Annotated in this window: 107 protein-coding genes, 2 pseudogenes and 2 riboswitches (2 of these 111 cut by a window edge); of the genes and pseudogenes, 70 read left to right on the top strand and 39 right to left on the bottom strand. The window is 33.7% G+C overall.

Features of this window, described 5'->3' with window-relative positions:
• Both Q1A60_RS13560 and Q1A60_RS13555 read right to left on the bottom strand, forming a co-directional pair.
• Positions 1–717 carry the 5' portion of a hypothetical protein gene (locus tag Q1A60_RS13560; protein WP_299768472.1) on the bottom strand. The gene continues 48 nt to the left of window position 1, outside the view, so only the first 717 of its 765 coding nucleotides appear in the window; it begins with the start codon at positions 715–717; its stop codon lies off the left edge, out of view.
• A 139-nt stretch (positions 718–856) separates the two neighbouring features.
• Positions 857–2,890, bottom strand: a complete 2,034-nt coding sequence (locus tag Q1A60_RS13555) for a tetratricopeptide repeat protein (protein WP_299768475.1) — start codon at positions 2,888–2,890, stop codon at positions 857–859.
• Positions 2,891–3,283: 393 nt separating this feature from the next.
• Between Q1A60_RS13555 and Q1A60_RS13550 the strand changes: the two genes are divergently transcribed.
• Genes Q1A60_RS13550 through Q1A60_RS13540 form a run of 3 tightly spaced genes read left to right on the top strand, consistent with a single transcriptional unit; the run spans position 3,284 to position 4,952 of the window.
• A complete protein-coding gene (locus Q1A60_RS13550; RefSeq protein ID WP_299768478.1) occupies positions 3,284–3,418 on the top strand; it encodes a hypothetical protein in 135 nt (44 codons plus the stop codon).
• A 28-nt stretch (positions 3,419–3,446) separates the two neighbouring features.
• Complete coding sequence (locus Q1A60_RS13545) at positions 3,447–3,683, top strand: hypothetical protein (RefSeq protein ID WP_299768481.1); 237 nt, start codon at positions 3,447–3,449, stop codon at positions 3,681–3,683.
• 27 nt (positions 3,684–3,710) lie between these two features.
• Positions 3,711–4,952, top strand: a complete 1,242-nt coding sequence (locus tag Q1A60_RS13540; protein ID WP_299768484.1) for a sugar isomerase — start codon at positions 3,711–3,713, stop codon at positions 4,950–4,952.
• Positions 4,953–4,956: 4 nt separating this feature from the next.
• Here Q1A60_RS13540 and Q1A60_RS13535 read toward each other — a convergent pair whose 3' ends face one another.
• The 8 genes from Q1A60_RS13535 to Q1A60_RS13500 form a co-directional block, all read right to left on the bottom strand.
• On the bottom strand, positions 4,957–5,238 hold the full coding sequence (locus Q1A60_RS13535) for a DUF427 domain-containing protein (RefSeq protein WP_299768487.1): 282 nt from the start codon (positions 5,236–5,238) through the stop codon (positions 4,957–4,959).
• Positions 5,239–5,258: 20 nt separating this feature from the next.
• Complete coding sequence (locus Q1A60_RS13530) at positions 5,259–6,224, bottom strand: L-histidine N(alpha)-methyltransferase (RefSeq protein WP_299768490.1); 966 nt, start codon at positions 6,222–6,224, stop codon at positions 5,259–5,261.
• A gap of 38 nt (positions 6,225–6,262) precedes the next feature.
• A complete protein-coding gene (egtB, locus tag Q1A60_RS13525; protein WP_299768493.1) occupies positions 6,263–7,423 on the bottom strand; it encodes an ergothioneine biosynthesis protein EgtB in 1,161 nt (386 codons plus the stop codon).
• 121 nt (positions 7,424–7,544) lie between these two features.
• The gene (locus Q1A60_RS13520) at positions 7,545–7,991 is read right to left on the bottom strand and encodes an energy transducer TonB (RefSeq protein WP_299768496.1); all 447 of its coding nucleotides are present in this window, start codon (positions 7,989–7,991) and stop codon (positions 7,545–7,547) included.
• Between the two features lie 34 nt (positions 7,992–8,025).
• On the bottom strand, positions 8,026–8,433 hold the full coding sequence (locus tag Q1A60_RS13515) for an energy transducer TonB (protein WP_299768499.1): 408 nt from the start codon (positions 8,431–8,433) through the stop codon (positions 8,026–8,028).
• A 32-nt stretch (positions 8,434–8,465) separates the two neighbouring features.
• A complete protein-coding gene (locus Q1A60_RS13510; protein WP_299768502.1) occupies positions 8,466–9,290 on the bottom strand; it encodes a thymidylate synthase in 825 nt (274 codons plus the stop codon).
• A 200-nt stretch (positions 9,291–9,490) separates the two neighbouring features.
• Entirely contained in the window at positions 9,491–9,742 is a 252-nt protein-coding gene (locus tag Q1A60_RS13505) for a hypothetical protein (protein WP_299768505.1), read from the bottom strand.
• Between the two features lie 99 nt (positions 9,743–9,841).
• Positions 9,842–11,572: an AraC family transcriptional regulator gene (locus tag Q1A60_RS13500; RefSeq protein WP_299768508.1), complete on the bottom strand. Its 1,731-nt coding sequence runs from the start codon at positions 11,570–11,572 to the stop codon at positions 9,842–9,844.
• A 443-nt stretch (positions 11,573–12,015) separates the two neighbouring features.
• On the opposite strand from Q1A60_RS13500, the gene Q1A60_RS13495 reads away from it, so the two are divergent.
• The 7 genes from Q1A60_RS13495 to Q1A60_RS13465 all read left to right on the top strand — a co-directional run bounded on the left by Q1A60_RS13495 (position 12,016) and on the right by Q1A60_RS13465 (position 17,119).
• Positions 12,016–12,201 carry a hypothetical protein gene (locus tag Q1A60_RS13495; RefSeq protein WP_299768511.1) on the top strand — a complete coding sequence of 62 codons (186 nt, stop codon included), beginning with the start codon at positions 12,016–12,018 and terminating at the stop codon, positions 12,199–12,201.
• Positions 12,202–12,513: 312 nt separating this feature from the next.
• A complete protein-coding gene (locus Q1A60_RS13490) occupies positions 12,514–14,247 on the top strand; it encodes a helix-turn-helix domain-containing protein (RefSeq protein ID WP_299768514.1) in 1,734 nt (577 codons plus the stop codon).
• A 174-nt stretch (positions 14,248–14,421) separates the two neighbouring features.
• Positions 14,422–14,598, top strand: a complete 177-nt coding sequence (locus Q1A60_RS13485) for a hypothetical protein (protein WP_299768517.1) — start codon at positions 14,422–14,424, stop codon at positions 14,596–14,598.
• 208 nt (positions 14,599–14,806) lie between these two features.
• Positions 14,807–14,956 (top strand): hypothetical protein, encoded by a 150-nt coding sequence (locus tag Q1A60_RS13480; RefSeq protein WP_299768520.1) that lies wholly within the window; start codon positions 14,807–14,809, stop codon positions 14,954–14,956.
• A 198-nt stretch (positions 14,957–15,154) separates the two neighbouring features.
• The gene (locus Q1A60_RS13475; RefSeq protein ID WP_299768523.1) at positions 15,155–15,304 is read left to right on the top strand and encodes a hypothetical protein; all 150 of its coding nucleotides are present in this window, start codon (positions 15,155–15,157) and stop codon (positions 15,302–15,304) included.
• Between the two features lie 362 nt (positions 15,305–15,666).
• Entirely contained in the window at positions 15,667–15,810 is a 144-nt protein-coding gene (locus Q1A60_RS13470) for a hypothetical protein (RefSeq protein ID WP_300007840.1), read from the top strand.
• A 94-nt stretch (positions 15,811–15,904) separates the two neighbouring features.
• Complete coding sequence (locus Q1A60_RS13465) at positions 15,905–17,119, top strand: lanthionine synthetase C family protein (protein ID WP_299768529.1); 1,215 nt, start codon at positions 15,905–15,907, stop codon at positions 17,117–17,119.
• A 139-nt stretch (positions 17,120–17,258) separates the two neighbouring features.
• Here the strand turns inward: Q1A60_RS13465 and Q1A60_RS13460 are convergent, their stop codons facing one another.
• Entirely contained in the window at positions 17,259–17,498 is a 240-nt protein-coding gene (locus tag Q1A60_RS13460; protein WP_299768532.1) for a hypothetical protein, read from the bottom strand.
• A 115-nt stretch (positions 17,499–17,613) separates the two neighbouring features.
• A complete protein-coding gene (locus Q1A60_RS13455) occupies positions 17,614–19,311 on the bottom strand; it encodes an AraC family transcriptional regulator (RefSeq protein WP_299768536.1) in 1,698 nt (565 codons plus the stop codon).
• A 311-nt stretch (positions 19,312–19,622) separates the two neighbouring features.
• On the opposite strand from Q1A60_RS13455, the gene Q1A60_RS13450 reads away from it, so the two are divergent.
• The 10 genes from Q1A60_RS13450 (at position 19,623) to Q1A60_RS13405 (ending at position 30,067) form a co-directional block, all read left to right on the top strand.
• Positions 19,623–19,910 (top strand): hypothetical protein, encoded by a 288-nt coding sequence (locus tag Q1A60_RS13450; RefSeq protein WP_299768539.1) that lies wholly within the window; start codon positions 19,623–19,625, stop codon positions 19,908–19,910.
• 93 nt (positions 19,911–20,003) lie between these two features.
• Positions 20,004–20,210, top strand: a complete 207-nt coding sequence (locus Q1A60_RS13445) for a hypothetical protein (protein ID WP_299768541.1) — start codon at positions 20,004–20,006, stop codon at positions 20,208–20,210.
• A gap of 306 nt (positions 20,211–20,516) precedes the next feature.
• Positions 20,517–22,238 (top strand): helix-turn-helix domain-containing protein, encoded by a 1,722-nt coding sequence (locus Q1A60_RS13440; RefSeq protein ID WP_299768544.1) that lies wholly within the window; start codon positions 20,517–20,519, stop codon positions 22,236–22,238.
• Between the two features lie 145 nt (positions 22,239–22,383).
• Positions 22,384–22,554, top strand: a complete 171-nt coding sequence (locus Q1A60_RS13435; RefSeq protein WP_299768547.1) for a hypothetical protein — start codon at positions 22,384–22,386, stop codon at positions 22,552–22,554.
• Positions 22,555–22,757: 203 nt separating this feature from the next.
• The gene (locus tag Q1A60_RS13430) at positions 22,758–22,904 is read left to right on the top strand and encodes a hypothetical protein (protein WP_299768550.1); all 147 of its coding nucleotides are present in this window, start codon (positions 22,758–22,760) and stop codon (positions 22,902–22,904) included.
• Positions 22,905–23,146: 242 nt separating this feature from the next.
• A complete protein-coding gene (locus tag Q1A60_RS13425) occupies positions 23,147–25,378 on the top strand; it encodes a lantibiotic dehydratase family protein (protein ID WP_299768553.1) in 2,232 nt (743 codons plus the stop codon).
• Entirely contained in the window at positions 25,371–26,258 is an 888-nt protein-coding gene (locus tag Q1A60_RS13420; protein ID WP_299768557.1) for a thiopeptide-type bacteriocin biosynthesis protein, read from the top strand. The genes Q1A60_RS13425 and Q1A60_RS13420 overlap by 8 nt, the downstream gene beginning before the upstream one ends.
• 28 nt (positions 26,259–26,286) lie before the next feature.
• Complete coding sequence (locus Q1A60_RS13415) at positions 26,287–28,479, top strand: peptidase domain-containing ABC transporter (protein ID WP_299768560.1); 2,193 nt, start codon at positions 26,287–26,289, stop codon at positions 28,477–28,479.
• Positions 28,480–28,491: 12 nt separating this feature from the next.
• The gene (locus Q1A60_RS13410) at positions 28,492–29,784 is read left to right on the top strand and encodes an HlyD family efflux transporter periplasmic adaptor subunit (RefSeq protein ID WP_299768563.1); all 1,293 of its coding nucleotides are present in this window, start codon (positions 28,492–28,494) and stop codon (positions 29,782–29,784) included.
• A 61-nt stretch (positions 29,785–29,845) separates the two neighbouring features.
• Positions 29,846–30,067, top strand: coding sequence for a hypothetical protein (locus Q1A60_RS13405; RefSeq protein WP_299768566.1), 222 nt, complete (start codon positions 29,846–29,848; stop codon positions 30,065–30,067).
• Between the two features lie 142 nt (positions 30,068–30,209).
• Here Q1A60_RS13405 and Q1A60_RS13400 read toward each other — a convergent pair whose 3' ends face one another.
• From Q1A60_RS13400 to Q1A60_RS13385, 4 genes are all read right to left on the bottom strand, one after another.
• Complete coding sequence (locus Q1A60_RS13400) at positions 30,210–31,613, bottom strand: nucleoside transporter C-terminal domain-containing protein (protein WP_299768568.1); 1,404 nt, start codon at positions 31,611–31,613, stop codon at positions 30,210–30,212.
• 16 nt (positions 31,614–31,629) lie between these two features.
• A complete protein-coding gene (locus Q1A60_RS13395; protein WP_299768571.1) occupies positions 31,630–32,250 on the bottom strand; it encodes a bifunctional nuclease family protein in 621 nt (206 codons plus the stop codon).
• 218 nt (positions 32,251–32,468) lie between these two features.
• Positions 32,469–33,437, bottom strand: a complete 969-nt coding sequence (locus Q1A60_RS13390; protein WP_299768574.1) for an electron transfer flavoprotein subunit alpha/FixB family protein — start codon at positions 33,435–33,437, stop codon at positions 32,469–32,471.
• Positions 33,438–33,549: 112 nt separating this feature from the next.
• Positions 33,550–34,290: an electron transfer flavoprotein subunit beta/FixA family protein gene (locus Q1A60_RS13385; protein WP_299768577.1), complete on the bottom strand. Its 741-nt coding sequence runs from the start codon at positions 34,288–34,290 to the stop codon at positions 33,550–33,552.
• A 252-nt stretch (positions 34,291–34,542) separates the two neighbouring features.
• On the opposite strand from Q1A60_RS13385, the gene Q1A60_RS13380 reads away from it, so the two are divergent.
• The 4 genes from Q1A60_RS13380 (at position 34,543) to Q1A60_RS13365 (ending at position 41,542) form a co-directional block, all read left to right on the top strand.
• Positions 34,543–35,520, top strand: coding sequence for a pyruvate dehydrogenase complex E1 component subunit beta (locus Q1A60_RS13380; protein WP_299768580.1), 978 nt, complete (start codon positions 34,543–34,545; stop codon positions 35,518–35,520).
• Between the two features lie 68 nt (positions 35,521–35,588).
• Positions 35,589–38,132 carry a DUF5686 and carboxypeptidase-like regulatory domain-containing protein gene (locus Q1A60_RS13375; protein ID WP_299768583.1) on the top strand — a complete coding sequence of 848 codons (2,544 nt, stop codon included), beginning with the start codon at positions 35,589–35,591 and terminating at the stop codon, positions 38,130–38,132.
• 325 nt (positions 38,133–38,457) lie between these two features.
• Positions 38,458–38,985, top strand: coding sequence for an inorganic diphosphatase (locus Q1A60_RS13370; RefSeq protein ID WP_299768598.1), 528 nt, complete (start codon positions 38,458–38,460; stop codon positions 38,983–38,985).
• Between the two features lie 121 nt (positions 38,986–39,106).
• Positions 39,107–41,542 carry a sodium-translocating pyrophosphatase gene (locus Q1A60_RS13365; protein WP_299768586.1) on the top strand — a complete coding sequence of 812 codons (2,436 nt, stop codon included), beginning with the start codon at positions 39,107–39,109 and terminating at the stop codon, positions 41,540–41,542.
• A gap of 56 nt (positions 41,543–41,598) precedes the next feature.
• Here the strand turns inward: Q1A60_RS13365 and Q1A60_RS13360 are convergent, their stop codons facing one another.
• The 9 genes and pseudogenes from Q1A60_RS13360 to Q1A60_RS13320 all read right to left on the bottom strand — a co-directional run bounded on the left by Q1A60_RS13360 (position 41,599) and on the right by Q1A60_RS13320 (position 47,542).
• Positions 41,599–42,270 carry a hypothetical protein gene (locus Q1A60_RS13360; protein WP_299768588.1) on the bottom strand — a complete coding sequence of 224 codons (672 nt, stop codon included), beginning with the start codon at positions 42,268–42,270 and terminating at the stop codon, positions 41,599–41,601.
• 199 nt (positions 42,271–42,469) lie between these two features.
• Positions 42,470–43,054: a lipocalin family protein gene (locus Q1A60_RS13355; RefSeq protein ID WP_299768591.1), complete on the bottom strand. Its 585-nt coding sequence runs from the start codon at positions 43,052–43,054 to the stop codon at positions 42,470–42,472.
• A 128-nt stretch (positions 43,055–43,182) separates the two neighbouring features.
• Positions 43,183–43,797: a deoxynucleoside kinase gene (locus tag Q1A60_RS13350; RefSeq protein WP_299768593.1), complete on the bottom strand. Its 615-nt coding sequence runs from the start codon at positions 43,795–43,797 to the stop codon at positions 43,183–43,185.
• Between the two features lie 4 nt (positions 43,798–43,801).
• The gene (locus Q1A60_RS13345; RefSeq protein ID WP_299768595.1) at positions 43,802–44,692 is read right to left on the bottom strand and encodes a hypothetical protein; all 891 of its coding nucleotides are present in this window, start codon (positions 44,690–44,692) and stop codon (positions 43,802–43,804) included.
• Positions 44,670–44,759: pseudogene (locus tag Q1A60_RS13340) on the bottom strand (DNA-binding response regulator); the annotation flags it as partial. The pseudogene Q1A60_RS13340 and the gene Q1A60_RS13345, both read right to left, overlap by 23 nt.
• A gap of 109 nt (positions 44,760–44,868) precedes the next feature.
• A pseudogene (locus Q1A60_RS13335) lies at positions 44,869–44,958 on the bottom strand (DNA-binding response regulator); the annotation flags it as partial.
• 109 nt (positions 44,959–45,067) lie between these two features.
• Positions 45,068–45,166 carry a helix-turn-helix domain-containing protein gene (locus tag Q1A60_RS13330; protein WP_363322591.1) on the bottom strand — a complete coding sequence of 33 codons (99 nt, stop codon included), beginning with the start codon at positions 45,164–45,166 and terminating at the stop codon, positions 45,068–45,070.
• Between the two features lie 101 nt (positions 45,167–45,267).
• Positions 45,268–45,945, bottom strand: coding sequence for a response regulator transcription factor (locus Q1A60_RS13325; RefSeq protein WP_299767317.1), 678 nt, complete (start codon positions 45,943–45,945; stop codon positions 45,268–45,270).
• Positions 45,938–47,542, bottom strand: a complete 1,605-nt coding sequence (locus Q1A60_RS13320; protein WP_299767318.1) for a HAMP domain-containing sensor histidine kinase — start codon at positions 47,540–47,542, stop codon at positions 45,938–45,940. The genes Q1A60_RS13325 and Q1A60_RS13320 overlap by 8 nt, the downstream gene beginning before the upstream one ends.
• A gap of 133 nt (positions 47,543–47,675) precedes the next feature.
• On the opposite strand from Q1A60_RS13320, the gene Q1A60_RS13315 reads away from it, so the two are divergent.
• The 7 genes from Q1A60_RS13315 to Q1A60_RS13285 all read left to right on the top strand — a co-directional run bounded on the left by Q1A60_RS13315 (position 47,676) and on the right by Q1A60_RS13285 (position 54,828).
• Positions 47,676–48,191: a hypothetical protein gene (locus Q1A60_RS13315; protein WP_299767319.1), complete on the top strand. Its 516-nt coding sequence runs from the start codon at positions 47,676–47,678 to the stop codon at positions 48,189–48,191.
• A gap of 23 nt (positions 48,192–48,214) precedes the next feature.
• Positions 48,215–49,045 carry a GLPGLI family protein gene (locus tag Q1A60_RS13310; RefSeq protein ID WP_299767320.1) on the top strand — a complete coding sequence of 277 codons (831 nt, stop codon included), beginning with the start codon at positions 48,215–48,217 and terminating at the stop codon, positions 49,043–49,045.
• Between the two features lie 95 nt (positions 49,046–49,140).
• Positions 49,141–50,049, top strand: a complete 909-nt coding sequence (locus Q1A60_RS13305) for a GLPGLI family protein (protein WP_299767321.1) — start codon at positions 49,141–49,143, stop codon at positions 50,047–50,049.
• An 81-nt stretch (positions 50,050–50,130) separates the two neighbouring features.
• Entirely contained in the window at positions 50,131–52,899 is a 2,769-nt protein-coding gene (locus Q1A60_RS13300; protein WP_299767322.1) for a TonB-dependent receptor, read from the top strand.
• Between the two features lie 165 nt (positions 52,900–53,064).
• Positions 53,065–53,805, top strand: coding sequence for a TlpA disulfide reductase family protein (locus Q1A60_RS13295; protein WP_299767323.1), 741 nt, complete (start codon positions 53,065–53,067; stop codon positions 53,803–53,805).
• Between the two features lie 30 nt (positions 53,806–53,835).
• The gene (locus tag Q1A60_RS13290) at positions 53,836–54,375 is read left to right on the top strand and encodes a CIA30 family protein (RefSeq protein WP_299767324.1); all 540 of its coding nucleotides are present in this window, start codon (positions 53,836–53,838) and stop codon (positions 54,373–54,375) included.
• Between the two features lie 6 nt (positions 54,376–54,381).
• Positions 54,382–54,828, top strand: coding sequence for a DUF1572 family protein (locus Q1A60_RS13285; RefSeq protein ID WP_299767325.1), 447 nt, complete (start codon positions 54,382–54,384; stop codon positions 54,826–54,828).
• A 1-nt stretch (position 54,829) separates the two neighbouring features.
• Here the strand turns inward: Q1A60_RS13285 and Q1A60_RS13280 are convergent, their stop codons facing one another.
• Entirely contained in the window at positions 54,830–55,189 is a 360-nt protein-coding gene (locus tag Q1A60_RS13280) for a hypothetical protein (protein WP_299767326.1), read from the bottom strand.
• Between the two features lie 79 nt (positions 55,190–55,268).
• On the opposite strand from Q1A60_RS13280, the gene Q1A60_RS13275 reads away from it, so the two are divergent.
• Positions 55,269–55,883, top strand: coding sequence for a TMEM175 family protein (locus Q1A60_RS13275; RefSeq protein ID WP_299767327.1), 615 nt, complete (start codon positions 55,269–55,271; stop codon positions 55,881–55,883).
• Between the two features lie 267 nt (positions 55,884–56,150).
• On the opposite strand, the gene Q1A60_RS13270 is transcribed toward Q1A60_RS13275, so the two are convergent.
• Positions 56,151–57,782, bottom strand: a complete 1,632-nt coding sequence (locus tag Q1A60_RS13270) for a serine hydrolase (RefSeq protein ID WP_299767328.1) — start codon at positions 57,780–57,782, stop codon at positions 56,151–56,153.
• Positions 57,783–58,220: 438 nt separating this feature from the next.
• Between Q1A60_RS13270 and Q1A60_RS13265 the strand changes: the two genes are divergently transcribed.
• Complete coding sequence (locus tag Q1A60_RS13265; RefSeq protein WP_299767329.1) at positions 58,221–58,565, top strand: hypothetical protein; 345 nt, start codon at positions 58,221–58,223, stop codon at positions 58,563–58,565.
• Positions 58,562–61,159, top strand: a complete 2,598-nt coding sequence (locus Q1A60_RS13260; protein WP_299767330.1) for a T9SS type A sorting domain-containing protein — start codon at positions 58,562–58,564, stop codon at positions 61,157–61,159. The genes Q1A60_RS13265 and Q1A60_RS13260 overlap by 4 nt, the downstream gene beginning before the upstream one ends.
• A 291-nt stretch (positions 61,160–61,450) precedes the next feature.
• Here Q1A60_RS13260 and metK read toward each other — a convergent pair whose 3' ends face one another.
• The 3 genes from metK to Q1A60_RS13245 form a co-directional block, all read right to left on the bottom strand.
• Positions 61,451–62,704 carry a methionine adenosyltransferase gene (gene metK, locus Q1A60_RS13255; protein ID WP_299767331.1) on the bottom strand — a complete coding sequence of 418 codons (1,254 nt, stop codon included), beginning with the start codon at positions 62,702–62,704 and terminating at the stop codon, positions 61,451–61,453.
• Between the two features lie 458 nt (positions 62,705–63,162).
• Positions 63,163–63,642 carry a transcriptional repressor gene (locus Q1A60_RS13250; protein WP_299767332.1) on the bottom strand — a complete coding sequence of 160 codons (480 nt, stop codon included), beginning with the start codon at positions 63,640–63,642 and terminating at the stop codon, positions 63,163–63,165.
• Positions 63,643–63,703: 61 nt separating this feature from the next.
• Positions 63,704–64,423: a nitroreductase family protein gene (locus tag Q1A60_RS13245; protein WP_299767333.1), complete on the bottom strand. Its 720-nt coding sequence runs from the start codon at positions 64,421–64,423 to the stop codon at positions 63,704–63,706.
• Between the two features lie 1,104 nt (positions 64,424–65,527).
• Positions 65,528–65,649, top strand: a riboswitch (SAM riboswitch).
• Between the two features lie 144 nt (positions 65,650–65,793).
• Between Q1A60_RS13245 and Q1A60_RS13240 the strand changes: the two genes are divergently transcribed.
• From Q1A60_RS13240 to metF, 19 genes are all read left to right on the top strand, one after another.
• Positions 65,794–67,086, top strand: coding sequence for an O-acetylhomoserine aminocarboxypropyltransferase/cysteine synthase family protein (locus Q1A60_RS13240; protein ID WP_299767334.1), 1,293 nt, complete (start codon positions 65,794–65,796; stop codon positions 67,084–67,086).
• A 68-nt stretch (positions 67,087–67,154) separates the two neighbouring features.
• The gene (locus Q1A60_RS13235) at positions 67,155–68,165 is read left to right on the top strand and encodes an alpha/beta fold hydrolase (RefSeq protein WP_299767335.1); all 1,011 of its coding nucleotides are present in this window, start codon (positions 67,155–67,157) and stop codon (positions 68,163–68,165) included.
• Positions 68,128–70,545, top strand: a complete 2,418-nt coding sequence (thrA, locus tag Q1A60_RS13230) for a bifunctional aspartate kinase/homoserine dehydrogenase I (protein ID WP_299767336.1) — start codon at positions 68,128–68,130, stop codon at positions 70,543–70,545. Before Q1A60_RS13235 ends, thrA begins: the two co-directional genes overlap by 38 nt.
• Positions 70,546–70,561: 16 nt before the next feature.
• Positions 70,562–71,734 carry an aminotransferase class I/II-fold pyridoxal phosphate-dependent enzyme gene (locus tag Q1A60_RS13225; protein ID WP_299767337.1) on the top strand — a complete coding sequence of 391 codons (1,173 nt, stop codon included), beginning with the start codon at positions 70,562–70,564 and terminating at the stop codon, positions 71,732–71,734.
• A 120-nt stretch (positions 71,735–71,854) separates the two neighbouring features.
• Positions 71,855–72,121 carry a DUF2061 domain-containing protein gene (locus tag Q1A60_RS13220; protein WP_299767338.1) on the top strand — a complete coding sequence of 89 codons (267 nt, stop codon included), beginning with the start codon at positions 71,855–71,857 and terminating at the stop codon, positions 72,119–72,121.
• A gap of 26 nt (positions 72,122–72,147) precedes the next feature.
• Entirely contained in the window at positions 72,148–72,768 is a 621-nt protein-coding gene (locus tag Q1A60_RS13215) for a phosphoadenosine phosphosulfate reductase family protein (RefSeq protein WP_299767339.1), read from the top strand.
• 16 nt (positions 72,769–72,784) lie between these two features.
• A complete protein-coding gene (gene cysD, locus Q1A60_RS13210) occupies positions 72,785–73,747 on the top strand; it encodes a sulfate adenylyltransferase subunit CysD (RefSeq protein WP_299767340.1) in 963 nt (320 codons plus the stop codon).
• Positions 73,748–73,924: 177 nt separating this feature from the next.
• Positions 73,925–75,172, top strand: a complete 1,248-nt coding sequence (locus tag Q1A60_RS13205; RefSeq protein ID WP_299767341.1) for a GTP-binding protein — start codon at positions 73,925–73,927, stop codon at positions 75,170–75,172.
• A gap of 77 nt (positions 75,173–75,249) precedes the next feature.
• Positions 75,250–77,340 carry a HEPN domain-containing protein gene (locus Q1A60_RS13200; RefSeq protein ID WP_299767342.1) on the top strand — a complete coding sequence of 697 codons (2,091 nt, stop codon included), beginning with the start codon at positions 75,250–75,252 and terminating at the stop codon, positions 77,338–77,340.
• Between the two features lie 5 nt (positions 77,341–77,345).
• Complete coding sequence (gene cobA / locus Q1A60_RS13195) at positions 77,346–78,128, top strand: uroporphyrinogen-III C-methyltransferase (RefSeq protein WP_299767343.1); 783 nt, start codon at positions 77,346–77,348, stop codon at positions 78,126–78,128.
• Positions 78,121–78,735, top strand: a complete 615-nt coding sequence (locus tag Q1A60_RS13190) for a bifunctional precorrin-2 dehydrogenase/sirohydrochlorin ferrochelatase (protein ID WP_299767344.1) — start codon at positions 78,121–78,123, stop codon at positions 78,733–78,735. Before cobA ends, Q1A60_RS13190 begins: the two co-directional genes overlap by 8 nt.
• Positions 78,736–78,740: 5 nt before the next feature.
• Positions 78,741–79,796: an NAD(P)/FAD-dependent oxidoreductase gene (locus tag Q1A60_RS13185; protein WP_299767345.1), complete on the top strand. Its 1,056-nt coding sequence runs from the start codon at positions 78,741–78,743 to the stop codon at positions 79,794–79,796.
• Positions 79,797–79,808: 12 nt separating this feature from the next.
• Complete coding sequence (locus Q1A60_RS13180) at positions 79,809–80,138, top strand: 2Fe-2S iron-sulfur cluster-binding protein (protein WP_299767346.1); 330 nt, start codon at positions 79,809–79,811, stop codon at positions 80,136–80,138.
• Positions 80,139–80,152: 14 nt separating this feature from the next.
• Positions 80,153–80,905: a serine O-acetyltransferase EpsC gene (epsC, locus tag Q1A60_RS13175; protein WP_299767347.1), complete on the top strand. Its 753-nt coding sequence runs from the start codon at positions 80,153–80,155 to the stop codon at positions 80,903–80,905.
• A complete protein-coding gene (gene cysM / locus Q1A60_RS13170) occupies positions 80,895–81,785 on the top strand; it encodes a cysteine synthase CysM (protein WP_299767348.1) in 891 nt (296 codons plus the stop codon). The genes epsC and cysM overlap by 11 nt, the downstream gene beginning before the upstream one ends.
• Before the next feature lie 298 nt (positions 81,786–82,083).
• Positions 82,084–82,836, top strand: coding sequence for a GDSL-type esterase/lipase family protein (locus Q1A60_RS13165; protein WP_299767349.1), 753 nt, complete (start codon positions 82,084–82,086; stop codon positions 82,834–82,836).
• Positions 82,837–83,034: 198 nt separating this feature from the next.
• Positions 83,035–83,140: riboswitch (SAM riboswitch) on the top strand.
• A 113-nt stretch (positions 83,141–83,253) separates the two neighbouring features.
• Positions 83,254–84,249, top strand: a complete 996-nt coding sequence (locus Q1A60_RS13160; protein WP_299767350.1) for a homocysteine S-methyltransferase family protein — start codon at positions 83,254–83,256, stop codon at positions 84,247–84,249.
• On the top strand, positions 84,246–86,990 hold the full coding sequence (gene metH, locus Q1A60_RS13155) for a methionine synthase (protein WP_299767351.1): 2,745 nt from the start codon (positions 84,246–84,248) through the stop codon (positions 86,988–86,990). Before Q1A60_RS13160 ends, metH begins: the two co-directional genes overlap by 4 nt.
• A 116-nt stretch (positions 86,991–87,106) precedes the next feature.
• Entirely contained in the window at positions 87,107–88,072 is a 966-nt protein-coding gene (gene metF / locus Q1A60_RS13150; RefSeq protein ID WP_299767352.1) for a methylenetetrahydrofolate reductase [NAD(P)H], read from the top strand.
• Positions 88,073–88,172: 100 nt separating this feature from the next.
• Here the strand turns inward: metF and Q1A60_RS13145 are convergent, their stop codons facing one another.
• Positions 88,173–88,547 carry a hypothetical protein gene (locus Q1A60_RS13145; RefSeq protein WP_299767353.1) on the bottom strand — a complete coding sequence of 125 codons (375 nt, stop codon included), beginning with the start codon at positions 88,545–88,547 and terminating at the stop codon, positions 88,173–88,175.
• Positions 88,548–88,725: 178 nt separating this feature from the next.
• Here Q1A60_RS13145 and Q1A60_RS13140 point away from each other — a divergent pair, with 178 nt between their 5' ends.
• Positions 88,726–89,577 (top strand): AraC family transcriptional regulator, encoded by an 852-nt coding sequence (locus Q1A60_RS13140; RefSeq protein WP_299767354.1) that lies wholly within the window; start codon positions 88,726–88,728, stop codon positions 89,575–89,577.
• Positions 89,578–89,690: 113 nt separating this feature from the next.
• Here the strand turns inward: Q1A60_RS13140 and Q1A60_RS13135 are convergent, their stop codons facing one another.
• The 3 genes from Q1A60_RS13135 to Q1A60_RS13125 form a co-directional block, all read right to left on the bottom strand.
• Positions 89,691–90,731, bottom strand: a complete 1,041-nt coding sequence (locus Q1A60_RS13135) for a hypothetical protein (protein WP_299767355.1) — start codon at positions 90,729–90,731, stop codon at positions 89,691–89,693.
• 11 nt (positions 90,732–90,742) lie between these two features.
• Positions 90,743–92,785 (bottom strand): carboxy terminal-processing peptidase, encoded by a 2,043-nt coding sequence (locus Q1A60_RS13130; protein WP_299767356.1) that lies wholly within the window; start codon positions 92,783–92,785, stop codon positions 90,743–90,745.
• Between the two features lie 125 nt (positions 92,786–92,910).
• On the bottom strand, positions 92,911–93,549 hold the full coding sequence (locus Q1A60_RS13125) for a carboxypeptidase-like regulatory domain-containing protein (protein WP_299767357.1): 639 nt from the start codon (positions 93,547–93,549) through the stop codon (positions 92,911–92,913).
• A gap of 149 nt (positions 93,550–93,698) precedes the next feature.
• On the opposite strand from Q1A60_RS13125, the gene Q1A60_RS13120 reads away from it, so the two are divergent.
• Both Q1A60_RS13120 and Q1A60_RS13115 read left to right on the top strand, forming a co-directional pair.
• Positions 93,699–95,315, top strand: coding sequence for a class I SAM-dependent methyltransferase (locus tag Q1A60_RS13120; RefSeq protein WP_299767358.1), 1,617 nt, complete (start codon positions 93,699–93,701; stop codon positions 95,313–95,315).
• A gap of 15 nt (positions 95,316–95,330) precedes the next feature.
• A complete protein-coding gene (locus Q1A60_RS13115) occupies positions 95,331–96,257 on the top strand; it encodes a hypothetical protein (RefSeq protein WP_299767359.1) in 927 nt (308 codons plus the stop codon).
• A gap of 386 nt (positions 96,258–96,643) precedes the next feature.
• Here the strand turns inward: Q1A60_RS13115 and pruA are convergent, their stop codons facing one another.
• Positions 96,644–98,269 carry an L-glutamate gamma-semialdehyde dehydrogenase gene (gene pruA, locus Q1A60_RS13110; protein ID WP_299767360.1) on the bottom strand — a complete coding sequence of 542 codons (1,626 nt, stop codon included), beginning with the start codon at positions 98,267–98,269 and terminating at the stop codon, positions 96,644–96,646.
• A 231-nt stretch (positions 98,270–98,500) separates the two neighbouring features.
• On the opposite strand from pruA, the gene Q1A60_RS13105 reads away from it, so the two are divergent.
• Positions 98,501–99,217, top strand: coding sequence for an NRDE family protein (locus Q1A60_RS13105; RefSeq protein ID WP_299767361.1), 717 nt, complete (start codon positions 98,501–98,503; stop codon positions 99,215–99,217).
• Entirely contained in the window at positions 99,214–100,230 is a 1,017-nt protein-coding gene (locus tag Q1A60_RS13100) for a DUF6695 family protein (protein WP_299767362.1), read from the top strand. Before Q1A60_RS13105 ends, Q1A60_RS13100 begins: the two co-directional genes overlap by 4 nt.
• Here the strand turns inward: Q1A60_RS13100 and apaG are convergent.
• From apaG to Q1A60_RS13085, 3 genes are read right to left on the bottom strand one after another with little or no spacing between them, the layout of a single operon-like run.
• A complete protein-coding gene (gene apaG / locus Q1A60_RS13095) occupies positions 100,199–100,585 on the bottom strand; it encodes a Co2+/Mg2+ efflux protein ApaG (RefSeq protein ID WP_299679317.1) in 387 nt (128 codons plus the stop codon). The two genes, Q1A60_RS13100 and apaG, sit on opposite strands and share 32 nt — an antisense overlap.
• Positions 100,586–100,591: 6 nt before the next feature.
• Entirely contained in the window at positions 100,592–101,761 is a 1,170-nt protein-coding gene (locus Q1A60_RS13090; protein ID WP_299767363.1) for a DUF3667 domain-containing protein, read from the bottom strand.
• Between the two features lie 23 nt (positions 101,762–101,784).
• Positions 101,785–103,044, bottom strand: a complete 1,260-nt coding sequence (locus Q1A60_RS13085; protein ID WP_299767364.1) for a type IX secretion system plug protein domain-containing protein — start codon at positions 103,042–103,044, stop codon at positions 101,785–101,787.
• Positions 103,045–103,346: 302 nt separating this feature from the next.
• Between Q1A60_RS13085 and Q1A60_RS13080 the strand changes: the two genes are divergently transcribed.
• The 7 genes from Q1A60_RS13080 to nqrF all read left to right on the top strand — a co-directional run bounded on the left by Q1A60_RS13080 (position 103,347) and on the right by nqrF (position 109,811).
• Entirely contained in the window at positions 103,347–104,693 is a 1,347-nt protein-coding gene (locus Q1A60_RS13080) for a Na(+)-translocating NADH-quinone reductase subunit A (RefSeq protein ID WP_299767365.1), read from the top strand.
• 3 nt (positions 104,694–104,696) lie between these two features.
• Positions 104,697–105,911 carry an NADH:ubiquinone reductase (Na(+)-transporting) subunit B gene (locus Q1A60_RS13075; RefSeq protein ID WP_299767366.1) on the top strand — a complete coding sequence of 405 codons (1,215 nt, stop codon included), beginning with the start codon at positions 104,697–104,699 and terminating at the stop codon, positions 105,909–105,911.
• Positions 105,912–105,913: 2 nt separating this feature from the next.
• Positions 105,914–106,651 carry a Na(+)-translocating NADH-quinone reductase subunit C gene (locus tag Q1A60_RS13070; protein WP_299767367.1) on the top strand — a complete coding sequence of 246 codons (738 nt, stop codon included), beginning with the start codon at positions 105,914–105,916 and terminating at the stop codon, positions 106,649–106,651.
• 4 nt (positions 106,652–106,655) lie between these two features.
• Complete coding sequence (locus Q1A60_RS13065; RefSeq protein ID WP_299767368.1) at positions 106,656–107,303, top strand: NADH:ubiquinone reductase (Na(+)-transporting) subunit D; 648 nt, start codon at positions 106,656–106,658, stop codon at positions 107,301–107,303.
• A 68-nt stretch (positions 107,304–107,371) separates the two neighbouring features.
• A complete protein-coding gene (locus tag Q1A60_RS13060; RefSeq protein WP_299767369.1) occupies positions 107,372–107,737 on the top strand; it encodes a four helix bundle protein in 366 nt (121 codons plus the stop codon).
• A 39-nt stretch (positions 107,738–107,776) separates the two neighbouring features.
• Positions 107,777–108,499, top strand: coding sequence for an NADH:ubiquinone reductase (Na(+)-transporting) subunit E (gene nqrE / locus Q1A60_RS13055; RefSeq protein WP_299767370.1), 723 nt, complete (start codon positions 107,777–107,779; stop codon positions 108,497–108,499).
• 4 nt (positions 108,500–108,503) lie between these two features.
• On the top strand, positions 108,504–109,811 hold the full coding sequence (gene nqrF / locus Q1A60_RS13050) for an NADH:ubiquinone reductase (Na(+)-transporting) subunit F (protein WP_299767371.1): 1,308 nt from the start codon (positions 108,504–108,506) through the stop codon (positions 109,809–109,811).
• A 313-nt stretch (positions 109,812–110,124) separates the two neighbouring features.
• On the opposite strand, the gene Q1A60_RS13045 is transcribed toward nqrF, so the two are convergent.
• The gene (locus tag Q1A60_RS13045) at positions 110,125–110,775 is read right to left on the bottom strand and encodes a hypothetical protein (protein WP_299767372.1); all 651 of its coding nucleotides are present in this window, start codon (positions 110,773–110,775) and stop codon (positions 110,125–110,127) included.
• Between the two features lie 433 nt (positions 110,776–111,208).
• Between Q1A60_RS13045 and Q1A60_RS13040 the strand changes: the two genes are divergently transcribed.
• The 5 genes from Q1A60_RS13040 to Q1A60_RS13020 form a co-directional block, all read left to right on the top strand.
• Positions 111,209–112,927, top strand: coding sequence for a helix-turn-helix domain-containing protein (locus tag Q1A60_RS13040; protein WP_299767373.1), 1,719 nt, complete (start codon positions 111,209–111,211; stop codon positions 112,925–112,927).
• A gap of 124 nt (positions 112,928–113,051) precedes the next feature.
• Positions 113,052–113,240, top strand: coding sequence for a hypothetical protein (locus tag Q1A60_RS13035; RefSeq protein WP_299767374.1), 189 nt, complete (start codon positions 113,052–113,054; stop codon positions 113,238–113,240).
• Positions 113,241–113,363: 123 nt separating this feature from the next.
• Complete coding sequence (locus Q1A60_RS13030; RefSeq protein ID WP_299767375.1) at positions 113,364–114,236, top strand: DUF4846 domain-containing protein; 873 nt, start codon at positions 113,364–113,366, stop codon at positions 114,234–114,236.
• 508 nt (positions 114,237–114,744) lie between these two features.
• On the top strand, positions 114,745–115,107 hold the full coding sequence (locus Q1A60_RS13025; RefSeq protein ID WP_299767376.1) for a Na(+)-translocating NADH-quinone reductase subunit F: 363 nt from the start codon (positions 114,745–114,747) through the stop codon (positions 115,105–115,107).
• Positions 115,108–115,162: 55 nt separating this feature from the next.
• Positions 115,163–115,343, top strand: partial view of an FAD:protein FMN transferase gene (locus Q1A60_RS13020; protein ID WP_299767377.1) — the beginning only. 830 nt of this gene lie beyond the right edge of the window; only the first 181 of its 1,011 coding nucleotides appear in the window; the start codon lies at positions 115,163–115,165; its stop codon lies off the right edge, out of view.

Here is a 115,343-nt window from a genome sequence, read left to right as displayed (position 1 = left end):
CACAAAGAGTAGTCCGTTGGTTCTTTTAATTTTAAAAATTTCTAAGACTTTAATCCGATTTAAAAAGTATACGATTCCAAATAAAACTACAAAAAGTAAAATGATACTTAAGATAGTAGGTCTTGGAAATAAAGTATCTAGTATTGCAGAAAGTCCGTCAGTACTCCCCATAGAATATTTATATGAAATTATTCCAGAATAAATAGTTGAAAATGCTAAGTATGTTTGGAGCCCAACGATTAAATACCATCCATATTTTTTACTTTTCCATAATCCATATATACCTATTGGAAACAGGATATAGGGAAATAAATATTCTATATAGCTTAGATCCCAATTTGCAATGTCTTCAAAGAAGGCTATGATCATCCTAATATCATTAAATAAATAGTATATGTAGGAGATACTCAAAAAAATACAAAGGGAAAGTATGGTTTTTGGAAGCGTATCTTTTTCTGTGGGAATTAGGAATTTACTATAACTGATTGCTTTGTTTTTGAGTTCAGTTTTTTCTTTTTCTTTTTCTAATTTTAGTTGATTAGCTTTTTGAATCTTTTGTTCGAATTGAGCAATTTTCTCTGAACTAATAGCTCTCGCATCAAATTCCTTTTTGGCAGCATCTAATGCTTCCTGTCTGTAACTGCCTTCTTTATAATAAATAATCTCGTAAAGTTCAAAATCTGATCTTTCAGACATTACAATGTCAAATTCACTCATTCTATAATTTCTAATTAGTGTATAAAGTTACTTTTTCTATCGTTAAGATCCTTAAAAGAGTTTATATACAAAACTAAAAGAGGCTCCTATTCACAAGCGAATAGGAGCCTCTTTCTTTAAAACTATAAAGTAAAATATACTACTTCTCTATTTTAAATAGAGGCTTCTTTGTAAGCTGCCATCTTAATTTCACACCTATTTCCATAAATTCAAAACCGGCAGCTGTTTCTGAAGCAATTGTGCTGTATTTTCCATACCCACCTACTTGAAAACGTCCAGTGAGATCATAGGTCAATTTCGCTTCAGCTCTAAAAAGACTAGTAGCACTATTATTTTCTATAAACTGATATCCGCCTGCGATATTGGCACTATACGTCCAGTGGTTCTTTTTTCCTTGAAGGTCTAAAAATGCTTCTAACGCCTGGTATTTTGAAGGGCTAAAGTATAAAGTCGGCACTTGGTTTTTAAAACCTAAGAATTGGTAATTAATACCTCCCTTAAGTGCAGGACGCTTTGTAAATGTATAATACAACGAAGTAAATAATAAATGACGAGTATTCCCGTCGGTTTGTGAGGTGTAGGTATATCCTGTGTACCAACCCAAATTAACGTTGGTTCCCATATTGTAATTCAGGGTATAGTTATTCATAAATATTTTCTCATCTATAAGAGAGGCATTAAAGTTCTGTAACTCTCTACTATATCCTACTTTTAAATATTGTAATGGTAACGGTCTAGATGTTAAAAATAAAGATCCGTTTACATCGGTATACTCATTAGAAGGTGCATTGGCTTTTATAAAACCTAAACTACTTTCTACCCAAGTATTATTGAGTACACGATAATGTGCACCCAGACCCAGTGTCGTATTATATGCCATTTGCTGGCTTACCGTATTCTCTGTAGTTCTATATCCATATTGAGCAAATATTTTAAATCGCTCAGAAAAAGGAATGGTTACAGTTGCATTGATTGCATACGCTTCATTATTTCCATTATCTACGGTATACGCTGCATTTGTATTGATAACTGGAGAAAGGGTGTTTTCAATAGTTTTGATCAAACCTATGGCATCTTTTTGATTTGGATAAAATTGCAATGTCTTTTGCGCATACGTATACGCTTTGGTAAGATTTCCTTGTGCTCTATACGCATTTGCAATGCCAAGATTTCCATCAAAAGAGGTTGAATCTTTAGCAAGCATCTTTTCATAGGTAGTAATGCTCTTTTTAAAATTTCCAGTATACATTCCATAGGTAGCTAGTAAACTAGCTGTTTTTGTGTTTTCTGGGAATGCTTCTGATACTTGTGTGATGGCTGTTTTTGCTTCGGCATATTTGCCATTCCATAATAAGGCTTGTATGTATCGTTCTTTAGCGATTATTATTTTTGTACTATCTGTAGTTTTGACAGCTATCGTAACGGCATTTTTTGCTAAGGATAACGCCTCTTTTTCCTTGTGATTTGTATGAGCAACAAGTGAACGTCCAGTATAAGATGCCACTGAGTCTGTCATGGCTGTATATACTGCTGTTGCTTTTTCATATTCTTTTTGTAATAGATAAATATTAGCTAACAAGCTTTGAGAATCTTTATCTGTTGGGAAATCTACCATGTTTTCCTGTAGAAGAGCAATAGCTATATCAAAGGACTCTTCTTGCATATGTGCAGAAGCTTTTCCTAAACGGATATACTTACGAGAATTCATAGCATTAGCATTGCCAGGTTGTACGCCTAAGGCTTTATTTACATAGTTCAATGCGTCATCATACACTTTAAGATTTGAAAGTGTATTGGCATATCCTAATAAAGCAGAGAAGCTTTCTGGTTGTTCCTTAAGTAATGTTTTGTAAAACGTACGTGCTTCTTGATAGTCTTTATTCCATAATAATGCTTCTGCATAATTTAGTGCTACTTCAAAATCTGTAGGGTAGTCTGATTTTAACGTAGTAAACCATGCTTTTGCTTCTGTTGTTTTTCCTTGTAATCCTATAGCGCGTCCATAACATAGACGTGCTGTCTTGTTAGAAGAGTATTCTTGTAATACTGTTTCAAAAAAATGTTCGGCTTTTTGATATTGACCCGTTTCTAAATAGGTGAAACCTGTTTTCATCTCTTGTGAGTGACCGTATATTCCTATACATAATAACACTATTGTAAGTACTAATTTCATGGTGATTGTTTTACAATAGCAAGGTACGTTTGAGTCACGCTGATACAATCTATAGATAGTTGCAATTCGTCGAAAGTAAATGGTATTTGGTAGTCAGTTATTACATGTAAACGTCAAATGACTAGCCATTTAGGACTTGTGCAGTGCTATAATTCGATTTTGTAATATGCTGTCTATTATGAAATTGTAAGTATGTTGTATACGCTTTAACGCTACACTCCCCCTTTTGGTCGTGAACCTGCCTGCCGGCAGGCAGGAGCGTACCTAGTATCATAAGATTCATATAAAGTAATATTCTTACCATTGAACTATAGCGAATGACCACTCATCGAAAAACATCCAAACATCTACAGTTCATATTCCATATTTGTATCAGAATAAACACCAATAGATATGGAATTTACAGTAATTACAAACCGCACTCACCTTAAAGTAGTACATAATTCGATAGTAAAAGATGGATCACAAGACACATTGCAATTGGTCTATAAACGTCAAGAAAAACCAGTGTATTACTTATATCAATAAATGAGTAATCCTAAAAAATAAAATCACCATGAAACTTACGATTAAAGAAATAAATACGGTGCATTACATAAAAGGAAAATGCGAAGAAGGCCAATTAAAAGAAATCAAGTGTTATATCCTTGAGAAACTTCAAAAAGGTAATAGCGTGATGGTCAATTTAGATCACCTAGAGGATACAAGTCATAAGGTTATTTATATGATACAACGACTCAAAAAAGTATTGACCAATAGAAAACAATTACAGTATAGTAAATGTGCTGTTTAAAGCAGACTCACCATAAAAATTAGAAGTATGTTAGCCCTTACCAAACAACTTAAACGCCGAATTACACCCGAGCAATTCTTTATGATCAGTGTGTTTTTAGTAAACGGTGGAAATTATATATATAATTTAGTACTAGGTCGTGTGTTAGGACCTAAAGCCTTTTCTGATGCCGCAATACTCATTACATTATTGCTAGTGCTATCATTTATTGCAATGACATTTCAACTTGCTGTTGCAAAGTTTACCGTTATTTTCGAATCTGCGGTATTGCATCGTTTTATAAAAATGTGTTATACCTATGCCGTTTCTTTTGCATTGGTATTAGGTATGGGGGTTATTTGGTTTGCAAAAGATTTACAAACGATTTTCCAAACAGAATCACATAGTATGTTTGTGATTTTTGGTACTGCAATTCCTGTTTATTTTATCATGAGTGTACGTAGAGGAGAACTGCAAGGAAGTAAGGATTTTATTAATCTATCTATTACATATCAGTTAGAAATGTGTACACGATTAGCACTTACTTTTTTACTGATCAGTATCTTTCAAATAAACTCTTCTGTAGCCGTAGCGATAGGGATTGGAATTTCATTTCTTGCAGGTGTTTTTCCGCTTAAAAAGAAACAAGGTGACACGTATCCCAGAATTCAACTGTCTGCCAAAGACAAGAAAGCAATTCTTAACTTTTTTATACTTACAGGTTGTTATGAACTTACTCAGATTATCTGTAATAATAGCGATATCTTATTGGTAAAGCACTATTTTCCTGCTCAAGAAGCTGGGTTATATGCCTCATTAGCTTTAATAGGGCGAGTGGTGTATTTCGTGACGTGGATGTTTGTTATGTTACTATTGCCAACAGTTGTAGAGAAGAAGAAAAAAGGAGAAAACACAAAACCAGTACTTGTGAAGTATACTGGGTATATCATCGTATTAGCATCTGCCATTGTAGCATTCACATTTTTATTTCCTGCTTTTTCAGTTCAGCTATTATTTGGAGAAGCGTATACTTCGATTGCTTCTTTATTAGGATGGTACGCGCTTGCTACCTCTTTCTTTGCCGTGTCTAATATTTTTGCTTATTACTTCTTATCACTAGATCATTATATTCCTATTCTTATTGCAGCACTTATGGGAATTTTACAAATAGTATTGATCGTATTTTTTCACAACGACCTATTTCAAGTAGTGTTGATGCAAGTAGTTGCAATGGGGATATTACTTGTATTACAAGTGAGTTACTTCTTTTTGAAAAAGAATGAATTGTAGTAGATTATTCTACTACTTGTACACCTTTCCAAAAAGCAACACGATTTTTAATACTGGTAGCCAACTCGCTTACTTCTGGATAAAACCAAGCAGCATCTGTATTTTGCTTTCCGTTTACATCTAAGGTATAATAGTGTGCTTGTCCTTTCCAAGGGCATACAGAATGCGTGTCACTAGATGCGTAAAATTCTTTTTTAATACTATCATGTGGAAAATAGTGATTTCCTTCAATGACGATGGTGTCATTACTTTCTGCAATAATAGTGTCGTTCCAAATAGCTTTCATAGCTTATGTGTGTATTATGATTATTTCTTTTTGAATAGATAGTTCTTGTAAAATCCTTTACTGTCAACAAATTGGTCTGCAATTTGTAAGCCAGCTTCATCTGCTAACCAAGTAACGACTGTATCATCATATTTCTGACTGATTTCAGTATGAATGGTTTCCCAAGCTTTAAAATTAACATCGAGTTCCAATTTATTTATGCGTACGTGTTGTTCTTTTTTACTTACCAAATAGCTTTTTGCAGTACCCGTTTCTGGATCATAGACTTCCCAATGCGTAAACTGATCTACATCAAAATTGGCATCAAGTTCACTATTAATTCTGTGGAGTACGTTTTTATTAAATGCAGCGGTGATACCTTCTTTATCATTATAGGCATCTAAGATGGTTTGCGGATTTTTCTTTTGGTCAAACCCCATAAATAGTAAATCATCAGTATTCATTCCTTCTCGAATATTAGCTAAAAACTCAATAGCCTTAGGGTGTAATAAATTTCCAATATTAGAACCTAACACCATAATGACTTTTTTACGGGAATTATAGGAAGCTAGGTCTTCTAAAACTTCAAAATAGGTGCCTTGCTGAGGTCTTATGTCAATACCTGGAATTTCTTTTTCGACACTTTCCTTTAAACCATCTAAAACATTCTGACTTATGTCAATGGGTAAATATGAAAAATCTATATTTTGTTGGGTTAAGTACTTTAATAGGACTTTGGTTTTTTTGCCATCACCGGCACCTAGTTCAATAAGGTCAAATCCGTTTTCTCCCTGAAAAGCAGTACTAATAGCTTCTTGTTGAGAAGAGATAATTTCATATTCACTATTGGTAAGATAATAGGTAGGCATTGCCATGATATCTTGAAAAAGTTTATCTCCTTTTTTATCATAAAAGTATTTTGATGATAAGGATTTGGGAAAAGAAGTAAGCCCTTTTATAACGTCTTCTTCAAAGGTAGAAGTATATGTGATTGTTTTTGTAGTCATATGATTGGTTGGTCGTAATAAATAGTATGATCTTTCAGTTATTTTACAAGGCGAAGGCCTGTAAATTGCCAGCGTAATCCTGTCTGAAAGAAGTTGCGATAGGTAGCTCTTGTATGATTTGTAGGTGTTGCCACAGAGCCTCCTCGAAGCACTTTCTGATTGACCATAAACTTCCCATTATATTCCCCCAAAGCACCCGGTTCTTTTGCATATCCAGGGTAGGGGAGATAAGCACTTTCTGTCCATTCCCAACGTTGTCCCCAATTGAATTGAGATTGTGCTACTTCCCATTCAAACTCGGTTGGAAGTCGCATTTCTTTCCATTGTGCATAGGCAAATGCTTCATAATAAGAAATATGTGCTAGCGGTGCTTCTGGATCTATTTTTTGTAATCCTTTAAACGTATATTGATGCCATTCATCATTGATGAGATGCCAATACAATGGCGCTATAATCTTTTGTGTTTGTACCCAATCCCAACCTTCGGCATGCCATAGTAAGGTTTTTTGATAGCCTCTAGCATTTATAAACTCTATAAATTCACCATTGGTTACTAATTTATTAGAAATCTCAAAGTCATGAAGATATACTTTATGTCTTCCCAATTCATTATCATAACAGAAATCGTTTCCTTGATGCCCAATTTCGTAGATTCCTTCAGTAATAGAAATCCATTCTTGTGATTGTTTTTCTATCGTATTTTCAGAAAAAGTGCCGTCATATGCAGGCATTAAAGGGTTATTTCCTAAAATATATTTGATGTCAGTAAGTAATAGCTCTTGATGTTGTTTTTCATGATGGATCCCAATGGTCAACAGTTTTAAGATTTCATCATTTTTGCTTTCTTCAAGTAGCTCAATCAATCCTTCTGTAACGTATTTTCTATAGGCATATACTTGTGCAACGGTAGGTCTTGATAAATTACCACGATCTGTACGAACTACACGTTTACCAACACTTTCATAATAGCTGTTAAAAACAAACGCAAAGTCATCACTAAAGATGGTATATCCTGGCTTATGGTGTTTTAATATAAATTCTTCAAAAAACCATGTCGTATGTCCTAAATGCCATTTGGGTGGAGATACATCTACAATGGGTTGTACCACATAATCTTCGGTTTGTAAAGGGGTACAGATGGTTTCTGTATGTTTTCTTGTTTCTTTAAAGAAATCAAGGAGGGTTTGAGTTGTTATCATAGCAAAAGAGTGACCATCTATAGGTCACTCTCAAAGTTACTAATTTTATACGCTTTCGCGAAAGCGGACTCACGTTAAGACATCGTTAAAGTGTCTTTTGGAGTAATTTTATAAAAAGGCATTACCCTTTCTTGGTGTTATCTTCTATGTAAAAAGTGATAGGTAATGAATATAATACTCCTACATTTTTACCTTTTTGTTTTCCAGGTTGTAATCTAGGAAGTTTTTTCATGACACGAATGGCTTCTTTTTCTAATTTTTTATTTGGGCCACGACTTTTTATGTTTGTCACAAATCCTTCTTTATCTATCTTAAAGTTTACAAAAACATTATGTTTTCCTGATGCAAGTCCTTTAGACGCTTTTTTTATATTGAAGTGTGTGCCTACAAATGCAGCGATATTATCAGACATACATTTTTTAAGTAATGCATTGTCTTCTCCAGTACATCCTGGATATACAGGAACGTTTTCTATAATAGCAAACGGTAGATCTTTTGGAACAGCATCTTCTGTTACTTCTATAATTTCTACATCTTCTTGTGCTTGTAATGTGTTTATTGAAATCATTACAAACAGGATAATAACGATATATTTCAAAGCTTTAGAATGTAAATGGAAGCTTATATTTACGTACTTCTGGTGTTCCTCCAGAGTGTCCTGGTTTCACATCTGGCATCGACATGATTTTACGCTTAATCTCTGCTTGTAGTTCTTTAGATCCGCCTTCCATTCCTTTGATTTCTGGACGTCCTTTTGTGTTGATAATCATATCAACGACTACACGAGTTCCGCTTTTATGTCCTGCAGGAAATTTAAAACCACGTACAACATGGTTTGCCAATTTTTGTCTAAAACAATTGTTCTTTTGGTTGATAGAACCATCACATCCAGGCCAAGTAGGCGGCACTTCACTAATGGTAAGTGTTGTGGTACGTTTCATAGATACACCTTCTTGTGCAAAAGATACAGTACTTACTAATACGAAAAGAACTAGGGCTAATTTCTTCATTTTTTTGATTTGCTTTTTAGTTTATTATTGGTTTAAACTGCAACTGCTCCTTTAATATGTGGATGCGGATTGTAGTTTTCTAAGGTGAAGTCATCAAATTTGAAGCCAAAAATGTCTTTTACCTCAGAATTTATTTTTAAAGTGGGTAAAGTACGCAATTCTCTGGACAATTGTAACTCGACTTGTTCAAAGTGATTACTGTAGATATGTGCATCTCCAAAGGTGTGTATAAAATCTCCTGCTTCATAGCCACATACTTGTGCCATCATCATGGTAAGTAAGGCATAACTTGCGATATTAAAAGGAACGCCTAAGAAAATATCGGCAGAGCGTTGATAGAGTTGGCAACTCAATTTTCCATTGGCCACATAAAATTGAAAAAAGGCATGACAAGGCGGTAATGCTGCTTTTCCATTGGCAACATTTTCAGAAAATGATTTTGAGGTATCAGGAAGCACGCCAGGGTTCCAAGCACTTACAAGCATACGTCTGCTATTAGGATTGGTTTTAAGCGTTTCTATAATTTCAGCAATCTGATCTATTTCTTCGCCATTCCAACTACGCCATTGGTGGCCATATACGGGACCTAAATCACCATTCTCATCAGCCCATTCATTCCAAATACGCACACCGTTTTCTTGCAAATATTTCACATTAGTATCTCCATTCAGAAACCATAAGAGTTCGTATATAATAGATTTTAAATGGAGTTTTTTTGTGGTAACCATGGGAAATCCTTCAGAGAGGTCAAAACGCATTTGATAGCCAAAAACACTTTTTGTACCTGTTCCTGTACGGTCTCCTTTTTCATTTCCATTTTCAAGTACGTGACGTATAAGGTCGTGGTATTGCTTCATAATAATTGCCCGTGGAGACGGGTAACTTTTTACCCCTGTAAAACAGGATTTATTTATTTATTTTTCTGGTATACGCTTTCGCGAAAGCATAACAAATACCCTCACAAAAAGTGCTCTAAAATAAAAACACCTTCCGAGCTATACAACGGAAGGCGCTTGTAGTTATTATAAGTTGTTAACTGAATACGATTATTGGAATATTAGCAACCTAAACTCACAATTTCTGTACCCGTACCACCTGGTCTACCATTACAGGTGTTGTCATTTTCAGTGTCGCAAACCCCATTAGGTCTACTTACTCTTGGACATAAAGGAGATATATCTGATGCACCTTGACCAGTACATGTAGTCTCTTCGTCTGTATTTTGTGACCCTCCATTTATAGAATGAAGATCATTTAATTTTGAAATTACAAGTTTGTTTAATTCAAGTACTTTTTTTGATTTTTTCATAAGGTTTTATTGTTTAAATATGTGTGCTAAATCTAAGTGTAATTACTATCTGAGAAGTAAATATATATTGTGAAATAGTCTAAATTCTTAGAATTACGACTAATTTTCTACGTTCTTTTTGAGGTTTCTAATGTAATATGAAGGTCTAATCCCTGTTTTGTTTTTAAAGGCTCTAGCAAATGATTCTGGCGTGTTAAAACCAGCTTCTTCACTAATGGTTTTGATGGTATATTTTTGTAGCGTGGTATTTTCCTTTAATTCTTTTAAGATATAATCTACTCTAAGACTATTGATATAGTTTACGAAGGATTTATTTTTATAGGCATTTATAATTTTAGGTAAGTATTTCGTATTTGTAGTACATTTTTTTGCAAGAATAGATAGCGTGATATCTTTCTGTAAGAAACCTTCTTTTTCTTCAAATTCAGTAAGTTTATCTACGATTGTATTAATGGTGGTTTCATCAATGACATCGAGTAATTTTTCTTCAGTAGTTAAAGACGTATATGAAGGTGTGTTTTTCTCTTTATGTGTATCTAATTCAGAAATAATTTTATTAAATCTATCTTTATACGTTTTATGTTTTTTATACTGTATTAAAAATAATATGATAAAAAGTAGAATGAATACACTTAAGTAAATGACTTTTTTGCTAAGTTGTGTTTTCTGTTTTTCTAAGTTCTTAATGATTTCTTCTTTACTTTTTGTTAATTGAAGTGTGTCATATTCTGAATGAAATTTGGTAAGGGTATTTATCTTTCTTTCAGCAGCAATGCTATCAAATTTCATTAGTTTATTTATAGTATTGATCTGTGCATTTGCATCTTTTTGCTTTATATAGTCTTTAATAAAAAATTCATACACTTCTCTAGTTTCTGGAATGATAATATTTGTAGCTGTATATAAAGAATCAATAGTTTGGAAATAACGTTTCGTTTTATCTAGGTTTTTATTTAGAGATTGATTAATCTTTCCTAGGTATAGTAGCGATAGTATGTGATATCTATGACTACTTTTGTTATTTAAATTAATGTTTTGAAGGCCTTGATGTAAGAGTACTCCACTTTCTTTAAGCTTGCCAATTTCATATAAATTAATTCCTTGGTTAATAGTGGCTATATTTAAGTAGAAGTTATTTTTTTTATAACCATGGTCTTTAATATATCTATAGTAATAAGAGGCAGAATCATGTTTTTTGAGGTATCGCATAGATTCAGCCATGTCTACATAAGTGCGTGTTAGAGAAATGGAGTCTATGGGTATCTTTAACTTCTCGTAATGTAAACACTTTTTATAAGTTTCTAAAGCTTCTTTATAATTTCCTATATCTCTTTTTAATTGCGCAATACGATTTAATGCATTAAACTCATAAACTTCACTATTAGCTTTCTTTGAGTTATTATACAATAGTAAATATTCTTGTAGTGCTTCCTCATATTCAAAATGACTGTGGTAATTTATACCAAGCATCAAACGCGCAGATAATGACATGTAAAGCGCTTCTTCTTCTCCTTTAGCAATAGATTTTTTAATAAGATCTAATTTGTCATTTCTGTTTGTAGTATAGTAGGCTAATTGAGATAAAGCAAAAGATTGATTTGCTATATTATTTTCTATAAATCCTTTTTTATAAATAGTGTTTAGGTATACTAATGATGTAACAGTGTCTAAATAATGCGTTCTGAATTGCTTGTCTAAATAATTGAAGTCTTTTCCCTTAAGAGAATCAGGAATTATAAAATCTTTTTCTTGAGCAAAGATATTTTGCGAAATAAGTACTATAAAAATTATATAAATGTAAAGCGATCTTTGCGTCAATGAATACATCATTAATTATTATATTTTTTTGAAAAATAGATAATTTATTTAAAAGAGCCTGTTAGTATTTTCATAAGTATACTTGTTATATATAGGTTATTTGAAGAAGATGTTAAATAAATGATTTTAAATCACTTGTATTAAGGTTGTTAGTTCTTTTTTTTTCTTTTTTGAATTCTTAGAATTCCAACTTTTAATTCTTAGAATTCCGATTAGCTTTCCTTGTCTTTTCTATAAGATTCCCTAATATTTGGAGTATTGGTGGCCAATTAATAAATAGAATACCGTCACATAATCATACTAGCGTGTATATAATTTTTTAATAATCTATTACATAGCTTCTTTATAAAAATATATGGTTAACACAATACATCATATTCTTTAAGATAAAGTAGACATATACTTGAGTGTCTTTAAATGATCAAGAATTCAAATAATACAAAAAACAAGCAATTATGTTAAAATCAATTTCGAATTTAGGAAAAGAATTAAACAAGTCAGAGAAAGAACAAATCAAAGGAGGTTTTGGACCTATTCAAAAGTTTGAATGTATAAATCCATATTTAAATCCAGGAGGAGAATGTATGGACGGTTATGTACCGCATCCAGTTCAAGGTCATTGCATCTGCTGTCAGGCATAACTAGATGATATATAGAAATAGGGAGGTCATTTATTCATAAATGACCTTTTTTATTCTAGTTTTATTCTAGGAAGGTTTTATACCTTGAGGACTATAGATACATGGATATGAGTATTCATATATTCATGAGCTTTTTGAGATAATTTACTTTTCACGTCATTTGATAGATTGATGTATTGCAATGGGCTTTTGTTATGCGCTTTCGCGAAAGCGTATTTAACACCATAAATAAAATAAGTTAATCCCTAAATTTCAGGGGTATATCTTAAAATGAATTCTTATTTTTAGGTCTCTCAACCGACTTAAAAATATATGATGTATTCCCCCTCACGATATAATATATATCTAGCAAGTATTCCTATACTTATTATTTTCTTTTTAAGTATACACAACAAATCATTTGCACAACAAGAAAATATACGCGTCGATTTAAGGCAGGAAACCAATGATCAGCTTTTTTCTAATATCATAGAGTTGTCTCAAGAAAAAGCTATTCCTTATGAAAAAGAATTACTGCGAAGGTTTCAAAGCGATCTCGATAGAGTTGTACTATATGAAAAACTGAGTCGCACATTTTCAAAACAAGGAGATAATAAACGATCTGTATCCTATATCAAAGAAGCTATTTTATATGCTCAGTTTATAAAGAATAAAGAAAAACTCATTGATTTATATACGTCGTTAGGAAGTTTAGAATTGACAGCATGGCGTAATCAAGAAGCACTTGATGCTTATTATAAAGCATTAGAAATTACTCAAAAACAAGGTCAAGATAATCACAGGATAGTTATTATACACCCCAATATTGCTATTATTAGAAGAAGAATGAGGCAGTTAGATAAGGCGCTCGAGGTATGTAATCAAGGACTTGCTATTGTCTCTGAAACAAAGTATCATAATGAACGAGCTCATGTAAACTTACTTACCATAGTTGCAGAAGTACATCTAGATATACAACAATCTAAAAATAAATCAGATGTACAACAATATGACACTGTTTTAACGTATGTCAATCAAGGACTCGCTATGAGTAATGTTTTAGATTATAAGGCAGGCCTGATTGATTTATATACAAAAAAAGGGACCGTTTATTTTTATAAACAGGATTATACGGAAGCATTACAATATTTGAAGATTGCAGATAATATTCTTAAAGAAAGTGACATAAAGAATAAAACCTTTATGATTAATATTAATTATTTTCTGGCGAGTTGTTACATAGAAAAAAAAGAATACAAAAATGCAATTGATAAATTACAGCAGATTATAGATGTAAAAAGAGATGATGAGTCTATAAATCATAGACCACGACTTATTCATGCCTATAAATTAATGGCAACCTCTCATGAAGGTCTTGGCGATCATAAAGAATCTTTGTATTGGTATAGTGAATTTAGTAAACTAAATGAAAAATATCAGAAAAATAGAGACAAGGTTGTAAATAAAATTTATAACAATGATACAGGGATATTAGGCGAAGAAGTAGCAGCTCAAAAAAGGAATGCTATCTATTTTTTATGCCTCCTTATTGCTGTCTCTGGAATTTGTGTTCTTATTTTATACGTGTACAAGAAAAAACAACGTACAAGTCAGCAATCTTTTGATAAACTGCTTAAGAAGGTTGATCAATTGGAAAAGTCTTCTAAAGAATCCTTAAAACCAAAAGAGAAGTCTCGGGAAGTAATTATTGATGATGAAAAAGTGAGAGCTGTACTTAAGGGGCTTAAACGTTTAGAACAACAGGAGTTTTTTCTTAATACAGAATGTAGTTTACGATCTATGGCTAAGAAAGTAAAGACAAATGCTACCTATCTATCTAAAATTATAAATACCCACAAAGGACTTAGTTACAATGATTATATAAATAACTTGCGTATTGATTATGCGGTTAATCGATTAAAAAATGATAAGAAATTCAGATCTTTTTCTATTAAATCTATAGCTACAGAATTAGGATATAAAAGTGATTATTCATTTGCTAAGCATTTTAAATCTAAGACAGGAATCAATCCGTCATATTATATAAAAAAAATACAAGAGATTTAAAATCAATATGTTATTGTTTTTTTTACTTAATTATAGAGCCCTATTTTAAACAATTTAGGGATTGTGAATTATGTTTCTATAGAGATTGCAATTACATTTAAGGAACGCTAAAAATAGATATGTTATAATTTTCAAACATATTAGCTAACATTAATTTTTATAAAACACACTCATATGAAAAAACAAGTAAAGAAAGGTATTAACCTTAATAAACTTACAATTGCTAGAATAGAAACAAGAGGAATGGATATTATTAATGGAGGAGATTGTATTCCTACAGATGGTACTGATTGGTATAAACATAGCAATAACTGTTCAGATCTTTATTGCACCACAAATGATTTACCATAAAAATCATGTAAAGATTCATGAAAACGCTATCCATTGAGGATAGCGTTTTTTTTGCCCTATTTTGTTCAATATAAGGCAACAGTACTTTTTTAACTCTCTATAGTTGACTAATTTGATTCCTGATTGAATACACAATATTTATGTGTTTAATTATAAGGGAACGCCGAAAACCTTAAATAGAGTAGGTCTTTATTAAACCAGAATAATCATGAAAAAGTCATTGAAAGAATTAACACTTAACAAAGAAGTTATCAGTAATCTTGAATTAGATAAAGTTGAAGGTGGAGGTGTAACACATTGCTGTCCTACTGGTGGCGCTTTAAACAGTTGCCCACCTCCAGGAGTATATTGCTACTAGAAAATAGAACTATATACTATTATAATATATAATGAGAAGGACTATCACTTACCTGTGATAGTCCTTTATTATGAATGATACATCCATACAAAATTGCGTTAACAAGTATCGTATTTAGTTTGTCAGAATATGAACTATAATATAAGGGGAAACCGAAAACCTTTAAATAGAGTAGGTCTTTATTAAACTAGAATAATCATGAAAAAGTCATTGAAAGCATTAACACTTAACAAGGAAGTTATCAGTAATCTTGAATTAAATAAAATTGATGGAGGTGGTGCAACACATTGTTGTCCTACAGATGGTCCTTTAAATACCTGCCCACCAAGAGGAGCACAGTGCTACTAGAATAAAATATATCTAATTATAATATAATGTATATTCGTTTAGAGGCCTAATACATTATAAAAAGCTATCTGTAAAAAGATAGCTTTTTTATGTTGTAAATTTTTCCGTAAAAAAACCAAAATACTAGGTTGTTCTAATTATAGTTAAGGTTTTTAAAGTTGTGTTTTGTAAATAATTGATTTTAAGCACCTTATTTTGTTTAATATGAGGTGTGTTAAGTTGTAAGACGTTGATTTACAGTGTATTTTTATAAAGAATCGAAAAATAAATTTTAATTATTTATTGATTTTAGGGACACGCCGAAAACCTATACATAGAGTAGGCTCTTTATTAACTAATACAGAATTATCATGAAAAAATCATTGAAAGAATTATCGCTTAACAAAGAAGTAATTAGTAGTTTAGAATTAAACAAAATTGAAGGACAAGGAACTTGTGGTTGCGGACCAGGAAGCGCTGAAGGAACTTTAATTAGTATCCCACCTCCAGGAATGCAGTGCTTCTAGTATAGAAATTATACATTCATTGTATATTTTAAAAGCTGTCTTACATCGTAAGATGGCTTTTTTATGTGTATATTTCATTAAAAATTAGTACAGTATGCGTGAGCAAAAATTAAAAGATAAATTAGAAGAAATAAATAAAGAGCTTATAGCAAATGGAGAGCTAGACACTACTGATGTAGGAGTGCTTTCAGGTAGCTCAGGACTTGCATTATATCACTTTTATTACAATGCCTATAACCCTAATGAAATAAGTGAAGATGTTGGAAGTGAAATTATAGCATCTATAGTGGGTAGCATTAATGAAGGATACAATTTTCATACGTTTTGTGGAGGAATTGCGGGAGCAGCATGGACTATTGAACTTCTTAATGAGTTAGAATTTATAGAAGTAGATACAGATGGTCTTCTAGGAGTGTTAGATGATTATTTAAATCATGTTGCAAATCTCAATGATAAAGATAATTTTTATGACTTTCTACATGGCCTCATAGGAATAGGCTACTATTTTTTAAAGAGGTATGAAAATACAACCTCTGAAGAGCTCAAAGCAAAGTACGAAAAGATGTTGTTAGAGATGATTGCTAAGCTAGATAATACAGCTCAAAAAGGTGAGTATGGCATCTATTGGGAATCAATTCTTATAAGAGAAGAAGGGCTTAAAGGGTGTAACCTAAGTCTTTCACATGGATTATCTAGTATTATTAATTTTTTAGCTAGACTTTCAAAGCACACTGTTTTTTCTAAACAAGCACTACCTCTTTTAGAACAGTCAATACATCATTTAATGAGTCGTAAAAGAGAACAGGTAACCACCTCTTATTTTCCGGACTGGATTACAAATAATAATGAAGAAACTGAAAGTAGTAGACTCGCATGGTGTTATGGCGATTTGGGGGTTGCAGTTTCGCTTTGGCAAGCCGCAAAAGTGATGCAAAATGAAGATGTAAAGCAAACCTCAATACAACTTTTAGAACATGCTGCAACGCGTAGAGATATAGAAGAAACCCGAATTGTAGATGGAGGATTATGCCATGGCGCTTTTGGTGTGATGCATATTTTTGATTTTATGTATAAGGAAATAGGGACTCCAATTTTTAAAGAAGCTGCCGATTATTGGATAGATTATGGGTTGACAATAGACCATCATAAAGATGGATCTGCGGGATATAAGAAATGGAGAGGTGGAGATACACCTACCTACGAAAAAGAAAACAGTCTTTTGGAAGGTATTGCAGGTATAGGACTTGCTATTCTATCGTATTTAAATCCAGAAAAAACAGATTGGAATCAATGCTTAATGATTGGGTAATTTAATATACGCTCCTGCCTGCCGGCGAGGCAGGTTCGCGAAAGCGTATAAAGATATAAAGCAAAAAAGAATATATATGTTAGATAACATATTCACCCTTTTTAGTTATTTATTAAATAACATGATCATCAATGTATTATTACCCATGATTACAAAAAGCAGTTACTTGTACTGCAGAAGTCTGTAAACAGGTTGGAGGAGTTAAAGGACCGTCAGAATTATAATCAGGATCGGGTTGTGTATTTGTTAAACATTGTGGAGGTAGTGTGTTAGGTTCTGTTTCAATTCCTCCTGTTTCATCACCAGTTCCTCCTTTTAATGTTTTCATTGTTGTTAGACTCGCAATTTTGAATTTGTTTAGATCTAATTTCTTTTTCATGAATATTGTTTTATTAATTGATTGAGTTAAAACTAAGAAGACTTGAACTCTTATTTTAGAAGTATATACCGATTTTCATGAATATTGGTAATTTTAATTCATAAAACACTGTTTTTTATGTGTTTGTCTTTTCAATACTTCTCATAAAAAAAGAAGGTTTGATACCTGTTTCTTTATAAAATGCTTTAGAAAATGACTCTGTATTGTTAAATCCAAACTCAGCAGCAATCGCCTTTAAGGTGTATTTTCTATAGATAGAATCATTTTTTAAAGAGCTTACTGCATATGTTATTCGAAGCGTATTGATATACTGAGAAAAAGACATTTCCTTAAAATGATTGACAGTTTTAGAGAGGTAATTAGGATTCGTTCCAATAGATTTAGCTAAACCAGCAATAGATATTTTTGAATTAAGATATTCCTTGTCTTTCTCAAACTTTTCTAAACTAGTTAAGATTTTTGAAACAACAGTATCTGGAATATTTAATGTTGTTTTTGTAGAAGGTTTTTCTTTTTTAATTGATTTTAGATTTAAAGTATCATCCTTTTTACTGATTAACTCCTCAAATATCTTTTTGTACACTTTTCTTCGTGTATTTAAATAAAACAAAATGATAAGAATAGCTATAATAATAACGACCAAGAAATAAGAAAGCAATTTTGTTCGCTTTTCTTTTGCTTTAATCTTGTCCATAGCTTTTTTGGTGTTAGCCAATATTAATGGGATGTCGTAATCATTTACAATTTTTTTATTAGTATATAGTTCATTAGCATGCAACTTATTGGTTAAAGCAATGGTTTTATCTTGGTATATAATTAAATCTTCTAACTGTTTCTGATCTCTATAATAAGAGGTTAATAACGCATAGCTTTCTTGCACTTTTGTTTTTGGTCTAGCATCATTGCTTTCTATATAAAGTGAGTCTACTTTTTTTAGAAATTGAATCGCTATTTTGTCTTCTTTTAATTTCAAATAGTTTTTAGCTAAATAGTAATAGGTAAAAGATAAATTTGCATGATCATTACTAGATTTATAATAGGGTAATATCTTAATTAAATTATTTAAAGAGCGATCATATTTTTCTTTATTAAAAAGCGCTTTAGCCTCGTTTAAAATAAAGTCATTGTATTTAGTGGTGTCTTTTAAACGTAAAGATTCTTTAATTCCAAAGTCGTTATAGTAAGATATTGAATCATAATTGTTTAGTTCGTTGTAAGTAGAGGCTATAGAAAGAATAATTTCAAGATAATCTGTGTTTGATAATGTATTAGTATTTCCAGAAGTAGCAAATTCAAAATTTTCTTTATAAAGCGTAAGTGCTTGCTTATAATCCCCTGTTTCTTTTTTTAGTAATCCTAAACTTTGCTTTGAGCGAACGATCATGTCTTTGTTATAATATCTATTTGCATATTCATTGGCTTTGATGAAATTATCTGTTGCTTTAATAAAGTTGCCGTTATTAAAAAAATAAAAACCTTTATTATAGTAAGCACTTGCAGGATAGAAACTATTGCTATATGTATCTTTTAAAGCAATAATACTGTCACTATACAATAGTTTATTTTCATCTTTTAATCGTAAAGCCATATAGTTATAACTGTTGATAAGGACTGACATATTATTTTCTTCTTTGGCTTTTTTAATAGCTTTTTCAAGAATAGAAATGTCAGGGCTTCTTGCAGAGATGTAAAAAAGTTCTTGCGCCGTTTTATTTTTTAAAGTATCAATAGATTTTGCTTTATTTTGACTTAATAAAGTATTGATACTACTTAAGAAGAAAATACATATAAGAAGGTGAGTTAATAACTTCATAACAAAGTAATAAGGGTCATTAGGTGGTTTTGAGATAATAAATGTAAGTATCCTTTATCAATTTATTAAACCTACACGATATCTTTTTGCGAAATGTAAATCCCGATCAAAGTTCACTAGATAATTTGTCTCGTCGTACACACTAAGGATACGATGTACATCTAATGCTAATCATTAGAACATATTATTAATATTCATGAAAAACGAATTCGTTTTTCATGAATACCAGTATGCTCAAATTGCAAGTGCTAAAAATACAGTTCATATTTGTAATGTGTTGCAACATAAAAAATTAATGTTAAAAATATATTATGAGAAAACTTAAAAATACAATAGGCTTTTTATTGCTATTACTCGCAGGGTTTACTGCAAATGCTTCTTCTACAGAATTAGAAACTTGTGAAGAGTTTTATTACCAATTACTAGCAGAAGATCACCCAGAAAGTTGCGTTCAATGGGCGTTTGATCAAGCAAATTATGACGATGTTGCTTCTGGAGGAACATTGACAGTGATGGAATACTTGTCATTGGCAGACTTTTACTTAGATATGTGTGAAAGCAATGTCATCTTAGATCCTGTTACAATTTATGGAAACTAATTATATGATATTTAAAATATTCAAGCTTGAGTGTGACGCAAACCTTGAGCGTCATTAAATGATCAAGGATACATTCATTTTAAATTTTATATTATGTTAAAAAACATTTTAAATATTAAAGGAATTGAATCTTTAAAGAAAGAAGATCAAAAAAACATTAATGGTGGTTTTGGGTTTTGTATAGATCAAGAATGCCCAGAAGAAGGAGCTTTCTGTTGTGGAGGTCCTTATTGGGGCCCACCATGTCTAGCGGGACCCGTAAATCTAGTTTGTGCAAATAATGTTTGGATAGCTTGTTAATAGATTTAACTGAAGGCCTATCTATTATTAGCACTTCTAGAAGATTAGTGAATTAATCTATTGGTTAGTAGCTTGTAATTAATAATTGAGTTTTATTGATTATTAATTGATGAAGTCCATTTTCTCTGAAAGGAAGAAGATGGGCTTTTTTACATACTATTATAGAAAAATCACTTCTTTATACGCTTTCGCGAAAGCGTATATAACATATTCTTATTATAAATAGATGTTAATTATAATAATTTAACTAAGTAGTTAGTTGTAAGAATAGTTACATTTGGAAACACATTCTTATTCAATACATTAATGACTTTTTTCTCAAAGAAAATACCTCTTATAATCAATACGATTACAGTACTAATTATTTTATGTTCTACACATTTTTTCTATGCCCAAGAAGCATCTGTTCAGATTACTGATAGTTTAGTTAATAAATCTTCACAAGAGCTTGTGCAACTAATTAAAAGCGCAAAATTAGATAAAGCCGCATTTTATGAAAAAGTGGTTTTAAAACGTGCTAAAGAAAATAATACTGCCGAGATATACCAGGAATTAGGAAGACGTTTTTCTAAAGAAGAAAATTATGAAAAGGCGCATCAATATCTAGACGAGGCGCTAGATTTAGCAAAGAAAAATAATGAAAAAAGAAGAACCTGTGTTATTTCTATTATTAAGGCAAAATCATTTATGCTTGATGGTAACAATGAACAAGCAGTAGATCTTTACAATACGGCAATAGATATTGCTAAAAAACATGCATATGTAACATTAGAAAACATAGCAACCTCGAGTTATATCAGTCTTATATCACAAATGGATGATCAGTTAGAAAAAGCACTTGATATGTCTGATAAACTATTGCTAGCGTTAGAACAATCTTCAGACAGGAATACTAAAAATTATGTACAGATGCTTACGACGATTAATGATGTTTATCTAGGAGCAGAGAAATACGATAAAGTTATATCACTTGCAGATAAAGGAATAAAAATCGCAGATTCTTTAAACTATAAAAAAGGACTTGCAGATTTATACATAAAGAAAGGTATTGTTTATTATAATAAAGATAGCAGAGAAGAATCGCAGTTTTTTTTAGATAAAGCAAAAAAAATAATTAGCGAGTATGCGTTAGATAATGACTTCCATCAGAAAGTAAGAGTACATTACTTTTTGGCGAAGCTTAAATATGATAAAGGGTTATATCATGATGCTATTGATTACCTGAATATAATAGTATCTAATTTAGAAGATGAAGACACCAATAAACTTCCTATTATTCAAACGTATTACTTACTTATGGAATGCCACAGAGAATTAGGAGAAGATAAACAAGCTTGGGTATACCATAAAATATATATGGAGCTTACAAATGCATATAAAAAAAATGAAGGTAAAACCAGGAATAGAGTTTTTGAAAAAGAAGAAAATGCAGCTAATGAACGAATAGCTTTAGAGAAAGCAAATAAGAGGTATGCACAAATAGGATTGCTTATCACTTTTGTTTTACTGTTAATAGTAGGGTATTCTTTCTGGCGAAAGCAGAAAAAAAATAAAATGTTATTCAATAATTTAATCAGTCAGATAGATCAACTTGAATCTCATAAACAACAAAAAGAAGAACAGAAGACTAAGAAAATAGTAGCAGAGATTGCCATTGATGATGATAAAGTAGATGCTGTTTTGAAAGGACTTTCTAAACTGGAAAAACAAGAATACTTTTTAAAACCTGATTGTAGTCTTAGAACGATAGCCAAAAAAACAAAAACCAATGCCACGTATTTGTCCAAAATAATAAATACTCATAAGGGTAAAAACTTTAATGGATATATAAATGATTTAAGAATAGAATATGCATTGACAAAATTAAAAAATGATAAAAGATTTCGATCTTTTTCTATAGCGTCTATAGCTTTAGAAGTAGGATATAAAAGTGATAAATCATTTGTAAAGCACTTTAAATCTAAAACAGGGATTAATCCTTCGTACTATATTAAGAATATCGAGATACTAAAGAATACTGCGGCTTAAGAGATGAAAATCCTACCGTATTTTAGACAAAATACGGTTGTTTCATTGTGAACGGAAAATCACTTAAGGTATATTTCAAATTCAATTATATAGGAGGATTCTGAAAAACCTTAAAAGAGTAGGAGTAGATAAAACAATTAGTATCATGAAAAAAGAATTTAAAACACTAAATCTTAAAAAGTTAACGATAGCAAAGATTAATACAAGCGAACTATTGAAAATACAAGGAGGAAGTAGTGATCCTACAGATCCAGATCCACATACAGATCCAGAATTGTCTAGAGAAATGGGTTGTACATATTCGCATTTTCATTAGTAAATAAATAAAGAAAAAAAGCGCTGTAAGTCAGCGCTTTTTTTATGCGGTATTTTGTCTAAAATACCGATAGGTTTCTTTTTTCATCTTTTTGTCTAGGCTACTTTAGTGTCAGAATTATTGCATTGTTAACAACCAATTTTTGACAAGGGAAAGCCGAAAACCTTAACTAGAGTAGGTATTTTAAGTAACAACATAGAATTATGAAAAATTCACTAAAAGGATTAACATTAAACAAAGAAGTAATTAGTAATCTAGAATTAAATAAAGTAAAAGGCGGAGGTTCGCATTGCTGCACTACACAAGATGCTTTTAATAGCTGTCCTCCTCCAGGAAGAGAATGTTATTAATAAAATGTACCTATTGATTTATTTTGAAGTAAATCAATACGTAAAAGCCATCTTGTTTGCAAGGTGGCTTTTACATGAAATGTAATTACCCATTTGAATGAACAAAAATGAAATAGATCAATACAAATTGTAAATAATGAGGGTTTAATTAGAAAAACTATTAGCTTAGATGAATATATTCTAGTATCTTGGTAGTTAACTTTTTGAAATTAAAATTAACTTAAATTATAGCGCATTATAGAATGCAATACACCCATTTTCCCAAATACGTTTTAAGATCACCTTTACTCCCGCTTAACTTCTTTTTTGAGCTTACAAAAGATTCTATCTTAACACAAGATACGCTCAAAAAAATATGTCAAGAAGCACATATTAAAGAAGCACTTTTTTTAGCTTCCCCATCTTTATATACCGCTTTTGAAAAATGGTTAGAGGGTCAAGCAAATCCTAGTGATAGTGAACGTATGACATATTCGATACTTAAATACATAAGTAGAATGTCATCTAGATGTACCCCTTTTGGATTATTTGCAGGGACTACCGTAGGCGTTTTTGGAGAAGAGACAGACATTGTTCTAAAAAAATCTACAGAAAATAAAAGACATACGAGGCTTGATATGAATTATCTCGTTGCACTGTCTCAAGATATTGTAAAAGATGAAACGATACGAAAACAACTCCGTTTTTATCCTAATACAAGTATATATAAAGCAGGATCACAATTACGTTATGTAGAGTATCACTATGAAAATAGTCGTAGGATGCATCATATTGTTGGAGTACAACATTCAGAATATTTACAAAGAGTACTAAGTACAGCAGCTTCAGGAGCAACACTAGCGGTAGTATCAGAATGCTTGGTAGATGATGAGATTTCATTAGAAGTGGCTTCAGGGTTTATAGAAGAATTGGTAAATAGTCAGTTGCTAGTGAGTGAACTAGAACCGTCTGTTTCTGGTCCAGAGTTTACAGATCAAATTATTCCTGTTCTAAAAAAACTTGAAGGCACTGCTCGATTTGTAGAAAAGTTAGAAGAAACACAGCTAAAAATTAAAAAACTTGACACGAAAATAGGAAACCCGTCTTCAGACTATATAGATATAAGTACTTCTTTAGAAGCATTAAATACGGGTTTTGAACTCAAGTATCTGTTTCAGACAGATATGTCGCTACATCCCCAAAAAAATAGTTTAAATAAGCAATTGCTTTACAAAGTAAGACGTGTAATGCGTTTGCTTAATAAGATCTCACAAGCACCTAGTGAAACATTATTATCACAATTTAGAAAAGCATTTTATGAACGTTATGAAGATAGAGAAGTTCCTTTATCTCAGGCATTAGATGTAGAACTAGGAGTAGGCTTTCTTCAAAATAAAGATTCTGGTGATGTAAGTGCGTTAGTAGATGATATTATGCTGCCAGGTGGGTCTGCAAAAATCACGACGAGAGAAGTAAAGTGGAATACCATCCATACTATTTTACATGAAAAATTAGTAGACTGCTTACGTGAGAATAAACAAATAGTTACGCTTATAGATTCAGATTTTGACAAATTTGAAGAAAACTGGAAAGACTTGCCAGATACCATTTCGACAATGGTAGAAGTAGTAAATATTGATGGTGAAGAACAGATTGTAATGGCAAATGTAGGAGGCTCTAGTGCAGCAAATTTATTAGGTAGGTTCTGTCATAGTGATCCAGAAATACATGAATATGTAAATGAAATAATCGCTGTAGAAAAACGATGTAATTCAAATAGAATCCTAGCAGAAATAGTACACCTTCCAGAATCAAGAGTAGGAAATATATTAATGCGACCTGCTTTGAGAGAGTATGAAATTCCATATTTAGCTAAATCTGTATTAAATACAGAGGCGCAACTTCCCATTGATGACTTAATGGTATCTGTAAAAAGAGATCGTGTTATTTTACGTTCAAAAAAATATAATAAAGAAGTGATTCCACACTTAAGTAATGCTCATAATTATTCTAGTGGTGCATTGCCTATTTATCAATTTTTGGCAAATATGCAGAGCCAAAATAAACGAGGAGGGATCGGTTTTCACTGGGGACCTTATGAAGGGGATTTTCCGTTCTTGCCTAGAGTTGTCTATAAAGGAGTTATTTTATCTTCAAAAACTTGGAATATTTTAAAGTCTGATATAGAGGCACTTCAAAATTCCCTAAAAAATATGGGTAATTTTCAAGAGAATTTGGAACTATTTATAAAAGAAAAACAATTACCCCAATACGTGCTTTTGAAGGATAGTGATAATGAACTACTAATCAATTTAAAAAATATAACGAGTGTACAAATGTTGTTGTCAACAGTAAAAAAGCGAGGACGATTTATACTCAAAGAATTTTTACATACTGAACAAAGTGTTGTTTCTGGAGAAAATGCATCCTATACAAATCAAGTGATTTTATCTTTTTACAATGAAACCCTTTTAAAACAACAGTCTGATGCCTAATACACAACGTACATTTATACCAGGAGATTCGTGGGTGTATTATAAAATATACACAGGAACAAAAACAGCTGATATTGTACTTGCAGAAGCGATTAAGCCTATCACAGAAGAGCTGTTTCAAAAAGGACATATAGATCAGTGGTTTTTTATACGATATGCAGACCCTAAACATCATATTAGGGTGCGTTTTCACTATAAAGATGCAGACGCAATAGGGGTCATTATGAAAACAGTATATGCACATTTACACGCTTTCGCGAAAGCGGATTTAATATGGAAAATACAGCTAGACACCTACAATCGAGAAATTGAACGATACGGGGAAGAACATATTGAAGCCGCAGAACAGTTATTCTCCCATGAAAGTGATATGATTGTTAACTTTTTAGATATGGTAGATGGGGAAGAAGGAGAAGAGTTACGATGGCTTTTTTCTATAAGAGCATTGGATACCATGCTAGCAGATTTTGACTATTCAGAAGACCAAAAGTTAGCTTTTATGGAACGATTAAAAACTGGCTTTGGACAAGAGTTTGGGATGAATAAGTTTCTTAAGAAACAATTAGATGAAAAATTCCGTTCTAAACGAGAAAAAATAACTTTCTTTATAGACTTTAAAGCCGAGGATCGTCCAGAGTATCAACCTCTTTTGGAATTATTGGCGTATAAAAGTGAAAAGAGTAAAACGACTATTGAAGCACTTAAAAAGTCTGCATCTAATGAAAAAATAGATGCCTATTTAGGAAGTTATGCTCATATGCTTATGAACAGGATGTTTAGGTCAAAAAACAGATTGCATGAAATGGTGGTATATGATCTTTTGTATAGACATTATAAAGTAGCGTGGGGGATTAGAACATTTAAGAATAAAAAGAAGTAATAGTAGTAAAAAAAATAGACGTATCATTTTGAAGAAGTTTCCTTTTTATAAACAAGCAGATAGTAAAGATTGTGGGCCTACATGCCTCAAAATGATTGCTAAATACTATAAGAAACCTATTCCTATTCAATTACTACGAAGTCTTAGTGAAACCACAAGATCTGGTAGTAGTTTATTAGGAATTAGTAATGCAGCAGAAAAACTTGGTTTTAGAACCTTAGGGGTGAAAATAACGTTGGATCAACTTCAAGAAGAAGTTCCATTGCCATGTATACTCCATTGGAATAAAAACCACTATGTAGTACTTTATAAGATCTCAAGAGGTGTCTTTCATATTTCTGACCCTGCACATGGCATATTAAAATATACAAAAGAAGAACTCCTTAAATTTTGGATAGGGAATAATGCTACAGACGCTACAGCCGAAGGAATTGCATTATTACTTGAAACGACTCCTAAGTTTTATGAAGAGCATTTTGAAGAAGAAAAAAAGAATTTTGGCTTCTCTTTTATCTTTAAATATGTATTCAGATATAGAAAATTTATTGTTCAGTTAGTCATAGGACTCCTTGCAGGAAGTTTGTTGCAAGTGGTCTTCCCATTTTTAACACAAAGTGTTGTTGATGTAGGTATTAAAACACGAGATATTAATTTTATCTATTTAATACTTATTGCACAAGTCGCTTTATTCTTAGGAAGAACAGGAGTTGAGGTAATTAGAAGTTGGATTTTACTGCATTTAAGTACCCGTATTAATATCTCTTTAATCTCAGATTTCTTTATCAAACTGATGAATCTACCTATATCATTTTTTGATGTACGTATGACGGGAGATATTTTACAGCGTATTAATGACCATAGACGTATAGAGCGTATCTTAACAACATCATCATTGAATGTGTTGTTTTCAATGGTGAATCTTGTGGTGTTTGGCTTTGTATTAGCCTATTATAGTTTTCAAATTTTTGGAATATTTCTATTAGGAAGTGTGCTTTATTTTTTCTGGATTGTTATTTTCCTTAAAAAGAGAGCCGATCTTGATTATAAGCGTTTCTCTCAAGTAAGTCAAGAACAAAGTAAAGTGATTGAGCTTATTAACGGAATGCAAGAAATCAAGCTTCATAATGCAGAAAAACAAAAGAGATGGTCATGGGAGTTTATGCAAGCACGTCTCTTTAAGATTTCTATAGAAAGCCTTGCATTAGAACAATATCAGAGTGTAGGTTCTGGATTTATAAACGAGCTTAAAAATATTTTAATTACCATTTTATCAGCAACACTCGTAATTGATGGAGATTTATTACTGGGGGAAATGTTTGCTGTTACGTATATCGTAGGGCAATTGAACTCTCCTATTTCGCAGTTAATAAGCTTTATTAGAGAATTACAAGATGCTCGTATTTCATTAGATCGTCTAGGAGAAATACACAATAAAGAAGATGAAGAAGGAAGAGAAGAAACAAAAATAACAGACATCCCTAAAAATGCAGATTTTGATATTAAAGACATCTCATTTAGATATATTGGCTCTGATGTTAAAGTACTTGATGGTTTGAGCTTGCATATTCCAGCAAATAAAGTAACCGCTATTGTTGGGGTAAGTGGTAGTGGTAAAACAACACTAATGAAAGTCTTGCTTAAGTTTTATGAACCTAATGAAGGGCAAATAAAAATTGGAAGTGCTGACTTGCAGAATATTTCGCAATACTCATGGAGAGCATCTTGTGGTGTGGTTATGCAAGAAGGATATGTGTTTAATGATACGATAGCCAATAATATTGCTGTAGGAGATGATTATGTAGATAAGAAAAAACTTGCGCATGCTGTAGATGTTGCTAATATTAAAGACTTTATAGAGTCACTGCCTTTATCGTATAATACGAAAATAGGAATGGAAGGTGTCGGTTTAAGTACAGGTCAGAAACAGCGTTTGTTTATTGCTAGGTCTGTATATAAAGATCCTAATTTCTTATTCTTTGATGAGGCAACTAGTGCATTAGATGCAAATAATGAAAAAGTAATCATGGAGAAGTTGGATGAGTTCTTTAAAAATAGAACAGCTGTCGTAATAGCCCACCGATTAAGCACTGTGAAAAATGCAGATCAAATCGTTGTATTAGATCAAGGTAAAATCGTAGAAGTTGGAAACCACGAAACACTTACTCGTGAAAAAGGGTATTATTATAATCTAGTAAAAAATCAGTTAGAATTAGGATCGTAAAAAAGAAAAGGAATGCCAGATCAAATAGATGACATAGAATTACGTAGCGAAGAGGTTCAAGAGATTTTAACACGAGCTCCTAACTGGATGATACGTTGGGGAAGCGCACTTTTTTTAGGACTAATAATCTTATTACTTGCTATTTCTTGGTTTTTAGAATACCCAGATATTATTCCTTCGCAAGCTATTATAACTACACAAGTACCTCCTCAAAAAGAACGCGCAAAAAGTTCAGGAAGGTTTTCTGCTATTTTAGTAGAAGATAATCAAGATGTGGTAAGGAATCAGCCTCTTGCGATTATTGAAAACGCAGCAAATTATAAAGATATATATACCCTTAAAGCTGCATTAGATACGATATCATTACAAAATGAATCGTTCTATTTTCCTTATACAAAGATTCCAGAGCTTTCTCTAGGAAATATAGAAACTAATTATGCACTTTTTGTAAATAGTTATGTGTTGTATGAACTGAATAAAGAATTTCAACCTTTTTCTAATCGCGCAATTGCAAATCGTATTTCTATTTCTGAGCAAAATAGACGATTAAAATTCACAGAGTCACAACGTCAACTCAATAAAGACGAATTAGACCTAGCTAGGAAAGAAAAAGAGCGTTACGAAGAACTCTATAGTAATGGAGTAATAGCAACTTCAGAAGTAGAAAGGAGAAGAATAGAGTTTTCTCAAGTAGAACGTAACTATAAAAATGTAGAGGCTTCAATTTCTCAATTAAAAGAAGCTATTAGTGGTGCTCAAAGCACAGCTAAGGGAACAGAAATTGACGGCGCTCGCGAAGAGCGAGTCTTATTGAATGGAGTGATTCAGTCTCTCAATGTACTTAAGGCAAGTATTAAAGATTGGGAGCTTAATTTTGCGTTAACTTCTAAACTAGATGGTAAAGTTTCTTTTCTTAATTTTTGGAGCGAAAATCAAACCGTAAATGCAGGAGATGTCGTTTTTACTGTCATTCCTAACGATGGATCAGAATATGTTGCAAAATTAAAAACACCTGCGCAAAATTCTGGAAAAATAAAATTAGGACAAGAGGTGATTGTAAGACTTGAAAATTACCCTGATACTGAGTTTGGAACATTAGAAGGTAGAATAGAAAAGATATCTGTTATTGCAGATGAAGAAGGGATGTATGCTATTGATGTATCTCTTCCTGAAACGCTAGTGACTACGTTTGATAAAGAAATAGATTTTCAACAGGAAATGAGAGGTACGGGAGATATCATTACAGAGGATCTAAGACTCATAGAGCGTTTCTTCTATCAATTGCGTGATATATTTAAACGATAATGGTTAAGTATACGCTTTCGCGAAAGCGTATATATCAATTACTCATGTAAATTGAATTAAAATGGGAAAACTAGATGTCGCACATTTTCTTGGAATATATACAATCAGAAAAGGTATGCAAGAAGAGGGTGTTACAAATCCAAGTGATGAGGTGAAACAGTTTACGAGAGACTTTGTTGATACATTGTCAAAAATGCCTTTAGACGAAGAAATTAAAATTATGAATCACTCTTTTTTAGATTCGAAAGGAAATATAATAGCTGAATTACCATTTAAAAAGTAGCGTAACTTTTTAATAGCGAAGAGCTAAAATGTAAAAGTCTAAAAGCTAACGACTAAAGACTATCAACTAAGCCCTTCGACACGCTCAGGGTGACATATTCTTATCTACTGACTAAAAGCTAACGACTAATTATCTTTTTTAATTATCCAATAAGCATTCCAGCTATAGTAGCGGTAAGTAAAGCTGCAACAGTACCTCCTATAAGTGCTTTAATACCAAATTTAGCAAGAGTTGCTCTTTGGCTAGGAGCTAGTACACCTATTCCACCAATTTGAATCCCTATAGAAGCAAAATTTGCAAATCCACAAAGTGCATAGGTCGCGATGACAATAGAACGATAATTAGTGATTGCTCCACTAGCTTTCAATGTACTTAAAGAACCATAGGCATAAAATTCATTAAGAATTGTTTTTTCACCTAAAAGTTGACCAACCGTGGTAATATCTTCGGCAGGTACACCAATAATCCAAGCGACAGGAGCAAAGACATTCCCTAGAATAAATTCCATAGATAAGTCTGTGTAACGTCCATCTGTGGCGCCGGCAATAACTCCATTTAAGCCTGTAATGTCTCCTAGTAAATCTCCTAGTATCCAATTAAGCACTCCCATTAAAGCTGTAAAGACTAAAAGCATCGCACCTACATTTACGGCGAGTTTTAAACCATCTGTAGTTCCTCTAGAAATAGCGTCTAATATATTGGTTCCGACTTTCTCTTTAGAAATGTCTAATTTTCTATTGACCTCTTCCGTTTCTGGATGTAATATTTTTGCGATAATAATTGCTGCGGGTGCAGACATGATAGATGCTGTAAGTAAATGCTTTGCAAAAATGGCTTGTTCGGCAATACTGTCGCCTCCTAAAAATGCAATGAAAGCAGCTAAAACACCCCCAGCAATAGTAGCCATACCACCTACCATGAGACAGAGCATTTCAGACTTTGACATTTTATCTAGATAGGGTTTTACTACAAGTGGCGCTTCTGTTTGTCCGATAAAAACATTGGCAGCAGCAGCCAAACTTTCTGCTCCAGAAAGACGCATCGTTTTACTCATCACCCATGCAAGACCTTTCACAATAACTTGTAAAATACCTAAGTAATATAATAAAGAAGTGAAAGCAGAGAAAAAGACAATAGTCGGTAATACTTTAAAAGCAAAGATATATCCCATACTAGCAGAAGGATCTACTAGTTTTCCAAATACAAATAGAGCTCCTTCTTCAGCTATATTTAAAAATTCAACTACTTTTTGTGATATCCAATCAAAACCGGCAGCAACAAAATCTACTTTCAATACAAGGATGGCAAATAATAATTGTAGTCCTAATCCTGTAAGTACGAGACGCCAATTAATTTTTGAACGATTGCTGCTTAATAAGTAACATACACCAATTAAAAAAAGCATTCCTAACAGACCACGTCCTACACTCGTAAAAGAGAGTCCAATACCTAGATCTGGATCTAGTGCTATCGTTTCTTGATTTGTTTGCGCAAAGCCTAAAAGAGGCATAAGTAACCCAATGATTGTTAGTAATTGTTTGCGCATAAGTTAGTTGGTTAGGTTAGTTTCGTTTAGAAATCTCGTCTCTTATTTTAGCGGCAAGCTCATAATCTTCATTGGTTACAGCTTGCTCAAGTTGAATATTCAACTCTTTTAAAGACATTCTTTGATAGTCGTTTTCACTAGATAATAACTCTTCTTCTTCCTCAAGAATGATTTCATCCATAAGGATTTCATCTTCATCTGTAAATTCTTCAGGGTCTGTATTTCCTTTTAGGTAAATACCTGCTTTATCTAGGATATTTTTATACGTGAATATAGGTGCTTGAAAACGAAGTGCTAATGAAATAGCATCACTAGTACGTGCATCAATAATCTCTTCTATTTTATCACGCTCACAGATGATACTAGAATAAAACACGCCATCTACAAGCTTATGAATAATAACTTGCTTAATCACAATATCAAAACGATCTGCAAAATTTTTAAAAAGATCATGTGTAAGAGGGCGAGGTGGTCGTATTTCTTTTTCTAATGCAATAGCAATAGATTGTGCTTCAAAGGCACCGATAACAATAGGTAGTTTACGATCTCCATCTACTTCGCTCAAGATAAGGGCATAGGCTCCATTTTGTGTCTGACTATAGGAAATCCCTTTTATATTTAAACGTACTAAACTCATAGTTGGTAAAAGTAATAAAAGTTAATTGAGTTTTGAAGTTTATCTAGCGATGAGTTTATGTTTTTTAATGAGAACACGACAATTTCTATAAAATAGGCACGTATGCTCATAAATATTTAAACCCTCATACCATATCTCTAATGCATATAGCGGGTTAAACTAAAAATAGGCGAGAATCATACAATTCTCACCTATTTTTTTCTGTAATAGCAAATATATTAACTATTTGCAGCTTTAAAAGCTTTTAGTTTTTCATTAAGTTCTGGTACGATTTCAAAAGCATCACCTACAATTCCGTAATCTGCTGCCTTAAAGAAAGGTGCTTCAGGATCACTATTGATTACTACTTTAACTTTAGATGAATTAATACCAGCAAGGTGTTGGATAGCACCCGAAATTCCGATAGCGATATATAGATTTGACGCTACAGGTTTTCCTGTCTGTCCTACGTGCTCTCCATGAGGTCTCCATCCTAAGTCAGATACAGGTTTAGAACACGCTGTAGCCGCACCAAGAATATCTGCCATCTCTTCGATCATTCCCCAATTTTCAGGACCTTTAAGACCACGACCTGCAGAAACTACGATTTCAGCATCTGCAATAGATACTTTATCTGAAGCCTTATCTACAGATTGTACTTTTACACCAAAATCTGCATCATCAAAGTTAGGAGCAAAGCTTTCTGAAGCTGCAGCACCACTTGTTTCCTGAAGACCATATGCATTCTTTCCAAGACCTACGATTTTTACAGTAGTAGAAATTTCAGTTTGATTAAATGCTTTATTGGTAAATGCAGTACGTTTTACTTTAAATGGCGCTGTACTTTCAGGAAGTGCAACTACATTTGAAGCATATCCAGCTTCTAACTGCGTAGCAAGTAAAGGCGCTACATATTTTGCATCGGCTGTTTGACTTACGACAACAACTTGAGATCCTTCTGCTTTTGCAGCTTGCGCAATTGCTTTTGCATAAGCAGATGCATTAAAAGCCTCTAGATTGGAATCACTTACTTGTAATACTTTGTCTACTCCATAAGCTCCTAAAGCACCAGCATCTCCTCCGTTTATAGAAACTGCGGTAACTGTAGTACCCATCATATCTGCAATACCTTTTGCATAACTAGCTACTTCAAAAGCTGTTTTCTTAAAAGTACCGTTTTCTGATTCTGTATATACTAAAACTGACATAATTTGTGACGTTTAAGTGGCTGCTTATTTATCTTAAATAACAACCTTATATTTTAATTTTTTACTATTGTATACGCTTTCGCGAAAGCGTATATCTCTCTATTGAAATTGGTTAGATTGCTTTTGCTTCGTTGTGAAGTAAATCAATTAATGCATCTACATTGTCTACAAGCTTTACAGCACCTTTTGGAGCTGGCTTTTCAAAAGATACAGTCGTCGTATCTGCCGAAGCACCCGCTGGTTCAACAACGTTAAGAGGCTTTTTACGAGCCATCATAATTCCTCTCATGTTTGGAATACGAAGATCACTCTCTTCTACAAGACCTTTCTGACCTCCTATAATTAAAGGAAGACTTGTTGCTACGGTTTCTTTACCTCCGTCTATTTCACGAATTGCAGTAGCAGTTGTACCGTCTACTTCTAGACTAATACACGTATTTACGAAATTTGCTCCTGTAAGTCCTGCAAGCATTCCCGGTACCATACCTCCATTGTAATCAATAGATTCACGACCAGCAATCACTAAATCATATCCTCCATTTTGAACAACAGTAGCAAGTTCTTTTGCAACTTGTAAGCCATCTTTGGCTTGTGTGTTTACACGAATCGCTGTATCTGCTCCTATAGCAAGGGCTTTACGAAGTGTTGGTTCTGTTTCAGGACCTCCTACATTTACTACATCTACAGATGCACCTTGTTTTTCTTTAAACCACATGGCGCGCGTAAGTCCAAACTCGTCATTTGGATTAATAACAAATTGAACTCCGTTTGTGTCAAACTGAGTATCATTATCTGTAAAATTAATTTTAGAAGTAGTGTCAGGTACGTGACTTATACATACTAATATTTTCATAACAATTTAGTATTTATTATTTAGGTATTTTTGTGTTTTTGTAATAGCTGTCGAAAAAAGAAATAAATACTATCATGGTACTTTATATAAATAATTTTTAGCACGATAACATTACTATTTCGTTTTCGTAACAAAAGTACGTTAAAAAACTTAATTTTACTATGCGTGCATAATAAAATTTTATAAAAAAGCAATTTAAAGAGCAATCATAAATGCTTACTTTTGTTACCCTATTTTAAAGTCGATTAATTAATGAGAACAATCCAATTTAGAGAAGCGGTATGTGAGGCAATGAGCGAAGAAATGCGTCGCGATGCCTCTGTATATTTAATGGGTGAGGAAGTCGCCGAATATAATGGAGCTTATAAGGCATCAAAAGGAATGCTAGATGAGTTTGGTCCAGACCGTGTAATTGATACGCCTATTGCCGAACTTGGTTTTGGTGGTATAGGTGTAGGAAGTACTATGACGGGATGTCGTCCTATTATAGAGTATATGACATTCAACTTTTCTTTAGTTGGGATTGATCAAATTATAAATAATGCTGCTAAGATTAGACAAATGTCTGGTGGGCAGTTTCCATGCCCTATTGTTTTTAGAGGACCAACGGCTTCTGCAGGACAATTAGGAGCAACGCATTCACAAGCTTTTGAAAATTGGTTTGCAAATACACCTGGACTTAAAGTTATTGTTCCTTCTAATCCTTATGACGCCAAAGGACTTTTAAAAGCTGCCATTAGAGATAATGATCCAGTTATTTTTATGGAATCAGAGCAAATGTATGGTGATAAAGGAGAAGTGCCAGATGGAGAATATATATTACCTATAGGTGTAGCTGATATTAAAAGAGAAGGTACAGATGTGACTATTGTTTCTTTTGGTAAAATTATTAAAGAAGCATATAAGGCTGCAGATGAGTTAGCTAAAGAAGGGATTTCTTGTGAAATTATAGATTTACGTACTGTGCGTCCTATGGATCATAATGCGATTATGGAATCTGTAAAGAAAACAAATCGTCTTGTTATTCTTGAAGAAGCATGGCCTTTTGGTAATGTTTCAACAGAAATTACGTACCAAGTACAAGAACAAGTCTTTGATTACTTGGATGCGCCCATTATAAAAATAAATACGGCAGATACTCCAGCGCCTTATTCTCCAGTTTTATTGGAAGAATGGTTGCCAAATAGCGGAGATGTCATAAAAGCTGTTAAAAAAGTACTATATAGATAAAAGGTACGTTAACGTAACAATAATGGAGCTTCATTAGTAACAATTAATGAAGCTCTTTCATTTTATATATGAATAGCTATAGAATATTAATACTCGTACTGCTTTTTCCTTTAATGATGGTCTCTCAGACCAAAGTAAGCGGTATTGTTTATGATGAACAAGATAATCCTGTACCATTTGCCAATGTAGTATATGTAGGGTCTAATGAAGGAACTATTACTAATGAAAATGGACGTTTTTATCTTGAATCTGATGAGACTTGGGATAAAATACGCATCTCTTTTATTGGATTTTCAGAAAAAGAAGTCACACTTACTGCTCGTGTAAATTATGACATGAAAATCATACTTGCACAAGAAGCGGCATCCATAGATGAAGTATTTATCTACTCTGGAAAAACATCAAAAAAGAACAACCCAGCTATTGATATACTTCGTAAAATATGGTCCCGTAAAAAACAAAACGGACTCAGGCAGTTCAAACAATACGAATATGACAAGTATGAAAAAATAGAATTTGATCTGAATACGATAGATAGTGCTTTGATTAATAGTAAGCTCTTTAGAGGAATGGAGTTTATTTTTGACCAAACAGATACGTCTAGTGTTACAGGTAAAACATACTTACCCATTTTTGTAAATGAGGCAGTTTCTAAAATATACGGTGATAACGAATCAAAAAAAGAAAAAGAAGACTTACTAGGAAATAAGAACAGTGGATTTAGTGAAAACCAAACAATCATTGGTTTTGTAAAAGATTTATATAACGATTATGATGTATATCAAAACTACCTTAAGTTTTTTGATAAAACATTTACAAGTCCGATAAGCCGCACAGGAATTCAAACCTATAATTATGTATTAGCTGATAGTGCTTATATAGATAATAAATGGTGTTATAATATTATTTATTATCCCCGTAGAACAAATGAGCTTACCTTCAAAGGAGATTTTTGGGTAAATGATTCTACGTGGGCTATTAAAGAAATTAATATGCAACTCTCTAAGAGTGCAAATATTAACTGGGTTAAAGAAATTTACCTAGAGCAAGAATTTGATATTGTAAATGACACCACCTTTTTGTTGAAAAGAGATTACTTCCTTTCAGATTTTGCATTTCGAAAAAAAGAAGAGTCTAGAGGTCTTTATGGAAAACGTACAACACTTTATGATAATTACGTTTTTAATCAAAAAAAGGATAAAGAATTTTACGAAAAAGAAGTGTACTATTATGATAAGGATGTTTATAATAGGGATGATGATTTTTGGGAAAAGAACAGAAAAGAAGAATTAAGTGCCGACGAAAAAGGTGTCTATAAAATGCTAGATACCCTTAAGACAGTGAAAAAGTTTAGAAACCTCTATAACTTAGGATCTGTATTAGCATCTGGGTATTGGGAGTTTCCAAGTCTTAATCTTGATTATGGACCTATATTTTCAACATTTGGATTTAATGAAGTGGAAGGGCTACGTCTTCGTACAGGAGCAAGAACCTATTTTGGACAAAACGATTTGTGGAGAGCTGAAGGTTTTCTTGCCTATGGATTTAAAGATCAAAAATTTAAATTCGGATTGTCTGGAAAATGGCTTGCAGATAAGAAAAGCCGATTAATATTCTCTGGTGGATATAGACAAGATGTAGAACAAATAGGAGCTAGCCTTACAACCTCTAGAGATGTCTTAGGGAGGAATCTGGCTTCTTCTTCCTTAGTAAATACTGCAAGTAATGATAAATTGACATCAATACAGCTTACAAATTTTGCTGTTGAAATAGAACCTGTGCGAAACCTTAAATTCCGAACAGACTTTTCATTGCGAAGCTTAGAGTCTGCATCAGAAACATTTAACCTTGAATATTTTACAGATGCGTCTGAGACAACGACAAAGGCAGATTTAATCCAGACCGAAGTGGTTTTTACAACGATATGGGAACCAGGAAAGAAAACTTCTGGATTTGGTGTAGAACGACGTGTCGTAAATGAATGGTTTCCAAGCTTTTTCTTGAGTTACACTCGCGGTCTTGAAGGAACTTTAAATAGTGATTTTGAATATGATCGATTACAATTTTCCTTCAGAAAAGGAATTCGTATAGGAGGATTTGGGACCTTAAATGTATCTACAGAAGTAGGAAAAACATTTGGAGAAGTCCCATTAGCCCTGTTAAGCCCAGTGCCCGGAAATCAATCGTTATTCTCTATCTTTAATACCTATAGTCAGCTTAATTTCTATGAATTTGTGACAGATGAGTATGTTTCTGTACAACTAGAGCATAATTTTGGAGGACGATTATTTTCTCGTATTCCGTTTTTAAAGAAATTGAATCTTAGAGAGATTGTTGGGATACGTGGTGTGATAGGAAATATTTCTCAAGAAAATATAGATTTGAATAGACCTGCATTTGAAAATCTTCGTTTTATTCAAAATGACTTGCCTATTTCTACACTCACTCCTGAAGACATTGCTCCTACTGTAGAGCCTTATTTTGAATATAGTTTTGGGGTAGGAAATATTTTTAAAGTCTTCCGCATTGATGTGAACTTTAGAGGAAGTTATAATGACTTGCCAGATGCGCGTAATTTTGGAGTTACGGGATCTTTCGGATTCTTCTTTTAAGTTCTTTAATGCTGCTAATAAATCGTTCTTAAAATATTTATTACACGAAAACGATAGCGTAAAGTATCCTAACTTAAACTTAACACGCTATTCTTTGGCTATATCATTGTTTCAGCGTATTTTTGCACCCCGAAAACGAAGAACATATACTTTTTAAGTATTTAAATAATTGGTTTTCAATTGTTTAATTGTGTTTTTAAAATTTCTTTATACGCTTTCGCGAAAGCGTATAATTAATCAGGCATATGTAGTGAATAGTTTTTGTAATAAAGAAATAATAACTAGGAATGCTTTTTAAAGATACCCGCCTATGCGGGCAATGAATATGACAGCAGATAAAATAAAGACGTTTGATGTACTTATCGAAATTCCTAAAGGAAGTCGTAATAAGTATGAATATGATTTTGAATTGAAGAAAATACGATATGATCGTATGATTTTTTCATCAATGATGTATCCTGCAGATTACGGGTTTGTGCCTGAAACACTCGCTTTAGATGGAGATCCTCTAGATGTGTTAGTATTGGTAACTGAACCTACGTTTCCAGGATGTGTTATTGAAGTAAAGCCTATAGGTGTTTTTCACATGGCCGATGAAAAAGGACCTGATGAAAAAGTAATATGTGTACCTGTAAGTGATCCAATAGCTAGTAGAGTAAATGATCTTTCTGAATTAAATCCACATTTAATCAAAGAGATTGAGCATTTTTTCCAAGTATATAAAGATCTTGAAGAGAAAAAAGTAGACGTAGGAGGATGGGGAGATGTACAAGAAGCAAAAGAAATTGTTGCAAAATGTATAGAACGTTACCAAGATAGTGACGTGCCACGCAGTGAAGTAAGTATCTACTAAATTACACTTTTTAAAAGAATTAGCCTTTAGCCACAATCCTTTGGATTGAGGCTTTTTTTGTTCGCTCTGATTTTCCTACATTAGCGACGCTTAAAAAATAATTAAACCAAAAAGATATTATATGGAATCAATGATGATTTATATGCCTATTGCAATGGCAGTATTAGGGCTAATTTATATGCTAGTGAAGCGTTCTTGGGTGATGAAACAGGATGCAGGAGATGGTAAGATGAAAGAGATTTCTGATCACATTTATGAAGGAGCCTTAGCGTTTTTAAATGCAGAGTATAGATTACTCGCCATTTTTGTAGTTATTGTAAGTGTTTTATTGGCCATTGTTTCGTTTGTTGTTCCTACAACACACTGGCTTATTGTGATTGCATTTATTTTTGGCGCTATATTTTCTGCTTTTGCAGGAAATGTAGGAATGAAAATCGCTACAAAAACAAATGTAAGAACTACACAAGCAGCACGTACAAGTTTGCCAAATGCACTTAAAATCTCTTTTGGAGGTGGTACGGTAATGGGACTTGGTGTTGCAGGTCTTGCCGTTCTAGGACTTACGGCATTCTTTATCTTTTTCTTTCACTTCTTTATGGACGGAGCTTGGACTAATACGATGGATATGACTATCGTTTTGGAGACACTAGCTGGTTTCTCTTTAGGAGCTGAGTCTATTGCACTATTTGCTCGTGTAGGAGGTGGTATATATACAAAAGCCGCCGATGTAGGAGCAGATCTTGTGGGGAAAGTAGAAGCAGGTATTCCAGAAGATGATCCTCGTAATCCAGCAACTATTGCTGATAACGTAGGAGATAATGTAGGAGATGTAGCGGGTATGGGAGCCGATTTATTTGGTTCATACGTAGCAACCGTTCTTGCAGCAATGGTATTAGGTAATTATGTGATTAAAGATATGGGCGGAAGTATCTCTGATGCTTTTGGAGGAATAGGTCCTATCTTATTGCCTATGGCAATTGCAGGTGCAGGGATTATCATTTCTGTTATAGGAACTATGCTTGTGAAAATTAGCAGTAATGAAGCAAAAGAGTCTCAAGTAATGGGTGCTCTTAATAAAGGAAACTGGACATCTATCGTTTTAGTAGCCTTAGCATGTTTTGGGCTATGTATTTGGATGCTTCCTGAGACTATGAAAATGGAATTTTTCGGAGAAGGTCTACAAGAAATTTCTTCTATGCGTGTTTTTTATGCTACGCTTGTAGGATTAGTTGTTGGCGCTGTGATTTCTTCGGTGACAGAATATTATACGGGATTAGGTAAATCTCCTATCCTTAAAATCGTACAACAGTCTTCTACTGGAGCAGGAACAAATATTATTGCAGGTCTAGCAACAGGAATGATTTCTACATTCCCATCGGTATTATTATTTGCTGGCGCAATTTGGGCATCCTATGCTTTTGCAGGATTCTATGGAGTAGCACTTGCTGCTTCTGCAATGATGGCAACTACGGCTATGCAGCTTGCGATTGATGCTTTTGGACCGATATCTGATAATGCTGGCGGAATTGCAGAGATGAGTGAGCAAGAGCCTATAGTACGTGAGCGTACAGATATTTTGGATTCTGTAGGAAATACAACAGCTGCAACAGGAAAAGGATTTGCTATTGCTTCGGCAGCATTAACGTCTTTAGCTTTATTTGCAGCGTATGTAACATTTACGGGAATAGATGGAATTAACATATTTAAAGCACCGGTACTTGCAATGTTATTTGTAGGAGGAATGGTACCTGTAGTATTTTCTGCACTTGCAATGAATGCAGTAGGAAAAGCAGCCATGGAAATGGTACAGGAAGTACGTCGTCAGTTTAGAGATATTCCAGGAATTATGGAAGGTACAGGGAAGCCAGAATATGATAAGTGTGTAGCTATCTCAACGCAAGCGTCTTTAAAGGAAATGATGTTACCTGGATTATTAACGATAGGATTCCCATTAGTGATTGCTTTTGTGCCTTTATTATTTGGAATGGATAATTTAGCTATTGCTGAAATGTTAGGAGGATATATGGCTGGAGTTACGGTAAGTGGAGTGCTTTGGGCAATTTTCCAAAACAACGCTGGTGGTGCTTGGGATAACGCAAAAAAATCTTTTGAAGCAGGAGTAGAGATTAATGGAGAAATGACCTATAAAGGCTCTGATGCGCATAAAGCAGCAGTAACAGGAGATACTGTAGGAGATCCATTTAAAGATACATCTGGGCCATCTATGAATATTCTTATTAAACTAACCTGTTTAATTGGTTTAGTAATCGCTCCAATTCTTGGAGGACATACAGAAGATGGTGTTGCTATGGCAAATGTTCAAGAGATTGGAATTGTTGCCAGTACAACTTCTGATGAAGATGGAGAAAAGGAAGTACAGGTAGAAATGGTTGCTGGTAAGGATGGACAAGCAAAAGCAATAGTGACTACAAAACTTACTAAGAAAGGAAAGACAATGACCCAAAAGAAAGAATATGAGGGTACTGTAGAAGAAGTGAAAGCAGCAGTAGAATCTGCAAACGAAGGTGTTACTATTAAAGTAAATACAGAAAAATAAAAAACCTGTTTGAATAAATAAAAAAGCGAGCTGTTAGGCTCGCTTTTTTTATGCTATTAATTACACTGATGTTTTGTGAGTTTAAAAGTAGCTTTTAAATAACGATTACTGATACCAGATGTATTACATAGTAAAGCATCTCCAAAAAAGTTTACATCAGAAACAATCCAACTTGGATGATTTGTTTGTTGGTATTCTCTTATTTTACAAGCAAAATGATCTTTAAGTTCATTTGCTTTTTCAGGAGTAATTCCATCACTTGATAAGTATTCATAATAATCATATTCAAAAGTGTCAAAATTAAAAGCAGGGCTTTCTATGAAAAAAACTTCTCCAAATGCATCTTCTATTGGAGGTCCGCAAGGACGGATACAGGTGTAACTAAACTCACAACTTGATAGGAAATTTTGTTCTAATTCATAATCTATGTACCCAGGTCCATTGTCTCCTATAGTCCAAATAGTTGTTGTTGTAATTGGAGCTATATAATTTATAAAGGTACACGTAGTAAGGTTATTTGAACCTTCAAAACTTGGAGTACAACCAGATCGTCTTGTTGTATTAGAATTAGGCTTGGTCGTAATTTGAAAGTGTACTTTTTCTGTAGCACCGAGATTTGAAACATCTGTACTATTAAAGATATTTTCATCTTCCGTTTGACAAGAAATCGACACGAGTATTACTGCAATAGCAATAATCCATTTTAATTTTAAAAATTGGTTTTTCATTTTAGCTATGTTTATGTTAATAATCAAGCTGTTCTGAAAAAAATAATTTTGTTACCCGTCTATTTAGTTAAAGCGAATGTTTTAGTATGTATGAGATATAAATGATAAGTATAGATATAAAAAAGACGAACTATTTAGCTCGTCTTTTTAGTTCAAATAGCGTTGTGTTTATAATTTAAGAAATAAGGGGTAATTATTCTTATAATCTTTCAAGGCTTACCGATGCATTTACAACTGCTGTAGTTTCAATACCTTGTTGCTCAATTACAAACTCAGCATCTGTTATCTCTATGACAAGTGTAGTCTCATTTAACGTGGTAATAGTACCCGTACTTTCCATATCGTTAGAACTAATAGTAATCTGATCTCCATCTATAACCCAATCTCCAGAATCAATAAATAAAATACCAGGAATAACCTCTGTAATAGATTGTCCAGCAATTGTAGTTGTTAATTCAATATTATAATCTCCATCTGCAGTTACCTCGTTTGGCTCTTCAGTAAAAGTAACAGAATAATTAAGGTCAATACCTTCTCCTAGAAATTCAGTTTCTATAGTTTGCCCTGCAATTTCAACAGTCGAAGTTCCTGAAGCATCAATAGAAGTGACTTCCCACATACCAATTACAGATGCAGATTCATCTTCTGTCTCATCAGAAGATTCATCCATGTTTTCTGGAGTCTCTTCATTCATGGGATCAGGAGTTTCATTACTATCATCGTCACTGCAAGAAGCAATAATAATTGCAAATAAAAAGAGAAAAGTTAGTTTGATAATTTTCATTACACGTAGTTTTTAGGATTTAAAAATATGTGGCGAAAATAGGGAAATATAAATTACTTGTAATATAAGTTTATTAATGACTCATAATCAAGCAAGAAGGGTCTGTTGGGAAGGTGCTTTTATGGTAATTAGAATAAACCGTGTAGTTGAGCGTCGATTTTATTAATAATTTCCCCTAAATCTTCTGGATTGTCTACAAAGTTAATATTGTCTACATCTATAATAAGAAGTTTTCCTTTTTTGTAGTCATGTATCCAAGCTTCATAACGCTCATTAAGCCTACTTAAATAATCAATACTTATAGAGTTTTCATAATCACGCCCTCTTTTATGGATTTGAGATACAAGATTAGGGATAGAACTACGTAAGTAAATCATTAAATCAGGAGCATCTACTACACTTTCCATTAAGTCAAAAAGAGAACGATAATTGTGATAATCACGATTGGTTAATAATCCCATCGCATGTAAGTTAGGTGCAAAAATAAATGCATCTTCATAGATGGTGCGATCTTGGATAATACTTTTTTTACTTTCACGTATTTCTAATAATTGACGAAAACGACTATTCAAGAAATATATTTGTAAATTAAATGACCAACGTTCCATAGCGTTGTAAAAATCGTCCAAATAAGGATTGTCTACCACATCTTCAAATTGCGGAGTCCATTTATAATGTTTAGCAAGAAGTTTTGTGAGCGTTGTTTTTCCTGCTCCTATATTACCGGCGATTGCAATGTGCATTAGATTATTCTTTTGATAGATTGAGTCTGTAAGAGGTCAAAACTTGACCATCGTAAATATAAAGGATTTCATCCTTGATCGAAAACTGTTTTACTTTAATTTCTGGAATTTCTAGATTTGAAAGTTCTACTATATCTTTTTCCTTATATACGAGTTTTTCATCCGATAAAGCAAAAACGTATTCATTATATATTGTAATAGCTTGTATTTCAGCTTCTATTGGGAGTGAGTTAATTAAACTTCCATACACTGTATAAGAATCTATGGTGTTTTTTGTTTTTACCCAACATACATTAAAATTGCTAGTAAGCTCTAAGGCAGGTAAACTTGTAGGAGGAAACTCAGTAATCACTTTATTTTGATTGTAATCAAACAATTCTAAGCGTTGTATATCCGTATTAAAAATCCACAAACGCCTATCTCCAGCATTGGTGGCTTGGCTTATGTTTCTAAAATTTTCTATAGCACTAAAGTTAATACGTCTAATCTCAGCCAATGTATTATCAAGAATAACGACTGTATTAGAGTCTTTATAAAAAACAGTGAGCTTAAGGGGGTTAATTACATCTACACTTGTAATCTCTCCTAGATTAAGAGCCGCATATTCAAGTACGGTGTTGTTGCTTTTTTTATAAAGCGTACTTTTAGACGTATAATAAAGATTCTGAAAATTATCAGCGCCAATAAAAGAATCGCTTTGTAATGGAACTTCGTTGAGTTTTGTGATAGTAAAAGACTGCGCCAGAGCAATACTCTGAAAACATATAAAAAAGAAAAAGACTACGATTCTCATTAGGGAGGTAAAGTACAAAAATCTAGCCGTTTTTTGAGTACGCTTTCGCGAAAGCGTATAAAGAAGCTTTTCTCTTAAACTAACATATGAGTTTATATCCATATCCTCTCACATTTACAATAGAGATATCAGGATCTTCTTTAAGTTTTTTACGAAGCTTGGTGATAAAACATTTGTAGAGTGATCACTAAAAAGGAACAAGTAGGTAACGGAAAGTTTTCTAGTTTTTGTGCTCCGCATTTTACAAAAACCAGAAAACAACCACCCCGTTTATGGGACTAGCATATGAGTTTATATCCATATCCTCTTACATTTACAATAGAGATATCAGGATCTTCTTTAAGTTTTTTACGAAGCTTTGTGATAAAACATTTGTAGATTGATCACTAAAAAGGAACAAGTAGGTAACGGAAAGTTTTCTAGTTTTTGTGCTCTGCATTTTACAAAAACCAGAAAACAACCACCCCGTTTATGGGACTAGCATATGAGTTTATATCCATATCCTCTTACATTTACAATAGAGATATCAGGATCTTCTTTAAGTTTTTTACGAAGCTTGGTGATGTATACATTTATAGATTGATCACTAAAAAGAGTATAGTAGGTAACGGAAAGTTTTCAAGTTTTTGTGCTCCGCATTTTACAAAAACCAGAAAACAACCACCCCGTTTATGGGACTAGCATATGAGTTTATATCCATACCCTCTTACATTCACAATAGAGATATCAGGATCTTCTTTAAGTTTTTTACGAAGCTTGGTGATAAATACATCCATAGAACGACCGCTGAAGAAATCATCATCACCCCATAATTTTTTAAGGATTAAGGAACGGTCAAGGACTTGGTTTTTATTCTTATACAGATGAAATAATAGATGTGCCTCACGGTGGGTGAGGTTTTGTTCGCTTTCGCGAAAGCGTAACACCTGTTTTGGAAATTCAAAAATATAGGCGCCTATTTTTAAGGTATCTGCATTTTTTTGCTCTAAACTTCTATTGAGTAAGTTATTGATACGCACAATAAGTTCTTCGATACTAAATGGTTTTTTTAGATAATCGTTACCCCCTATACTAAATCCTTCTACCACATCTGCCGTTTGAGATTTTGCAGTAAGAAATATAATAGGAATCGTATCATCCAGTTTTCGAATCTCTTTTGCGACAGTAAACCCATCCATTTTTGGCATCATAACATCTAGCACAACAATGGCTGGCTGGTGATTTATATATGTTTGTAATGCTTGCTCACCATCTATACACAAAGTGACATCAAAATCACGAGTTTCTAGACTCTCTTTTACAATTTGACCCAATGCAGGTTCGTCTTCGGCGAGTACTATTTTTATTTTAGACATAAGGTAAAAGAATTTTAAAACGAGTTGGATTTGTATCTACAGTAATCGTGCCTTCGTGTTTCTCTATAATGACTTTGGTGTAATAAAGACCTATTCCAAAGCCTTTCACATCATGAGTATTTCCTTTAGGCACACGATAAAATTTTTCAAAAATTTGTGTTACTTGCGTTTTTGTAAGTGTATTTCCTGAATCTGATATAATAATTTCTACACCAGGTTTTAGCTTTTGTATAGCTATTTTAACAGTGTCGCCACCATATTTTATAGCGTTATCTACAATGTTATCTAGCGCATTTTCTACGTGAAAAGCATCAATAGGAATCCAAATATTATCTTCTTCAGCTTGAAATACAATTTCTTTTTCAGTGTACGTAGCTACATACTTTTGATGTATAGACTCAAGTACATCTATGATATTGGTTTCTTGTTTATTAAGTGCTAATGCTTCACTGCTTATCGTTGCTGTTTCTAATAGTTTTTCGACCATTTCATTGAGCTTACTCACTTGTTGAGAAGACATTTCTACATATTTTTTTGTCTTCTCCATATCATTAGAAGCATTAAAATGCTGAATACTTTCCATAGCAACACCTATCGTAGCTATAGGTGTTTTGAATTCATGCGTCATATTACTGATGAAATCATTCTTGATCTCAGCAAGTTGCTTTTGTTGTTGTATAATATGTAAGAGATATAATAAACTACCTATAACGGCTCCTAGTAATAGTATGGATAATAAAATACCAAGTAAGTTTCTTTTTAAAACCACGCCTGCAATATTTTGAACACCCGCTTGTAAGACAAACGCTTCAGGTAATAGTAAGGATGTTGAGGTTACCACTAGGTCGTCTGTTAGAACTATAGTATCATTGGCGATAGAGTCTTGGTAGGAAATATTATGTGGTGTACGGATACTTTTTCTAGTGAGTTCATTTGTAAATAAAGAATCAATTGTAGGAATATCAACCGTGTCATCTGTAAATGAAAGCACAATTCGAGTGGTTAAATCTTTAAGCGCATTTGTGCGTAAAGAATCCCCTTTAATTGAAGCTCCAAATCTGTATGATGTGTCATTATGTGTACGACTGTTAAATCTTCTAAAGATAGTATCTATGCTTTTTCCATTTGTACTTTTTATAGTAAATGAACTTTTGGGCTTAAGGGAATCTTTTTTATAGCTACTTTTTCGAAAAGAAGTTAAAGACTTCGTAGAGTTTTGTATGATAGAATCTATTTCTTCAGACGTAGCACCCTCAATGGTAAGATAATCACCAGAAAAAATAGAATCAGTAATAATAACTGATGCTGAATTTCTACTAAAGCCATTTGCCGTACGGTCTGTAAAATTTTTGAAACGATCTGATTTAAAAAAATCTTTAGGATATTTTTCATTGCTAAAAAAACCTAAAGTGTTTTGAGCCGCTTTGTTTTCATAATAAATACTAACAGCATTATCCAAGCTTGCTTGTACGTCATTAACAAGCTGTTGCTTTCCTGCTTGATAATTTTTGTAATTCCAATATACTTGTATAGCGAGTGTAATCAAGATCACACTACTTATAAAGTATATAATGGTTTTATAATTTCTTTCTTGCATACCCCAAAAGTAGGAGGTTCATCCCTTGTAAAAAAATCGGTTAACACTCGTTAACGTTGGTTAACGTAAATATAGATTCAAGATATGCAAATTTGTAGTGTTCAAAATGTATAACCATAAAATCATAATACACATGAAAACGTTACTAACTATTATCGCAGCCTTATGTATAACCACAACAACATTTGCACAAACGGTTATCAAAAAAGAAGCAATCATTGAGATAAGTGATCAAGAAAAAGAAAGAATACAAAATGTAATCACAGAACTTTCTGAAAAATTACAAGCATCATTAAAAGAAAAAGAAACATGGAGTAAAAATGACATTACGTCTTTAAAAGAATTATTAGAAAAAATAGACCATACTAATAACATAGATGATGTACGTAAAAAGATTATCATAAAATCAAGTGATGATTCAAATAACACGTCTATTTCATATGCTTTTACTCTAGATGCTGATGAAGAAGTAACTATATTAGATGGATTAGAAGCATTAAATCTTGATGATTTAAAAGAAAAACTAACGGAATTATCGATATCAATAAATGATAGTGATGCTTTAAAATTACTCGCTAAAAAACTTAAAGAGAAGCATGCCGTTATTGTAAAAGAGATTGAAGAAAAAGAAGAGAAGTCAAAACACTAAAAACTATATAACTTTACTAGATTATGAAAAATATCATCTTATTTATTTTAGTATTCGCTTTCGCGAAAGCGAACTCACAAAGCATTCAAGGAGTAGCCACCTATCAAACCCAACGTCATGTTGATATTAAAATGGACAGCACTTCTGGGATGAATGATGAAATGCAGAAGTCAATCCAAGAGCAATTACGCAAGCAGTTTCAGAAAGAATATACCTTGTCTTTTAATGAAGCAGCAGCTACCTGGAAAGAAGAAGCAACCCTTGATAAACCACAAGCTCCACCAAGTGGAGGAATTAGTATCGTACTAAGTGGGAATAGTGATGTTTTATATCAAAATATCAAAGATCAAACGTATACGCAACAAAGTGATTTGATGGGGAAACAGTTTCTTATAGAAGATAAACTTGAAAAACCTGAGTGGAAACTTGAAAAAGAAACAAAAAATATAGGACAGTACACGTGTTTTAAAGCTACCTGGACTAAAGAAGTAGAACAGCGATCTTTTCATAAAATAAATGGAGAAGGAGAAGAAGAAGTAAAAAAGGTAGAAAAAGTAACCACAGCGTGGTATACACTTGATATCCCAGTGCAACATGGTCCAGATGATTTTTGGGGATTGCCAGGTCTTATACTTGAAGTGAGCGATGGTAAGATGGCCATGATGTGTACTCAAGTTGTTATTAATCCTAAAGATGGGGTTACACTGGAGATTCCTACAAAAGGAAAGAAGGTGAGTGAGGCAGAATATCAAGAAATTTCTGAAGAAAAAGCAAAAGAAATGATGGAACGCTATGATGGGGGAGGACGTAAAAAAGAAAATGGAAATACGTTTTCTATCAAAATAGGAGGGTAAGTAACCTTGCTGAAATCATAAAGTATTCTTAAAAAAAAGAAGTCGCCTAAACTTTGGTTTAATTTTATAGTCTAACGAACTAAACAAATTACACTATGGTTCTCAAAAATATGCGAAGTGTTATCATGCTATTTATAAGCTTGTTTGCACTTACTACGTATGCTCAAAATGTACAAGGAGTTGCTACGTATCAAACAAAGACAACAATAGATATGTCACGTTTTACAAGAGATGGGCAACAAATGTCTGAGCAACGTAAAAAGCAAATTATGGAGCGTATGAAAAACTTTTTGGAAAAAGAGTTTACGCTTACATTCACCAATACGGAATCTTTTTACAAAGAAGAAGAAAAACTAGCAACACCCGGACAAGGTGGTGGTCGTTTTGGAGGCGGTTTTACGCAAGGAGGAATCTATAAAAATGTAGATCAAAATGCGTATGCAAGAGAAAACAATATGTTTGGGAAAGTCTTTTTAATCAAGGATACGATTAATCATCTAGAATGGGAACTCGTAAAAGAGAGTAAGATGATAGGACAGTATCCTGTTTTTAAAGCGGTAGCAACAAGAGATATTGAGCAGAACATTTGGAGTAGAATGGGACGTCGTGCAAGAAATGCTCAAAAGGCAAGAGAAAAGGAAGATGATACGCTCAAGACAGCAAGTACAGAAGATAAAGTTGCTGAAAAACCAGAACCTAAAACAGAAACCATTGTTGCATGGTATACACCTATGATTCCTGCAAGCCACGGACCTGACGATTTTGGAGGACTTCCAGGACTTATCTTAGAACTAAGTACTAATAATACCACCATGTTATGTACAAAGGTAGTACTAAACCCTAAAGAAGAAATTGTGATTGAAGTTCCTGAAAAAGGAAAAGAGGTAACACGAGAAGAGTACCGAAAAATTGTAGATGAAAAAGCAAAGGAGATGTCTGAACGTTATGGAGGCGGTAACCGTCGCGGAGGCGGTGGTAGAAGAGGCGGTCGATTTGGCGGATAATCATACTACAATCATCATATATAAACAATAGAAATTCAAGAATATATACTCTTGAATAACGAACCAATACACACAATCAAAATGCGTTTAAAAACTAGTATGTTGGTGTTGCTCTTTGCAATGCCCTTGAGTCTCTTTGCCCAAAGTATAGAACTTAGAGGTACTGTAAAAGACAGTATAGGAAACCCTTTAGAGCTAGCCAATATCATTGCTACAAATAAAGCAGAAGGCACCTTAGAATCTTACGGAATAACAGATGCTCAAGGTCGATATAAATTAGAATTAGCTGTAAATACGACCTACGAACTTAAGGTGAGTTTTCTAGGATTAAAATCAGAAGTTGTAGATTATACGGTTCCAGAAAATGGAGCAGATGACACAAAAGATTTTACCTTAGTTTCAGATCCTAATCAATTAGATAATGTAGAACTCGTATATGAAATGCCTGTAACGGTAAAAGGAGATACTATTGTATATAATACCGATAGTTTTACCAATGGAAACGAAAAGAAGCTAGGGGATGTACTAAAGAAACTTCCTGGTGTTGAGGTGACAGATGATGGGGAAATAGAGGTAGATGGCCAAAAAGTTTCTAAAGTAATGATAGAAGGGAAAGACTTTTTTGATGGCGATAGTAAATTAGCGACACAGAATATTCCTGCAGATGCCCTCAAAAAAGTAGAAGTTCTCAAAAATTATAATGAAGTATCTCAAATGCGAGGTTTAGGAAATGATCAAGATAATATAGCCATTAACCTTAAACTTAAAGAAGGAAAGAAGAATTTTTGGTTTGGTGATATTACAACAGGAGCCGGAGAAGGTGGTGATGAATTTAGATATACTGTAAAACCTAAATTGTTTTACTATAGTCCCAAAGGGAGTATTAATGTCATTGGGAATTTTAATAACACGGGAGAAGTCCCTTTCACGTTTAGAGACTACTTTAATTTTACAGGAGGATTTAGAGGCTTTAATCGACGAGGAGGAACCTCTTTTAATATTTCTGATGGAGGATTAGGCTTCCTAACAACACAAAACAATAGAGCCAATGAGATAGAATCTGATTTTATTGGAGCTAACTTTACCTATAGCCCTTCAAAAACGTGGGATCTTAGCGGATTTACAATTTTGAATGATGGCCGTACTAATTTTATAAATAACTCATTAAATACGTTTATAAACGGAGGGGTGTCTCAAGAATTTAACGAAGTAAGTGACCAGCGTAATCAATTAGGAATGGTAAAATTTAGCGCTGTACATAAACCAAGTACAAATCTTCAGGTAGATTATGATGTATTAGCTAAATTATCTAAACAAACAGAGTTTTCTGATGGTACTTCTATAGAACGTTTTACAGATCCTGATGGGAACTTTGTAGAGCAAATAGACAACGTAGATCAACGTAAAGAAAACAGCCCGTTTTCTGTGAACCAGAATTTAAATGTGTATTATACTCTAAATGAGAACAACATTTTTGCCGCTACAGCGCAACACCTTTTTCAAGAGGAAGACCCTTTTTATAACGCATTGGTAAGTCAGCAACCTTTTCAATCTGTATTACCATTAACGACAGAAGGACAAGATCTTTTTAATGTAAGTCAAGATAAAACGATACGATCTAATAAACTAGATGCAAAAGTAGATTACTACTATGTAATCAATAATAAGAGTAATATTAACTTGACACTTGGAAGTACATTAAGTAGACAGGATTTTAACTCTAATATTTTTCAGATTTTAGAAGGTAATGGACGTGAAGATTTTGATAATTCACTACCTGATCCTGACACAGGAGAGGTTGCATCACTAGGAAATGATGTGCAATTTAATTTTAGTGATTGGTTTTTAGGAGCACACTATAAGTTTAAAACAGGTATTTACACCTTTACGCCAGGACTTACATTACATAGATATGGGATTAAAAGTGATCAAGCTGGAAGTATTACAGAAGATAATCAGTGGTTAGTATTGCCAGATTTCTTTGCCATAGCTCAATTTGCACAGAGTAAAAGATTGCAATTAAACTACCAAGTAACGGCTCAATACACAGATGTGAGTAATTATGCTGAGGGGCTTGTGTTTAATAATTTTAACCGTTTGTTTAGAGGAAATCGCAACTTAGAGAATGCACTCTTCCATAATGTGAACTTAAACTATTTCAGCTTTAGTATGTTTAATTTCACAAGTATTTTTGGAGGCGTAAATTATAGCAGACGTATAGATCCTGTAAAAACGGCAGGCGTATTTCAAGGAATTGATCAAATCTCATCGCCTATAAACAATACAAATTTTGTAGATGAGACCTATGGAGGGAATGCGCGTTTCTCTAAAACATTCAAAAAATTCAAGTGGAATGTACGAGGAAATGTCTCTTGGAGCGATCTTAACAATGTAATTAATGGTCAAGATCGTAACACGAAGAATTTTACACAGAATTATCAAACAAGTTTGGAGACCAATTTTAAAGAAGCGCCTAATTTTGAAGTAGGGTATAACTACACAAGTACACGCTCTGATAATGGATTTACCGATCGTACTTTTATTACCAATAGACCTTTTGCAAACATGGAAGTAAACTTCTTAAAAGGATTTACATTTGCTGCAGATTGGAGTTATTATGACTATGATGATAATGATGACAGTACAGATTTAAGTAATACATATCAGTTTTTAGAAGCCAACTTGTATTACCAAAAACCTGAAAGTAAATGGGAGTTTAGAGTACAAGCAACTAACTTATTAGATGTAGATGTTATTAGTAATAATAATGTGAATGATATCTTGATTTCAAACACAGAATATTTCGTTCAGCCGCGTTATGTTATCTTTACAGTAAAGTATAATTTGTAATATGCTTTTTATGCTTTCGCGAAAGCGTATAAAAGCTTTGAAGAAGTTTATACTGAGCAAAGCCGAAGTACGGGTGTATACAGTAAGAGCGTATATAGAAAACTAACCATTTAATTAAACTACATTATGAAAGTGAAAACAATCCTACAAACTGTCTGTTTATGTATGTTATTCATATTAGTATCCTGCAAAAACGAAACGACAACAAATAAAACTTCTTTTTTAGATGGGCTGACAGAAATTCCAAATGAAGAGATGGAAAGTCTTAGTTTTGAGATTGAAGACGTAACATTTTATAATGCAGAAGGAGACTCTTTAACACAAGATGAGGCAATGGAGTATCTTAATGGAGGTTCTTTTCCTAAACTATATAAGAATGAAGATGGAGAAGTTTCAGTAGGAATACTTGCACCTCCAAGTGAGGAGCAAAAAGCGGAGATGATGAAAATGATGGCTCAGTTTGAAGAACAAGAAGCAAAGCTTCAAGAAAGTGTTGGACAGCCACTTCCAAAATTTGATCTTGTAGATTATGAAGGGAAGCAAATAACTTCAGAAGAATTAAAAGGGAAAGTAACGGTAGTAAATTTTTGGTTTAAAGAATGTAAACCTTGTATTCATGAAATGCCAGAGCTTAATGAATTGGTAGCAACATATAAAGACAATCCTAGTGTGCAATTCATAGGATTTTCTACAACCGCAAAAGACCGTTTGCCTTCGTTTTTTGAAAAACACAGTTTTGATTATCGTATTGTTCCTGATAGTCAATCATATGCTATGCAAAATGGAATCACTGGATATCCTACCAATATAGTTGTAGATCAAGAAGGAAATATAACCTTCCTGAGAACCGGATTTGTTTCGGGTATTGCCGAAACTATAAAAGAAAATATAGAAAACTTGTTATAATGTGATTAACGGCAAGAAGTTCTTTACAATATGAGAGCAATCCTAATTACAATTGCATTATTTTTTATGAACTCATCTATGTACATGATAGATTTTGGGACTTCTTGTGATACTTGTGACTGGTTTGTAGTGGTAGATGGTGTGATGGGAGGACGCTCTAAAGGCACCGTTGTAGAGACTGAAGATAGTGTTGTTTTTACGGGCGAAATATCACTTGAAAACAATGGGGGTTTTGCATCGTATCGAAGTGCGTATGGGGAGTATGATCTATCAAAATTTACAGAAGTTGAGATTAGATACAAATCTACAGGACAGAATTTTGCATTTACATTAAACAATTATCAAAGGTTCTATAAACCTAGTTTTAAACATGAATTACCTGTTACTAATGGAATGTGGAGAGAAATAAAACTTCCATTACGAAATTTTAAAAAATATCGACTAGGGAATCAACTTTCAGGAAATCCATCTGAAGAAGAGTTAGCAAGTATCATTCGATTAGGTCTTATTTCTAATGATGAAAAGGCAAGTGCTTTTATCATTGAGATCGACTATATTCGTTTTAAATAATTTAAAATGCCCATAACAACACTTCAACAACTTTATAAAAGAGATCTCACAAGGCTTAAAACAGAAATCACTTCATATACCAAAGAAGAAAACCTATGGATCATTGATGGCACTATAGCAAATTCTGGAGGAAATCTTTGTCTACACTTGTTAGGAAACCTCAATGCATTTATTGGTGCAAAAATGGGTAATACAAACTATGTACGTGATCGCGCGTTTGAATTTGCTGGCAAAGATGTTCCCGTAGCAACACTCGTACAGCAAATAGATGAAACAATACATGTTGTACATGAAGCATTGACGCTGGTAGATCAAGAGATGCTTGCATCAGAATATCCGATTCAAGTGTTTAAAGAAAAGATGACGTATGAGTTCTTTTTAATACACTTATCGTCACATCTTACGTATCACTTAGGACAAATTAATTACCACAGACGATTACTTGATAAGTAAATTACTGCTTTATTTTAACAGGAATAGGTCCGCCGCTAGAGATCCATCCGCCACCTATCTCATCTATATTAATATCCAGTTCATCACTGGTGTTAATACGACGTAAATCTACTCTTAACTCATCATAGGTGTCAATATTTTTAATATTCACATCTAGTTGTTCAGTACTTACTAAACGTACATTAATAGATCCATCTTCATTTACAGGAATAAGACCATAACTGCTATTTACAACAGGTATATCACTGTTTGCTGAGGTAGCATGCGCTTCTGGAATTATAGAAATATCTTTTAATACAATAATAGATAGTGCGATAGCAATAACAGTAAGAATACTTTTTGTGTATAGATCGGTTTTCATAAGAATATTGTTTTTATTAGTGATTGAATGTAATCAAAAATAAAGCCATATCTTTTCTGTAACTAACTATTGATATTCTATGAAAGAAATTACCTATGATAAAAATCGGGTCATTAATTTTAGTGATGCGGTATTCTCTATAGTCATGACACTTCTTATATTAGAAGTTGCAGTACCTTCTGCAAGTGCAATTAGCACCACAAAATTCACCACCTTACTATCTAATAGAATTCCAGATTTTATTGGATTAATTGTTAGTTTTTTGGTGAGTGCACTTTATTGGATAGGTCATATACGATTAATGAAGTACGTAAGTGTCGTTAAAGGAAAACTATTATGGCTCAATATTTTCTTTTTATTGGCTATCGTAATATTACCTTTTTCAACAGCGATGTATGTAAACGGGTTTAATCATACAGGCCCTTTTGTGTTTTATTGTATTAATCTTGCTGTTATTGGATTTTTTAATTTATGGATGTTACGCCATGTATACTACCAAGAGAAGCAGAAAACAGGTTTTACGAGACTATACTATCGGTGGTATCGTGCTCGTGGTTTAAATGTAATGGTCATCTGGATAGTCGCATCACTTATAGCTTCCATGCTGCCTTTAGGATCTCGATTGATATTCTTATTATTATTTGTATTTCAATTTTTCATAGACCGTCGTTTTAAGAAGAAAATAAAGGGATAGGGCCTATTAAATAAATGGTTTATACGCTTTCGCGAAAGCGTAATTAGTAACAAAAAAGAAACCCATCTAAAAAGATGGGTTTTTGTTAAAGCATATATTTATGATAGAAATGAAAAAGAGTGTCTGAAAAGTAGTCAAAAACGTCATTCTGAATTCATTTCAGAATCTCATTGTATTAGTTCTTAATTTTGTGAGAAGCTGAAACAAGTTCAGCTTGACGAAAAAAAATCTTTTCAAACACTCTTTTAATAATATCTTATTGCGCTATTAATTCACTTTAATACCTTTCATCTCCTGTCCTCCTTGATAAAGCGTTACATGGGTTACATTTTTTGAGGCATCACGTGTAAAGATTAATTTAGCAGGGACTACTTTTAGGAAAAAGGCATCGGTGTCTTCGCCAAAGATTTCAATTTTTGATTGTCCTGTAGCTTCTGCAAAGATTTGATTCCCTGCTGTTGTGATTTCAATACTGAAATTAGGATTTAATTTATAGGTTCCTATATAGTCTTTAATTGCATTTGGATCAAGCGAGATACCTTCTTTGTCAGCAGTAGCTTTTTTAGTGCTTTCTACACCTACTTCTTCATCAATACGATTTTTGAAAACAGCTTTTTTCTTTCCATTTTCTTTAGAAAAAATATAGGTGGTAAAACTATCTTCAAAAATAAAAGTATGATCATCTAAAGGAGAAATAGAGATTTTTTCACTCCCTTCTCGTTGACTATACAACTGGTCTCCCTCTAGGGTTACAAATCGTAATACATCATTTTCAAACTCATAGGTACCTGTCCATTTTTGTAATTGTTTCTGAGAAAGATTCACTGAAGTCGTATTTGTAAACATAGGAGTATCCATCACCATGCTCGCAAGTTTTAAGGTGATATCTTGTGGAGAGTTGCCATTAGCATTTGTAAGTACAATGACATAAATATCTTCATCTGGAACATATACACCTTGAGTGACAAAACCAAAAATCCCACCTCCATGTTCGATACTTTGTTTTCCGTTTAGCTCATTAATTTGCCAACCGTACCCATAATTGGTAGGTTTTCCATTGTTAAGGAAGGTGTTTGTATGTGCTTTAGCTTTACTTTTTGCACTAATTAATGTGTTGTCTATTATTGCTTTATGCCATAAAAACATATCATCTACACAAGACATTAAAGACCCGGCAGCATAGGGTATGGTCATGCTTATTTGCATCGCATTACGAAATCCTTGGGCTGTAGGTTGATATCCAGAAGCTCTGTTTTTAATAATTCTTGCTTTATCTCCGTAATACGAATTTTTCATTCCAAGCACATCAAAAATACGTTGCTGAATAAAATCTTCATAGGTCTTTCCAGTTACTTTTTCGATAATATACCCCAATACAATATATCCAGAATTGTTATACTCCCATTGTTCTCCAGGTTGGAAATCTACAGGTTCGTCTTTAAAATAATCTATGATTTCAATGGGGCTTTTATCAATTTTCCCAAACGCATTGAGTCCTTCCATGGCAGTGTAACTCTTAATGCCTGAAGTATGGTTTAATAGTTGGTGTATCGTTATTTGATCTCCATTTGGATAGTTAGGAAGGTATTTTGAGAGTTTGTCTTGAACGTTCAGTTTACCTTCTTCTTCAAGCATTAAGATGGAAACTGCTGTAAATTGTTTTGTAATAGAACCTATTTCAAAAACATGATCTGGATGCATCACAATGTTGTTTTCTAGATTTGCTTTTCCAAAAGCATTTCTATAAAGGACTTTGCCTTTTTTTGTAACTAAAACAGTGGCTCCAGGTCCATCACTAGGATACTTTTTTTGGAATAGCTGATCAAAAGTTGATGTAACATTCTGTGCACTTAATGAGGTGACAAAAAGTAATATGAATAGTATTTTAAAAATTTTCATGAGGTGATTTTTCGATTGATTAGTTATAAGACGATCAACTATAGGAATTGGTTACAGTAACGTAGATGTAATTTTTTTATGTGCTTTAACATTTCGCTTTTCCTAAGGTCGTGAACCTGCCTGCCTGCTGGTCTTACAAGTTCGATTTTGCACTTCGCCATGCTCAGTATAAACTTCTACATCATAAATTCCTTGAAAGCGTTTACATCTATTCAAATATATTTTGTTAAAGTCTATAAACTAAGTAGGATATTCCTTTAGAAAATTGTTTTAACAATACATAAACAAATGTACTGTTTTCGATTTAGTACCTTTGTTTAGTTTTATTAATAAAAACTGACTAGCAAAATGAATAATGCTTCTAGAATATTTATAGGTATACTTTTTTGTTTGATAAACATGATTTTCATTCAATGTACTTCAGGAAAAAAAATCAGTATGGAAGAAAAAGAAGTGTTGGTTTCTAAAATAGGAGTAGAAGTTTTTGAAAATGTTTCTTTTCAGAAAGTGTATAATACCTCAAAAACGATGGTATTACTATATAGTAGGCAATCTATGCGATCTGGCTCTGCAAATAAAATTCATTTTGTAGTTTATGATTTTGAAACTAGAAACATTATTGAAGAATCAAAATTTGATGGAGGAAGTGTTGTATGGAATGATAACACCTCTTTAAAAATATATCCTTATAAAGGAATCGTTCCTCAAGGGACTTTAGATAATATACCAAACCAAAATTCAGAAGGAGAACATAGAATATTAATTTTAAAAAAATCATTATGAAAAAACACTATTTTAATGAAACTTTCTGTGCTATTTTACTAGCCCTATTTTTTTTGGTAATCTCCTGCCAAAAAGAAACTTCTGATTCTAGAAGAGAACGATTTGAAAAAACAGAAGGAAAGAAAAATGTTCCTGGGCATCTTGATGAGTATCTAGAAGCAATTCAAAAACCTTTAGGGACAGAAGAATCAACATATCCAATAGGATATAGGTATATAGCCTATGAATCTGCAATGCAGCGCTTATCTACTCAAGGGTTTTTGGAATCAGACTCCTTTGATATTAATGAAGTGGTAATGACAGAGCGTGGTCCTAATAACGTACCAGGTAGAGGAAGGGAAATCATAGTAGATCCTTCAGATAATAACACATGGTTTGTGACTACAGCTGGAGGAGGTTTTTGGGTAACTAGAGATGCGGGAAGTACTTGGGAAAATTTAACCGACTTTAATACACCAACCCTATCAATATCTGCAGCAGCTGTGTATGAAGGTAATTCGGATATTATTTATATTGGATCAGGAGAACCATTCGGTAATGGGAATGCTATTGTTGGGATAGGATTATTAAAAACAACAGATGGAGGAAATACTTGGGAATATCTTGAAAACACTACGGGTTTTGGAGATGTAGGGAGAATGACTTTAAATCCTAATGATCCTGATAATCTTATAGTTGCATCTGCATCTGGAGTATATGTTACTTTAGATGGAGGGACTACTTGGACACAAACATTTACAGGAGGAAATGTACAAGACCTTAACCCAGATCCAACAGATTTTTCAACCTTATATGGAGGTGTTCAGGGGTTAGGAATCATCAGAAGTAATGATGCAGGTATGACTTGGCAAATAGTACTAAATAGATCTGATCTAAACCGTTTTGAGTTAGATGTATCTCCTGCAAACCCAGACCGTATTTTTGTGTCGACGCATTCTTTTGGTGGTGGGGATGTTGCTGCAAATACTTCTATGTTTCTTTCGGATGATGGAGGCGATAGTTTTACTTCGCTAACATATTCTGGATCGAATAACCCAGATATTGTAAGTGGTCAGGGATGGTATGATAATGTAATTAGAGCGCACCCTTTTGATCCTAATATTGCATATTTTGGAGCAGTTACTGGTTTTAGAGTGCGAATTACAAATAGTGGAACTTCGTTTGACTATGATACTACAACTTTTGCTGGCCCTATTTTTGGATTGAATGTACATCCAGATCACCATGGTATTACATTTGCTACAAATGATGGTTCTGAAGACTTTAGATTAATACTTAACACAGATGGAGGTGTGTTTTTTACAGATTTCTTAGCAGAACCTGGTATTTCTCCAGATGATTTTGCATCTGGAAGTGTTTTTGGATTACGAAGTACACAGTTTTATGGAGTTGATAAAGAAAATGAAATAGATAATTATATAGGAGGAACACAAGACAATGCCAATTGGTTTTCAAACAATGGCAGTACTGATGAAAATACTGACTATATTAGATTGCCAGGTGGCGATGGATTTGAAACCATATGGCATCCTACTAATACAGATCAATTTATAGTAACTACTCAATTTGGACTGTTTGATAGGACTTTAAACAGAGGTGCTTCTTTTCAAATTATAGACCACCCAGAATCTGGAGATAATAACATTAATACATTTTTTACAAGATTATCTAATGCCAGTTCAAATCCAAATACCATATTTACATTAACTACTTCTGGGGTTTGGAGAAGTACTGATTTTGGGACTAATTGGAATTTAACTCCCATTACTGATCCTAGTTATGCAGCTACTACTTTTAGTTTAGATGTAAATGTATCTAATGCAAACCCTGATATTGTATGGGCAGGAACCGCAATGCTAGAATCTGGAGGTTTTAGACCTCAAATCTCTACAGATAATGGTCTTACTTTTAACCCAGTGGCAGGTGTCTTTGACGACCCAAGAGCAGGAATAACTCATGATGCAATAATCACAGGAATTGAAAGCTCTTACGTAAATGATAATACTGCTTATAGTCTTTTTGGCGTACAAGGATTAGCAAAAATCTTACGTACTACTGACTTAGGGGCTACTTGGGAAGATATTACTGGATTTTCGCAGAACGAAGATCGAGGTTTTCCTGATGTTCCAGTACATAGTGCGTTAGAAATGCCTTTTGATACTGACATTATCTGGGCAGGAACCGATATTGGTGTATTTCAAACATTAGATGGAGGAGCAAACTGGGAAATAATAACTAGTATTCCGGCGGTATCTATTTGGGAAATGAAAATTGTTAATGATCAAGTGCTAATGGCAACACATGGAAGAGGTATATGGACTGCAACTGTTCCTGAGTTATTATCTGTTGATGAATCTTTTTTACAAGAATTTAGCTTTTTCCCTAATCCAAGTAGTGATATTTTAACAATAAGTAATCCACAGGCAGAGATTCAAGAAGTTTCTCTTGTTAATATTATAGGACAGGAGGTACTTAGAAAAGAGATTAATGCTATGCGCTCAGACCTTGATATATCAAACCTAACCAAAGGAGTATATATCATGCAAGTAATGTCAAATGGTCAGAAAGGAGTTTACAAAGTAATAAAAGGATAAAATAAAGAATACGCACATAAGAAAATGCTTTTGCTCAAATACTTGTTGAGTAAAAGCATTTTTATTTATAAGTTAATTATTCCATTCTTCATTAGAAAACGTATTATAGCTATAATATATTAGAAGTATCTTATAAACATATAGAATGTCTTTTCGTAGTATATTGAAGGCTTATCAGGAAGGTTTAACTCATAATTAGACAAGCAGCATTGTATTTCACATAAATGTTATTAAAATAAATAGGGAGCAAAAGCTCCCTATATTTCTTCAAAAAGATATGATCATTATATTCTAAAAACCGAAAGCTGTTTTTACTTTGTCAACATAATCTAATTTTTCCCATGTAAAAAGTTCTACTTCTACATCTTTTGTGGTGCCATCAATACGCTCAAAAGTTTTGGTAACTGTTTCATTTTTACGCCCCATATGTCCATAAGCAGCAGTTTCGCTATACATTGGAGAGCGTAATTTAAGACGTGACTCAATAGCAGCGGGTCTCATGTCAAAAATTTCAGTGACTTTCTGTGCAATTTCACCATCAGTCATATTTAGGTTTGACGTCCCATAGGTATCTACAAAAATTCCCATAGGTTCAACAACTCCAATCGCATATGATACTTGTACTAAAATCTCATCGGCTACGCCAGCAGCAACAAGATTTTTTGCGATATGGCGTGTTGCATAAGCTGCACTGCGGTCTACTTTTGACGGGTCTTTTCCTGAGAAAGCACCACCCCCATGCGCTCCTTTTCCTCCATACGTATCTACAATAATCTTACGTCCTGTAAGTCCTGTATCTCCATGAGGACCTCCTATGACAAATTTTCCTGTTGGATTAATGTGATATTTGATGTCACTATTAAATAATCCAGCTACATGTGCAGGAAGTTTCGCTACGAGTCTAGGGATTAATATATCTACGATGTCTTTGCGAATTTTAGCAAGCATAGCTTCGTCTTCATCAAAGTCGTCATGTTGTGTAGATACTACAATTGCATCAATACGTTGCGGTACATTATCATCACTATATTCTATTGTTACCTGACTTTTTGAATCAGGACGTAAATAAGTAATTTCTTTTTCTTCACGACGTAATTCTGCAAGCTCAATAAGAATTTTATGAGATAAGTCTAAGGCTAGTGGCATTAGATCTTCTGTTTCTTTGGTTGCATAGCCAAACATCATTCCTTGATCTCCGGCTCCTTGTTCTTCTTTTGAAGCACGATCTACTCCACGATTAATATCGTCAGATTGTTCATGTATAGCAGAAAGAACACCACATGAATTCCCATCAAACATATACTCTCCTTTGGTATATCCAATTTTATTAATGGTATTACGCGCAATTTTCTGAACGTCTAGATAGGTGTTACTTTTTACTTCTCCTGCAAGTACTACTTGTCCAGTTGTGACAAGTGTTTCACAGGCTACTTTTGATTCAGGATCAAAAGCCAAGAAATTATCAATAAGCGCGTCAGAAATTTGATCTGCTACTTTATCTGGATGTCCTTCAGATACACTTTCCGAAGTAAATAAATATGCCATTAGTTGTTTGTTTGATGTTTTGAAGTCGATTTGACGAAAGCTTCCTAGGAAAATTACACCGAAGTTGAAGATTCAACTGTAATTATTTAGGCATTTTTTTCAGAGGTTGCAAGCGGTCAAATCTATCCTCATTATTTCAGATGCAAATGTAAGTAAACTTTTAAAATTAGCAATACGATTAGTAATCTCTTAACGAGGAGGTGAAGCACACTATTATTTTGTAAAATGCAAAGCATAAAATAATAGGATGCTTGTCCATGTTTTACAGTACAAATCTATCCTAGATGAACCTGTTAACGAGGATGTAAGTAAAAATCTTTTTTGTGCCAAAAGCTACAAAAAAACCTTTGTAACTATGTTGCTTGTATTTTCAAATCTTAAGAATGTGAAAATTCTTAATTGATATGCATACCTGTATATTGTTGTGTAAATGTATTTCTAAAGATGATAAATAGTTTTTATATACTTTTTGCATTGTTAATTTCTGTATCGGCATCCGATTTTTTATTCCGAGTACCATAAAAATATAAAGAATGATGATCAATTTCTACATCTAGCATTTCTTCTATTGTTTTCTTGATTTCATCAATAATAGGATTTGTAAATTCTAATACTTCACCTGTGTCTGTTAAGATAACATGATCATGTTTTCCATGGAAGAAACATTTTTCAAATTGTGCAACATGATCATTAAATTGATGTTTACGAACAAGACGGGATTCTATCAATAAATCCATTGTATTGTAGAGTGTAGCACGACTTACCCTATAATTTTTATTCTTCATTCTCACATACAAGGAATCTATATCAAGATGCTCATCACAATCATAAATTTCTTCTAGAATGGCGTATCGCTCTGGCGTTTTTCTATGCCCTTTCTCTTCTAAAAATTTAGTAAGTATTCCTTTAACAATGTTGAAACTGCTGAAACATGTCATACGATATGTAAAATAAATTAGTGTGTTTTATTTGGTATTTGTTGGATAGCAATAGTTAGTTTTAGAGCTCTAAATTCAACCATGTGCTCCATGTATTTTTTTCTTTTCCTTCATGTCTTTTTGCTCCTGGAATGATGGTCGCATCTTCCCTTTCTGTTACATCTTCGGGAAATAAGAAAATAGCACCTAATAAGATTTCGTTTAGCGGGATTTCTAAATAGTCTCTAACTTTCTTATCTCTTAGTTTTCCACCAGAAGACCAATAGTTAGGTATTTTTCTAGCTGTAGCACCAATAAGGACATTTTGAATAGCACAAGAAGTAGCAGCAATATGCTCCATATTGACACCATTGCCTTCAAATGGAATAGGCTCGTAAGCTCTTTCTTGATGTGTGTTTTTTACATCTTTTCTAGAAGGATGAGGTAACCATGTAACCATTAATAATGCATCTGCTGCACCTAACATATCTCGTATTTTATCTTTTTTTACCGTTGGATTTTTGACGAACATATGTAAATTTCTACAGGCTTCAGTATCTAAAATATAAAAACGCCATGGCACACAAGAAGTAAGTTTACTATCCGTATAATAGTCCTCTTGTATTTTATAATGGTATGGAGCATATTGAGCTAAATTTAATAACTCTTGAATGGTCTCTTTTAGAGTCTCTTTTTTAGTATCATCAATAGTCCAAGGTGCTTCAGCTAGTACTTTTTGTGTCTTTCTGTTAACAATAGCCTGATCAACGATCTCTATGTCCGTAAGATGTTTTTTTTTCATATGCTTAATGATTATAAGTTTGCAGTAAAGCTTATAATGTCAAAATAAAACAATTATTTTTATTTATTCTAAATAAGCATAGTTAATTTTGAGTGAAAACTTTAAAAAAGCATTTGAAAGAGAAGACAAAAATGGAGTGCGCTTTGAAAGTAGCAGATTTTGATTATAAGGAGTTAGATGTATACAACCAAAAAGAGTTCTGTCACATTGATATAAAATGTTACTTTTTAAAGTTAACGGAATTCTGGAGAATATTAACTCAATGCGACAGAACTTATTTTTAAAAGACTATTCAGCCTTATTGAGATGTTAATGATCCTAACAATTAGGAGTGCAAACATCCATACAAGCGGCGTAATGTGATCGACATCCGTTAGAACTAGCAAGACAACTGTTATGGCAGGCAAAATAACATTGGCTTGACCCATTAATTGATTTTTGCTCTTTCTTATTTAAAACTCTAACTTTTTCGATGTTCGAAATTAATTTTTTCATAATACATAATATTTAAAAAATAATAAAAACCTTGATCATTTAAAGACACTCAAGGTTTGTGTCTATTCTTTAAATTGTATTCTCACTAAATTCAATCATCACTTCTTCTTCAGTTTGATATGATTTAAAAACAATCTTAACGATTTATAACATTTTATTATCAGCTATAAGTACATACGGTTTTACAATGTACCTTAGTGCTATTGTTTTAGTAATCACACTATAAATATAACGAAAAATATATCGTTATAGTATGATTATCAATTATTTATATAGGGTAATGGTGGCGATATATGGCAATTCAATAGCTTCATTCCTACTTATAGATAGGATGTTCTAAACTATATATCCAAACTAGGCTAAGACTAACCTTTATATACTCAAAAAAGATTCGAACATCTCAACTAGTCATAGGTGTTATTCTTTATAGACGTCTATGATAATTCAATTTTAATAAAGAAAATAAATCTACATAATGATAATTAAATAGATTAAAAGTCTTAATAAAATGAAATAATTGATTTTTTTAGAAAATTTTTCATTTAAAATTTGGAAAGTCCATTTTTCTGTTGCAATATTTGCATTCACAAAGTTCAACAACTTATTGAAATGTTATCAAGAAAGGTTGAGGGAATGACCCTATGACGCCTTAGCAACCCTTTCACTTAGAAAGAAGGTGCTACATTCTACCCAAGAATCGATCATTACCGAAGCTTGAGGATAGATAACATCGAGACACGCCAAGTGCGTAGCTTATGTTTTTTCTTATAATATTTTTCTTGTAGGTATTTCGCGAAAGCGAAATGTTAAGCTTTTGTTTTTAATCCATTCACACGAAGTGATTGGGCAATTATTAAACTCAAAAAAAAAGAAAAATGAGTACAAAAAAATTAGCAACAAAATCGTTGCATGCAGGACATGATTATGAAGCAAATGGAGGAACCCGAGCAGTACCTATATATCAAAGTACAGCTTATGTTTTTAAAGATGCAGATCATGCAGCAAATTTGTTCAATCTATCAGAACCAGGATTTATTTACACGCGACTTAACAATCCTACCAATGATATCCTTGAAAAACGCCTCACAGAAATTGAAGGAGGACTTGCGGCAGTAGTCACAGCATCAGGAACAGCAGCTATCAATACTACGTTACTAACCTTATTAAAGCAAGGCGATCATATCGTTGCATCTAGCAGTTTATATGGCGGGACCTATAATTTATTAAATGTAACACTTCCTCGATTTGGAATCACAACGACATTTGTAGATCCTTCAGATCCTGAAAATTTTGAAAAAGCAGCACAAGAAAACACTAGAGCTTTCTTTGTAGAATCCCTAGGGAATCCCAAACTAGATGTGTTAGATTTAAAAGGTATTTCCGCTTTCGCGAAAGCGTATAAAGTACCATTTATCGTAGATAATACGGTAGCAACTCCTGCATTATTAAATCCTATCGAATATGGCGCAAACATTGTGATTCATTCACTTACAAAATATATAAATGGTAATGGAACAGCGTTGGGTGGAGTTATTATAGATGCAGGAAATTTTGATTGGAGTAATGGGAAATTTCCAGAATTTACAGAACCATCTGCAGGATATCATGGACTAGTGTATCATGATGTTTTAGGACCCGCAGCATTTATTGCTAAAACTCGTATTGAAGGTTTACGTGATCATGGTGCTGCATTAAGTCCATTTAATGCGTTTCAGATTTTACAAGGATTAGAGACTCTAGAGATTCGAGTAAAAAAGCATTCTGAAAATGCATTGGCATTAGCTAAATGGTTGCAAACACGAGATGAAGTGGCATGGGTGAATTATCCTGGATTAGAAAGTAGTGCTTATAAATATTTGGCAGATGTATATCTCCCTAATGGACAAAGTGGTATTGTCACTTTTGGTGTAAAAGGAGGATTTGAAAGTGCTAAAACCATTGCTAATAAAACACAATTGTTTTCATTACTTGCTAACATAGGAGATAGTAAATCGCTCATCATTCATCCAGCTAGTACAACACATCAACAATTGAGTGTAGATGAACAAGCTAGCACTGGAGTAACTAGTGATTTGATTCGTTTATCAGTGGGGCTAGAAGATATAGAAGATTTAAAAGAAGATCTTATTGCTGCTTTTGCTAAAGTAGATAAGACAGTCTTAGTATAATTAATATTCGTTGGGAAAGTGAGGGCTTCTTTTCAATAGGAGTTCTCACTTTATACAGATCATAAGCTATGCTACAAAATCTTTTTATACCTTCTTTTCAAACAAACACAGGTTATGTCTGTGATCTTACAGTTACTTATCAACTATTTGGTCCACCTTTAGGAACGGCACCTATCGTATTAGTAGTGCATGCCCTTACGGGAAATTCTACGGTGACAGGATCACAAGGTTGGTGGAATACATTAGTAGGTCCAAATCAAGTTATTGATACAAATGAATATACCATACTCGCTATAGACATTCCAGGGAATGGTTTTGATGGAAAAACAGAAAACTTACTTTTAGACTATAAAGAGTTTCATAATCGTGATATAGCAATAATACAATTAAAAGTAATAAGAGCATTAAAAATTACCTCTCTGTATGCCGCTATAGGAAGTTCGCTAGGAGGGCAAATTCTTTGGGAGCTTGCCATCGAAGCTCCTGAGTTGATAACACATCTTATTCCTATTGCCACCGATTGGAAAGCGACCGATTGGGTGATCGCACAATGCGCTATTCAAGAACAAATACTATGTAATTCAACTCAACCTATTCATGATGCACGTATGCATGCGATGACTTTTTATAGAACAGCATCCTCTTTTACCGCAAAGTTTAATAGATCTATACATGAAGAAAAAGGAATCTATAATGTAGAAAGTTGGTTGCTACATCATGGTAAACGTTTGGAAGAACGTTTTGAGTTGGCTACGTATAAACTGATGAATCACTTATTAGGATCTGCTTCTATTACTAAAGAAAGAGGGGGAATACATCATCTACTAAAAACGATAAAAAGTAAAGTATATCTCATAGCTATAGATTCTGATGGATTATTTTATCCTGAACCTATTTATAATACGCATCAATTACTTAAAAGCGTAGGAGTGCAGAGTCATTATCATGAGATCACATCCATTCATGGACATGATGCATTTCTCATAGAATATGATCAATTAAACAACATATTGACAACCATTTTTAATACAAAATATAAAGATGAAAATTTTAAAATTTGGAGGAAAATCGCTGGCTAACGGTAAAGGACTTCAAACTGTTGTAGATATTATTGAGAAGCGAGCCAAAAAAGGCGAAGCAATTACAGTAGTGCTTTCAGCGAGAGGAACGTCTACCGATGAGCTTGAAGAGATTCTTGAAAAGGCAGCTAACAACGAAAACTATAAGGCACAACTAGAAGCGTTTAAAAACTATCAGCTTAAAGGATATGAAGCTTTAGATGCTCAAGAAGAGTTTTATACATTAGATACACTTTTTGAAGGAGTTTCTTTATTGGGAGATTACAGTGAAAAAATCAAAGACAAAGTCTTATCACATGGCGAATTACTCTCTGCACGATTAGTTACAGCATTATTAAAAGAAAAAGGAGTTAATGCTCATTTTACAGATAGTAGATCTTTAATCATAACTGATGACCAGTTTGGAAATGCACAACCTTTAGATACTGTATCTAAGGAGAAAGTACAGGCACATTTTAAAAAATATAATGGTACTACAGTAAATATAGTTACTGGGTTTATTGCATCGAATAGGAATAAAGAAACTACAACCTTAGGAAGAAATGGAAGTAATTATACAGCCTCATTACTAGCTAATTTTCTAGATGCAGAAGAGCTTCAAAACTTCACGCATGTTGATGGAATTTATACTGCAAACCCAGATTTGGTAGCAGATGCAAAAAAGATTAGAAAGCTCTCTTTTTCAGAAGCCAATGAATTAGCACACTTTGGAGCCAATGTGTTGCATGCTAAAACCATTATTCCACTCATAGAAAAGAAAATACCATTACGTATTTTAAATACATTTGATTCTGAAAATGAGGGTACATTAATTACTTCAGAAGAAAACGAAGATGGTATTAAAAAACTTTCAGTACTAGAGAATGTATCTCTGATTAGTCTTGAAGGAAGAGGACTTTTAGGTAGCGTGGGAATAGATGCACGTATTTTTCAAGCGTTGGCTTATGAAAATATAAGCATCAGTATTATTTCACAAGGATCTTCAGAAAGAGAGATTGGATTAATCGTGAATAGTACAAATGCAACCAAAGCAAAAAGAGTACTGGAAGAAGAATTCAAAATAGATATCTATAAAAAAGATGTAAGCGCTATAACCATTAGAAAAGATGTGTCTGTAGTTTCTATTATTGGGCAAGACTTAAGTACATTTCATAAACCCTACAATCGACTGATTAAAAATCAGATTGTACCATTATTAGTCAATAATACAGCTACAGGGAAAAATGTAAGTTTAGTTATTCTTAAGAAACAACTACATAAAGCATTAAATGTGATTCATGGAGAGATTTATGGAGTTCGGAAAAAGGTCAACGTAGCTATTTTTGGACATGGCTTAGTAGGAGGAACATTAATAGATCAAATTCTGGCATCTACCAAAGAAATAGAGAAAAGAAAAAATATTCATTTAAACATTTTCGCAATAGCGAATTCAAAAAAAATAGTATTTGCCAAAAATGGAGTTGATAAGCAATGGAAAACTAGATTGCAAAACGATGGCGAAACATATACAATAGATGATGTGATTCGTTATGCAGATGCGCATCATTTAGAAAATGTAATCGCTGTAGATAATACAGCTAGTAAAGAGTTCATATCTAATTATGAACACTTAATAGCACATGGATTTGATTTGGTGTCTTCCAATAAAGTAGCAAATACAGTCGATTTTACATTTTATAAATCTCTCAGGTCAACTTTAGAAAATCATCAAAAGCAATATTTGTATGAGACCAATGTTGGTGCAGGATTGCCTTTGATTGAAACCATTAAACTATTGCACCTTTCAGGAGAGAATATTACGAGAATAAAAGGCGTATTCTCAGGGTCGTTGAGCTATCTGTTTAATACATTTTCAAAAGAAGATAGACCTTTTAGTGAAGTACTCAAAGAAGCAATGAATAATGGATTTACAGAACCAGATCCTAGAGAAGATTTATGTGGAAATGATGTAGGAAGGAAGTTATTGATCCTTGCAAGAGAATTGGACTTAAAAAATGAATTTGAAGATATTTCGATCCATAATCTTATTCCAGAACATTTACGGGAAGGAACACCACAAGAATTTATAAGTAAACTACAAGAATTTGATTCTGTTTTTGCCAAGATTAAAGTGGCACAACCTGAAGGACATGTACTCCGTTATATTGGTGATCTACATGGTGATTTATCACAAGAGAAGGGAATTCTAGATGTGCAATTAGTATCTGTGCCAGAAGATAGTTCGCTTGGGCAAGTAAAAGGTTCAGATTCTATATTTGAAATTTATACAGAATCCTATGGTGATCACCCTATGGTTATTCAAGGTGCGGGCGCAGGTGCTGCTGTAACGGCTAGAGGTGTCTTTGGAGACATCCTAAAAGTAGCACAATCCAATAATTAGTTATAAGAAATATTCAATGAGTTATATACACCCAGAAACACAAGCGATACGTACCCAATCAGAACGTACACAACATCAAGAACATTCGGTGCCAATGTACTTGACATCTAGTTTTGTATTTGATGATGCCGAAGAAATGAGAGCTTCGTTTGCCGAAGAAAAACAACGTAACATTTACAGCCGATATACAAATCCGAATAATCACGAATTCGTACAGAAAATGTGTCTACTGGAAGGAGCAGAAGCTGGTCATGCTTTTGCAACGGGAATGTCGGCTATTTTTAGCACATTCGCAGCGCTTTTGGATAGCGGTGATCACGTACTTTCTGCACGTTCTATTTTTGGAAATACACATACCTTATTTACAAAGTACTTCCCTAAATGGAATATATCACATACGTATTTTGATGTTCAGGATATAGCTAGTATAGAATCTCTCATACGTCCTGGAACAAAAATCTTGTATGTAGAATCTCCTACAAACCCTGCAACTGATATCGTAGATTTAGAATGGTTGGGTACGCTTTCGCGAAAGCATAACCTGATTTTTATAGTAGATAATTGTTTTGCAACACCGTATTTGCAACAACCTATCAAATGGGGCGCAGATGTGGTGATACATTCGGCAACAAAATTACTAGATGGCCAAGGGCGTGTGATGGGAGGAGTTTCGGTAGGATCTGCAGATTTAATAGATACGATTTATCGTTTTGCACGTATTACGGGACCTGCATTATCTCCTTTTAATGCTTGGACACTGTCTAAAAGTTTAGAGACCCTAGCTGTGAGGGTAGAAAAGCATTGTGAAAATGCATTACAATTAGCACAACGATTAGAAAAACATCCTAAAGTAACACAAGTACGTTATCCTTTTTTGCCATCGCACCCGCAATATGAACTCGCACAAAAACAAATGAAATTTGGAGGAAATATTGTCACAATAGAAGTAGAAGGAGGCTTAGCAAGTGGACGCACATTTTTAAATGCGATTGAGATGTGTTCATTAACAGCAAATTTAGGAGATACACGAACGATTGTGAGTCATCCTGCAAGTACAACACATGGAAAATTAAGTGTGGAAGAACGTCAAAATGTAGGAATCACTGATGGATTAATTCGTATTTCTGTGGGTCTAGAACATATTCAGGATATTATACAAGACATTGAAAATGCACTAGTTAATATATAGTTTTTTAAACTTTAACATAAAAAAAGAAAGTTTTAAGAGTTGTGTATGACTATAAATTTTAAATTTGCTAATCTATTATCCTAGTAATCCGATAGGATAATAGGTATTTAAATTTTATATATGATTTTAGATCAATTCATTCTTACAAAAAATAAATCAAAAGAGCCTTCTTATAAAGAGGTGAAATCTTCTGAAAAACCAATTCGAAGCATTGTAAAAGCATTGAGTTGGCGATTTATAGGAACATTAGATACGCTAATTGTGTCTTATGTGCTTACAGGAGAAATTGGTATTGCAACATCGATAGCTTCTATAGATTTTGTGACAAAAATGATCTTATACTTTTTCCATGAGCGTATCTGGAATCTTATAAAATGGGGCAAATAGTTAAACACACCTAGAAATAAAGGAACATGATAACAGAAGAACTAATAGAGATTAATAAGCAATTACGAGATAAAACACCACTTGAGATTTGTAAATGGGCAGTTGCATATAGTAAAAATGCTATCGTAACAACCAATTTCAGACCGTATGAGGCAGCTATCTTATATGCTTGTGTACATGCTAACCCAACAATTCCTGTGGTGTGGTGTGATTCTGGTTATAATACGCCTGCGACTTATGTGCACGCAGAATCACTTATAGAAAAACTACAACTTAATATACAATTATATGTGCCTAAACAAACGGTAGCACATCGTGCTATTACAATAGGTATTCCAGAGATAGATGATCCTAAACATGTGATTTTTACAGAACAGGTGAAGCTAGAACCTTTTAAGAGAGCAATGAATGAACTACAGCCAGATGTATGGTTTACCAACCTTCGAAAAGGCCAAACCGCTTTACGTGATAGTCTCGACATTGTAAGTTTAGATAAAAACGGCGTCATTAAGGTGAGCCCATTCTATTACTATAGCGATACCGAATTAGATGTGTATCTAGAAGAAAATGCACTCCCTAATGAGTTTAACTATTTTGATCCAACTAAAGTGTTAGAACACCGTGAGTGTGGATTACACAGTAATTAAGTTTTAAAACATTCACATGGAATTAGTAACAAAAGATAGAAAGACAATAGACCCCTTGGAAACTATAGAAACACATAATAACACAGCAGCGCTAACTATAAATCCGTTAGAAAGTGAGGCTATTTATATATTCAGAGAAGTCGTTGCTCAGTTTGAAAAACCGGTGCTTCTTTTTTCTGGAGGAAAGGACTCTATTACATTGGTAAGACTTGCTCAAAAAGCATTTTACCCAGCTAAAATCCCGTTTCCATTATTGCACATAGATACGGGACATAACTTTCCGGAAACGATTGCTTTTAGAGATAAACTTGTAGAAGAGTTAGGCGTAGAATTAATTGTACGCTATGTGCAAGATTCAATAGATCAAGGAAAAGTAGTAGAGGAGAAAGGAAAATATGCCAGCCGTAATAGTCTTCAGACTACAACCTTATTAGATGCTTTAGATGAGTTTAAGTTTGATGCTGCTATTGGAGGTGCTCGTAGAGATGAAGAAAAAGCAAGAGCGAAAGAACGTATTTTTTCTGTCCGTGATGATTTTGGGCAATGGGACGAGAAAAATCAACGTCCAGAGCTTTTTGATCACCTTAATGGGAAGATAAGTTTAGGCCAAAATGTACGTGTTTTTCCTATAAGTAATTGGACAGAACTAGATGTATGGAGCTATATCAATAAAGAGAAGATAGAAATTCCTTCCATCTATTTTGCGCATATCCGTAAGACATTTGTTAGAGATGGAATGATCTGGTCTGCAGATGAGGCCGTATATAGAGAAGAGGATGAGGTTGTTGAAGATCGTCTGGTACGTTTTAGAACTGTAGGAGATATGTCATGTACCGCAGCCGTACTCTCAGATGCTGTGACCTTAGAAAAAGTAGTAGAAGAAATACGAGCTTCTACAATTTCAGAAAGAGGTGCGCGAATTGACGATAAACGATCTGAAGCTGCGATGGAAAAACGAAAACAACAAGGATATTTCTAAATCCTTAACCCCAGAAGGGAATATAAGATGATTATTGTATATGCTTTCGCGAAAGCGGAATTTACAGCAAGAAAATTAAAGTACGAAAGCGTATAAAGAATAAAAAAGTACTAATTAAAAACAGCTCTAAACCACAGGAGTGAAAATTTTTCCTTTTGGGAGATTAAGTGGCAAGCCATGGAAGTATTAAAAATAGCAACAGCAGGAAGTGTAGATGACGGGAAAAGTACACTCATCGGTCGTATTCTTTATGATACACAATCCTTAACTACAGATAAATTAGAGGCAATCGAAGCAAAGAGTAAAGCAAATGGATTTGATTATCTAGACTTCTCATTGGCAACAGACGGTCTTATAGCAGAGCGAGAGCAAGGCATCACCATTGATGTTGCGCATATTTACTTTTCGTCAAAGACAAAAAGTTATATCGTTGCAGATACCCCAGGTCATATAGAATATACACGTAATATGGTAACGGGAGCTTCTACGTCTCAAGCATCTATTATTCTAGTAGATGCTCGTAAAGGAGTTATAGAACAAACGCATAGACACTTTTTTATTAATAATCTGTTGCGTGTCAAAGACATTATTGTAGCAGTGAATAAAATGGATTTGGTAGATTTTTCAGAATCTGTCTATGAAGAGATCAAAGCAGATTTTCAAAAAATGATTGATCAAAGTGAGTATAAAGAACAGAACATCACCTTTATTCCAGTAAGCGCATTATTAGGAGATAATGTAGTGACATCTTCTGAAAATATGCCTTGGTATCAAGGAAATACAATACTGGATCATTTAGAAAGCTTAGAAGCACAAGATGTATATGAGCAATCACAAATGCGTTTTCCAGTACAAATGGTGATACGTCCTAAACAAACCGATTTCCATGATTTTAGAGGATATGCAGGTAAGATTTATGGAGATGACCTTGAAGTTGGAGATGAGGTGACAATACTTCCTTCACTAACAACATCTCGTATTAAGGAGATTTACTTTTTTGATCAAAAATTTGATAAAGCTGGCAGAGGAAGTTCGTGCACAATCACATTAGAAGATGATTTGAATATCAGTAGAGGCGATATGATTGTCAAGAACGCTGAAAGACCCAATATAGGTAAGCAATTAGAAGCAAAAGTATGTTGGATGGATACCAAAGAGTTACAAGCGGGAACACAATATTTTTTACAAAGCGGAAGTAATAGAATTTTAGCGAAGATAAAAGAGGTGTCAGGCGTGATACATACAGACTTTTCTGGTGAAGATACGACTGCAAATTCCTTAAAACTAAATGAAGTGGGGAAAGTAAATATTTTGATGAGTAGACCTCTTGCATACGATTCTTATACGGAAAATAGAATTTCTGGCTCCTTTATATTAATAGATGCACATACAAATACTACAGCAGGTGTAGGCTTTGTACAATAAAATAATAAGAAAAGCTTCACAATGCTATGAGAAGCAACAGTCTTTCGGGAAAGAAAGCGCTATAAAAAAGAAAAAGAATGCAAAGTTTTAGAACAGAAATAGAAAACCCTTTAGTAGAAAAAGATATTATCGAGCTTGCCGATAAGATTGAACTTTTTCATAAAGGAAAAATAGACGAAGAGCGTTTTAGAAGTCTTCGTCTAGCGAGAGGTGTATATGGACAACGTCAGCCAGGCGTACAAATGATACGTATTAAGCTTCCCTATGGAAAAGTGTCTAGTGCACAATTGCATAGAATTAGTGAAGTGTCTGATGAATACTCTAGAGGACGTTTGCATATTACTACACGTCAAGATATTCAAATACATTATGTAGATCTTGATCGTACACCAGAGTTATGGGCACAGTTAGAAAAAGATGATATTACATTAAGAGAAGCTTGCGGAAATGCAGTGCGTAATGTCACCGCTTCTGAACTTGCTGGGATTGATCCTGAAGAACCTTTTAATGTATCTCCGTATGCAGATGCTATTTTTAAGTTCTTCCTAAGAAACCCAATCGGTCAAGAGTTAGGACGTAAGTTCAAAGTATCTTTTTCTTCGTCAGATAAAGATACAGGGCTTTCTTATATGCATGATCTTGGTTTTATCGCCAAAATAAAAGACGGTGTGCGAGGGTTTAAAATTATGCTCGCTGGAGGGTTAGGATCTCAGCCTAGACATGCTGATGTGTTTTATGAGTTCTTGTCATCAGATAAGATTATCCCTTTGATGGAGAGTGTAATACGCGTATTTGATCGTCATGGAGAACGCAGAAGTAGAGCCAAAGCACGTTTAAAATTTCTAGTAAAAGATATAGGGTTAGAAGCATTTAAAGAATTAATAGAAGCAGAACAAAAAGCACTTTCAGAACATACAGTGCCTATTGATGTGACTTCGTATCCTCCTACCGTTCCTGTAGAAATCAATACGATTCCAGAAGTGCAAATAGAAGACCAAAAGGCATTTGAACGTTGGAAGAATACAAATATCATCGCTCAGAAGCAAGAAGGATATGTTGCTATAGGAGTTAAAGTACTCTTAGGAGATTTTTATACAGATAAAGCACGCTTATTAGCCGATTTAGTAGATCAATATGCTGCAAGTGAAGTGCGATTAACATTGCGTCAAAACATTGTGATTCCATATGTGAAAGAAGCACTTCTTCCGTTCTTTTATCAAGAATTGAAGAAACTTGGATTTACAGAAGTTGGCTATAATAAAGCAGTAGATATTACGGCATGTCCCGGTACTGATACATGCAACTTAGGGATTGCAAGTAGTACCGGAATTGCCGAAGAATTAGAACGTGTTCTTAAAACAGAGTATCCACAGTATCTAGAAGATCAAGATTTAGTGATTAAGATAAGTGGATGTATGAATGCTTGCGGACAACACAATATGGCAAATATTGGTTTTCAAGGAATGTCTGTGCGTACAAAAGATAAATTGACAGCACCTGCGCTTCAAGTATTATTAGGTGGAGGTAATAATGGAAACGGTCAAGGGGTATTTGCTGATAAAGTAGTGAAAGTACCCAGTAGAAGAGGCCCTGAAGCCTTACGTAGAATTCTCAATGATTTTGAAACAAATGCCAATGGCGCTACGTTTCAAGAATATTATGCACTACAAGGTGAAAAGTATTTCTACGAACTCTTAACCGATCTTTCTAATGTAGATAATCTTACGCAAGAAGACTTTATCGATTGGGGAGAAGAAGAAAAATATGTAAAAGCAATTGGTGTTGGAGAATGTGCGGGTGTCGTAATTGATCTGATTGAAACATTATTTTTAGAATGTGAAGAAAAGATCGAAAATGCAGAGCAGGCATTACAAAATAAAGTGTATTCTAATGCTATCTATTATGCCTATAGTTCGCTGATTAATGCAGCCAAAGCAATCTTAATTTCAGATAGACAACGCACTAATACACAGGCAAGTATTGTGAGACAGTTTGATGAGTTGTACGTAGATACTGAAAAAATAGTATTAGGAACTTCCTTTAGTGATTTGATATATCAAATTCAAGAATATGCTCCAAGCGAGGAGTTTGCAACCAGTTATATTAAAAACGCAGCACAATTTCTGCAAAAAACAAGAGCATACCGAGTAGCAGAACTGGTATCATAAGGAGTATGAAAAAAGCAAAATTAACTGTAGTGGGTGCAGGTCCAGGTGATCCTGATTTAATTACGCTCAAGGCTATTAAAACATTGGCTTCTGCAGATGTGGTTCTTTATGATGCATTGGTAAATCCAGTATTACTAAATTACGCTCCCAATGCCGAAAAGATTTTTGTAGGCAAACGTAAAGGGTGTTATGCCTATCAGCAGGAGCAAATCAATGATTTGATTATAAGTCGTGCTTTTAGCCATGGTCATGTAGTACGTTTAAAAGGTGGTGATCCCTTTATCTTTGGACGAGGCGCTGAGGAGTTAGATATTGTACGTGAACATGCCATTGAAACAGCGATGGTGCCTGGTATTTCTTCGGCATTAGCGGTGCCTGCATATCAGGGAATTCCATTGACGAAACGCGGAAGTGCAGAGAGTTTTTGGGTGATTACTGGAACGACAAAATCTCATAAAATGTCAACAGATGTAGCACTAGCAGCACAATCCAATGCAACGGTTGCCATCCTGATGGGGATGAGTAAATTGGGTGATATTGTGTCCGCTTTCGCGAAAGCGGGTAAAGAAAAAATACCCGTAGCCATCATCCAAAACGGAACACGAGAGGATGAGAAAACAGGCTTTGGTACCATCGAAACTATCGAAAAAGTAGTAGCAGAAAAAAAGCTCACATCTCCTGCTATTATCGTGATTGGAAAAGTAGTTGAAAATAGAAGTGTACTGTCTGAAAGAATCGCTGCTATTCAAGAAAATGAATACACAGAAAAGCAATTACGGTATGCATAGTTCACAAACAACTCCGATAGGAGAACAACGTAATACACTATATCCCGTTTTTCTAAAAGTTAGAAACTTACACGTCTTGATTGTAGGAGGAGGAAATGTAGCCGAAGAGAAATTACGCTTCCTATTAAAGTCAAGTCCAGATGCAAAAGTGACCATGATTTCTCCAATGTACCGTGAAGAAACGATTAAACTTGCTGAAGAACATCAGGTAACTATGCTTAATGGGAAATACCATAAAAAATTATTGAAAGGGAAGCATATTGTGATTGCCACAACAGACAAACCCAAAGTAAATATCAAAGTATACAATCACTGCAGAAAACGAGATAAACTCGTAAATGTAGCAGATAACCCTCCGTATTGTGATTTTTATATGGGAGGCATTGTAACCAAAGGTCATGTGAAAGTAGCGATTTCTACCAATGGTCAATCGCCGACAACAGCCAAACGATTACGTCAGTTTTTTGAAGAAGTAATACCAGATAAAGTAGATGATCTGGTTCAAAATTTAAATGAATATAGGAAAACTATTAAAGGGGACTTTGAAGAAAAAGTCGAAACCTTAAATGAGTTTACCAAAGGATTAGTAGAAAAAAAAGAAGCTTAAAAGAAATGATTACAACAGATATATTAATAATTGGAGCCGGTCCTACTGGACTATTTACAGTGTTTGAAGCAGGTTTGTTAAAACTAAAATGTCATCTTATTGATGCGCTTCCTATTCCGGGCGGGCAATGTGCAGAGATTTATCCTAAAAAACCTATCTATGATATTCCTGGATTTCCAGATGTATTAGCAGGTGATTTAGTAGATAATCTGATGAAACAAATTGAGCCGTTTGAGCCAACATTCACTTTAGGAGAACGTGCAGAAACCATTACAAAATTAGAAGATGGTTCTTTTATCGTGACAACAAATAAGGGAACAAAACATCATGCACCTGTGGTTGCTATTGCAGGAGGATTGGGAAGTTTTGAACCTCGTAAACCACAATTAGAAGAGCTTTCTAAATTTGAAGATAATGGCGTTGAATATATTATTAAAGACCCAGAAGTATATCGTGATAAACGCGTTGTGATTGCTGGAGGTGGTGACTCAGCATTAGACTGGAGTATCTTTTTGGCAGATATCGCAAGCGAAGTAACCTTAGTACATAGACGTAATGAGTTTAGAGGTGCTTTAGACTCTGTAGATAAAGTACAAGAATTGAAAAATCTAGGGAAGATCAATTTGATTACCCCAGCCGAGGTGAAAGGGATTCTTGGAGATACACATGTAACGGGAGTTGCTATTGAAAAGAAAGGAGAAGATCCCTTTATTGTAGATACAGATCATTTTATTCCATTATTTGGGCTTTCGCCAAAATTAGGTCCTATTGGAGACTGGGGATTAGAGATAGAAAAAAATGCTATTAAAGTTGATAATACATTAGATTATCAAACCAATATTCCTGGTATTTATGCCATTGGAGATGTAAATACCTACCCAGGTAAATTAAAGCTGATTCTTTGTGGTTTTCACGAAGCAACTTTAATGTGTCAAAGTGCATATAAACGTATTTTTCCAGATAAAAAATATGTGATGAAGTACACGACAGTGGGCGGTGTAGAAGGATTTGATGGAACAAAGAAACAAGCACCGAAAGCAATTGTAAAAGCAATCGTCTAAGATGATCGAAATATGCAAGATGTAAACCTATATATCACAGATAGAGAAGGCGTGCAGCATGAAGTCATAGCTCCTACAGATATGGCCATGAACCTTATGGAAGTAGTTCGTTCTTATGAACTAGCTCCAGAAGGTACCATTGGTGTTTGTGGTGGTATGGCGATGTGTGCTTCCTGCCAATGTTATATCACATCTGAACATCAACTTAATGAAATGGAATATGATGAAGATGCCATGCTTGCAGAAGCATTTCATGTGCAAGAGAATAGTAGATTAAGTTGCCAGATTCCTATTACAGAACATCTCAACGGATTAAAACTAACACTAGCGCAAGAAGTTTAATATAAGATATTCACATGGATTCAATACATAACTGGCCACTCAGACTTAAATGCAAAGTAGAAGCATTTACAAAAGAATTGTTTTATAGTCTTTATGAAATTACAAATGTAGCAAGTGAACAATCACAAAAGATTAAAAAACAGTTTGTTGATATTCTTGAACAATTAGATCATACCGATGTAGAAAATATCTGGGAACTATTTATAAAACAATTTCCTGAAATTCATAAAAAATTAGCATTAGACGCTCAAGCAGCTTTTGATAAAGACCCAGCAGCTACGAGTGTAAAAGAAGTATACTTAGCATACCCAGGGTTTTATGCGATTGCTATTTATAGAATGAGCCATGTGTTATTAAATATGGGAGTTCAAATCTTACCTCGTATGATGAGTGAATATGCGCATGGTGTTACAGGTACAGATATTCATCCAGGGGCTCAAATAGGAGAATCCTTTTTTATAGATCATGCAACAGGAATTGTCATTGGGCAGACATCAGTAATCAAGAATAATGTATCCATTTATCAGGGGGTTACCCTTGGAGGAGTGCAAGTGAGCAAAGAACTTGCAAACACCAAAAGACATCCTACCATTGAAGATCACGTGACTATTTATGCAAATGCAACAATCTTAGGAGGTGATATCGTGATAGGTGAAAATAGTATTATTGGTGCCAATGTATGGATCACAGAATCTATTCCAGCTAATACCATCGTGAGTCATCAAAGCTCAATTAAAACAAAAATTAGAAACAGTTATGCAAGTTAATCCCATAACAGGACAAATAGGAAATACACCATTAGTAGCACCACAACGATTAATACAAAAAGAAGGGGTACAACTTTTTTTAAAACTAGAAGGCAACAACCCTGGAGGGAGTGTAAAAGATAGAGCTGCTTTTAATATGATCTCTAAAGCATTAGAACGAGGTGATATCAAAAAAGGAGATCATCTTGTTGAAGCCACCAGTGGAAATACTGGAATTGCACTTGCTATGGTAGCTTCTGTATTGGATTTGAAAATTACACTTGTTATGCCAGAAACGGCAACAGGGGAGCGTGTACAAACGATGGCTGCCTATGGAGCAGAGATCGTGCTTACAGGAGGTGACAGAGGGATAGAAGGTTCAAGAGATATCGCAAATCAATATCGAGATGAAAAAGGGTATTATATGCTCAATCAATTTGGAAATGATGATAACTGGAAAGCACATTATGCAACGACTGGACCTGAGGTTTGGAACGCTACACAAGGCAAAATAACACATTTTGTTTCAGCTATGGGAACCACAGGAACGATTATGGGAACATCTACGTATTTAAAAGAGAAAAACCCTGATATTACGATTGTAGGAGGCCAGCCAACAGATGGTTCTAGAATCCCAGGCATCAGAAAATGGTCGCCAGAATATGTGCCTAGTATTTTTGATCGAAGTAAAGTAGATCAAGTTATAGAGGTAAGCCAGAAAGAAGCTACAGCAATGACTCAACGACTCGCTAGAGAAGAAGGAATATTTGCAGGAATGAGTAGTGGAGGTTCAGTGGCAGTTGCTTTGAAGGTTGCCGCACAAATAGATAAAGGAGTGATTGTGGCCATTATTTGTGATCGAGGCGATAGATACCTTTCTTCAGGAATCTACAATTTATAAGTATCAGTCTTATCAGAAAATTACTGCAAAATTATTTGGGTATTTCAATCGCAAGTATAATATTTGCACATACTATTATCTGTGGTGCGATAATGATTACTTAGTTGAATATATTGAAAGAAGGATAGATTTATTTCTCTAACTTCACTATAATCACACATGTACTATAAGTGTCATATTTTTTAACTGATAAGACACTCTTTATTCACATTAGATAATTTATTAATAGTACTTATTTCTATTGAAGTAAGTATGAAGTAGTAACAGTACTGACTATGTTAGTATGAATTTTTGTGCAATGAATGTAGTATTAAAAAGAAAATTAAAATTCCCTATTTATCTGTTGTCCCTTAGTATTCTGGGTCTAGTAAGCTGTGAAGAAGAAGATGACTCTGTAATGACCTTACAATCATTTGAAATTCTAGCAATAGGAGATTCCAGAGTAGAAGGTCATCAAACAGATTTTGTAAGTTACAGATATGAACTGTGGAAGATGTTAAAAGAGAATAATAAAGAAATAGACTTTCTCGGAAGTAGAATTGATGAAAGAATCTATCCGGATTTTCAAGAAATACCTTTTGATATAAACCATGAAGGAAAAGGAGGAGATGTAGTTGGTCAAACCTTTGCTAGAATAGATACATTACTCACTAATACTCCAGAAATGATTGGTAATGTAGCACTGATTGGTTTAGGAGGAAATGATTTAATACAAGATGTTCCAGTCGATGTCTCTGTGAGATACCTTAATCTTATGATAAGTAGGCTACAGGAGGCTAATGAATCCATAACAATTTTTATTGAGCAAATAGCGCCAGGAACTACAGATTATCAGGAAAATAATATAATGGGACAAGAAGATTATATTAGATTGAATAATGCAATAGCTGAATTAGCAATCCTTAGATCTACACCAGATTCAAGTGTTATTACTGTAGACATGACAACCATTTTAACCGATGAAGATTATGCAGATGATGTGCATTATAATGAATCAGGAGCTCAGAAAATTGCAAATCAATATTTTGAAGCAATGCAATTTTTGTTTTAGAGTAAAGGCATTATCAATTTAATTTTAGGACTAAAGTAGCAAACACTTTTCTTTTTTCTGCGATATCAATAATTAAAGGAAAATTTTTCAGAATTATGTGTGTGATTTAATTTTTATAGAAAATTTATCTAATAAAGCTTGGATATTTCAATTTTGAATCGCAATATTTGCAGTAATAAAAGTTCAGTACATTTTGAAAAGTTATCAAGAAAGGTGGAGGGAATAGACCCTGTGAAACCTTAGCAACCCTTTCTCTTGAAAGAAGGTGCTACATTCTATCCTCGTTAGTAGGAATAGATAACCCAAACATAGGTTTATAAACCTATACTCATTCTTGATATAAAAATAGTAGATGTAAGTTGACAAAGATGTCACGTCTACCCCTTTTCAATGTTTTGTTTGTAAGACTAGAAAAGAATGAATACAATATATAATGCTCTTAAAGAACGTATCCTTGTGCTAGATGGAGCTATGGGAACCATGTTGCAAGCCTATCAATTTTCTGAAGAAGATTTTAGAGGAGAGCGATTCAAAGATTTTCATATTCCGCTTAAAGGGAATAATGATCTATTAAGTATTACACAACCTGATGCGATTGCAGAGGTGCATCGTAAATACTTTGAAGCTGGAGCAGATATTGTTGAAACCAATACATTTTCAGGGACCACTATTGCGATGGCAGATTATGAGCTAGAAGATGTCGTGTATGAATTAAATTACGCTTCCGCGAAAATTGCCAAAGAAGTTGCACAATCCTTTACCCAAAAAGAACCTTATAAACCTCGTTTTGTAGCAGGCAGTATTGGTCCTACGAATAAGACTGCGAGTATGTCGCCAGATGTAAATGACCCAGGATTCCGCGCTATTTCTTTTGATGAATTACGTATTGCATATAAACAACAAGTTGAAGCGCTTATAGATGGAGGTGTAGACATACTACTCGTAGAAACCGTCTTTGATACTCTAAATGCAAAAGCAGCACTATTTGCTATAGAAGAAGTAAAAGAAGAGCGTGATACTGATATTCCTGTCATGATCAGCGGTACCATTACAGATGCTTCTGGAAGAACGTTGTCAGGACAAACTGCCGAAGCATTCTTAATCTCTATTCAGCATATTCCATTGCTTTCTGTAGGGTTTAATTGTGCATTAGGGGCAAAACAACTTCAACCCCATTTAGAAGCTATTGCTTCTAGAACACAAGCAGGAATATCTGCACACCCCAATGCAGGATTGCCAAATGCCTTTGGAGAATATGATGAAACTCCCGAAGAAATGGCTGATCAGATTAAGAATTATGTAGATAAAAATTTAGTAAATATTGTAGGCGGATGCTGTGGGACTACTCCAGCACATATCAAAGCAATCGCCAATATCGTAGAAGGAGTAACCCCAAGATCTGTAACGATATGACAAAAGAAGCCCCAAGATATTTGAAACTTTCTGGTTTAGAACCTTTAATTATTACACCAGAAAGTAATTTTATAAACGTAGGCGAGCGTACTAATGTCGCTGGGTCTAGAAAGTTTTTACGTCTCGTCAAAGAAGAAAAATTTGATGAAGCCTTGGCAGTGGCACGTGATCAAGTAGAAAATGGTGCGCAGATTATAGATATCAATATGGACGACGGGCTTATTGATGGGAAAGAAGCGATGGTTCGTTTTTTAAACCTTGTCATTGCCGAGCCAGATATTGCACGTGTCCCTATTATGATAGATAGTTCCAAATGGGACATTATTGAGGCAGGATTACAAGTAGTACAAGGAAAATGCGTAGTAAACTCTATTAGTCTTAAAGAAGGAGAAGAACAATTCAAGCAACAAGCAAAACGTATTAAAAGATACGGAGCTGCTGTGATTGTGATGGCATTTGATGAAGTTGGACAAGCAGATACGTATGAAAGACGTATAGAAATTGCAAAACGATCCTATGATATTTTGGTAAATGAAGTAAACTTTCCTCCAGAAGATATCATTTTTGATCTTAACATATTTCCTGTCGCTACAGGAATGGATGAACATAAACGCAATGCTATTGATTTTATAGAAGGGACGCGATGGGTACGAAATAATCTGCCGCATTGTAGTGTGAGTGGAGGAGTGAGTAATGTGTCTTTTAGCTTTCGCGGAAATAATACTGTACGTGAAGCCATGCATTCTGTGTTTTTATATCATGCTATTGAAGCAGGTATGAATATGGGAATTGTAAATCCATCGTTACTCGAAGTCTATGATGATATTCCAAAAGACTTATTAGAACATGTAGAAGATGTAATTCTTAACAGACGAGATGATGCTACCGAACGCTTACTGGATTTTGCTGAAACAGTTGGACAAAAAGTAGTTACGGAAAAAGAAACCGAAGCTTGGCGCGAAGGAGATATCCAAAGTAGAATTACCAGAGCTCTCGTTAAAGGAATTGACAAATATATAGTAGAAGATGTAGAAGAAGCACGCCTATCTGTTACTGCACCTATACATGTTATTGAAGGGCATCTAATGACAGGAATGAATGTCGTAGGTGATCTTTTTGGAAGTGGGAAAATGTTTTTACCTCAAGTGGTAAAAAGCGCCAGAGTGATGAAAAAAGCAGTGGCTTATCTTTTACCATTTATTGAAGAAGAAAAACTTAAAAACGGAACCGCGGGAGAAAGCCAAAATGCAGGAAAAGTCCTGATGGCTACCGTAAAAGGCGATGTGCATGACATTGGGAAAAATATTGTTTCGGTGGTCTTAGCCTGTAATAATTATGAAATTATAGACTTAGGTGTCATGGTGCCACCAGAAAAAATTATTGCTTCAGCTATTGAAAATAATGTAGATATCATAGGGTTGAGTGGCTTGATTACTCCATCGCTAGATGAGATGGTCTATCTCGCAAAAGAATTGCAACGACAGGATATTGAAATTCCTATTTTGATAGGAGGTGCAACAACCAGTAAAGCGCATACGGCTGTAAAGATAGATCCAGAGTATAAAAATGCTGTGGTGCATGTAAATGACGCATCCCGTGCAGTGACTGTAGTAGGTGATTTATTGCAAAAGGACACCAAAACAGCTTTTAAAAGTGAGTTGAAAGAAGAATATATACGCTTTCGCGAAAGCTTTAACTCACGCCAACGTATAAAAGAATACCTATCTATTGAAGAAGCAAGAGCTAATAAGTATACCATCGATTGGAAGGCTGAAGATATCATGAAGCCAAAAGAATTAGGGATTCAGGTTATAGAAGACTTTGATCTTCAAAAATTAGAAGACTATATCGATTGGAGTCCGTTTTTTAGAAGTTGGGATTTACATGGGAGATACCCAAATATCTTGACAGACGAAGTTGTGGGGAAACAAGCAACTGAGCTTTTTGCAGATGCCCAAGAGATGCTTCAGCAGATTTTTAAAGAAAAATGGCTCACTGCCAAAGCTACTTTTGGTCTCTTTGAAGCAAACACCATTAATCATGATGATATTCTTGTCGGTTCGAGCGCAGTCGAGAACTCTATACAAGATGACGCTACTAATTGTCACCATGAGCTTGTCGAAGGGCAAGTTAAGAGGTTCAGAACCCTCCGTCAACAATCTAAAAAAGCATCTGGAAAACCGAATATAGCCCTCGCCGATTTTATTGCTCCCAAAGAAAGCGGATTACAAGATTATATGGGTGCTTTTTGTGTAACAACAGGCTTTGGGACTGCTCAAAAAGCAGCCGAATTTGAAGAAGCACTTGATGATTATAATGCGATTATGATTAAAGCGTTAGCAGATCGTCTGGCAGAAGCTTTTGCCGAATACCTTCATAAAGAAGTACGAACAACATATTGGGGATATGCTACTGATGAGGTATTAAAAAATGAAGAATTGATTAAAGAAAAATATAGAGGTATCCGTCCAGCACCAGGATATCCTGCGTGTCCAGATCATTTAGAAAAAGAAACAATTTGGGAGTTATTACAAGTAAAAGATAGTATTGGTGTAACGCTTACAGATAGTTTGGCTATGTGGCCAGCAGCTAGTGTAAGCGGGTATTATTTTGCTCATCCAGAAGCACGTTATTTTGGATTAGGTAAAATAAAAGAAGATCAGGTGCGAGATTTTGCAAATAGGAAAGAGATCGCTTTTGCAAAAGCAGAAAAATGGTTAGCACCCAATATTGCAGATTGATAAATAATACGGTCTTCTCGAGCGCAGTCGAGAGGTTTAAAATATAGAGTTCTCGACTGCGCTCGAATAGATAAAGAAATTTTTATCCTACTAAAAATGCGTTTAACGAAAGAAGTATGACTAAAGTAATTGACCACATTGCCCAAGCATTAGAAAAGAAAAAAACGGCTTTTTCTTTTGAAATACTGCCTCCACTTAAAGGGCAAAATATAGACACGATCTTTTCAAATATAGATCCGTTAATGGAATTTAAACCTCCATTTATTGATGTGACGTATCACAGAGAAGAATATATCTATAAAGAACGCCCTGATGGATTACTGGAGAAAAAAGTAGTTCGTAAACGCCCAGGTACTGTGGGTATTTGTGCAGCTATACAAAACAAGTATAGCGTTGATGCTGTACCTCATGTGTTGTGTGGCGGGTTTACTAAAGAAGATACTGAGAACTTCTTGATTGATATGGACTTTTTAGGGATAGAAAATGTCATGGCATTACGAGGCGATGCTGTAAAAAGCGAAACTTATTTCAAACCTAATAAAAATGGAAATATGTATGCGCAAGATTTGGTAGAGCAAATCATGGATTTGAATGATGGTAAGTATCTGGATGAAGATCTTTTAAATAGTTCTAAAACGGATTTCTGTGTAGGTGTAGCTGGCTATCCTGAAAAACATTTGGAAGCACCTAGTTTGGAAAGTGATATTCATTTTTTAAAGAAAAAATTAGAAGCGGGCGCTTGTTATGTAGTCACGCAAATGTTTTTTGACAATCAAAAGTATTTTGATTTTGTAGCTAAGTGTCGTGCAGCCGGCATTACAAAGCCTATTATTCCAGGATTAAAACCATTATCTACAAGAAAACAGCTCAATATGATTCCGCAACGTTTTAGTGTAGATGTTCCTGATGCACTTGTGATGGAAGTCGTAAAGTCTAAAGATGCAGCAGCCGTTCGTCAGGTAGGAATAGAATGGTGTATCCAACAAAGTAAAGAATTAAAAGAAGCAGGTGTTCCAGTTCTTCATTATTATTCTATGGGTAAAAGTGATAATATTCAAGCAATCGCAAAGGCTGTTTTTTAGAAAAAGGTATGTTGTAATTGTAATAACTATACTATATAAATTAAAAAGGGTAAGCTATATATCACAGCTTACCCTTTTTTAATTCTATTATGATATGTTTTTAGCTCATTGCTGGAGCTTCATTTACAGTTGTTTCTGGTTTGTGTAATCCTACAACGACAAGCACTGTAGCACCAATTGTCAAGTAATAATATGCGTCTAAGCCCTCAAAAGAAAGAATAAATGGTGCTAAAATAAATACTACAGCCACCATAAAATCTACAAGTAAGTGAACTTTATATGGGATAACTCGAAATGCACCTGTTTTATGATCTGTTAAGAGGGTTAAGATAAAAGCAGCAACTCCTGTCGCTACAGAGATCGTTAAGGCTAGCGGGTTAGAACTTCCTAAACCAAGTAAAAATGGTAAGGCAATTAATGATAGTGCTACTGGGTAATCTAAATAAGCATGAATGGTTTTTGTTACGAATTTCATAGTGTTAAGTTTTAATTATTAAATATGATTAAATGAAAATATATTTTATTGCTTTTATAGTAGGTCGTATGATATAAGTGAAATGTACTTGTCAAAGTGATTTATTATTGTATATACTTCCTGATATATTATATATATTTCTTTTTTTGTAAGAAATATTTTTTTTGTTACTTTACATATGAGATTACAGTATCAAGGGAAAAGAGAAGAAAGCTCTTTTGTTTTTGCCGATTTTAAGTGTAGCCCATCTAGGAAATTATTAAAAGAAAAAGGGTATTATAAGGTTTTGTGGAATAAAGGAGAGCATGCAATAACAATTACTATTGATGCCTATTCAATTCTTCTCGAAAAAAATCAAGTAATATTTTGTACGCCTTTAAATATTTTAGATCTTCCTAAAGATTCAGATCTTATAGCAGTTGTTTTTAATAGGGAGTTTTATTGTATACGAGATCACGATTATGAGGTGTCTTGCCAAGGACTCTTATTTTATGGATCTTCTTTTCTTCCTATAATTTCATTGGCCCCATCAGAAGTTGTAAGCTTTGAATCTATGTTTCATATATTTAAAGAAGAGTTTAGAAATAAGGATCATATACAAGGAGAGATGCTTCGGGTTCTCCTTAAACGGTTACTTATTATGTCTACACGTTTAATCACAGCCAATGTTATTAATGCTAGTGTCTCTAAACCTCAAATTGATCTTGTAAGGAAGTTTCATATTTTAGTAGAAAATCATTTTAGAGAAAAACATAAAGTTGCAGCATATGCTGAATTACTCAATAAATCACCGAAAACACTCTCTAATGTATTTAAAAAAACAAGTGACGATTCACCTTTGCAAATAATTAATAAGAGAATTATTCTTGAGGCTAAACGTCTGTTAATGTCTTCTTCAAAGAATGTAGATGAAATAGGATATGAACTAGGCTATAAGGAATCTGCACATTTTTCCAAGTTTTTCAAATCTCATACTGGCGTACCACCTACTAAGTTTAAGGAAACGTATTTGTTAGGTAAATACAAATAGCCCTGTATATTTTACTTCTTTGTACGCTTTAACGTTTTACTCTTCCTTTGGTCATGAACCCGCCTGCGGACAAGTCTCGCTAGCTCAATTTCGCGAAAGCGTATATAAAACATTTATATCGTATACTTAGGTACGTGTTTATCTAAGAACTTTGCATTAGCCCTATCAAGTCGTTCTAGTTTTTTATTTCGTTCTTTAAAAAGTTTATCAATTAATTTATTAATGAGTTCGCTTTTTTCATTTAAGACATCAACTTTGTTATTGTAATTGTCTATTTGTTCATTAGTGCGATCTGTTTCTGGAGTTTTTTCAATAGCTGCTTGAATTTTTTCAAAGTCTTCTTGCAAGACTAGGTAATCTAAAATCTGCGGAATTGTATTATTTGTTTCATTTAAATGAATTTGAAAAACTTCTTTTACAGCTTTAACAATGCGATCATCTTTTTTATATAGGGGAACACTATCTACTTCTTTTAACCCTTCTTGTACAGCCATTTTGAGTGCATTTATGTTTTGGCGTATCGCACTGATATCTTTTTCTTTGATAGCATCTAAGAGGTTACTTTCGTTAAAATGAACTTTAAAGAAAATTAGATATAAGTCATTATGATAATCAAATACCTTATTGCTAATTTCCATCTTTTTTCCCAATTCAGACTGTCCTTCAAAAACTGTTATATCATGCTTTTTTGCGTATGCATAAAAGTTTTCCTCGTACTCCTTTTGTGCTTCAGCCATTTTTTGATCTGCGAGTTCTTGAGCGAGGATATAAGCTTCCATAGCATCATAGGATTGCTCTGCGACGGCTTGCATATCAATAATTTCGGCATAGTCTTCTAGAAGTAAACTTTTATTGATCTCAAGATTTCTAAGTACTTTTTCTTTATACTCGGTCTCTCCTTCAAACCCTTGAGCTTTTGTTATTTTCATGATAGCACGATCAATAGATCGGATAAGAATGGTACGCTTTTTATCTATCGTTCTATCATCTTTGCTATGAGCGATAGCTTGTGTATATCTCCAAGAACTTTTTACAATAAGTACTTGTTGTCTGGAAATGAAGTTCATATAATCTAATGCTGTTCTAAACTTTTGAGCATTACATTCTGAAGCGAATATTAAAAACGGAATAAGAAAGAGTAATTTTTTAAACATAGATAGTAATTTTAATTTTTCAGATAGTCTTTTAAGATATTAGATGCTTCAATAATATAGGGATCTGTACTCATATTGGAAAGCAATTGTTCATTGGCTTTTTTGGCAGTAGCATCATATCCATTTATTTCGGTTGTTGTTATTGTATTTTCTATCGTAAGTATAGCATCTTCCTGACTAGAGGCATCTCTAAAACTATCCCATAATTCATCTCTAAAGGAAAGATATTCTTTTACTTTTGAAAACGATACTGGAATATGATCGTTTTCCTGTAACATAGCAACTAGTTTTTTATTACTGTCAGTAATACTGGAAAATGTGCTGTTACCCTGAATTCTTGCCTTACTATTTTTAGAGAGAACTTCTTTTGCAATAACGGGTAACGGCCTAGCTTTAAGTTTTACGATTACATCATCATTTGGAAGCGGGTATTTTTCTGAAGCTTCACTACTGGCAATATCTGTATAAATAGAAGGCAATGTAATATCTGGAATCACCCCTTGCGCCTGATGGCTCTTTCCTGTAGCTCTATAAAACACTTCTGAAGTAAGTTTTGTAAAATCACTATTTTCATCATCTTCCTGTAATGGAATCATCACTTGTGCAGATGATTTTCCATACGTAGTAGCTCCAATAATTAATGCTCTATTATAATCTTGCATTGCTGCCGAAAAGAACTCAGAGGCAGAGGCACTATATTCATTTACAAGTATTGCTAGGGGTTTTGTAAAAGCAACACCTCTGTTAGAATCTCGTAACGTGGCTGTTTCTCCTGCTTGATCTTTTAAAATAGCAACTGGACCTCTGTCAATAAAAAGCCCAGAAAGATCAATAGCTTCTTTCATAGAACCACCTCCATTGTCACGTACATCAATGATTAATGCATCGATATTCATTTTCTGTAATTTATATAACTCTCTAGCCACATCATTTGCCATTCCTAATCCATTTGGAGATTCGTAATCTGTATAAAAAGATGGGATGCTTATAAAACCTATGCGTTTCTCTCCAGTAATAACAAATCCTGTGAGATTATTTTCCTCCACTTCTATTTTAGATTTTACAAGTGTTATTTGTTTTAATACACCGTCATTTTTTCTGATGTTAAAAGTTACTTCTTCTACAAATGTATCTTGTATTTGTCTTTGTAATTCATCGTTTGAAAAACACGATAAATCAATGGTTGTATCTTTTATGGTTACAGAAACAATGATATCACCTTCAGTAATATTTCTATTTTTAAAAGCGTTACTTCCAGGTGTTATATAAGAAACTTCAATAGCACCTTCATTGTTTTTATAGGTTTGCACACCTGTAGCGACTTGTGAGGTGGCAAGTTGTGCTTCATATGCTGTTTTGTCTTGCGTGTCTAAAAATGAAGAATGAGGGTCTTGATATTTTACAAATGCATCTAATACAATATTTTCAAATTGACGCTGTATTCCATTCTTAACACTGAGTATTTCATCAAGTTGACATAAAGCATTTTCTATAACGTGTGTGCGGTATGTTTTTTCTACAGCAAGAAAATCGTTTTCTATATGTTTTTCTTCAGGAGCTTCATTGATATATTTTGTGATGGTTCTATACTTTATAGATTTACGCCAGTATCTTTTTTTATTTTCTATATTTTTATAAAAAAGGTCGCCATTATTTCGTGTAAAATGTAAAGTATCTTTTCCATCGTAAGAAAGTGTAGCCGAAGAAAGTTCAGAAATGATATTCTTAGACTCTTGAATTCTTTTTTCAAAAGTAGTTACATACGTAGTGAGAAAGGAACAATCTTTATTTGATAGATAGTCATCTAATTGTGTTTTGTCTTTTTCAAAGGCATCAAAATCAGATTTTAAAAAATGAAATCCTGTGTCATTAATTGCATTGATCATGAGATCGAAAACAGCTTCAGACATTTCATCATCTATAGATTTTGGACTATAGTGATTTGTGGCGACTACGTCTTGTAGTAATTTCCATTGTTTGCAGAAATCTTGGCTTAATAGCGACTTGCTAAAAAGAATACAAATACTAAAAACAAGTAGTGTAATTTTATTCAATAGAATGGTTGTTAAAGATAACGTAATGATAAGAAAACTAACACATTTAGAAAAATGATATGATTGTTTCTTTATACGCTTTCGCGAAAGCGTACACAAATACAATACCAAAAGTAGTGGCTGTATTATTTTCTAATTGCCTTTTGAGTAGGGAGACCCACTCCATCTGCTATCATATTAATCAAATAAATTCCCGTTCTAACCGAAGCTAAATCTAGTGTGATACTTGTCTTTGTATTTTGATACCTTTTGGAGTGTACTTGCTGTCCCAATAGGTTAGTAACCGTTACTTGTACTTCTTTGTAGGGAGTTGACATTGTAAGATGGAATATCCCATTGGAAGACGGGTTTGGATATAAGGATGGAGTGGAAAAAGAATTTGAAAGATTTTCTGAAACTTCCTCAGTTACTACCGTCCAAGAACACCTTGTGCTACAGGTAACTCTTCGACTAGACTGTGAAGTTATAATCACTTCATCAAGGGATTCATTTTCTAAAGTAATAGGGATAAATTTCTGAGTGTTAACGACAATTTCTTTAGTTTGATATCCTGTATAGGAAATAGCAAGTGTGTCTCCTTTTTGCACTTGTAATTTGAAGTTTCCATTTGCATCTGTGGTAGTTCCTATGGTGCTATTTTTAATATAAATATTGGCCCATTCTAATGCACTTATCTCATCGGTAACAGTACCTTTAATGGTTGTTTGGGCACTTAAAGTGTTGAAGGCATACAATAAGATAGCGAATAGTGTAATTTTTTTCATGAGATGGTTGTTTGATTATTTATATCAAAAGTAGACTAGGCAACTGCCTTTTAAAATGATAAATGAGTGAACGTTACTTTTGAGTGAGGTAATGTTCTTATAAGAAATTAGTAACTTGATATGTAGCAATTTTTACTATATTTAGTCATATGACTGTAAAAAAGAATAATACACAATACCGATCCGATTTATTTAGACATTTAGATGGTATTGTAACAGCGCCAGTTGCATATGAACTTTATGCGAAAGGAATCACCACACAATTACTAAAAGATGAATCTTGTTTGTTATCAGAATTGACAAGTGCATATAATGCAAATGAAGGATATCTCAATGTAGCTTTACGAGTCATGTGTTCTCAAGGTTGGTTGCAACAGTCTATTCAAGATAATGGTAGTGATGTACTATATCGTACAACTGCTTCTAGTGAAATTGCTTTTGGCTTATTTCATCTTTATGAAGATGTAGTCAACTTACAGAAATTTTCAGCAAAGTTTCATGATCGAAAATTTGAAGCAGCACCTTTTCAAATGCTAAAGAACATCTTCATGTCTTTTAAAAAGAATTATGGAGTCACTATAGCAGAAGATGAAAATGTAGCTACTATTCAGCATCAAATATTAAAACATATAGAAGGGATTATTTTAGGGCCAACTTTAGTACATCTCGCAATGGGAGGAATGTTTCATAAGTACTTTATGCAAGCAAGTTTCAAGCCTGAAGAATTTCATAAGGATGCTACTCATTTTAAAGAGCTACTCGATATATTATGTTATTTTGATTTGTTTACATCTCATAATGGCACCTATCAGTTTACGGAAAAAGGACTCTTTTATGCCAAGCGTGCAAGTGCTTATGGGGTAACGGTATCGTACATTCCAACCTTGAGAAGGTTAGATGAATTGCTTTTTGGAAACCCAAAAGCAGCCAAAGATGCAGGAGATGGAAATAAAGAAGGACATGTAGATAGAGCGATGAATGTATGGGGGAGTGGAGGTGCACATTCCAGTTATTTTAAAGTAGTAGATGAGATTATCATTCACTTATTTAATAAACCTATAGAAGAGCAACCGAAAGGAATCCTTGATATGGGATGTGGAAATGGAGCTTTTTTAATTCACTTATATAATGTTATTGAAAAGCAAACATTACGGGGTCGAATGCTAGATGAACATCCACTTATCTTAGTGGGAGTTGATTATAACGAAGCAGCATTACATATTACGAAAGGAAATCTGGTACAAGCTGAAATTTGGGCGAAAGTAGTCTGGGGTGATATTGGAGATCCTGACCAATTAGCAAAAGATCTTCAAGATAATTATGGAATTGCATTAGGCGAACTATTAAATGTACGTTCGTTCTTAGATCATAATCGTATCTGGAAAATGCCTGAGCCTAGATCTGAAAAACGCATAAGTGACTCTACGGGAGCCTATGTTTTTGAGGGTGAACGTATGTCTAATGACCTAGTGGAAGACTCCTTATTAGAACATATTGAAAAATGGGCTCCGTATGTGTCTACATTTGGATTATTAGTTATTGAATTGCATACGGTGCAACCAGAAATTGTAGCTCAACATATTGGAAAAACAGCAGTAACAGCTTATGATGCGACACATGGTTTTTCAGATCAATATATTGTAGAAGTTCCAGTCTTTTATAAAATTCTTGCTGAAGCAGGGCTTCACCCTGATAAACGATTAGGGCAGAAGTTTCCTAATTCTGAATTGGCTGCTGTGACGGTGAATTTGTTTAGGAAGAATTAATGTTACTTTTACTTAATGAAAAGTGTTAAAAATTTAATCAAATCCTTAAGGGAAAATTATTATTTAGAATTCTTAGTAGACCCAAATTCTGATTTAGTTGCTTTTGATAAACATTACGTTCTTGTGAATTATCAAAATAAAGATTATTATGAAGTTGATATAGAGTCAATAAAATTGCGTCAACAGGAAATTTTGATTGATCTAAAAAAAGAATATGAAAATGCTTTATCACAAATTTTTTTAAAGCTAGCTACTTCTAATTCAGATACTTTTGAATCATTTATTAGGTTTAATATTGAAGCGGTTAAAATTAGTCTTAGAACTATTAAAGCTGATTTTTATATTGATAGTAAGCAATCTAGATATTATTCCAATCTAATAGATAATTTAGGTGTAAATAAACTAAAAATAATAAATAATAGAGAAGTTAATTATGAAAGTTATTTTAAAGATAGTTCAATAGTTGAATTTTATGAGTCTCTTTTTAAAGATTCGAGCATATCTGGGCTAGATCATGTGTTTAGTTATTATAGTATAGAATTTCATAATCATAGAATGAAAATCTTAAGTCGTTTACCTTTTGCTCTTTTTCATATTGCTAGTCGATTCATTATTGACTTAAGCAGAATTGAAGAAAAAATAAGGGAAATCCGTTCCTTGAATCAGGAAACACCCAAAATTAAATGGTTAGGTAAAAGAACTCATATTGGATATGTTTTTAGTAAACTAGCTCAAGAAGGTTATATAGAAACTCCTAAACTAAAGAATGGAGAAGTAAATTACACTGCTTTTGCTAGATTAATTAAGCAACTTTTTGAGGTTGATGTTTCAGAGGGTACATTAAGAAAATATTTAAATCCTTTAGATAGTAAGTTTGAAGAAAACCAAAATACTTTTGAAAAAGAAAATTTTCATTTGCCAAATATAAAACTAGTCAATTAATCCGTTCCGGAACGCATAGGAACGAGATTTTTGATTATTAAAACTTTATTTTGTTGAACATATTATTACAATTTTTATGGAACAATATTTCTACAATTTAAATTTACTACTCGTGTTGCTATTTTTCTTGATAGTCATATTGCTGTTTTGGATTATGCCAACAAAGAAGTCTGGTATTGTTGTAAAAAGGATTGTTCAGTTAATTAATGCTTTACCTATATCTAAGATTTGTTTAGCAATAGTAAGTTATTTTGAAAGTAAGAAGTTTTAAATGTGTTGTATGATCTTTTTGAGTGATAGAAAGAGATATATTCTTAACAAAAAAACACCGCCTAGAAGGCAGTGTTTTTTTATATGATGAGATTCCCGCCTTCGCGGGAATGAAATTACCCTAAAAATGGATATCTATAATCTGTAGGTGTTACAAAGGTTTCTTTAATCATGCGAGGACTCACCCAACGTAATAAGTTTAAAGCAGAACCTGCTTTGTCATTAGTTCCTGATGCTCTTGCACCTCCAAAAGGTTGTTGTCCTACCACCGCACCTGTTGGTTTATCATTGATGTAGAAGTTACCTGCCGCGTTTTTAAGTGCCTTTGTTGCCTCTTGTATCGCATAACGATCGGTAGAAAGCACCGCACCTGTTAAGGCGTATTCACTAGTTTGATCTACCAATTCTAGTGTTGCGCTCCAATTGGCATCTTCATAAATGTATATCGTAATCACAGGGCCAAAAAGCTCTGTACACATCGTTGTGTATTTTGGGTCCTCTGCTACAATAACAGTAGGCTCGATAAAGTATCCTTTTGATTTATCATGACCCCCACCTACGATAATCTCAGCACCAGCATCTGCTTTTGCTTGATCTATAAATGAAGCTAATTTATCAAACGAACCTTCATGAATCACTGCCGTAATATAGTTGCCCATATCTTCTGGTGACCCCATCTTAAATGAGTTCACATCTTTAATTACCTGTTCTTTTACAGCTGGCCATAAGCTAGCAGGAATATATGCACGACTTGCAGCACTACATTTTTGCCCTTGGAATTCAAAAGCACCACGTACTATAGCAGTAGCTACTTGGTCTGCTTTTGCAGATGGATGAGCAACGATAAAATCTTTTCCTCCAGTTTCTCCAACAATACGAGGGTAAGTTTTATAATTGTGAATATTCGTTCCAATTTTTGCCCAAAGATCTTTAAATACGTGTGTCGATCCTGTAAAGTGTAATCCAGAAAAATCTGGACTATCAAGTACGGTATCAGTAATCATTACGGGATCTCCGTGCACTACTTGGATCACGCCGTCAGGAACACCCGCTTCACGGAAAATATCTAAGATAATTTTAGCAGAAAGCATTTGACTATCTGAAGGTTTCCATACCACAACATTTCCCATTAATGCACAACTTGCAGGTAAATTTGCTGCAATTGCTGTAAAGTTAAATGGTGTAATTGCATAGATAAATCCTTCTAAAGGACGATATTCTAAACGGTTCCAAGCATCAGAAGTAGATTCTGGTTGCTCGTTATAAATGTCAGTCATAAACTGTACATTAAAACGTAAGAAATCTATAAGTTCACAAGCAGCATCTATTTCAGCTTGATGTACTGTTTTAGATTGTGCAATCATCGTTGCTGCATTAATACGAGCACGATATGGTCCAGCGATAAGCTCGGCTGCTTTTAAAAATATACCGGCACGTTGTTCCCAAGGAAGTTCAGCCCACGCTGTTCTTGCCTCAAGTGCACCCGAAATAGCATCTTCTATATGCGACTTCTCAGCAAGATGATACTCTCCTACAATATGTTTATGATCATGAGGAGGTGACATTGTTCTTGTATTTCCTGTACGCACTTCTTGACCATTGATGTACATCGGTACTTCTGTATGTGCATTAAAAAGTGTTTTATAAGCTGCCGCTACTGCTTCTCTTTCTGGAGAACCAGGTGCATACCCTTTTACAGGCTCATTGACAGCAATTGGTACTTGAAAAAATCCTTTTCCCATAGGTGTTTCGTTTTTTAATTTTAAGAGTTGCGAAGGTACGAAATTGTTTACGCTTTCGCGAAAGCGAAGTTTATACTGAGTTCATCGAAGTACGAAATCGAGCCTGCGAGATTCACGACCAAAGGGAGAGTGGAACGTTAAAGCGTACGCATCTTCAATCTATTAGCGTATCGTGATATGCATTCGTAGAATTTTTTGTAAGTTGCGTGCTAATTTTCTGACCAAATTTTTATGTGTACAGTAACCTATATTCCTAAAGGAAATTCTAATTTTATTCTAACTTCTAATCGTGATGAAGCCGTGGGCCGCACTACGTTACCTCCCGATTTTTATAATGTAGATGGAGTGAAAATGCTATTTCCAAAAGATGCAGTTGCTGGCGGTTCTTGGATTGGAATCTCTGAAAAAAACACGATGATATGTCTCCTGAATGGTGGTTTTGAAAACCATGTGAAGGTAGAAAACTATAAAATGAGTCGTGGCGTGGTTGTAAAAGAACTTTTAAAAGCAGATGATTTAAGTGATGCAATTGACACTTTTAATTATGAAGGCATTGAGCCTTTTACGATTGTAGCCATAGATTGGAGTTCAGAATTAAAAGCAACAGAACTGGTGTGGGATGGATATAAGGCTCATATTACGGTATTGCCAGATGCTCCAAAGATTTGGTCTTCTTCTACACTGTATGATACACGAATGAAACAAAAACGTCGTGATTGGTTTGAAGTGTTTTCAAATGAAGATAAATTTGATGCTAGTGATTTACATCATTTTCATACCACAGCAGGAGAAGGAGATAAAAATGTAGATGTGCTTTTAGATAGAGGTTTACTTAAAACTGTAAGTGTTACACAGGTAGAAAAAATAGATGATAACTGTGCAATGACATATTATGATTTGCAAAAAGATGAGGTGCATCGTGCCGAGTTTGATACAGTAACAGTGTGAAATACAATGGTAAAATAATTGTCTTAGCTTTTCCAGACACTTTTGTAAAAATGTCTGATGAGCTGATGTGTAAACTATTACCTCTTGTAGGATTAGGTACACGTACGCACATTAAAGCGGGGCATGCTGCGCTTGTACTTATAGAAAATGCTACCGGAAATTCATTTTATTATGATTTTGGACGTTACATCACTCCCGAAGGGATGGGAAGAGTGCGAGGTGCAAAAACAGATGCTGAGCTAGAAATTCCATTTAAAGCAATAGTGACCAATGATACGCTTGAGAATTTAGATGAATTTTTAGTGTGGTTAGATGCACATCCTGAAAAAACACATGGTTCTGGACGACTCGTAGCCTCTTTAAATGAGCATGTCAATTATGAAAAGGCACATGAATATATAATGAGTCTTCAAAACCAAGGAAGTGTTCCTTACAAGGCATTTGGTAATTTAGGTAGTAATTGTGCCCGATTTGTGACAGAAACAATACTTTCGTCTACAGAAGAGAAACATATTATCAAAGCACTTAAACATAACAAAAAATTTACCCCTAGTACAGTAGGAAATGTAGAAAAAAGTGCATCAAATAGGGTATACCAGATTTACAATGGAGTGATTTCTGAATATAATTCTACAGCGTTAAAAGAAAACTTAACCAATTACTTTGATAAAAAAGTACCTGCATCTTATTTCCAAGATGGAAAAGATGATGTAGCATTGCCAGAGGGAGCACAACTTTTAACCGGCATTGGCAGTAGTGCTTGGTTTCTTTTAGAAAAAGAGACTAAGAATCAAGTGCTAATTACACGATTTACAGAAAAAGGAATTCCTGATTTTAAAGGAGTTGCTCAAATACCTGACGGTTTTGATATTGCAAAAGACTACGCGTTTGTATATGATAGCAATTGTGCATTTTGTACACTAGAACAAGAAGGGAAATCGTATCGTTTTGATTTGACTAAGAGAGAAATAGGAATAGTGCCTAATTCAAAGCAAAAGGAGCACTTAGTTTAAATGTTGGAATTTTTACTCTAAACTTTCGTGTTGTCGTAAAATTAACCATATGATAATAGCCTTCCATCGCTCCAAAAGGAGAGGTGAGTAAACATCCAGAACTATATGTATGCTTTTCTCCTGGTTTTAAAACAGGTTTTTTTCCAATAACACCTTCACCATCTACAATTTCAGGAGAATTTAATGAGTCATAAATTTTCCAGTGGCGAGCCATTAATTGAACCGAATCTTTACTTTGATTTTCAATAGTCACACGATATCCAAAGGCAAAATGCATTTTATAATTTTTATAAAACGTGCCTTCAAAGGTAGTTTCTACCGAGATTTTTATGCCTCTTGTGACCTGTTGTACCATCTCTTTTTAATAAAAAGCTGCAGTTAATGCAAAGAATATCAACGCAAAAATGGACGTTGATATCATAAAAACAATATTTAAAAATACAAATTTTATTAATGTGATAACGCGATTTTGCTTATAAAAATTTCGTAAGGCCTTATAAAAATAAAATGGACCTATTAACGTAAGCAAGATAGGAGCTACAATACTATCATTAGGAATAAAGGAATCGGGAATTAAAGAAATTAATAAGACCACAAAAATCCAACTAAAAATATGGAAGATAAAAACCAAATGTTCCATATAGTTTGCTCGCTTTTTAGAGTAAATGAGCCAGAAAAATAGTGCGTAAAAAGGAGCGAAGAAAAACAGGAAGAAAGGAGTTTTTGATGCCATGTAATTTACAAAGCGAAAAGGATCTTTTTGAACTCTCTCTATGGCGTCATTTTTATTATACATCCAGACATTTATTTTAGTTCTATCATATTTGAGACTGTCTAGCGCTGTAGTAGCGCTAGAGATATCTGTAGCTTGATAAAAATCCCTGAATAATTTGAATCTTTCTACAAATGACTCAACATCATTTAAAGTGTCCATATCTTTTTGAGCTATATATTTGTAGCCTAAAGAGTCTTTTTTAGCTTTTTCAGCTTTTTTTCGTTCTGTTTCTTTTTTAGCTTCTTCTATAGCTGCTTTTATATTCTCATTAAATTGAGTAGGAATTCCTTGAATTTCGGGGATAGAATCCTGTAGCGCAATGTCCAATGCTTCAATAGCTTTTTCATTATCCATATTTATATTCACTAAGGGTGAATCAGGAATATCATCAGTGAAATCGTTGTTAAAAAATGACAGAGCTCCTAGAATGATAAAGTAAAAGATACTGGCACTTAAAAAGAATCGAAAAGGATTTGCATAATGAAAACGTTTTCCATCTACATAATATCGTGTAATCGTTCCCGGTTTAAAGAGTAAATCTTTTAGTGTGTGTCTAAAACGAGAGTCGTAGGTAAATACACTTAAAACAAACTCGCCGATAAAATCTTTAAGTGTAAGTCGTTTGGTTGTGTTAAGTTGCCCACAATAGGCGCAGAATCTATCAGTAAGATCCAGTGGGTGCGCGCAGTTGAGACATTCAACTCCGCGGTATTTGATGGCTTTGCGGCTATTTGGCTTTATCGAAGTTTCCTCCATGCCATAAATATAGGAGTTTTGTGTTAATTAGTGATCACAGAAGAGTTACTACTTCCTAATCCTACTAATTCATCAAAACGTCCACCTGGACGACGATAATATACTAATACTTGATAGTCGTTTTCTGTTTGCCAATAATTCCCGCTAATTGCTTTTTCTCTATTAATTGTACCATCTTCTTCTACCAATACATATTTGTAATTATAAAACCCTTGTTTTAAAAGCATCGGCAGTTCGTATCTATAGGTCTTTGGATTGTAAACTAACTTAGTAGATTTGTTAGTAACATAATTATTAAAATTACCATATACATGTATCTCTTTTCCTTCTTCTACCTCTGTGTGATCTAGGCTAAAATGAATCCATGCATATTCAGCTTCAGATCTAGGTGTTCTACCTTGTAAGGTAGTAATGACAAAGTTTCCATTTATGTCTGGGTTAAATGTATATGGAATATCAGAACGAACTTGATTTGTATACAAATAATTATGGTATAGTTTTTTGAGTTCTATATAGCGTATAGCTGCTGTTGCACCACGTATATCTTTGTTTTCAAAATTAAAAAATTCATTCCCTGCCCAAAAAGCAGTCTCTTGATCATAACGATATTCCAGTTTATTACCTACTGTAAACTGAGGTATGACACCCGTAATAGCAGTTTTAAGATTGTTGTTTTGTAAAATCACCACTTTTACATTTTGCCTTGGATTAATGATAGGCTGCTCTCCTCCGTTTACAAAAAAGCGAACTACTTGTTTTGTGTTTACATAATTAAGATCTCTAGATCTTTTTATTTGTACACCAACTGCAAATTGCGGATTGTAGATCATAAATTTTCTAGAAAACACTAATTCTCCTTCTTCATTAAAGATACTCATTAAATAATTTCCAGTTTTGGTAAGTCCTTGTGTGAACTTATTAGGGATATTTAAATGGTAATTAGAATATAACTGTAAAGTAGCGACAGAATTTTCAATATCTAGAATACGCACATTATCCATGCCTCTCATAAATTCAGAACGCGCTAACTTACTAGGAGACCAATCTGCATCATGATGTGTGATTTTATAATAGTAATCATGTTCATCTCCAATAATATCATCAAAACTTAACTGTAGTGGATCACCTAATTTTATAGTAGGAAGTTCTCCTAAAAATGTATCTCCTCTAAATTGAATAGATTTAATATAGGAAGGTTCTGGAGTTTCTACAGCAATCTGAGCAAAAGACAAATTGTAAGCAAAAACCACAAAAAAGAGAAGTAATAATTTAGATGATTTCATAAGTAATGATAGTTATTGGTCAAATATAATCAAAATCTATACCGAGAAATGGATGATTCTTTATACGCTTTCGCGAAAGCGTACTCTTAAACAAACCCAATATGATTCGTTAATTTGTTACTAATAAACGCCTTTAGACTCGCTTTATGTTTGTGATTTGTTTAAGGATGTTTAAATTTAGTTATTTAGAATAGTTATAAATAATATGATCCCTATTTTCCGAGTGGAAAAAACGTATAGAAATTTGTAAATTTGCACACCTTAAAATAGTAAGGTTTTAGATAACAAAAATCTACTGACATATGTCAAAAGACATTAGAATTAAAAAAGGTCTTGATATACGATTAGTGGGCGAAGCAGAAAAGAGTATTTCTGAGGGGCCACGATCAAGAACTGTAATTATCAGACCTTCAGATTTTCATCTGGTTACTCCTAAAATGGTTGTCAAAGAAGGAGCAAAACTTCAAGTTGGCGACGAGTTATTCTTTTCAAAATCACAAGAGCAAATACGTTTTGTGTCTCCTGTAGCAGGAACACTCGTAGAAATTAAGCGTGGTGCACGTCGTGTGATCACCGATCTTGTGATTGAAGCAGATTACTCAGGAGGGACTAGAGATTTTGGAAAATTAAGTGCTTCTGCATCTCCAGAAGACATCAAAGAAAAGCTTTTATCTAGCGGATTATGGCCGTTTATCAAACAACGTCCATATGATGTGGTTGCAAATCCAGTAAATGAGCCAAAGGCAATTTTCATCTCTGGACATAATACAGCACCACTTGCACCAGATTTAGATTTTGTTCTTTCTGGGAAAGAAGCAGAACTACAGGCAGCATTAACAGCATTAAACGCACTTACTTCAGGTGGTGTGCATATTTCTGTTGGATCTAGCAGTTCTATATTTTCAGGAATGAATAATGTGGTGACACATACAGTAAAAGGACCGCATCCAGCTGGAAATGTAGGAACACTTATCAATAAATTAAATCCTGTAAATAAAGGAGAAACTGTTTGGACAGTAGCTGCTCAGGATCTTGTTATTATTGGAGAGCTACTACTTACAGGCGCATTTAATGCAACTCGCATTATTTCTGTAGCTGGTTCTGGAGTTAAGAAACCTTCTTATTATAAAACGATTATTGGAGCTGAAGTATCTACGTTTGCATATGATGCAGGAGTAGATGGAGATACCAATCGTTTTATTTCAGGAAACGTGCTTACTGGTAATCAAATAAAGCCAGACGGCGCTTTAGGATATTACGCAAACGAATTTGTTGCTATTCCAGAAGGAGATGATTATGAATTCTTTGGATGGAATAAGCCAGTTTTCAATAAAATATCACCTTCTAGAGCATTAACGTTCTCATGGATGCAACCTAAAAAGAAGTACGACCTTGATACCAATACAAATGGAGAACACCGTGCTTTTGTAGTTACTGGTAATTATGAAGAAGTATTTCCTTTAGATATTTATCCATTACAGATTTTAAAAGCTTGTATGGTAAAAGATCTTGATGAAATGGAAGCGTTAGGAATGTATGAGGTAGCACCAGAAGATTTTGCACTTACAGAGTTTATTTGTGTGTCAAAACAACCGCACCAAGACATTATCAGAGAAGGTCTTGACTTGATGTATAATGAAATAGGATAAGTGATGGGATTAAAACAAAACTTACATAAAATTAAAATGAAGTATGAGGGCAAGAAAATGGCCCCCGCATTTAATGCAATTCATACTTTTTTATATAGTCCTAATGAGACGACTCATAGTGGTTCGCACATTAGAGCTGTAGATGACTTAAAACGTACTATGAATACCGTGATTATGGCATTAGTGCCATGTTTAATCTTCGGTATTTTTAATGCAGGATATCAGCATTATGCAGCTGTCGATGCTGCAAATGGGATTACAAGAGAATTATCTATATGGGGTAACTTTATTACTTGGGAAAACTTTTCTTTAGGCGCTTGGAAAGTAGTCCCACTTGTTATTGTTTCCTATGGTGTTGGTCTTCTTGTAGAATTTATTTTTGCAGTGATCAAAGGCCATGAAGTAGAAGAAGGATACCTAGTAACAGGAATGTTAGTGCCGTTAATTGTGCCAATTGATATTCCATTATGGATGCTTGCAGTTGCAGTGATTTTTGGTGTTGTGATAGGAAAAGAAGTATTTGGAGGAACTGGAATGAATATTCTTAATCCTGCACTTACGATCCGTGCTTTCTTATTCTTTGCATATCCAACATGGATGTCTGGCGATAAAGTATGGGTAGCAGAAGCTGTTGATAGAGCAGGAACTGCAGATGCGATATCTGGTGAAACACTCTTAGGTGCTTATGCTCAAAATGCAGGTAGTTTAGGATATGATTATGCTGATATGTTCTGGGGATATATACCAGGATCTGTAGGAGAGACTTCTAAGTTTTTAATTATTATTGGTGCTTTATTCTTGATTTTCTCTAAAATAGGAAGTTGGAGAATTATGCTTAGTACCGTAGTTGGAGCAGTAGCTATGGGACTTATATTTAACGGTGTTGTAGAAGCCGGTTGGATAGATGAAAGTAGTAAATTCTTTGGATTAATGAGTATTCCTTATTGGCAACACCTTATTATAGGTAGTATTTTATTTGGAGCAGTCTATATGGCTACAGACCCTGTAACAGCTTCTCAAACCAATAAAGGGAAATGGATTTATGGATTCTTTATTGGATTTATAGCTATTATGATTCGTGTATTTAATCCAGCATATCCAGAAGGAGTATTCCTTGCTATACTATTAATGAATGTGTTTGCACCTACGATTGACCATTATGTGGTTCAAGGGAATGTGAAGAAAAGAATGAAACGTCTAAAAGTTAAAACAGCATAATCATGGCAAATACAGACGGAAACGGATATACAATAGGTTTTGCAACAGTAATGGTATTTGTTGTAGGAGGTATTCTGGCAGCACTTGCTACAGGCCTTAAACCTGCCATTAAAGAAAATGAACGTTTTGAAAAGCAACAGAGTATTCTATACGCTATGGGTGTTCATGAAAACGGAGACGATACAGGCTCTGTAAATTTTATAGCTACCGATAAAGTAGAAGAAGCATATACAAATTACATCAAGGAAAGTTTTGTTTTTCAAAATGGAAAAGTTCTTGAAGGAGAAGATGCTTTTAAAATAGATATGAAGAAACAAAGTAAAACGCCTAAGAGTGAACGTAAACTACCATTGTTTGTAGGAGAACGCGACGGTAAAAAGTTTTACGTAATCCCTATGTACGGGAAAGGACTTTGGGATGCTATCTGGGGATATGTTGCCCTAGATGATAAACTCATTGTACAAGGTGCTATTTTTGATCATAAAGGAGAAACACCTGGATTAGGAGCCAATATCAAAGAGCGTTACTTTATGGATGATTTCTTAGGAGAACAAATTATGAACGGCAACAAATATGCAGGTATTACAGTTGCTAAAGGAAATAATGATCCTAAAAATGAAACTAAAGATGATAATGAAGTTGATGCTTTAGCTGGTGCAACAATCACAGGAGATGGTGTAACTGCCATGTTCAAGAGCACATTAAAATCATATATTCCTCATATTCAAAACTTGAAATAATATTATGGGATTACTATCAAAAAAAGATCAAAAATTAATTCTTGATCCGTTAGCAGACGATAACCCGATTACAATACAAGTATTAGGTATTTGTTCTGCATTGGCAATTACAGCACAGTTAAAGGCATCTATTGTGATGGCAGTATCTGTAATTTTTGTGTTAGGTATAGGAAATGTAGTGATCTCGCTTATGCGAAACATCATTCCTTCAAAAATCAGAATTATTGTACAATTAGTGGTTGTAGCAACACTTGTAATTATTGTTGATCAAGTACTAAAAGCATATGCATATACCTTAAGTAAAGAGCTTTCAGTATTCGTAGGACTTATTATTACCAACTGTATTATTATGGGACGTTTTGAAGCCTTTGCTTTAGGAAATGGCCCATGGCGTTCTTTCCTAGATGGAATAGGAAATGCACTTGGGTATGGAGTGATCTTAATTATTGTAGGATTCTTTAGAGAACTTTTTGGTTCAGGTACATTACTTGGATTTAAAGTATTAGGAGATCCAATAGAAAAAACAGGATTATATGCTACAGGATATGAGAATAATGGATTTATGTTATTATCACCTATGGCACTGATTGTTGTTGGACTTATTATATGGGTACAACGTTCACGCAATAAAGCATTAATCGAAGAAAACTAGGGTTTTAGTATTTAGTGAAAAGTGTCTAGTTTTTATGCTTTCGCGAAAATATATGTTCTGAATAAAATATGAAAGTTCAAGATTTATTAGCGTATCAAAGATCATTTGATCTTGCTATGAAAATCTTTGAATTATCAAAAGAGTTTCCGAAAGAAGAAAAGTATTCTCTTACTGATCAAATTAGAAGATCATCAAGAAGTGTTACCACAAATCTTTCCGAGGCTTATAGAAAAAGAAGATATCCAAAACACTTTGTAAGTAAACTTACTGATAGTGATGCGGAAAATGGAGAAACACAAACATGGTTAGAATTTGCTTATGCATGTGAGTACATAACTGAAAAAAAATTTAAAATATTAAATAATGATAGTGAAGAAGTAGCGAGGTTGTTAAATTTTATGATTTTGAATCCAGAAAAATTTGGGTCAAAATAAAATTAACACTTGATACTTTACACTTTACACTAATAAAAAATGGAACATTTAGAATTATTTTTTAAATCGATATTTATAGATAACATGGTATTTGCCACGTTCCTTGGAATGTGTTCATACCTTGCAGTATCTAAAAAAGTAAGTACAGCTGTGGGACTTGGAGCCGCAGTAATATTTGTACTTGCAGTAACGGTTCCCTTAAACTGGTTACTAGATCAGTATATCTTACGTGATGGAGCATTAGCTTGGTTAGGACCTGAATATGCAGATTACGATTTAAGTTTCTTATCCTTCATTCTATTTATTGCTACTATTGCAACCATGGTACAACTAGTAGAGATTGTTGTAGAGAAATTTTCTCCATCGCTTTATAACTCACTAGGTATTTTCTTACCACTTATTGCTGTAAACTGTGCGATTCTTGGAGGATCTTTATTTATGCAATCAAGGGATATTCAAACATTAGGTCTTGCGACTACATATGGAATTGGATCTGGAATAGGATGGTTTTTAGCCATTCTTGCTATCGCAGCGATTAGAGAAAAAATCAGATATTCAAATGTACCTGCACCACTTAGAGGATTAGGGATCACGTTTATCATTACAGGACTTATGGCTATTGGATTCATGAGTTTTGGAGGAATGTTAACTGGAGGAGATGAAGAAGAAGAAACAACACCTGTTGCAGAAGTTGCTCCAGTAAAAGAAATGTCAAAAGAGGCTAGCGATGAGCTAGTTTTAACTACAAACGAAAAAGAATAATCATATGTTATTAGTTGCTAGTATGTCTGGCGTTGTAATCGCCACGATTGTTGCCTTTTTAGTACTTACACTATTGTTAGTGGGACTACTATTATTTACAAAACAAAAACTATCTCCTTCAGGACCCGTTACGATTACGATTAACGGCGATAAAGAAGTAGAAGTTGCTTCAGGAAGTACTCTTTTATCTACCTTAGGTAATAATAAAATATTTTTACCATCTGCCTGTGGAGGTGGAGGTACGTGTATTCAATGTGAGTGCCACGTATTAGAAGGTGGGGGAGAAGCGTTACCAACAGAAACACCTCACTTTAGCCGTAAAGAATTAGCGCATGGAGCTCGTTTGGCTTGTCAAGTGAAAGTAAAGCAAAACATGAATATTACAATTCCAGAAGAAGTATTTGGAATTAAAAAATGGGATGCCACTGTTGTTCGTAATTATAATGTAGCATCTTTTATTAAGGAATTTGTTGTTGAGATTCCTGAAGATATGGGATATAAAGCAGGAGGATATATTCAAATTGAAATTCCTGAATGCGAAATTAAATATGCTGATATAGATATTACAGCCCATCCAGAAGAGCATGATACTCCAGATAAATTCCAAGCAGAATGGGATAAGTTTGGTTTATGGCCGCTTACTATGAAAAATAATGAGACTGTAGAGAGAGCCTATTCTATGGCTTCTTTTCCAGCAGAAGGTCGTGAGATTATGTTAAATGTGCGTATTGCTACGCCACCATGGGATAGAGCTAAAAATCAATGGATGGATGTAAACCCAGGTGTTGCATCATCATACATATTTGCTCAAAAACCAGGAGATAAAGTAGTGATTTCTGGACCTTATGGAGAATTCTTTATTAATGAGTCTGAGGCAGAAATGCTTTATGTAGGAGGAGGAGCAGGAATGGCACCTATGCGTTCACACTTATACCACCTATTCAAAACGCTAAAAACGGGTCGTACAGTCACGTATTGGTACGGAGGACGTTCTAAGCGTGAGTTATTCTATCTTGAACACTTTAGAGCATTAGAAAGAGAGTTTCCAAACTTTAAATTTTACTTAGCACTTTCTGAGCCATTAGAAGAAGATAACTGGAAAGTAAAAGAGACTACAGAAGGAGAAGGAGACGGATTTGTAGGATTTATTCACCAAGTAGTGATAGATCAGTATTTAAACAAACATGAAGCTCCTGAAGATATCGAATTATACTTCTGTGGACCTCCATTAATGAACAACGCTGTTCAGAAAATGGGAGAAGATTTTGGTATTCCAGATGAGAACATCCGATTTGATGACTTTGGAGGATAATTTCATTCCCACGTAAATGGGAATCTTATCATATAAAACCTCGATGCAATTTTGTGTCGAGGTTTTTACTTTTATTGGCGCCTCCAAAGGTGTTACTGTTATTACTTCGAGACTTGCTTCGAAATTAAAATTAAGTTTCGTATAAATCCCTCGTGTACTTGCCTTTAAGTAATGTTATTACCCATTGTTATAGATTGTATAAAAACAAAGAGCATCTATGATAGGAAAGAAGAGAATAAATACATATTTCAAAAAGGTACTTTACGAATAATCTAAATCACCCTTTTGAAATATGATAGTTATTGAAAGTCTTCTAATTATTTCCACAAGCTTCTAAGCATTCTATAGCGGTTGTATGACATTGAATTAGCCTCTCAAGATGGGCTATTTCAGCAGTAAGTTTACAGATTCTTAAAGCAGCTGGATCATTTACATGATTTATATCACATAATGATGTATCATTAAAGAATTGTATGGCCGAGTCAGTAGTACAAAAGAAGAGTTCTCTTTGACAACGAACTATGCATCTTTCTAGTTCATCAATAGGGTCTATATCTACAGGGGTTTCACTATTTCTTTTAGTAGTATTTAGAGCATCTAAGGCAAACTGGGTTAATTGTGCTTGTGTATATTTACTTAAATCGTACTGTTCATTAAGTGCTTTGATAGTCTCATTTTGTTTATTTAAATGACTCTCATATTGTGCTTTGCTGTCATATCCTAATAGGCTTGATATAATAGTAATATCTGCATCACTTATATGCGTTTTATCAAAAAAAGGTTGGAATGCATTAAAGTCTTTTACATTGTCTAAAACTGTCGATTGATCTTGCATAAAACTTATAAAACGAGCATCAGAACCCAAATCTTGGGCAGCACTATGTGATTCTGTATCATCTGTTGCACAAGAAAAGCAAACGATACTTAAAATAATTACGGATAATGTTGTTAAGATATTTTTCATGATTTTTGATTTACTTAGAGAGATCGTCTCTATTGGTTATTTAATAAATAAGATTTTAAATGTTGTGTTTCTTCTAAGGTTAGTTCTATTAATAGTATTACTACAACTCATAAGAATCAACGATACTAAAAGAGAATATTTCTTGTAGTAAAGAATGAGGTTTTCATAATAAACTATAGTAATTGGGTTACTAATAAGAACTTTACATGCATGTTTTTGACACTTCAAATGTTTCTATTTTTTATCTATAAACAAAGTGTTGTACCTGAGCCATTTATAAAAAAAGAGTCGTGTTTTATAAAACACGACTCTTTTATGTTTGACATATGTAACTGATTGTTAGCTAGTTATTTATTTGCGTAGCTAGCGGCAAAGAATTACCTTTAAATGTCCTATTTTCAGTGATACATTTCATTTTTTATATAGATATATAATGAATATATATATTAGAGCCTGTTTTCTTCAAGTATATTTAGGGATGTTTTTGATGCCGTTTATGTATGGACAAACAATTTCAGATTCTCTTTATCAAAAAACCTATGAAGAATTACGAAAAGGATTTTTGACTCATTATTTTCAAAAAGATACTATTCAGGCTACGTTATATGCTAGTGTATACCTTAATAAAGCTAGAAAAGATAAAGAGCCAACGTACTTAGTTAACGGATACTATTATAATACATTACTAGAAACAAATGATAATAATAAGATCGCTCTTTTAGATACGATTATTGATATTTCTATAGACTTTACAAACAAAAACTTTCCTACGACTGGTTATTATGACAAAGGAGCCTATTATTATAAACAGGGTCAATTTGAATTAGCTCTTGATAATTTTTTAAAAGCATCGGCCTATAATAAAGGTACTAATAAAGAATATTTAGGATTTTTATTAAATCAAGCTATTGGAATTTTAAAAACCGAAATTGACCAAAATGAAGAAGCCCTTGTTTTAATTAAAGATTGTTGGAAATATGTAGTAGATAATAATTTTAAAGAGAAAAATCCAGAAATGTATTTTGATGTATTGCACTCATTGGCAAATTCATATAGAAAAACAAACTTTTTGGATTCTGCGAGAGTATATACGCGATTGGGCTTAATAGATGAAAATACAACTAGAGGAGGTACAAATTATAATAGATTTTTACTATTGAGTGGTATTCTTGAATCTTATTCGAGTAACTATAAGGAAGCAGAAAGTCAGTTGTCAGAAGCAATCTCAAATTTTAATAGTAAAACCAATAAAAGGTTATTATCTACAGGTTATTATTTTTTAGGAAAAACAAATTTAGAATCTGGAAAAGAAGATAAAGCTATTGCCTATTATAAAAAAGTAGATAGTCTTTTTGAGATCAATAATGATATTCTCCCCGAGAATATGTCCGGGTATCAACATATTATAAAATATTATAAGAATAAGAATAATATAGAAGAAGAATTAAAATACACTCAAAAATTAATTACCGTTGATAGTTTTCTGGATAAAAATTATAGAATACTAAATAAAGGAATTATAAAGAAATATGAAATACCAAAATTGGTAGAAGGCCGTGATATACTTATTAACCAATTAAAGAATGATCAAAAAAAGTCAAAATTATATATTGTAATAGGCTTTGGAGGTATATTTTTAATACTAGGAGTGGCCATTTTTCAATACAAGAAAAGACATCTTTATAAAAAAAGATTTCTAGATATTATTAATAAAGAAGATGATAAGGTAAAAGAAAAATCACATAAGAATCAGATAAGAGGAATACCTGCAGAAACACCCATAGAAATACCACAAGATACTATAGATGATATTTTAAAAAAATTACAGCGTTTTGAAAGAAATGAAGAGTATATAAATGGTAAGCTAACACTACATAATCTAGCAGATAATTTTGGCACTAATAATAGTTATTTGTCCAAGGTGATCAATCATTATAAAAAAACGAGTTTCTCGACATATATAAAACAATTGCGTGTTGCCTATGCATTTAATAAACTAAAGTCAGATGCTACATTTAGAAAATATACTATAAAAGCAATAGGCCAAACATGTGGTTTTAAAACGGCAGAATCTTTTTCCAAAACGTTTTTTAAAATTTATGGTATTTATCCTTCCTATTTTATCAAACAAATAGAAAAAATAAATACTTGATAAGTAGCAGTTAATACTTACAAGTTAGTCGGCTTTTATAAATGCAGACATGCAGTTGTCTAAATGACTTTAGATGAGATGATAATTCTATATAAATTTATAACGAACCAAAAACTAAACCGTCATGAAAAAACTAGACAAATCATCAGAACTTTCTTTAGGATTAGGAAGAACAAAAATTGCTAAATTAAACAGTACGTATATGATACAAATTGAAGGAGGAAATAAATCAAATGCACCTACAAGAGGAATTCCATCATCATCATGGACATGCTTAACGTCTATTGTACCTTCGTCAAAACTTTGTGGGTAGGAACTTAAAAAAATACATTAAGTAACCTTGCGTAAAATATGTAAGGTTTTTTGTTATATACGCTTTCGCGAAAGCGTATACCTGTTCACATAAGAAATAGAGATTTCTAGAGTTATATAAGTAATGAAAAAAGGAATACTCTTTATCATAATCGCAGGACTTGGCATCTTCGCTTTCTTGAATTTTTCTAGAGAAGGAAAGGTAGTTAAAGGAGCAGTAACGGCCTATGTAGCTCCAACTTCTTTGGTAAATAAAGAAGGGATGACTATAAAAACACGCGTAAAAATTCCTGAAGGATATACACGAGTAATCCCTGAAGAAGGAACATTTTCAAACTACATTCAAAACTATCAACTTAAAGAAGTTGATGCCGAGGTGATCAATTATGATGGGAATCCCTATATATTTCAGCATGGTCATGTAGGTGTATTAGAAGTGCCAGTTCCTTCCAACGGACTTCAACAATGCGCTGATGCACTTATTCGACTACGGTCAGAATACTTATGGGAAACCAACAGGCAAAACGAGATAGGTTTTAAGTTTACAAGCGGGCATTATTGTTCTTGGACAAAATATGCAGAAGGATATCGCCCTAAAATTAATGGGAACAAGGTCACTTTTTCAAAAACAGCTACGGCTAATCATTCCAAAGAAAACTTTTATAAATACCTCAATCTTATTTATACCTATGCAGGCACGTATTCTTTATCTCAAGAATTAAAAAAAGTATCAAGTTTATCTAAAGTCATGATTGGCGATTTATTGATCTATCCAGGCTTTCCAGGTCATGTAATGATGGTAGGTGATATTGCTGAAAATAACCAAGGAGAACGCCGTTATGTGTTTTTTCAGGGGAATACACCGGCACAAAGTGTACATATCATTAAAAACGTTTCAGAGACAAGTATGAATCCTTGGTATGACCTGAAAGGAAAAACATCACTAGAAACCCCAATCTATACGTTTTCTAGTTTTGAAATGGTACGATTCAAATAACATGTCTTTCTTTCTTGTTCTTCTTTTTAAAAAATGATTTTACTAAAATAATAAGATCCACAATAGGATATACAGGGGTAAAAAGCAAACCCAAAATCCCATAAAAAACGGATCTTGTTTCATGAAAAGAATTTGCATGATAGGTATCTCCAGATACGGATTGGTAACTTAAACCCGAATCATGCATTAGAGATTTGTTAAGAGGGATGAAAGCTCAATAAAATCAAGTGTTTTCTTAATTTTAGCATAGCATCGCTATGGTTACATTAAAAAACACAACGAAGTGTTTGATTTTGCAGAGATTTCAATACGTAATAGATTCCCTAATGCATAAAGCGGGTTAAAATAAATAAGAATACACAAAAAGGATAGACAACAACCCTAAGTAAAATATTTTTGAAAAGTTTGAGCATATAGAATATAAGTATACCAAATTTCTATAATGTTACAAGCGCTCTTTTGTGTAAAATTAAAGCATAATTAATCGATAGGTCTTACCTTTGTATCTATGGCAGTTTTTCTTACAGAACAAGAGTTACATAACCTTGCAATGAATATTGTAGGGGAAGATCTAGAAGCACAAGGGTATGAGTTTATGGGGGTCAATTCAAAACTTAAAAAAGACCCGCAATTTGTAGCCTTAAAAGATAAAAAACTACACTTTGTTATTGTTAGAGCGATTACCTATCCTGATAATGCAAATGTGTATGATGAGGCCTTTATGCAAAAAATGAAAAATCATGCACTTAAGTTTGAAGCGCGTACTTTTTATGCAGGCGTAGGATTAGGGCATGGTGATAATTACCAACATCCTGCCGAAAAGGATGTCCCTTACACCATGATTTATAATGGTCTTCAAGAAATCGTATAATAAAACCCACAATAGGTAGTAATAAAAAAAGCATGTGCTTATTAACGTTTAGTCGATGAAATATTTTATAATACTTTTAATAGGATGTCTTGTCTCTTGTACATCTGATATTCCAAGTCAAATTACAATCCAAGGCGAAGCTTTTGGGACTACCTATGCAGTTACTTATTTTGGAGAAGCAAACACATCGCCTCAAGTTAAGAGAGGAATAGATTCCGTCGTTCAGGTCGTTAATA

This window comes from uncultured Dokdonia sp. (assembly GCF_947492535.1).
In the GTDB taxonomy this organism is placed as follows: Bacteria; Bacteroidota; Bacteroidia; order Flavobacteriales; family Flavobacteriaceae; genus Dokdonia.
The sequence above is the reverse complement of the archived record's forward strand: the minus strand, read 5'-3'. Positions and strand labels throughout refer to the sequence as shown.

Bases quoted from the DNA above. Each gene is read 5' to 3' on its own strand.
- Q1A60_RS13400 (WP_299768568.1), bottom strand. From the start codon at position 31,613: ATGCGCAAACAATTACTAACAATCATTGGGTTACTTATGCCTCTTTTA.
- metH (WP_299767351.1), top strand. From the start codon at position 84,246: ATGACAAAAGAAGCCCCAAGATATTTGAAACTTTCTGGTTTAGAACCT.
- Q1A60_RS13310 (WP_299767320.1), top strand. From the start codon at position 48,215: ATGAAAAATATCATCTTATTTATTTTAGTATTCGCTTTCGCGAAAGCG.
- Q1A60_RS13200 (WP_299767342.1), top strand. From the start codon at position 75,250: ATGCAAAGTTTTAGAACAGAAATAGAAAACCCTTTAGTAGAAAAAGAT.
- Q1A60_RS13295 (WP_299767323.1), top strand. From the start codon at position 53,065: ATGTTATTCATATTAGTATCCTGCAAAAACGAAACGACAACAAATAAA.
- Q1A60_RS13260 (WP_299767330.1), top strand. From the start codon at position 58,562: ATGAAAAAACACTATTTTAATGAAACTTTCTGTGCTATTTTACTAGCC.
- Q1A60_RS13460 (WP_299768532.1), bottom strand. From the start codon at position 17,498: ATGAAAAAGAAATTAGATCTAAACAAATTCAAAATTGCGAGTCTAACA.
- Q1A60_RS13045 (WP_299767372.1), bottom strand. From the start codon at position 110,775: ATGAAAAATATCTTAACAACATTATCCGTAATTATTTTAAGTATCGTT.
- Q1A60_RS13500 (WP_299768508.1), bottom strand. From the start codon at position 11,572: ATGATGTATTCATTGACGCAAAGATCGCTTTACATTTATATAATTTTT.
- Q1A60_RS13450 (WP_299768539.1), top strand. From the start codon at position 19,623: ATGAGAAAACTTAAAAATACAATAGGCTTTTTATTGCTATTACTCGCA.
- Q1A60_RS13075 (WP_299767366.1), top strand. From the start codon at position 104,697: ATGGGATTAAAACAAAACTTACATAAAATTAAAATGAAGTATGAGGGC.
- Q1A60_RS13185 (WP_299767345.1), top strand. From the start codon at position 78,741: ATGATTACAACAGATATATTAATAATTGGAGCCGGTCCTACTGGACTA.
- Q1A60_RS13225 (WP_299767337.1), top strand. From the start codon at position 70,562: ATGAGTTATATACACCCAGAAACACAAGCGATACGTACCCAATCAGAA.
- Q1A60_RS13105 (WP_299767361.1), top strand. From the start codon at position 98,501: ATGTGTACAGTAACCTATATTCCTAAAGGAAATTCTAATTTTATTCTA.
- Q1A60_RS13085 (WP_299767364.1), bottom strand. From the start codon at position 103,044: ATGAAATCATCTAAATTATTACTTCTCTTTTTTGTGGTTTTTGCTTAC.
- Q1A60_RS13485 (WP_299768517.1), top strand. From the start codon at position 14,422: ATGAAAAAACAAGTAAAGAAAGGTATTAACCTTAATAAACTTACAATT.
- Q1A60_RS13220 (WP_299767338.1), top strand. From the start codon at position 71,855: ATGATTTTAGATCAATTCATTCTTACAAAAAATAAATCAAAAGAGCCT.
- Q1A60_RS13420 (WP_299768557.1), top strand. From the start codon at position 25,371: ATGCCTAATACACAACGTACATTTATACCAGGAGATTCGTGGGTGTAT.
- Q1A60_RS13090 (WP_299767363.1), bottom strand. From the start codon at position 101,761: ATGGAGGAAACTTCGATAAAGCCAAATAGCCGCAAAGCCATCAAATAC.
- Q1A60_RS13395 (WP_299768571.1), bottom strand. From the start codon at position 32,250: ATGAGTTTAGTACGTTTAAATATAAAAGGGATTTCCTATAGTCAGACA.
- Q1A60_RS13280 (WP_299767326.1), bottom strand. From the start codon at position 55,189: ATGAAAACCGATCTATACACAAAAAGTATTCTTACTGTTATTGCTATC.
- Q1A60_RS13125 (WP_299767357.1), bottom strand. From the start codon at position 93,549: ATGAAAAAAATTACACTATTCGCTATCTTATTGTATGCCTTCAACACT.
- Q1A60_RS13345 (WP_299768595.1), bottom strand. From the start codon at position 44,692: ATGGATATAAACTCATATGTTAGTTTAAGAGAAAAGCTTCTTTATACG.
- Q1A60_RS13070 (WP_299767367.1), top strand. From the start codon at position 105,914: ATGGCAAATACAGACGGAAACGGATATACAATAGGTTTTGCAACAGTA.
- Q1A60_RS13510 (WP_299768502.1), bottom strand. From the start codon at position 9,290: ATGAAGCAATACCACGACCTTATACGTCACGTACTTGAAAATGGAAAT.
- Q1A60_RS13190 (WP_299767344.1), top strand. From the start codon at position 78,121: ATGCATAGTTCACAAACAACTCCGATAGGAGAACAACGTAATACACTA.
- Q1A60_RS13360 (WP_299768588.1), bottom strand. From the start codon at position 42,270: ATGAAAAACCAATTTTTAAAATTAAAATGGATTATTGCTATTGCAGTA.
- Q1A60_RS13425 (WP_299768553.1), top strand. From the start codon at position 23,147: ATGCAATACACCCATTTTCCCAAATACGTTTTAAGATCACCTTTACTC.
- Q1A60_RS13320 (WP_299767318.1), bottom strand. From the start codon at position 47,542: ATGCAAGAAAGAAATTATAAAACCATTATATACTTTATAAGTAGTGTG.
- Q1A60_RS13545 (WP_299768481.1), top strand. From the start codon at position 3,447: ATGAAACTTACGATTAAAGAAATAAATACGGTGCATTACATAAAAGGA.
- Q1A60_RS13390 (WP_299768574.1), bottom strand. From the start codon at position 33,437: ATGTCAGTTTTAGTATATACAGAATCAGAAAACGGTACTTTTAAGAAA.
- Q1A60_RS13250 (WP_299767332.1), bottom strand. From the start codon at position 63,642: ATGACATGTTTCAGCAGTTTCAACATTGTTAAAGGAATACTTACTAAA.
- Q1A60_RS13455 (WP_299768536.1), bottom strand. From the start codon at position 19,311: ATGAAGTTATTAACTCACCTTCTTATATGTATTTTCTTCTTAAGTAGT.
- Q1A60_RS13060 (WP_299767369.1), top strand. From the start codon at position 107,372: ATGAAAGTTCAAGATTTATTAGCGTATCAAAGATCATTTGATCTTGCT.
- Q1A60_RS13520 (WP_299768496.1), bottom strand. From the start codon at position 7,991: ATGATTTCAATAAACACATTACAAGCACAAGAAGATGTAGAAATTATA.
- Q1A60_RS13325 (WP_299767317.1), bottom strand. From the start codon at position 45,945: ATGTCTAAAATAAAAATAGTACTCGCCGAAGACGAACCTGCATTGGGT.
- Q1A60_RS13165 (WP_299767349.1), top strand. From the start codon at position 82,084: ATGAATGTAGTATTAAAAAGAAAATTAAAATTCCCTATTTATCTGTTG.
- Q1A60_RS13465 (WP_299768529.1), top strand. From the start codon at position 15,905: ATGCGTGAGCAAAAATTAAAAGATAAATTAGAAGAAATAAATAAAGAG.
- Q1A60_RS13555 (WP_299768475.1), bottom strand. From the start codon at position 2,890: ATGAAATTAGTACTTACAATAGTGTTATTATGTATAGGAATATACGGT.
- Q1A60_RS13385 (WP_299768577.1), bottom strand. From the start codon at position 34,290: ATGAAAATATTAGTATGTATAAGTCACGTACCTGACACTACTTCTAAA.
- Q1A60_RS13030 (WP_299767375.1), top strand. From the start codon at position 113,364: ATGAAAAAAGGAATACTCTTTATCATAATCGCAGGACTTGGCATCTTC.
- epsC (WP_299767347.1), top strand. From the start codon at position 80,153: ATGGATTCAATACATAACTGGCCACTCAGACTTAAATGCAAAGTAGAA.
- Q1A60_RS13375 (WP_299768583.1), top strand. From the start codon at position 35,589: ATGAATAGCTATAGAATATTAATACTCGTACTGCTTTTTCCTTTAATG.
- Q1A60_RS13270 (WP_299767328.1), bottom strand. From the start codon at position 57,782: ATGAAAATTTTTAAAATACTATTCATATTACTTTTTGTCACCTCATTA.
- Q1A60_RS13515 (WP_299768499.1), bottom strand. From the start codon at position 8,433: ATGAAGAAATTAGCCCTAGTTCTTTTCGTATTAGTAAGTACTGTATCT.
- Q1A60_RS13080 (WP_299767365.1), top strand. From the start codon at position 103,347: ATGTCAAAAGACATTAGAATTAAAAAAGGTCTTGATATACGATTAGTG.
- Q1A60_RS13140 (WP_299767354.1), top strand. From the start codon at position 88,726: ATGAGATTACAGTATCAAGGGAAAAGAGAAGAAAGCTCTTTTGTTTTT.
- Q1A60_RS13235 (WP_299767335.1), top strand. From the start codon at position 67,155: ATGCTACAAAATCTTTTTATACCTTCTTTTCAAACAAACACAGGTTAT.
- Q1A60_RS13040 (WP_299767373.1), top strand. From the start codon at position 111,209: ATGAATATATATATTAGAGCCTGTTTTCTTCAAGTATATTTAGGGATG.
- metK (WP_299767331.1), bottom strand. From the start codon at position 62,704: ATGGCATATTTATTTACTTCGGAAAGTGTATCTGAAGGACATCCAGAT.
- thrA (WP_299767336.1), top strand. From the start codon at position 68,128: ATGAAAATTTTAAAATTTGGAGGAAAATCGCTGGCTAACGGTAAAGGA.
- Q1A60_RS13145 (WP_299767353.1), bottom strand. From the start codon at position 88,547: ATGAAATTCGTAACAAAAACCATTCATGCTTATTTAGATTACCCAGTA.
- Q1A60_RS13440 (WP_299768544.1), top strand. From the start codon at position 20,517: ATGACTTTTTTCTCAAAGAAAATACCTCTTATAATCAATACGATTACA.
- cysM (WP_299767348.1), top strand. From the start codon at position 80,895: ATGCAAGTTAATCCCATAACAGGACAAATAGGAAATACACCATTAGTA.
- Q1A60_RS13445 (WP_299768541.1), top strand. From the start codon at position 20,004: ATGTTAAAAAACATTTTAAATATTAAAGGAATTGAATCTTTAAAGAAA.
- Q1A60_RS13405 (WP_299768566.1), top strand. From the start codon at position 29,846: ATGGGAAAACTAGATGTCGCACATTTTCTTGGAATATATACAATCAGA.
- Q1A60_RS13160 (WP_299767350.1), top strand. From the start codon at position 83,254: ATGAATACAATATATAATGCTCTTAAAGAACGTATCCTTGTGCTAGAT.
- Q1A60_RS13135 (WP_299767355.1), bottom strand. From the start codon at position 90,731: ATGTTTAAAAAATTACTCTTTCTTATTCCGTTTTTAATATTCGCTTCA.
- Q1A60_RS13215 (WP_299767339.1), top strand. From the start codon at position 72,148: ATGATAACAGAAGAACTAATAGAGATTAATAAGCAATTACGAGATAAA.
- Q1A60_RS13115 (WP_299767359.1), top strand. From the start codon at position 95,331: ATGAAAAGTGTTAAAAATTTAATCAAATCCTTAAGGGAAAATTATTAT.
- Q1A60_RS13350 (WP_299768593.1), bottom strand. From the start codon at position 43,797: ATGCACATTGCAATCGCCGGTAATATAGGAGCAGGAAAAACAACGCTC.
- Q1A60_RS13475 (WP_299768523.1), top strand. From the start codon at position 15,155: ATGAAAAAGTCATTGAAAGCATTAACACTTAACAAGGAAGTTATCAGT.
- Q1A60_RS13035 (WP_299767374.1), top strand. From the start codon at position 113,052: ATGAAAAAACTAGACAAATCATCAGAACTTTCTTTAGGATTAGGAAGA.
- Q1A60_RS13495 (WP_299768511.1), top strand. From the start codon at position 12,016: ATGTTAAAATCAATTTCGAATTTAGGAAAAGAATTAAACAAGTCAGAG.
- Q1A60_RS13265 (WP_299767329.1), top strand. From the start codon at position 58,221: ATGGAAGAAAAAGAAGTGTTGGTTTCTAAAATAGGAGTAGAAGTTTTT.
- Q1A60_RS13065 (WP_299767368.1), top strand. From the start codon at position 106,656: ATGGGATTACTATCAAAAAAAGATCAAAAATTAATTCTTGATCCGTTA.
- Q1A60_RS13370 (WP_299768598.1), top strand. From the start codon at position 38,458: ATGACAGCAGATAAAATAAAGACGTTTGATGTACTTATCGAAATTCCT.
- Q1A60_RS13305 (WP_299767321.1), top strand. From the start codon at position 49,141: ATGGTTCTCAAAAATATGCGAAGTGTTATCATGCTATTTATAAGCTTG.
- cobA (WP_299767343.1), top strand. From the start codon at position 77,346: ATGAAAAAAGCAAAATTAACTGTAGTGGGTGCAGGTCCAGGTGATCCT.
- Q1A60_RS13315 (WP_299767319.1), top strand. From the start codon at position 47,676: ATGAAAACGTTACTAACTATTATCGCAGCCTTATGTATAACCACAACA.
- Q1A60_RS13435 (WP_299768547.1), top strand. From the start codon at position 22,384: ATGAAAAAAGAATTTAAAACACTAAATCTTAAAAAGTTAACGATAGCA.
- Q1A60_RS13480 (WP_299768520.1), top strand. From the start codon at position 14,807: ATGAAAAAGTCATTGAAAGAATTAACACTTAACAAAGAAGTTATCAGT.
- Q1A60_RS13550 (WP_299768478.1), top strand. From the start codon at position 3,284: ATGGAATTTACAGTAATTACAAACCGCACTCACCTTAAAGTAGTACAT.
- Q1A60_RS13365 (WP_299768586.1), top strand. From the start codon at position 39,107: ATGGAATCAATGATGATTTATATGCCTATTGCAATGGCAGTATTAGGG.
- pruA (WP_299767360.1), bottom strand. From the start codon at position 98,269: ATGGGAAAAGGATTTTTTCAAGTACCAATTGCTGTCAATGAGCCTGTA.
- Q1A60_RS13285 (WP_299767325.1), top strand. From the start codon at position 54,382: ATGCCCATAACAACACTTCAACAACTTTATAAAAGAGATCTCACAAGG.
- Q1A60_RS13530 (WP_299768490.1), bottom strand. From the start codon at position 6,224: ATGACTACAAAAACAATCACATATACTTCTACCTTTGAAGAAGACGTT.
- Q1A60_RS13355 (WP_299768591.1), bottom strand. From the start codon at position 43,054: ATGAAAATTATCAAACTAACTTTTCTCTTTTTATTTGCAATTATTATT.
- metF (WP_299767352.1), top strand. From the start codon at position 87,107: ATGACTAAAGTAATTGACCACATTGCCCAAGCATTAGAAAAGAAAAAA.
- Q1A60_RS13275 (WP_299767327.1), top strand. From the start codon at position 55,269: ATGAAAGAAATTACCTATGATAAAAATCGGGTCATTAATTTTAGTGAT.
- nqrE (WP_299767370.1), top strand. From the start codon at position 107,777: ATGGAACATTTAGAATTATTTTTTAAATCGATATTTATAGATAACATG.
- Q1A60_RS13380 (WP_299768580.1), top strand. From the start codon at position 34,543: ATGAGAACAATCCAATTTAGAGAAGCGGTATGTGAGGCAATGAGCGAA.
- Q1A60_RS13505 (WP_299768505.1), bottom strand. From the start codon at position 9,742: ATGAAAAAATCAAAAAAAGTACTTGAATTAAACAAACTTGTAATTTCA.
- Q1A60_RS13240 (WP_299767334.1), top strand. From the start codon at position 65,794: ATGAGTACAAAAAAATTAGCAACAAAATCGTTGCATGCAGGACATGAT.
- Q1A60_RS13535 (WP_299768487.1), bottom strand. From the start codon at position 5,238: ATGAAAGCTATTTGGAACGACACTATTATTGCAGAAAGTAATGACACC.
- Q1A60_RS13300 (WP_299767322.1), top strand. From the start codon at position 50,131: ATGCGTTTAAAAACTAGTATGTTGGTGTTGCTCTTTGCAATGCCCTTG.
- Q1A60_RS13245 (WP_299767333.1), bottom strand. From the start codon at position 64,423: ATGAAAAAAAAACATCTTACGGACATAGAGATCGTTGATCAGGCTATT.
- Q1A60_RS13120 (WP_299767358.1), top strand. From the start codon at position 93,699: ATGACTGTAAAAAAGAATAATACACAATACCGATCCGATTTATTTAGA.
- nqrF (WP_299767371.1), top strand. From the start codon at position 108,504: ATGTTATTAGTTGCTAGTATGTCTGGCGTTGTAATCGCCACGATTGTT.
- Q1A60_RS13180 (WP_299767346.1), top strand. From the start codon at position 79,809: ATGCAAGATGTAAACCTATATATCACAGATAGAGAAGGCGTGCAGCAT.
- Q1A60_RS13290 (WP_299767324.1), top strand. From the start codon at position 53,836: ATGAGAGCAATCCTAATTACAATTGCATTATTTTTTATGAACTCATCT.
- Q1A60_RS13540 (WP_299768484.1), top strand. From the start codon at position 3,711: ATGTTAGCCCTTACCAAACAACTTAAACGCCGAATTACACCCGAGCAA.
- Q1A60_RS13430 (WP_299768550.1), top strand. From the start codon at position 22,758: ATGAAAAATTCACTAAAAGGATTAACATTAAACAAAGAAGTAATTAGT.
- cysD (WP_299767340.1), top strand. From the start codon at position 72,785: ATGGAATTAGTAACAAAAGATAGAAAGACAATAGACCCCTTGGAAACT.
- Q1A60_RS13025 (WP_299767376.1), top strand. From the start codon at position 114,745: ATGGCAGTTTTTCTTACAGAACAAGAGTTACATAACCTTGCAATGAAT.
- Q1A60_RS13205 (WP_299767341.1), top strand. From the start codon at position 73,925: ATGGAAGTATTAAAAATAGCAACAGCAGGAAGTGTAGATGACGGGAAA.
- apaG (WP_299679317.1), bottom strand. From the start codon at position 100,585: ATGGTACAACAGGTCACAAGAGGCATAAAAATCTCGGTAGAAACTACC.
- Q1A60_RS13410 (WP_299768563.1), top strand. From the start codon at position 28,492: ATGCCAGATCAAATAGATGACATAGAATTACGTAGCGAAGAGGTTCAA.
- Q1A60_RS13490 (WP_299768514.1), top strand. From the start codon at position 12,514: ATGATGTATTCCCCCTCACGATATAATATATATCTAGCAAGTATTCCT.
- egtB (WP_299768493.1), bottom strand. From the start codon at position 7,423: ATGATAACAACTCAAACCCTCCTTGATTTCTTTAAAGAAACAAGAAAA.